This window comes from Glutamicibacter sp. Je.9.36 (assembly GCF_051129975.1).
Lineage (GTDB): Bacteria > Actinomycetota > Actinomycetes > Actinomycetales > Micrococcaceae > Glutamicibacter.
The window spans coordinates 519,045-630,782 of record NZ_JBCPSN010000002.1; the positions used below are offsets into that span (position 1 = coordinate 519,045).

At 60.5% G+C, this 111,738-nt stretch carries 123 protein-coding genes and 1 pseudogene (2 of these 124 running past the window's edge); 82 read left to right on the forward strand and 42 right to left on the reverse strand.

The window, feature by feature from the left end; translation table 11 throughout:
- The 14 genes from AAZQ98_RS06795 to AAZQ98_RS06860 all read left to right on the forward strand — a co-directional run.
- A protein-coding gene (locus AAZQ98_RS06795; RefSeq protein ID WP_434690780.1) for a helix-turn-helix domain-containing protein crosses the window boundary here: on the forward strand, positions 1-91 show its 3' end. 197 nt of this gene lie to the left of the window's left edge; the window shows 91 of its 288 coding nt (coding positions 198-288); the start codon falls outside the window, past its left edge; it ends in the stop codon at positions 89-91.
- Positions 92-260: 169 nt separating this feature from the next.
- On the forward strand, positions 261-575 hold the full coding sequence (locus AAZQ98_RS06800; RefSeq protein ID WP_434690783.1) for a hypothetical protein: 315 nt from the start codon (positions 261-263) through the stop codon (positions 573-575).
- Entirely contained in the window at positions 568-1,047 is a 480-nt protein-coding gene (locus tag AAZQ98_RS06805) for a hypothetical protein (RefSeq protein WP_434690785.1), read from the forward strand. Before AAZQ98_RS06800 ends, AAZQ98_RS06805 begins: the two co-directional genes overlap by 8 nt.
- Before the next feature lie 20 nt (positions 1,048-1,067).
- Complete coding sequence (locus tag AAZQ98_RS06810) at positions 1,068-1,343, forward strand: hypothetical protein (RefSeq protein WP_434690788.1); 276 nt, start codon at positions 1,068-1,070, stop codon at positions 1,341-1,343.
- A 5-nt stretch (positions 1,344-1,348) separates the two neighbouring features.
- Positions 1,349-1,558 (forward strand): hypothetical protein, encoded by a 210-nt coding sequence (locus tag AAZQ98_RS06815; protein ID WP_434690790.1) that lies wholly within the window; start codon positions 1,349-1,351, stop codon positions 1,556-1,558.
- A 44-nt stretch (positions 1,559-1,602) separates the two neighbouring features.
- Complete coding sequence (locus AAZQ98_RS06820) at positions 1,603-3,111, forward strand: ParB/RepB/Spo0J family partition protein (protein ID WP_434690793.1); 1,509 nt, start codon at positions 1,603-1,605, stop codon at positions 3,109-3,111.
- Between the two features lie 2 nt (positions 3,112-3,113).
- The gene (locus AAZQ98_RS06825) at positions 3,114-3,398 is read left to right on the forward strand and encodes a WhiB family transcriptional regulator (protein WP_434690795.1); all 285 of its coding nucleotides are present in this window, start codon (positions 3,114-3,116) and stop codon (positions 3,396-3,398) included.
- 9 nt (positions 3,399-3,407) lie between these two features.
- On the forward strand, positions 3,408-4,148 hold the full coding sequence (locus AAZQ98_RS06830; RefSeq protein ID WP_434690797.1) for a hypothetical protein: 741 nt from the start codon (positions 3,408-3,410) through the stop codon (positions 4,146-4,148).
- 52 nt (positions 4,149-4,200) lie between these two features.
- Positions 4,201-5,013 (forward strand): Rha family transcriptional regulator, encoded by an 813-nt coding sequence (locus AAZQ98_RS06835; RefSeq protein WP_434690800.1) that lies wholly within the window; start codon positions 4,201-4,203, stop codon positions 5,011-5,013.
- Positions 5,010-5,291 (forward strand): glutaredoxin family protein, encoded by a 282-nt coding sequence (locus AAZQ98_RS06840; RefSeq protein WP_434690802.1) that lies wholly within the window; start codon positions 5,010-5,012, stop codon positions 5,289-5,291. Before AAZQ98_RS06835 ends, AAZQ98_RS06840 begins: the two co-directional genes overlap by 4 nt.
- On the forward strand, positions 5,288-5,812 hold the full coding sequence (locus AAZQ98_RS06845; protein WP_434690805.1) for a hypothetical protein: 525 nt from the start codon (positions 5,288-5,290) through the stop codon (positions 5,810-5,812). Before AAZQ98_RS06840 ends, AAZQ98_RS06845 begins: the two co-directional genes overlap by 4 nt.
- A complete protein-coding gene (locus tag AAZQ98_RS06850; protein ID WP_434690808.1) occupies positions 5,809-6,042 on the forward strand; it encodes a hypothetical protein in 234 nt (77 codons plus the stop codon). The genes AAZQ98_RS06845 and AAZQ98_RS06850 overlap by 4 nt, the downstream gene beginning before the upstream one ends.
- Positions 6,039-6,302 carry a hypothetical protein gene (locus AAZQ98_RS06855; protein ID WP_434690810.1) on the forward strand — a complete coding sequence of 88 codons (264 nt, stop codon included), beginning with the start codon at positions 6,039-6,041 and terminating at the stop codon, positions 6,300-6,302. Before AAZQ98_RS06850 ends, AAZQ98_RS06855 begins: the two co-directional genes overlap by 4 nt.
- Positions 6,281-6,730: a hypothetical protein gene (locus AAZQ98_RS06860; protein WP_434690813.1), complete on the forward strand. Its 450-nt coding sequence runs from the start codon at positions 6,281-6,283 to the stop codon at positions 6,728-6,730. Before AAZQ98_RS06855 ends, AAZQ98_RS06860 begins: the two co-directional genes overlap by 22 nt.
- Before the next feature lie 21 nt (positions 6,731-6,751).
- On the opposite strand, the gene AAZQ98_RS06865 is transcribed toward AAZQ98_RS06860, so the two are convergent.
- Positions 6,752-7,012 carry a GlsB/YeaQ/YmgE family stress response membrane protein gene (locus AAZQ98_RS06865; protein ID WP_105661338.1) on the reverse strand — a complete coding sequence of 87 codons (261 nt, stop codon included), beginning with the start codon at positions 7,010-7,012 and terminating at the stop codon, positions 6,752-6,754.
- Positions 7,013-7,121: 109 nt separating this feature from the next.
- Here AAZQ98_RS06865 and AAZQ98_RS06870 point away from each other — a divergent pair, with 109 nt between their 5' ends.
- The 27 genes from AAZQ98_RS06870 to AAZQ98_RS07000 all read left to right on the forward strand — a co-directional run bounded on the left by AAZQ98_RS06870 (position 7,122) and on the right by AAZQ98_RS07000 (position 27,621).
- Entirely contained in the window at positions 7,122-7,445 is a 324-nt protein-coding gene (locus tag AAZQ98_RS06870; protein ID WP_434690816.1) for a hypothetical protein, read from the forward strand.
- Positions 7,442-7,726: a hypothetical protein gene (locus tag AAZQ98_RS06875; protein WP_434690819.1), complete on the forward strand. Its 285-nt coding sequence runs from the start codon at positions 7,442-7,444 to the stop codon at positions 7,724-7,726. The genes AAZQ98_RS06870 and AAZQ98_RS06875 overlap by 4 nt, the downstream gene beginning before the upstream one ends.
- Before the next feature lie 189 nt (positions 7,727-7,915).
- Entirely contained in the window at positions 7,916-9,214 is a 1,299-nt protein-coding gene (locus AAZQ98_RS06880) for an HNH endonuclease (RefSeq protein ID WP_434690821.1), read from the forward strand.
- A complete protein-coding gene (locus AAZQ98_RS06885; protein WP_434690823.1) occupies positions 9,165-9,521 on the forward strand; it encodes a VRR-NUC domain-containing protein in 357 nt (118 codons plus the stop codon). The genes AAZQ98_RS06880 and AAZQ98_RS06885 overlap by 50 nt, the downstream gene beginning before the upstream one ends.
- A gap of 64 nt (positions 9,522-9,585) precedes the next feature.
- The gene (locus AAZQ98_RS06890) at positions 9,586-10,245 is read left to right on the forward strand and encodes a hypothetical protein (RefSeq protein WP_434690826.1); all 660 of its coding nucleotides are present in this window, start codon (positions 9,586-9,588) and stop codon (positions 10,243-10,245) included.
- Positions 10,246-10,354: 109 nt separating this feature from the next.
- Entirely contained in the window at positions 10,355-10,978 is a 624-nt protein-coding gene (locus AAZQ98_RS06895; protein ID WP_434690828.1) for a DUF4145 domain-containing protein, read from the forward strand.
- 67 nt (positions 10,979-11,045) lie between these two features.
- Complete coding sequence (locus AAZQ98_RS06900; protein ID WP_434690830.1) at positions 11,046-11,378, forward strand: hypothetical protein; 333 nt, start codon at positions 11,046-11,048, stop codon at positions 11,376-11,378.
- Positions 11,379-11,648: 270 nt separating this feature from the next.
- Positions 11,649-12,164 (forward strand): hypothetical protein, encoded by a 516-nt coding sequence (locus tag AAZQ98_RS06905; protein WP_434690832.1) that lies wholly within the window; start codon positions 11,649-11,651, stop codon positions 12,162-12,164.
- Positions 12,148-13,191: a terminase gene (locus AAZQ98_RS06910; protein WP_434690834.1), complete on the forward strand. Its 1,044-nt coding sequence runs from the start codon at positions 12,148-12,150 to the stop codon at positions 13,189-13,191. The genes AAZQ98_RS06905 and AAZQ98_RS06910 overlap by 17 nt, the downstream gene beginning before the upstream one ends.
- Positions 13,188-13,778, forward strand: coding sequence for a terminase (locus AAZQ98_RS06915; RefSeq protein WP_434690837.1), 591 nt, complete (start codon positions 13,188-13,190; stop codon positions 13,776-13,778). The genes AAZQ98_RS06910 and AAZQ98_RS06915 overlap by 4 nt, the downstream gene beginning before the upstream one ends.
- A 16-nt stretch (positions 13,779-13,794) precedes the next feature.
- On the forward strand, positions 13,795-15,249 hold the full coding sequence (locus AAZQ98_RS06920; protein ID WP_434690839.1) for a phage portal protein: 1,455 nt from the start codon (positions 13,795-13,797) through the stop codon (positions 15,247-15,249).
- Positions 15,246-16,481, forward strand: a complete 1,236-nt coding sequence (locus tag AAZQ98_RS06925; protein WP_434690842.1) for a hypothetical protein — start codon at positions 15,246-15,248, stop codon at positions 16,479-16,481. Before AAZQ98_RS06920 ends, AAZQ98_RS06925 begins: the two co-directional genes overlap by 4 nt.
- Before the next feature lie 54 nt (positions 16,482-16,535).
- On the forward strand, positions 16,536-17,222 hold the full coding sequence (locus tag AAZQ98_RS06930; protein WP_434690845.1) for a hypothetical protein: 687 nt from the start codon (positions 16,536-16,538) through the stop codon (positions 17,220-17,222).
- A 54-nt stretch (positions 17,223-17,276) separates the two neighbouring features.
- Positions 17,277-18,233 carry a major capsid protein gene (locus tag AAZQ98_RS06935; protein ID WP_434690848.1) on the forward strand — a complete coding sequence of 319 codons (957 nt, stop codon included), beginning with the start codon at positions 17,277-17,279 and terminating at the stop codon, positions 18,231-18,233.
- Between the two features lie 12 nt (positions 18,234-18,245).
- The gene (locus tag AAZQ98_RS06940) at positions 18,246-18,563 is read left to right on the forward strand and encodes a hypothetical protein (RefSeq protein ID WP_434690850.1); all 318 of its coding nucleotides are present in this window, start codon (positions 18,246-18,248) and stop codon (positions 18,561-18,563) included.
- A 27-nt stretch (positions 18,564-18,590) separates the two neighbouring features.
- Positions 18,591-18,977, forward strand: coding sequence for a hypothetical protein (locus AAZQ98_RS06945; RefSeq protein ID WP_434690851.1), 387 nt, complete (start codon positions 18,591-18,593; stop codon positions 18,975-18,977).
- A gap of 3 nt (positions 18,978-18,980) precedes the next feature.
- Complete coding sequence (locus AAZQ98_RS06950) at positions 18,981-19,373, forward strand: DUF6093 family protein (RefSeq protein ID WP_434690854.1); 393 nt, start codon at positions 18,981-18,983, stop codon at positions 19,371-19,373.
- Entirely contained in the window at positions 19,370-19,765 is a 396-nt protein-coding gene (locus AAZQ98_RS06955) for a hypothetical protein (protein WP_434690857.1), read from the forward strand. The genes AAZQ98_RS06950 and AAZQ98_RS06955 overlap by 4 nt, the downstream gene beginning before the upstream one ends.
- The gene (locus AAZQ98_RS06960) at positions 19,762-20,187 is read left to right on the forward strand and encodes a hypothetical protein (protein WP_434690860.1); all 426 of its coding nucleotides are present in this window, start codon (positions 19,762-19,764) and stop codon (positions 20,185-20,187) included. Before AAZQ98_RS06955 ends, AAZQ98_RS06960 begins: the two co-directional genes overlap by 4 nt.
- An 18-nt stretch (positions 20,188-20,205) precedes the next feature.
- Positions 20,206-20,382, forward strand: coding sequence for a hypothetical protein (locus AAZQ98_RS06965; protein ID WP_434690863.1), 177 nt, complete (start codon positions 20,206-20,208; stop codon positions 20,380-20,382).
- A complete protein-coding gene (locus AAZQ98_RS06970; protein ID WP_434690866.1) occupies positions 20,379-20,891 on the forward strand; it encodes a hypothetical protein in 513 nt (170 codons plus the stop codon). Before AAZQ98_RS06965 ends, AAZQ98_RS06970 begins: the two co-directional genes overlap by 4 nt.
- Positions 20,892-20,991: 100 nt before the next feature.
- Positions 20,992-21,573 (forward strand): hypothetical protein, encoded by a 582-nt coding sequence (locus AAZQ98_RS06975; RefSeq protein ID WP_434690869.1) that lies wholly within the window; start codon positions 20,992-20,994, stop codon positions 21,571-21,573.
- Between the two features lie 41 nt (positions 21,574-21,614).
- On the forward strand, positions 21,615-21,911 hold the full coding sequence (locus tag AAZQ98_RS06980; protein ID WP_434690872.1) for a hypothetical protein: 297 nt from the start codon (positions 21,615-21,617) through the stop codon (positions 21,909-21,911).
- A 15-nt stretch (positions 21,912-21,926) separates the two neighbouring features.
- A complete protein-coding gene (locus AAZQ98_RS06985; RefSeq protein ID WP_434690874.1) occupies positions 21,927-25,040 on the forward strand; it encodes a phage tail tape measure protein in 3,114 nt (1,037 codons plus the stop codon).
- The gene (locus AAZQ98_RS06990) at positions 25,003-25,791 is read left to right on the forward strand and encodes a hypothetical protein (protein WP_434690877.1); all 789 of its coding nucleotides are present in this window, start codon (positions 25,003-25,005) and stop codon (positions 25,789-25,791) included. Before AAZQ98_RS06985 ends, AAZQ98_RS06990 begins: the two co-directional genes overlap by 38 nt.
- 10 nt (positions 25,792-25,801) lie before the next feature.
- Positions 25,802-26,881, forward strand: a complete 1,080-nt coding sequence (locus AAZQ98_RS06995; RefSeq protein ID WP_434690880.1) for a hypothetical protein — start codon at positions 25,802-25,804, stop codon at positions 26,879-26,881.
- A complete protein-coding gene (locus AAZQ98_RS07000; protein WP_434690883.1) occupies positions 26,881-27,621 on the forward strand; it encodes a hypothetical protein in 741 nt (246 codons plus the stop codon). Before AAZQ98_RS06995 ends, AAZQ98_RS07000 begins: the two co-directional genes overlap by 1 nt.
- Here the strand turns inward: AAZQ98_RS07000 and AAZQ98_RS07005 are convergent.
- Entirely contained in the window at positions 27,618-28,019 is a 402-nt protein-coding gene (locus AAZQ98_RS07005) for a hypothetical protein (protein ID WP_434690885.1), read from the reverse strand. The genes AAZQ98_RS07000 and AAZQ98_RS07005 overlap by 4 nt on opposite strands.
- A 30-nt stretch (positions 28,020-28,049) precedes the next feature.
- On the opposite strand from AAZQ98_RS07005, the gene AAZQ98_RS07010 reads away from it, so the two are divergent.
- The 4 genes from AAZQ98_RS07010 to AAZQ98_RS07025 all read left to right on the forward strand — a co-directional run bounded on the left by AAZQ98_RS07010 (position 28,050) and on the right by AAZQ98_RS07025 (position 30,746).
- A complete protein-coding gene (locus AAZQ98_RS07010; RefSeq protein WP_434690888.1) occupies positions 28,050-28,250 on the forward strand; it encodes a hypothetical protein in 201 nt (66 codons plus the stop codon).
- Between the two features lie 34 nt (positions 28,251-28,284).
- Positions 28,285-28,791: a hypothetical protein gene (locus tag AAZQ98_RS07015; RefSeq protein ID WP_434690889.1), complete on the forward strand. Its 507-nt coding sequence runs from the start codon at positions 28,285-28,287 to the stop codon at positions 28,789-28,791.
- Between the two features lie 5 nt (positions 28,792-28,796).
- On the forward strand, positions 28,797-30,113 hold the full coding sequence (locus AAZQ98_RS07020; protein WP_434690892.1) for a hypothetical protein: 1,317 nt from the start codon (positions 28,797-28,799) through the stop codon (positions 30,111-30,113).
- Positions 30,114-30,248: 135 nt separating this feature from the next.
- Entirely contained in the window at positions 30,249-30,746 is a 498-nt protein-coding gene (locus tag AAZQ98_RS07025) for a hypothetical protein (protein WP_434690895.1), read from the forward strand.
- A 534-nt stretch (positions 30,747-31,280) separates the two neighbouring features.
- On the opposite strand, the gene AAZQ98_RS07030 is transcribed toward AAZQ98_RS07025, so the two are convergent.
- On the reverse strand, positions 31,281-32,060 hold the full coding sequence (locus tag AAZQ98_RS07030) for a trypsin-like peptidase domain-containing protein (RefSeq protein WP_434690898.1): 780 nt from the start codon (positions 32,058-32,060) through the stop codon (positions 31,281-31,283).
- 363 nt (positions 32,061-32,423) lie between these two features.
- Between AAZQ98_RS07030 and AAZQ98_RS07035 the strand changes: the two genes are divergently transcribed.
- The 5 genes from AAZQ98_RS07035 (at position 32,424) to AAZQ98_RS07055 (ending at position 35,752) form a co-directional block, all read left to right on the forward strand.
- Positions 32,424-32,885 (forward strand): hypothetical protein, encoded by a 462-nt coding sequence (locus tag AAZQ98_RS07035; protein ID WP_434690900.1) that lies wholly within the window; start codon positions 32,424-32,426, stop codon positions 32,883-32,885.
- Between the two features lie 82 nt (positions 32,886-32,967).
- A complete protein-coding gene (locus AAZQ98_RS07040) occupies positions 32,968-33,141 on the forward strand; it encodes a hypothetical protein (RefSeq protein WP_434690903.1) in 174 nt (57 codons plus the stop codon).
- Positions 33,142-34,197, forward strand: coding sequence for a peptidoglycan recognition protein family protein (locus AAZQ98_RS07045; RefSeq protein ID WP_434690906.1), 1,056 nt, complete (start codon positions 33,142-33,144; stop codon positions 34,195-34,197).
- A gap of 3 nt (positions 34,198-34,200) precedes the next feature.
- Positions 34,201-34,476, forward strand: coding sequence for a hypothetical protein (locus AAZQ98_RS07050; protein ID WP_434690909.1), 276 nt, complete (start codon positions 34,201-34,203; stop codon positions 34,474-34,476).
- A 1,117-nt stretch (positions 34,477-35,593) separates the two neighbouring features.
- Positions 35,594-35,752: a hypothetical protein gene (locus AAZQ98_RS07055; protein WP_434690911.1), complete on the forward strand. Its 159-nt coding sequence runs from the start codon at positions 35,594-35,596 to the stop codon at positions 35,750-35,752.
- Positions 35,753-36,164: 412 nt separating this feature from the next.
- On the opposite strand, the gene AAZQ98_RS07060 is transcribed toward AAZQ98_RS07055, so the two are convergent.
- Positions 36,165-37,877: an FAD-binding dehydrogenase gene (locus tag AAZQ98_RS07060; protein WP_434691332.1), complete on the reverse strand. Its 1,713-nt coding sequence runs from the start codon at positions 37,875-37,877 to the stop codon at positions 36,165-36,167.
- Between the two features lie 293 nt (positions 37,878-38,170).
- Between AAZQ98_RS07060 and AAZQ98_RS07065 the strand changes: the two genes are divergently transcribed.
- Positions 38,171-39,388: an MFS transporter gene (locus AAZQ98_RS07065; RefSeq protein WP_434690913.1), complete on the forward strand. Its 1,218-nt coding sequence runs from the start codon at positions 38,171-38,173 to the stop codon at positions 39,386-39,388.
- Here AAZQ98_RS07065 and AAZQ98_RS07070 read toward each other — a convergent pair.
- Positions 39,385-39,831 (reverse strand): Lrp/AsnC family transcriptional regulator, encoded by a 447-nt coding sequence (locus AAZQ98_RS07070; protein ID WP_105659214.1) that lies wholly within the window; start codon positions 39,829-39,831, stop codon positions 39,385-39,387. The genes AAZQ98_RS07065 and AAZQ98_RS07070 overlap by 4 nt on opposite strands.
- 155 nt (positions 39,832-39,986) lie before the next feature.
- Between AAZQ98_RS07070 and AAZQ98_RS07075 the strand changes: the two genes are divergently transcribed.
- The 6 genes from AAZQ98_RS07075 (at position 39,987) to AAZQ98_RS07100 (ending at position 45,375) form a co-directional block, all read left to right on the forward strand.
- The gene (locus tag AAZQ98_RS07075) at positions 39,987-40,703 is read left to right on the forward strand and encodes a LysE family translocator (protein ID WP_434690917.1); all 717 of its coding nucleotides are present in this window, start codon (positions 39,987-39,989) and stop codon (positions 40,701-40,703) included.
- Positions 40,704-40,852: 149 nt separating this feature from the next.
- Complete coding sequence (locus AAZQ98_RS07080) at positions 40,853-41,542, forward strand: energy-coupling factor ABC transporter ATP-binding protein (protein ID WP_434690920.1); 690 nt, start codon at positions 40,853-40,855, stop codon at positions 41,540-41,542.
- On the forward strand, positions 41,539-42,144 hold the full coding sequence (locus tag AAZQ98_RS07085) for an energy-coupling factor transporter transmembrane component T family protein (protein WP_434690923.1): 606 nt from the start codon (positions 41,539-41,541) through the stop codon (positions 42,142-42,144). The genes AAZQ98_RS07080 and AAZQ98_RS07085 overlap by 4 nt, the downstream gene beginning before the upstream one ends.
- Positions 42,145-42,189: 45 nt before the next feature.
- Entirely contained in the window at positions 42,190-42,771 is a 582-nt protein-coding gene (locus tag AAZQ98_RS07090) for a biotin transporter BioY (protein ID WP_434690925.1), read from the forward strand.
- Between the two features lie 4 nt (positions 42,772-42,775).
- A complete protein-coding gene (locus AAZQ98_RS07095; protein WP_434690928.1) occupies positions 42,776-44,215 on the forward strand; it encodes a class I adenylate-forming enzyme family protein in 1,440 nt (479 codons plus the stop codon).
- Complete coding sequence (locus AAZQ98_RS07100; protein ID WP_434690931.1) at positions 44,212-45,375, forward strand: thiolase family protein; 1,164 nt, start codon at positions 44,212-44,214, stop codon at positions 45,373-45,375. The genes AAZQ98_RS07095 and AAZQ98_RS07100 overlap by 4 nt, the downstream gene beginning before the upstream one ends.
- Before the next feature lie 17 nt (positions 45,376-45,392).
- Here AAZQ98_RS07100 and AAZQ98_RS07105 read toward each other — a convergent pair.
- The 6 genes and pseudogenes from AAZQ98_RS07105 to AAZQ98_RS07130 all read right to left on the reverse strand — a co-directional run bounded on the left by AAZQ98_RS07105 (position 45,393) and on the right by AAZQ98_RS07130 (position 50,529).
- Positions 45,393-45,635, reverse strand: a pseudogene (locus tag AAZQ98_RS07105) (metal-sulfur cluster assembly factor).
- Positions 45,636-45,828: 193 nt separating this feature from the next.
- Complete coding sequence (locus tag AAZQ98_RS07110) at positions 45,829-46,173, reverse strand: metal-sulfur cluster assembly factor (protein WP_133834193.1); 345 nt, start codon at positions 46,171-46,173, stop codon at positions 45,829-45,831.
- A 10-nt stretch (positions 46,174-46,183) separates the two neighbouring features.
- Positions 46,184-46,942: a Fe-S cluster assembly ATPase SufC gene (sufC, locus tag AAZQ98_RS07115; RefSeq protein ID WP_105656644.1), complete on the reverse strand. Its 759-nt coding sequence runs from the start codon at positions 46,940-46,942 to the stop codon at positions 46,184-46,186.
- A gap of 61 nt (positions 46,943-47,003) precedes the next feature.
- On the reverse strand, positions 47,004-48,284 hold the full coding sequence (gene sufD, locus AAZQ98_RS07120; protein WP_434690935.1) for a Fe-S cluster assembly protein SufD: 1,281 nt from the start codon (positions 48,282-48,284) through the stop codon (positions 47,004-47,006).
- 2 nt (positions 48,285-48,286) lie between these two features.
- Positions 48,287-49,747 (reverse strand): Fe-S cluster assembly protein SufB, encoded by a 1,461-nt coding sequence (sufB, locus tag AAZQ98_RS07125; RefSeq protein ID WP_133834195.1) that lies wholly within the window; start codon positions 49,745-49,747, stop codon positions 48,287-48,289.
- The gene (locus AAZQ98_RS07130; protein ID WP_105656647.1) at positions 49,744-50,529 is read right to left on the reverse strand and encodes a helix-turn-helix transcriptional regulator; all 786 of its coding nucleotides are present in this window, start codon (positions 50,527-50,529) and stop codon (positions 49,744-49,746) included. The genes sufB and AAZQ98_RS07130 overlap by 4 nt, the downstream gene beginning before the upstream one ends.
- Before the next feature lie 190 nt (positions 50,530-50,719).
- Here AAZQ98_RS07130 and AAZQ98_RS07135 point away from each other — a divergent pair, with 190 nt between their 5' ends.
- Genes AAZQ98_RS07135 through AAZQ98_RS07145 form a run of 3 tightly spaced genes read left to right on the forward strand, consistent with a single transcriptional unit; the run spans position 50,720 to position 53,405 of the window.
- Complete coding sequence (locus AAZQ98_RS07135; protein ID WP_133834196.1) at positions 50,720-51,673, forward strand: ABC transporter ATP-binding protein; 954 nt, start codon at positions 50,720-50,722, stop codon at positions 51,671-51,673.
- Positions 51,670-52,434, forward strand: coding sequence for an ABC transporter permease (locus tag AAZQ98_RS07140; RefSeq protein WP_434690939.1), 765 nt, complete (start codon positions 51,670-51,672; stop codon positions 52,432-52,434). Before AAZQ98_RS07135 ends, AAZQ98_RS07140 begins: the two co-directional genes overlap by 4 nt.
- Before the next feature lie 32 nt (positions 52,435-52,466).
- Complete coding sequence (locus AAZQ98_RS07145; RefSeq protein WP_434690941.1) at positions 52,467-53,405, forward strand: COX15/CtaA family protein; 939 nt, start codon at positions 52,467-52,469, stop codon at positions 53,403-53,405.
- A 60-nt stretch (positions 53,406-53,465) separates the two neighbouring features.
- Here AAZQ98_RS07145 and AAZQ98_RS07150 read toward each other — a convergent pair whose 3' ends face one another.
- The 3 genes from AAZQ98_RS07150 to AAZQ98_RS07160 all read right to left on the reverse strand — a co-directional run bounded on the left by AAZQ98_RS07150 (position 53,466) and on the right by AAZQ98_RS07160 (position 55,917).
- Positions 53,466-54,422 carry a DUF1700 domain-containing protein gene (locus tag AAZQ98_RS07150; protein WP_434690944.1) on the reverse strand — a complete coding sequence of 319 codons (957 nt, stop codon included), beginning with the start codon at positions 54,420-54,422 and terminating at the stop codon, positions 53,466-53,468.
- On the reverse strand, positions 54,406-54,756 hold the full coding sequence (locus AAZQ98_RS07155) for a PadR family transcriptional regulator (protein ID WP_434690946.1): 351 nt from the start codon (positions 54,754-54,756) through the stop codon (positions 54,406-54,408). Before AAZQ98_RS07155 ends, AAZQ98_RS07150 begins: the two co-directional genes overlap by 17 nt.
- Positions 54,757-54,969: 213 nt before the next feature.
- Positions 54,970-55,917 carry a heme o synthase gene (locus tag AAZQ98_RS07160; RefSeq protein WP_105656652.1) on the reverse strand — a complete coding sequence of 316 codons (948 nt, stop codon included), beginning with the start codon at positions 55,915-55,917 and terminating at the stop codon, positions 54,970-54,972.
- Positions 55,918-56,726: 809 nt separating this feature from the next.
- Between AAZQ98_RS07160 and tkt the strand changes: the two genes are divergently transcribed.
- From tkt to AAZQ98_RS07205, 9 genes are all read left to right on the forward strand, one after another.
- Positions 56,727-58,841: a transketolase gene (gene tkt, locus AAZQ98_RS07165; protein WP_402471023.1), complete on the forward strand. Its 2,115-nt coding sequence runs from the start codon at positions 56,727-56,729 to the stop codon at positions 58,839-58,841.
- A gap of 18 nt (positions 58,842-58,859) precedes the next feature.
- Entirely contained in the window at positions 58,860-59,963 is a 1,104-nt protein-coding gene (gene tal / locus AAZQ98_RS07170; protein ID WP_105656655.1) for a transaldolase, read from the forward strand.
- Positions 59,964-61,538, forward strand: coding sequence for a glucose-6-phosphate isomerase (locus tag AAZQ98_RS07175; RefSeq protein WP_133834202.1), 1,575 nt, complete (start codon positions 59,964-59,966; stop codon positions 61,536-61,538). It begins immediately after the preceding gene.
- Between the two features lie 6 nt (positions 61,539-61,544).
- Positions 61,545-63,065, forward strand: coding sequence for a glucose-6-phosphate dehydrogenase (zwf, locus tag AAZQ98_RS07180; RefSeq protein WP_332594699.1), 1,521 nt, complete (start codon positions 61,545-61,547; stop codon positions 63,063-63,065).
- Positions 63,062-64,003 (forward strand): glucose-6-phosphate dehydrogenase assembly protein OpcA, encoded by a 942-nt coding sequence (locus tag AAZQ98_RS07185; RefSeq protein ID WP_105656658.1) that lies wholly within the window; start codon positions 63,062-63,064, stop codon positions 64,001-64,003. The genes zwf and AAZQ98_RS07185 overlap by 4 nt, the downstream gene beginning before the upstream one ends.
- The gene (pgl, locus tag AAZQ98_RS07190; protein ID WP_434690952.1) at positions 63,993-64,733 is read left to right on the forward strand and encodes a 6-phosphogluconolactonase; all 741 of its coding nucleotides are present in this window, start codon (positions 63,993-63,995) and stop codon (positions 64,731-64,733) included. The genes AAZQ98_RS07185 and pgl overlap by 11 nt, the downstream gene beginning before the upstream one ends.
- A gap of 91 nt (positions 64,734-64,824) precedes the next feature.
- Positions 64,825-65,808, forward strand: a complete 984-nt coding sequence (locus tag AAZQ98_RS07195) for an FAD-dependent oxidoreductase (protein WP_434690955.1) — start codon at positions 64,825-64,827, stop codon at positions 65,806-65,808.
- Positions 65,809-66,037: 229 nt separating this feature from the next.
- The gene (locus AAZQ98_RS07200; RefSeq protein ID WP_434690959.1) at positions 66,038-67,399 is read left to right on the forward strand and encodes a TrkH family potassium uptake protein; all 1,362 of its coding nucleotides are present in this window, start codon (positions 66,038-66,040) and stop codon (positions 67,397-67,399) included.
- On the forward strand, positions 67,392-68,087 hold the full coding sequence (locus AAZQ98_RS07205) for a potassium channel family protein (RefSeq protein WP_388022272.1): 696 nt from the start codon (positions 67,392-67,394) through the stop codon (positions 68,085-68,087). The genes AAZQ98_RS07200 and AAZQ98_RS07205 overlap by 8 nt, the downstream gene beginning before the upstream one ends.
- A gap of 66 nt (positions 68,088-68,153) precedes the next feature.
- Here the strand turns inward: AAZQ98_RS07205 and secG are convergent, their stop codons facing one another.
- The 12 genes from secG to uvrA all read right to left on the reverse strand — a co-directional run bounded on the left by secG (position 68,154) and on the right by uvrA (position 81,596).
- On the reverse strand, positions 68,154-68,405 hold the full coding sequence (gene secG / locus AAZQ98_RS07210; protein ID WP_105656662.1) for a preprotein translocase subunit SecG: 252 nt from the start codon (positions 68,403-68,405) through the stop codon (positions 68,154-68,156).
- 22 nt (positions 68,406-68,427) lie between these two features.
- Positions 68,428-69,243 carry a triose-phosphate isomerase gene (gene tpiA, locus AAZQ98_RS07215; RefSeq protein WP_105656663.1) on the reverse strand — a complete coding sequence of 272 codons (816 nt, stop codon included), beginning with the start codon at positions 69,241-69,243 and terminating at the stop codon, positions 68,428-68,430.
- Positions 69,244-69,245: 2 nt separating this feature from the next.
- Complete coding sequence (locus tag AAZQ98_RS07220) at positions 69,246-70,475, reverse strand: phosphoglycerate kinase (RefSeq protein WP_434690963.1); 1,230 nt, start codon at positions 70,473-70,475, stop codon at positions 69,246-69,248.
- A 16-nt stretch (positions 70,476-70,491) separates the two neighbouring features.
- Entirely contained in the window at positions 70,492-71,499 is a 1,008-nt protein-coding gene (gap, locus tag AAZQ98_RS07225) for a type I glyceraldehyde-3-phosphate dehydrogenase (protein ID WP_105656665.1), read from the reverse strand.
- A gap of 184 nt (positions 71,500-71,683) precedes the next feature.
- Positions 71,684-72,313: a superoxide dismutase gene (locus AAZQ98_RS07230; protein WP_105656666.1), complete on the reverse strand. Its 630-nt coding sequence runs from the start codon at positions 72,311-72,313 to the stop codon at positions 71,684-71,686.
- Between the two features lie 60 nt (positions 72,314-72,373).
- On the reverse strand, positions 72,374-73,354 hold the full coding sequence (gene whiA, locus AAZQ98_RS07235; protein WP_105656667.1) for a DNA-binding protein WhiA: 981 nt from the start codon (positions 73,352-73,354) through the stop codon (positions 72,374-72,376).
- 27 nt (positions 73,355-73,381) lie between these two features.
- Positions 73,382-74,407: a gluconeogenesis factor YvcK family protein gene (locus AAZQ98_RS07240; protein ID WP_105656668.1), complete on the reverse strand. Its 1,026-nt coding sequence runs from the start codon at positions 74,405-74,407 to the stop codon at positions 73,382-73,384.
- A 5-nt stretch (positions 74,408-74,412) separates the two neighbouring features.
- The gene (gene rapZ, locus AAZQ98_RS07245) at positions 74,413-75,306 is read right to left on the reverse strand and encodes an RNase adapter RapZ (RefSeq protein WP_105656669.1); all 894 of its coding nucleotides are present in this window, start codon (positions 75,304-75,306) and stop codon (positions 74,413-74,415) included.
- 9 nt (positions 75,307-75,315) lie between these two features.
- Positions 75,316-77,259, reverse strand: a complete 1,944-nt coding sequence (gene uvrC, locus AAZQ98_RS07250; protein WP_434690969.1) for an excinuclease ABC subunit UvrC — start codon at positions 77,257-77,259, stop codon at positions 75,316-75,318.
- 3 nt (positions 77,260-77,262) lie between these two features.
- Complete coding sequence (locus AAZQ98_RS07255) at positions 77,263-77,934, reverse strand: lysophospholipid acyltransferase family protein (protein ID WP_434690972.1); 672 nt, start codon at positions 77,932-77,934, stop codon at positions 77,263-77,265.
- Positions 77,935-78,639, reverse strand: coding sequence for an HAD hydrolase-like protein (locus tag AAZQ98_RS07260; RefSeq protein ID WP_434690975.1), 705 nt, complete (start codon positions 78,637-78,639; stop codon positions 77,935-77,937). It lies immediately after the preceding gene.
- Between the two features lie 86 nt (positions 78,640-78,725).
- Positions 78,726-81,596, reverse strand: coding sequence for an excinuclease ABC subunit UvrA (gene uvrA / locus AAZQ98_RS07265; protein ID WP_434690977.1), 2,871 nt, complete (start codon positions 81,594-81,596; stop codon positions 78,726-78,728).
- Positions 81,597-82,331: 735 nt separating this feature from the next.
- On the opposite strand from uvrA, the gene AAZQ98_RS07270 reads away from it, so the two are divergent.
- Positions 82,332-82,877: a GNAT family N-acetyltransferase gene (locus tag AAZQ98_RS07270; RefSeq protein ID WP_434690980.1), complete on the forward strand. Its 546-nt coding sequence runs from the start codon at positions 82,332-82,334 to the stop codon at positions 82,875-82,877.
- Positions 82,878-83,014: 137 nt separating this feature from the next.
- Here the strand turns inward: AAZQ98_RS07270 and AAZQ98_RS07275 are convergent, their stop codons facing one another.
- From AAZQ98_RS07275 to AAZQ98_RS07285, 3 genes are all read right to left on the reverse strand, one after another.
- Positions 83,015-83,542, reverse strand: coding sequence for a hypothetical protein (locus AAZQ98_RS07275; RefSeq protein ID WP_434690982.1), 528 nt, complete (start codon positions 83,540-83,542; stop codon positions 83,015-83,017).
- 167 nt (positions 83,543-83,709) lie between these two features.
- On the reverse strand, positions 83,710-84,042 hold the full coding sequence (locus AAZQ98_RS07280) for a hypothetical protein (protein ID WP_434690985.1): 333 nt from the start codon (positions 84,040-84,042) through the stop codon (positions 83,710-83,712).
- Between the two features lie 1,095 nt (positions 84,043-85,137).
- The gene (locus AAZQ98_RS07285; protein WP_105656678.1) at positions 85,138-85,515 is read right to left on the reverse strand and encodes a GntR family transcriptional regulator; all 378 of its coding nucleotides are present in this window, start codon (positions 85,513-85,515) and stop codon (positions 85,138-85,140) included.
- Between the two features lie 82 nt (positions 85,516-85,597).
- Between AAZQ98_RS07285 and AAZQ98_RS07290 the strand changes: the two genes are divergently transcribed.
- Both AAZQ98_RS07290 and AAZQ98_RS07295 read left to right on the forward strand, forming a co-directional pair.
- Complete coding sequence (locus AAZQ98_RS07290; RefSeq protein ID WP_434690988.1) at positions 85,598-86,251, forward strand: MBL fold metallo-hydrolase; 654 nt, start codon at positions 85,598-85,600, stop codon at positions 86,249-86,251.
- 111 nt (positions 86,252-86,362) lie between these two features.
- Positions 86,363-87,004, forward strand: a complete 642-nt coding sequence (locus AAZQ98_RS07295) for a phosphatase PAP2 family protein (protein WP_434690991.1) — start codon at positions 86,363-86,365, stop codon at positions 87,002-87,004.
- Positions 87,005-87,051: 47 nt separating this feature from the next.
- Here AAZQ98_RS07295 and AAZQ98_RS07300 read toward each other — a convergent pair whose 3' ends face one another.
- Positions 87,052-87,843: a methyltransferase domain-containing protein gene (locus tag AAZQ98_RS07300; protein ID WP_434690993.1), complete on the reverse strand. Its 792-nt coding sequence runs from the start codon at positions 87,841-87,843 to the stop codon at positions 87,052-87,054.
- Positions 87,844-87,920: 77 nt separating this feature from the next.
- Here AAZQ98_RS07300 and AAZQ98_RS07305 point away from each other — a divergent pair, with 77 nt between their 5' ends.
- The 3 genes from AAZQ98_RS07305 to AAZQ98_RS07315 all read left to right on the forward strand — a co-directional run bounded on the left by AAZQ98_RS07305 (position 87,921) and on the right by AAZQ98_RS07315 (position 91,188).
- Positions 87,921-90,455 (forward strand): DEAD/DEAH box helicase, encoded by a 2,535-nt coding sequence (locus tag AAZQ98_RS07305; RefSeq protein WP_434690994.1) that lies wholly within the window; start codon positions 87,921-87,923, stop codon positions 90,453-90,455.
- Positions 90,455-90,922, forward strand: coding sequence for an NUDIX domain-containing protein (locus tag AAZQ98_RS07310; RefSeq protein ID WP_434690997.1), 468 nt, complete (start codon positions 90,455-90,457; stop codon positions 90,920-90,922). Before AAZQ98_RS07305 ends, AAZQ98_RS07310 begins: the two co-directional genes overlap by 1 nt.
- Before the next feature lie 74 nt (positions 90,923-90,996).
- Complete coding sequence (locus AAZQ98_RS07315) at positions 90,997-91,188, forward strand: hypothetical protein (RefSeq protein WP_434690999.1); 192 nt, start codon at positions 90,997-90,999, stop codon at positions 91,186-91,188.
- A 16-nt stretch (positions 91,189-91,204) separates the two neighbouring features.
- Here AAZQ98_RS07315 and AAZQ98_RS07320 read toward each other — a convergent pair whose 3' ends face one another.
- Together AAZQ98_RS07320 and AAZQ98_RS07325 are read right to left on the reverse strand one after the other, a co-directional pair.
- Entirely contained in the window at positions 91,205-92,143 is a 939-nt protein-coding gene (locus AAZQ98_RS07320) for a phosphotransferase (RefSeq protein WP_434691002.1), read from the reverse strand.
- Positions 92,144-92,221: 78 nt separating this feature from the next.
- Positions 92,222-92,974, reverse strand: coding sequence for a metal-dependent hydrolase (locus AAZQ98_RS07325; protein WP_434691004.1), 753 nt, complete (start codon positions 92,972-92,974; stop codon positions 92,222-92,224).
- Between the two features lie 62 nt (positions 92,975-93,036).
- Here AAZQ98_RS07325 and AAZQ98_RS07330 point away from each other — a divergent pair, with 62 nt between their 5' ends.
- Positions 93,037-93,525, forward strand: a complete 489-nt coding sequence (locus AAZQ98_RS07330) for a GNAT family N-acetyltransferase (RefSeq protein ID WP_434691006.1) — start codon at positions 93,037-93,039, stop codon at positions 93,523-93,525.
- Positions 93,525-94,811: an alpha/beta fold hydrolase gene (locus AAZQ98_RS07335; RefSeq protein ID WP_434691008.1), complete on the forward strand. Its 1,287-nt coding sequence runs from the start codon at positions 93,525-93,527 to the stop codon at positions 94,809-94,811. The genes AAZQ98_RS07330 and AAZQ98_RS07335 overlap by 1 nt, the downstream gene beginning before the upstream one ends.
- Positions 94,812-94,891: 80 nt before the next feature.
- Here the strand turns inward: AAZQ98_RS07335 and AAZQ98_RS07340 are convergent, their stop codons facing one another.
- The 5 genes from AAZQ98_RS07340 to coaE all read right to left on the reverse strand — a co-directional run bounded on the left by AAZQ98_RS07340 (position 94,892) and on the right by coaE (position 99,738).
- Positions 94,892-95,344: a MarR family winged helix-turn-helix transcriptional regulator gene (locus AAZQ98_RS07340; protein ID WP_105656688.1), complete on the reverse strand. Its 453-nt coding sequence runs from the start codon at positions 95,342-95,344 to the stop codon at positions 94,892-94,894.
- A 100-nt stretch (positions 95,345-95,444) separates the two neighbouring features.
- Positions 95,445-96,485, reverse strand: coding sequence for a TerC family protein (locus AAZQ98_RS07345; RefSeq protein WP_105656689.1), 1,041 nt, complete (start codon positions 96,483-96,485; stop codon positions 95,445-95,447).
- Between the two features lie 245 nt (positions 96,486-96,730).
- Positions 96,731-98,818, reverse strand: coding sequence for an excinuclease ABC subunit UvrB (uvrB, locus tag AAZQ98_RS07350; RefSeq protein WP_133834225.1), 2,088 nt, complete (start codon positions 98,816-98,818; stop codon positions 96,731-96,733).
- 72 nt (positions 98,819-98,890) lie between these two features.
- The gene (locus tag AAZQ98_RS07355) at positions 98,891-99,139 is read right to left on the reverse strand and encodes a hypothetical protein (protein ID WP_332502775.1); all 249 of its coding nucleotides are present in this window, start codon (positions 99,137-99,139) and stop codon (positions 98,891-98,893) included.
- 2 nt (positions 99,140-99,141) lie between these two features.
- On the reverse strand, positions 99,142-99,738 hold the full coding sequence (gene coaE, locus AAZQ98_RS07360) for a dephospho-CoA kinase (RefSeq protein ID WP_434691012.1): 597 nt from the start codon (positions 99,736-99,738) through the stop codon (positions 99,142-99,144).
- A 25-nt stretch (positions 99,739-99,763) separates the two neighbouring features.
- Between coaE and AAZQ98_RS07365 the strand changes: the two genes are divergently transcribed.
- The 3 genes from AAZQ98_RS07365 to AAZQ98_RS07375 all read left to right on the forward strand — a co-directional run bounded on the left by AAZQ98_RS07365 (position 99,764) and on the right by AAZQ98_RS07375 (position 103,358).
- On the forward strand, positions 99,764-100,438 hold the full coding sequence (locus AAZQ98_RS07365) for an IMPACT family protein (protein WP_400342248.1): 675 nt from the start codon (positions 99,764-99,766) through the stop codon (positions 100,436-100,438).
- Complete coding sequence (locus AAZQ98_RS07370) at positions 100,435-101,619, forward strand: class I SAM-dependent methyltransferase (RefSeq protein ID WP_434691015.1); 1,185 nt, start codon at positions 100,435-100,437, stop codon at positions 101,617-101,619. The genes AAZQ98_RS07365 and AAZQ98_RS07370 overlap by 4 nt, the downstream gene beginning before the upstream one ends.
- Positions 101,620-101,681: 62 nt before the next feature.
- Positions 101,682-103,358, forward strand: coding sequence for an HNH endonuclease signature motif containing protein (locus AAZQ98_RS07375; RefSeq protein WP_434691018.1), 1,677 nt, complete (start codon positions 101,682-101,684; stop codon positions 103,356-103,358).
- A gap of 29 nt (positions 103,359-103,387) precedes the next feature.
- Here the strand turns inward: AAZQ98_RS07375 and AAZQ98_RS07380 are convergent, their stop codons facing one another.
- From AAZQ98_RS07380 to AAZQ98_RS07395, 4 genes are all read right to left on the reverse strand, one after another.
- A complete protein-coding gene (locus AAZQ98_RS07380) occupies positions 103,388-104,698 on the reverse strand; it encodes a hypothetical protein (protein ID WP_434691020.1) in 1,311 nt (436 codons plus the stop codon).
- A 247-nt stretch (positions 104,699-104,945) separates the two neighbouring features.
- The gene (gene rpsA, locus AAZQ98_RS07385; RefSeq protein ID WP_013349277.1) at positions 104,946-106,421 is read right to left on the reverse strand and encodes a 30S ribosomal protein S1; all 1,476 of its coding nucleotides are present in this window, start codon (positions 106,419-106,421) and stop codon (positions 104,946-104,948) included.
- Between the two features lie 218 nt (positions 106,422-106,639).
- Positions 106,640-107,953, reverse strand: coding sequence for a GNAT family N-acetyltransferase (locus tag AAZQ98_RS07390; protein WP_434691023.1), 1,314 nt, complete (start codon positions 107,951-107,953; stop codon positions 106,640-106,642).
- A gap of 69 nt (positions 107,954-108,022) precedes the next feature.
- Positions 108,023-108,706, reverse strand: coding sequence for a polysaccharide deacetylase family protein (locus AAZQ98_RS07395; RefSeq protein ID WP_434691026.1), 684 nt, complete (start codon positions 108,704-108,706; stop codon positions 108,023-108,025).
- On the opposite strand from AAZQ98_RS07395, the gene AAZQ98_RS07400 reads away from it, so the two are divergent.
- Positions 108,693-108,914: a hypothetical protein gene (locus tag AAZQ98_RS07400; protein ID WP_434691028.1), complete on the forward strand. Its 222-nt coding sequence runs from the start codon at positions 108,693-108,695 to the stop codon at positions 108,912-108,914. The genes AAZQ98_RS07395 and AAZQ98_RS07400 overlap by 14 nt on opposite strands.
- 93 nt (positions 108,915-109,007) lie before the next feature.
- Here AAZQ98_RS07400 and polA read toward each other — a convergent pair whose 3' ends face one another.
- Positions 109,008-111,620: a DNA polymerase I gene (gene polA / locus AAZQ98_RS07405; protein WP_434691333.1), complete on the reverse strand. Its 2,613-nt coding sequence runs from the start codon at positions 111,618-111,620 to the stop codon at positions 109,008-109,010.
- Between the two features lie 85 nt (positions 111,621-111,705).
- Here polA and AAZQ98_RS07410 point away from each other — a divergent pair, with 85 nt between their 5' ends.
- A protein-coding gene (locus tag AAZQ98_RS07410) for a hotdog fold thioesterase (RefSeq protein ID WP_105656699.1) crosses the window boundary here: on the forward strand, positions 111,706-111,738 show its beginning. It continues 453 nt past the right edge of the window; the window shows 33 of its 486 coding nt (coding positions 1-33); the start codon lies at positions 111,706-111,708; its stop codon lies off the right edge, out of view.

Below are 111,738 nucleotides of genomic sequence, written 5' to 3' on the forward strand. Positions count from 1 at the left end.
GACAGGCAAGACGATCCGTGTCGCTGCCAAGGATCTGCAGGCGTACATCGATAACCAGCGGGTGGAGGTGCAGCACTCGTGGGCATTGTAGCTACTCGCATTCGGCCGGAAGCCGCTGCCCGACTGTGCGGGTTCTGCGGTATCGAGCTGAAGGAAAACAAGAGGGCTCGCGGTTCGGAGCGCGACAAGTACTGTGCCGAGCATCGCGGTGAAGCTGCACGCTTTGGTTGGTGCGAAGGACGCAAGCCAAGGAGCAAGAAGTGAACGCCATCATGTGGATCTTGTTCAGCGCTGCCTACCTGGTATTCCTCGGAGTCCTTGGCTCGGGAATGTACTTCTTCATCACCGGGGCGAAGGCCAACGAGAAGTCCGCTGAGCTGAAGCATACGCAGGTCGAGGCAGGCCGGGCAATGCTCCGGACGCAGGAAGTCGCGAACCGGGTCGCCGACGAGGTTGGCAGGAAGCTCGCCTCGGCAAGCGGACTCGAAGGTATCGATATCGGGTTCACCCCAGCTGGAAGTGAACCTTGCCAGTGCATCATCTGCAAAGCGAGAAGAGGACAGAACAATGACTAAGTCTTGGTTCCGAAAGAATCACCAGTCAGTTTCCCCAGCACGTCTGGCCGAAGCACAGAATCTGGTAGCTCGCCAGGATGCTTACGACCGTGCGAAGGAAGCCACCGTTCACTTGCTGACTGCTTTGAAGCAGTGGCCAGGGTTCGACTCCACCGGCAACATCAACGGAGCCATCGATCACACGCTAGTGAACATCGACCGGCTCGATGACGCGTTGGACGAGCTGCGGGACCAGATCGATAAGTTACGGGGCATGCAGATTGCAGAGATGGTGCAGCGCTCGGGCCACCCATCCACGCTGACCGTGCCGGTTGGATCAGACATCAACGTTCTTGACGCACCGACCGGAGTCATGCGAGCTTCGAGATTCCCGCTCCCTTCTGCCCTGCCGGACGCAGCGACGCAGCGGATCGTTGTTCCGCCCAAACGTAAATCCATCATTGATGACCCACAGACGAGTGATCAGCAATGAGCCGGGTCGAGGGCCGCGTGGTGATCAATCCGAAGGGCTCCGGCCGGCCGTCTGCGTCGTTGCATACGTCCTGGCTGGAATCGCCGAAGGCTGATCGCGCCAAGGCCGCTAAGGCAACGGTGAGTGCATGGGCGAAGAACAAGTACCGCGGGTGCAACGTCTACGTCGAGGTCGGCACCGTCGCGGACGGCGACAACGGCGTGGGCCACTTGCACGTGAACGGTTTGGAGATCGCTGATTTCTCCGCGGTGCTCCTTCCTCCCCCGGTGCCGGCCCAGTCCTTGTTTGAAGGGTGATTCCCATGAGTCCTGCAGGCGTTCTTCGTTTCGCGGTGCGCCGCATGTTCTGGGTCCATATGCCGGCCATCGGTTTGCTCTTGCTGCTCTGCATGCTGACCGCGCAGTTGCCTTCCGGTTTCAGTGGCTTGTGCGCTATTGCAGCGTTCGGCTGGGTTGTCCTGGCTGTTGGCGACTGGGTGGCGTCTGACCTTCGCGCTTTCCGCGCCGCATAACTGTTTTCTTTCCAAATCTTTTGAAGCACTAGAGGTGTATTTTTTTGGCTAAATTCAACGGCAGACTTGAAGTTCTTGCCCTTTCCGCTGTTCATCAGCACCCCGATAATATCCGTGAGGACTTGGGCGATCTGACCCAGTTGTCCGGCGAGATCAAGTCGCTGGGCTTGCTGAACCCGCTGCTCGTTTACCCGCACCCGGACCGTGAAGGTGACTTCGTGGTGCAGGACGGCAACCGTCGTCGTGCTGCTGCCGCGCAGGCCGGCCTGACCGAGGTTCCTTGCGTGGTTCTTCCAGAGCCCACCGAGGAGCGTGGTGCTCGCGCTGACATCGAGACGATGCTGACCACTGGCCGCAACCACCGGCCACTGTCCGAAGCCGAAGTATCCAAGGGCATCCAGGGCTTGCTGGATCTTGGCATGGATATCACGACCGTGGGCAAGAAGTTCAAGATGTCCCGCAAGGAGGTGCAGGCTCGCGCCAAGGTCGCCCAGAAGAACGACGGAGTATCCAAGGCGTACTCGGCCGGCCGCCTGAGCCTGGACGCGGTACAGCGCTTGCAGGAGCTGGAAGAGAAGTCCGATATCCCGAACCTGTACGAACGCGCCGTGGAACGCATCGAGGACATGCCTAACGGCGCCAGCGTTGAGACCGTCGAGCGCGTCATTACAGAGACTGAGATGTCGATCAAGAAGTCACAGCGCGTGGCGGAGCTGAAAGAGTTGGACGCCAAAGAAGGCGACTACGAGATTTCCTACAGCAGTGGTTGGTCAGCCGTTGAGGACGAGATGACCGATGAGGAGCATGTTGCCGCCGGCCACAAGTACCGCTTCAACTACCGGGACCCGGAACCGGTTTGGTACGCGAAGCAGAAAAAGGCGAAGCCCGAGCTGACCGAAGCTGAGAAGCAGGACAAGCAGACCCAGGACAAGCTCAAGAGCATGCTCAAGATTGTGCAGCGCTCCCGAATCGCGTTCATCAAGAACGCTTTCGAGACGGTGAAGCCTTCGGAGTCGCTGGCCAAGGACGCTATCGCAAAGCAGATCAACTCCTTAGTCCGTTATTCCGAAGAGGGTCGCACCATTCTTGGCGACGTGGTGGGCATCAAGCCCCCAGAGTTTGACGGCACACCCGCTTCCAGCGAGCTCTTGGATCGCTGGAATGACGAAGTGCACAAGCATCTGGTGCGCCAGTCAATGGCTTACCTGGGCATGGTGCTCGCGTTTGCCGATCAGGTCAGCGTCGAGGAATCGCTGGGTAAGTTGCCGGGCTTCGAACGCTCGGGATTTGAAAACCACCGGCACGGCTCTCGCTGGAAGAGCGCTCACGATTACTACAACTTCCTCACTGAGCATCTCGGCTACGAACTCGACATCGACGAGAAGCTGGCCATGGAGTACTCGGCCATGAACGAGCCCCATCGCAATCGTGAACTGGACTTGGTCCCTCTCCCTGACGAGGTCACCGCGACCTGTGGAGGATGCAATCAGGAAGTCGTTGCCGACTCCCAGTGGCAGGGCCTGTGCGTCGACCGCGACGGAGAGAACGAGTAGCCATGGCCACCAGAAGCATGGCGAGCATTACCCGCCAAGCCCCGAATATGGCCGCCGATGATCAGGACTGGCGAGCCGGAGCGCTCTGCAAGAGCTGGGACTTCAAGAAGAAGGGCGATCCCTGGCACCCGGCCAGCGAATCCCGCGTAGCGGCCATCGAAGGCAAGAACCTCTGCGGAGGATGCAAAGTCCAGTTCGACTGCCTCATCGACGCAGTCCAATCAGACACCAAGCACGGCATCCGCGGCGGACAGACACCCGACGAACGAAGAAGACTCAGGAAGTAGGAACCACGAATGCTGCAATTCACCGTAGACCTGCACCGATTCCGCCAAGCCCTGGCCTCGACCAAGACCCACGTCTCCAACGACAAGGACGACGCGATCGGCCGGAGCATCGACTGCACGATTCGCCCGAACCGCGAACTGCTAGTCACTGCCACCAACGGCCTGACCGTCGGAGTCGCACGCGTACACATCGATGAAGAGAGCTTCTACGGAGAACTCGGCCAGTTCTCCATGACCCCGGAAATCGCCGGCACCATCATCGACATGTTCGCACCAGGCAAAGAGGACTGGGACGTCCAGCTGGAAGTGATCGTCACCTTCACCACCGAGCAGCAGCCCGGCGAAGAAGACATCACCGTATCCACTATCAAGGTGCGACGTCTCGGCCAGCTCTTCGGCGGCGACCAGCTCACCGTCACCACACCAGTCCAGACCAACAAGGACCTGACTCGCATCTGGGCCAGCCTCGGACGCGCAGCGCAGCGCAACCGCGCAATGCTCCCGCCCACCAGGTTCGACCTGAAACGCATCACAGCGTTCCGGGCAGCGCAGACCACCTACGGCGAACCGCTCACCGTCTGCGCATTGGCCAACGGATTCGGTTCCCTGCTTGTCCTCTGCGGCCACTACTTCATCGGCATGCTCCGCGCCGACCGCGTGGAACTCGACGATCAGGACAAAGACAACTACGACGGCATCAAAGAGCACTGGGCCAAAGAACTGCCGTCACTCTTCGCCGCAGTCAGCTGAAACCTTGTCAACAAATTAACAAACCAATCACCTTGTACAGGAGGAACCGAAATTGAGCATCACACCAGAAACCAGAAGATCGCTCGTCGAAGTAGACGGACTCGGCGCATTCGTCACCTCGCTCACCATCGCTGAGCACACCGGCAACCAGCACGCATCCGTCATGCGCATAATCCGCGACAACAGCAACGACCTCAACGAATTCGGAAGGGTCGGATTTGAAATCCGACCCTTCGAGACAGCCGGCGGAACCCAACGCCGAGAAGTGGCCCAGCTCAACGAGCAGCAAGCAACCTTGCTGATCACCTACCTGCGGAACAACGAGCAGGTGCGCACCTTCAAGAAGGAGCTCGTGAGGGCCTTCTACGAGATGGCCCAGCAACTCACCACCCAGCGCTCGCCGATGTCCGAGGACGACATTGTTGCCCAGGCGCTTCAGATCACCAGTGCGCGGGTCAAGGCGCTGGAATCAAAGGTGGAGCAGGACGCTCCGAAGGTTGATTACGTCGATACCTTCGTGGCCGACGAGGATCTGATCACGATCCGCACCCTGGCTTCTGATCTGAAGATCGGTGAGAACGAGCTGCGCGCAGTTCTTCTGGACCGCAAGTGGATCTACAAGCAGGAGTCCTCGCGCTGGTCGGAGAAGGAGCAGCGAAAGAAGCCGATCTATCGGTACAGCGCGATGGCGGACAAGAAGAACTACTTCCACGCCGTCCTCGCGCACGATGCTCCGCGGTTCCGTGGCGAGGTAATGCACACGCTGAAGCTCACCCCAGAAGGCGCGGTAGCTGTGACCCGTTTGGTCAGCCAAATGAGAAGAGCCGCGGACTCGCTCATGAGCGTGAAAGGACCGGCGGCATGAGCAAGCTAGTCACCCTGTACACGAAGCCAGGAACATGCAACCAGTGCACCAATACCAAGCGTGCACTGAACACCGCCGGCATCCCTTACCAGGAGATCGTCGTCAACGAGTCAGATAAGCAGTCCATCGACGAGTTGAAGCTGATCGCGCAGAAGAAGGGCGTCCCGGCAACGATGCCCTACGTCCTGGTCATGGATATGGAAACCAAGGATTCTCACGACTGGTTCGGGTTCCGCCCGGACAAAATCAATGAACTGAAGAAAGAGGCACAACCATGAGTACCACTATCACCTTGCGCGACATGGACAACAGAGACGATGCCGGTGCGCCGTTCGAGTTTACCGACACCACAGACCAGGCCATTAAGTACATTGACGGCCCACTGCGCAAAGACATCAGGGAAGGAGGTCCACTCGTTGATCGTCTGATCGCACTGCTTCGCGCCAATGTACACGGCAGTGCAATCGCAATGGCGAGGCACTGGGGCGTGTACCTGTCCGTGGATTCAGGAACTAGCGACTCAATTGATGTCCTCACGCTTGGCGAAGACGGCGACTATTGGCTGGTCACGGGAACCACTGATGCATGGGCCGCCGAGGAAGCTATTCGGGCGCATCACTCATATGACACCGGTGAAGAGCTCGATGAGCTGATCGGTGACGAGCCGTTATCGATCGAACGCCGGCACGACTTGAAGTGGGCTGTGGGTGGGCTACAAGTATCCCGTGACGAGGAAGATTATCTGCTCACCGGCATCGTCCAAGGTGAGTCCTTCTCGGGGTTCCTGGTGCGCTCATGAGCACGGTCATTGAAGCCCGGCGCCTCAACGGCACCGACACCGGCAAGACCGTCGAGTTTGCGCCGACGAAGGGCACGTTGGAGTCCATCACCCACGGATCCTACGACGTCGAAGGCGGCAAGAAGATGAAGTACGTCAGAGTCATGCTGGACGGCCAGCATCACGTCCTCATGCCATCGGACAAGATCACCATCACCGGCCAGATGAAGAAGCCAGAGGTTCAGTCATGATCGCCCCGAAGTCCTACATCACTGAGGACCTGGTCGAGCAGGTGGCCATCGTCTCCTACGAGCAGACCAGGATCCAGAATGGCGAGCTGCCGATGCCTAGCTGGGCCGGCGCCGGAGCGTTCAACCGGTATCAGCACAAGGTGGACATCGCAGAAGCACTGAAGTTGATCCTCCCGGTCATGATCGAGCAGGGCTGGAAAGCACCCGAGCCAAGAGACGAAATCCAAGGAGATCCCCAATGCCTGACCAGCCCCCGCTAAACCCGGACGCGCTCGAAGCTGGCGCGAAAGCGTTGTTCATGCGTGAAAGGAAGTACCACACGCCGAGCATTGAATGCCCAGAACCGCCGAACTGGGAAGACCTCACCGAAACCAGCATGGAACACTACCGGGGCAACGCACGCGCTGTCCTCGCCGTCGCCCAGCCGGAAGTTCGCGGGTACATCATCGTCGACAAGAAAACCAACGCGATTGACTGGGACGGTGAACTCCACACGAGTATCGAATCAGCCATTGAATCCATGACAGGGCCACACCAGAGCATGTGCCGGACAGCTGAAGAAGAGGACGACGCGGCAAACGACGGCAGGACAGCCTGGTGGCGCTTCTACTCGATCCATGCCGTTACTGACGGACCGGAGGTGAACGATGCCCAGGCATGGCGAACGGGGCCTCACCCCGAAAGGTAAGACCCCGTTCTGTCGCGCAAACTACGCCTTCTTGCGTGTGATCAGTCCCCAGATAACGAGGACGATCAGCGAGCCGCCGATGGCCAGCAACCATGTAGACAGATCCCAGAATTCGTTTACTCCGACTCCGAAGATCGCGGATCCAATCCACCCGCCAACAATAGCGCCAACAACACCAAGCACCAGGGTAGCGAGCCAGCCGCCACCCTGCTCACCAGGCTTGATCGCCTTAGCGATCGCGCCAGCAATAAGGCCTAAAACAATCCAACCAATGAAACCCATAACTTCCTCCTGTTGGGATCGAGTGACTTCGTTCAGCATCAGGACTGAGATGCACAAGGGAAAACAATACAGGTCGGGGCACAGGAATTACTAATCAAAAACATAGGAGATGATTTCCATGGGCGCTAATGACAAGCATGAAGCCACCTACCACGGCGGGGAATTCACGCCGGACACTGCGACCATACGAACGTTCTATACAAGCGACACTGACGGAAACCCTATTCCGGGTCGCGCTGCCCAGTTCAACCGCTGGCTTGAAACCGTCCGCGCCGAAGCAAAAACAGAAGCGCTCAACGAGGTAGCCAACGCTTTTCAGTACAAGGCATGGAACGAACTGATCCAGGGCAGCCTGCAAGACCGGTTGCGCGTAGCCCAGCCAATCACCGCATGGCTCCGTGCCCGCGCTAACCAGTCTCAGGAGGAAAAGTGACTGAACCAGCAACCCCTAAACGCCCCAGGAACGATGGCCCAGTCCCACGTCTCGACCCGCTCCGGGACATGGATGAAATCCATACCGGCCGGCTCAACAACCTCGACCACTTAGGGCTCCACGCCTGCATCAACATCCCGGGAGAACCACGACTCTACGGGCGCATCACCTACATCACCCACCAACTCCACGCCACCGTCGTGGAACTCACCTGGAACGGCGTCCAAATCAAGCACCGAAGCGACCCCGAACAAGTAATAAGAATCGAGGCCCACCAATGATGCTAATCAGAGCGCTCACCGACGACTCGGAAAAAATCTACGTCTGCCGAAACCCGCACACCCGCCGCTGGATCACCCTCCAACGCGGCAACGCCCTCGCAGACACCAAACACCCCAAAGAAGCGCTCGCCGTAGCCAGGGCGCAAGCCCGGAAGCTGCCGAAGCCTAAGAACATGAACAGGAACGCCAATGTCGTGGTTGAAGCAGTCGGACGTATCGGCGAATCATCCACTGATTTTGCGTGTTCTGGAAGTGAACTGGGTCGATGATCGCCTACTGAACGAGGTCTACGGGTGGGTGAATCGGTGCGCCACGCAATCGGCTGCATTCGATAAGGACTACATCGTAGAGGTCGGCACAGCCAGGATGCTGGCCGGCCTGAGCCGGTACGCCGAGCTGCTGAAGACCACGCTGTATTGCGGGATCTTCGAGGAGAAGGAAATTGAGGAGAACGGCAAGAAGCGTCGGGTCCTCAAGCTCGTGGAAGAGGAAGACCTCTTCCACATGATCCTCAAGTCGGATAAGGACCGCGAGAAGAACCGTCGCGCGGATACCTACGACATGGCCAAGAAGGGCGCCATCATCAAGCGCGATGGCGCCGAGTGCCGCTGGTGTGGCCGCATTGTCACCTTTGGCAATGACCGCAAATCGATCAAGGCCCACACCATAGACCACCTTGACCCGACCGATCTGGACACCAGCGACCCCACGCCCATTGACCGGCTCGTGGTTGCCTGCCTGGATTGCAATTCAACGAGAAAGGAAGGTGACTTCTGGGATAAAGAACTCAGACCGGCACCAAGAACCCCGTACTTCACCGCCGCCGCGGCCGCATGGCTGCGTGACAAGGCGGGAATCCTGGTCAAGGTCTCGACTGAACGTGTAGAGCTCCACGCTCCTAAGCCAGCTCCGGCATCGAGCCCAGTGAATGGTCCGGCCTCCACCGAGGTAACGGCAAGCGACGAAGCAACGGATACCACCGGCTCGTCCACCACCACCGGCAAGAATGCGACGGCAGCCAGCAAGGTTGAGCACTCCGAGGCAACGGATAACCCGGCCCGGAAAGAACGCCTGTCCACTTCGGACATGGCCACCGAGCTCCACGACATCGAATACTCGGAAATGATCGCAGCACTTGAACGCGAAGCCGTAGAGACTCCCCGCCAGGGTGAGGCTCCGGCCGGCGACGAAGCAACGGATACCCCCGGCTCGTCCCCCGCCCAGTCACCGATCAACTCCGAATCAAAAAATAATCAGTTGATCATCAAGAAACCTGAGGGTGTCGGATCTGGATCTGTCGGGACGGGTCGGGCCGGGAAGGGTCTGGCAGGGCTGGGTGGCGCGATCACTCACCTGCTGATTCCCCTCCTCCTGCTAAGCCTTCGAACAATACTCAGCCCCGTTCAAGACGTAGAAGACCTCGTAGGAGGAAGAGCTAATGAAGTACAACCAGAAGCTGTTCAAGAACCCTGTCCTCTTGTGGAGTGAATCAGAGTTCCAGTCTCATGTGCAGAGCCTTGCGAAGTCGTTGGGTTACACGCAGCAGTATCACACCCATGATTCTCGGCGTTCGAATCCGGGATTTCCTGATCTGGTGTTGATCCATGGGCGGACGAAGATGTTGATGTTTGCCGAGTTGAAGGCCCAGGCCGGCCGAGTGAGTCCAGCGCAGGAGTCGTGGCTGAATGATCTTCGTTTGGGTGGCCAGGTGGCTGAGGTGTGGCGCCCATCTGATTGGGTGTCTGGCCGGATTCTTCAGGTGTTGCGAGGAGGTGCGACCGTTGCCAGAGCATAAGGATGCTGCGGATTGTGGTTGCTGGGGTTGCCAGTCGATCGCTCGCGAAGGTGCTGGGGTGTGCGTGGTTCATCTAGTAGCCGAGCAGGACAAGGTTCCACCGGCTGCGTCGGCTGATCTGAATCTCTGCCCGACTTGCGATGACCGGATGCGTGCTGATCTTCACCTGGTGGCTGATCGTTGGGATGAAGCTCAGGACGCATTGCATCCGTCGCGAGGTGGTGACAGCGAGCGTCACGCCCAGCGCACTGAAGCACCGTTGCCATTGAACGTCTCGGTATCGGATGCGTTGATGATCGTGCGCGACAACATCTGGTCTGTGGCTCTCAGGCTGATCGATGATCATCCTGGTCTCATGTTGCCGGCTGATCAGACCACGCCGAGCTTGGCCGAGTGGCTGGCCCGGTGGCAGATGGTGAAGATCGCAGAAGCCACCGACAAGAGCTTCACCCGCCAGGCGTATTGGTGGGTTGCCGAGGCAGCTGATCAGATCGCGGCCAAGACGTACGGTGTCGAGACCACGGCCAAGCTCCCGGACCAGTACTGCAAGCGCCCCGGGTGCAAAGGCCAGTTGTTCATTGCCGAGAGGTCCGATGGTGTGAAGACTGTCAGGTGTGCAGCTGATGCCCATCACGCGGTGCAATGGGACACCTGGTCGAAGATGCTGAAGGCGTCTCGGCCACAGCGTCGACGTGCTCGGCCTCCCCGTCTGGGCCGGGTTTGACGGACTTGACTTAGTGGCGTAAATTTACTGATTGAATGGCCTTACTGGCTCAAGCGATAGCCCCGGATCACAACAGTGGTTCGGGGCTTCGTCGTGAGACGATTACGTCATGAGCAATCTCGACCTAATTGATTCCATCTGTGGTACTTGCGGTAAAGAAGTCAGCCTTACAAAGCTGAGGGTCTCCACCAACTTTCAATATGGACAAGACTTCCCAGTCGATGACTTCGAAGTTTTCATCTGTCCGCGCTGCAACAGCGGATCTGTACTAAATCTGAAACTTCAGTACAAGCAAGGGCGACGGCGGGAGGAAATCGAATTGCTTCAACGTTCAGCCGTGAACAATGCAGACATGTACACACTGTCTCCTGGGCCGCTACCAATGCCCCGACTGAAGAACCTTCCCGATGACATCGAGTCAGCATGGGACGAAGTGCTGAACGCGGGCAGAGCTTCAGCATGGACTGCCGCCGAACTGATGTGCCGAAAGATCCTGATGCATATCGCTGTCGACCAATTCGATATGGATGAAGGACTGAACTTCACAGCGTACGTGAAGAAGCTAGATGAAGAGCGGTTTTTCCCACGCATGATGATGCCGGTCATTGACGGTATCCGTGAACGTGGCAACCGAGCAACTCACGACTTAGCTAGCACGCCGAAAGAGCAAGCTATAAAGACTCTCGACGTGACACATTACGTGTTGCGAACAGTTTACGAGATGTCAGCCTAGCCAACCACAGCCCCGGACCAGCCATACGGTTCGGGGCTTCGTCGTACCCGGACGCAGTGAGGTGATCATGGCGCGCATGCGAGTCTGCACCGAGCATGGTTGCCCCGCACTCAGCACGGAGAAGCGATGCCCCGAGCATGCCCGGGCCTATGAGAAGAAGCGCGGCAACAGCTACCAGCGCGGGTACGACGCAGCGCATCAGAAGGAACGGCAGCGAATCATCAAGGCTGGCATCCACAACTTCGCATGCGCTAAGTGCCGCAATCAATTCGAACACGGCGAACCATTCCAGCTCGGCCACACCGATGACCGCAAAGCTTGGACCGGCCCTGAGCACATCAGATGCAACCTTAGAGCAGCTGGTATCGCCTCGCATGCGGTGTTCGAACGACCCTCGTGACCCCTGGGGGTAGCCCCCTTCCCGCCCGGGGTGCCCAGTACCGCCGGGGAGGTCTCTAAATAGTTTGTCAGGTTCAAGGAATTCTGAAAACCCTAGTCAGGTTCAAGTTTCACTGGTCTGTCAGGTTCAAATCTGGTTCTGGATTCAGCACCAAAACCAGTAAGTCTGAATCCACGAAATGCATTGAAAAGAGTGGGCGCGATGCCCCTCTCAACACACCGCGCGACGCGGTATGGAAGCAGGTATCTCATGGGAAGTGGAGGAGCACGCGTGAACTCTGGCCCGGCGCCAGACCCGAACGCACTTCGCCGGATGCGCAAGACCGACTCCTCAGGATGGACCACCCTTCCTGCCGAAGGTCGCAAGGGGAACGCACCAGCATTCCCTTTGGAGAAATGGCGTGACCAGGAAAAGTTCAAACCCGCAGAAGAGCGTGACGAGGCCCTAGCCAAGGCGCTGGACGCACGCGAACTAGCTGTGTGGAGGGAAATCTGGAAGACGCCCCAAGCGGTCGCCTGGGACGGGCTGGGGTGGGGCCACGACGTAGGAATGTACGTCCGAGTCCTGGTTGCAGGCGAACGAGGCAACCTCAAGGCAGCAGGCGAAGCGCGACAATGGTCTGATCGCCTCGGCCTATCCCAAACAGCGTTGCTCCGTAACCGCTGGCGCATCTCCACCGACGAACTCGGCGAGAAGCGCGAAGAAAAGAAGCAGACGAATAACCGCGCTCGCCGTGAGTCTGCCCGTGATCGCATGCATGTAGTGCGCAATGGATCAGGAAAGTAGCGAGTTTGTTGTCGATTTCCCAACGATAGGGTTCCTTGCCGCAGATTGGATCGAGGCGCATTGCCCGATTCCTACCGGTTTCGACCGTGGATTGCCGTTTGTGCACCGTGACTGGCAGTTGTGGTGCACGGTCAACCACTATCGGGTGAAGCAAAAAGCGATGTGGCGTCCGGAACGTCCGATCTTGGCCCCGGCTTTCGAAAACCGCCGTTCCCAGGTCATTGCACCGCAGAAAACAGGCAAAGGCCCTTGGGCTGCCTCGATAACGTTGAACGAGGCTCGCGGTCCGGCACTATTCGGTGGCTGGGCACATGACGGTGAAGCATTCGAGTGCTCAACATACGACTGCAGCTGCGGTTTCGTGTACGAGTACGAGGAGGGAGAGGCCAAGGGAATCCCCTGGCCTACTCCCCTGATCCAGCTGTTCGCCACATCGCAGGAACAAGTCGACAACACCTACGGTCCGTTGCAGGGCATGGTCAAGGACGGGCCACTGTCCGAGTTCATACGAACAACCGAGAGCTTCGCCAGAATCGGCGAGGACGGGCTGATCCAAGCGGTCACTTCATCGGCTCTCTCCCGCCTGGGTAACCCGATCACGTTCGGCCTGTTCGACGAGACCGGAACATTCACCGATACGAACAAGCTGAAGAACGTAGCTAAGACAGCTCGCCGTGGCTTGGCCGGCATCGGTGGCCGAGGCATTGAGACCACGAACGCCTACGACCCGTCGCAGGCTTCGACTGCACAGGAAACCTATGAGTCATCCGCGAAGGACTTGTTCCGTTTCTTCCGCCGGCCGCCGGAGCATCTGAAATTCAAGAATGCTCGTGACCGCCGGAAGATCCTCGAGTTCGTTTATCGCGGTTCACCTTGGGTGGATCTGGACGGCATTGAAGCTGAAGCCATGGAAATGATGGAGAAAGACCCGGAGGAAGCAGAACGCTTCTACGGGAACATCCTGTCCCAGGGCAAGGGCGCGTGGATGCCTGAAGGGCTGTGGAGCCGAACGGAGTCTGTTGCGTGAATATCTGCCTTGCATTCGACGGTTCTGAGAAGCACGACTTCACCGCGATTCGTGCCGAAACTCTGGGTGGCTGGCAGTTCACTCCCACCTACGGGCCGGACCGCCGGCCGACCATCTGGGATCCGGCAGAGTTCGGTGGCCGTATTCCACGCGAGGAAGTGCACGCAGCGGTGGAAGAACTATTCGCGGCCCACAAAGTGGAACGCATGTACTGCGATCCGCCCTTGTGGAAGACCGAGATAGAAGCCTGGTCCTCGAAATACGGTGATGACCGGGTCATCCAGTGGGAAACCTACCGGCAAGCACCAATGCACTCCGCATTGGAGCGATTCATCGTTGATCTAGAATCCGGCGCACTGCTGCACGACGGGTGCCCCATCACCGCGCTGCACATTTCCAACGCGCGAATGTTCGCCCGAACCAACCAGCGCTACATCATCCTCAAGCCCTCAGCCCATCAGAAGATTGATGCGGCCGTGACCTCCGTGCTCGCGCACGAGGCTGCCTGTGACGCTCGCGCCGCGGGCTGGTCCACCGGGTGGAAGCCGCAAGACGGCATCTCCCGGCAAGCCTACGGATTCAACTAGATCAAGGAGGTGCTCTGTGGCTGATGCAGAGGTAATTGCACGTGAGCGCCTGGACGTTGGCGAATGGGAGCTCAAGCAGCAGGAGCAGGACTGGGATTACCGGGAACGCTACATTGCCGGCGACCAGGACCTGCCCTACGCCCCGGAAGGAGTGAATGCCGAGTACCGGCAGCTGCAGGACATGTCCATCGCCAACTGGATGGAAATTGCGGTCAAAGCACCGACGCAGCGACTGCAAGTCGATGGCATCAAGACCGGACGCAAAGACACCGCTGACGAAACTGTCTGGAATGAAATTTGGCAGCCGAACCGGCTGGATTCCCGCCAGGCAATCCCGTTCCAGGAGATGTACACCCATGGCCGCGGCGTCATGTCGGTTTCTGCGAACCCGAAGAACAAGAAGACCCCGAAGATCCGTCCTGAAAGCGGCCGGCGAGTCTGGCTTGGTGCTGATGCGGAAGATCCGTTCACGCATACTTGGGCAGTCAAGATTTTCAGCGTGCAGGAGCGCCGCGGTTCCTCGCTGTTACTTCCATCCTCCGTAAAATACTCGGCGTCGAATCGGATCGCGTTCGTCTACGACGAAAACGAATGGTTCAAGTACGAAGCCGCGGGCGGATCCTCTGCCTGGACGCTATCCGACTATGGCCGGCACGGACTGGACGCACTTCCTTTCGTCGGATTCGACTACAACCTGAATGCAGACGGCAAACCGCGATCAGCCATACAAACGCTGATCCCGCAGCAGGACGCATTGAACACCATACGGTTCAATACCCTGCTGGCCATGCAGTTCTCGGCCTACCGCCAACGAGTCTTCACGGGCTACGACCCGGTCGTTCGAGACAGCTCAGGCAACCCGATCATCCGCATGGGCCCAGACGGAAAACCAGTGCTAGACGGCAACGGCCTCCCGCTGCCGATGCTCAACAGTCCCGGTCGCCTCGGTGTAGACCGAGCATTGGTATTCCCTGGCGCAGACACCAAGGTATTCGACCTGCCGGAGTCCAACCTGGACAACTACATCAAGGTACTCTCCGAATTCCTCACCGACTTCTTCGCAATCGGCCAGATCCCTCCCCAGTACATGCTCTCCCGCATGGCCAACCTCTCCGGCGATGCACTCGCAGGAGCGGAATCCACGCTGCAGGCACTGGTGAAGGACCTCAAGCGATCCGCAGGCGAGTCACTGGAACAAGTCATGCGCCTGGCAAACCGGGCCCGCGGCGAATCCCACGAGGACACAGGCAGCGAAATCATCTGGGCAGACACCGAGCCTCGTTCCTTCGCGCAAATTGTTGATGCCATCGGCAAGCTCATTGCCGGCGGCATGGCACGCAAGGACGCATGGCTGATGCTTCCAGGCGCAACGCCACCAGCTGTCAAACAGTGGGTGTCGAACTCCGACGCAGAGCGCCAAATGCAGGACCTGATGATCAATGACCTGGAACAGAAACTGATCCAACCATGATCACCTACTCCGCGGCCGCGACCGAGCACGACCGCCAAATGCGACTACTCGCACTCAAAGCACTGCGCGTAACCCGCAACGCCTGGCGGAACATCTCCCTCGTGGACCTCGACCGCTCATGGACAGAAACAGCGCCGGAACTCACCAGAAGCGTCCAAGCACTCATGACCGCCGCAGCCACCGAAGGAGCCGCCTTCGGGGCCATGGCGCTCGCCGAGCAGGGCGCGTACGTGTTTCCTCAAGGCTTCGTGAATCCACGGGCTTTCGCTTTGTCTGCGCCTGATGGACGGCCTTTGGAGTCGTTGTTGTATTCGCCGGTGACGAAGACGAAGAGCTTGATTGGTGCTGGCATGGTGCCTCAGCAGGCTTTGGCTATGGGCGGTAGGGATCTGGACAGGATCACTCGGACGGTCTTGTCCGATACAGGCCGTGGGGCTGCTTCTGTGGACCGCGCGTCTCGTGCAGGCGTCGGTTATATCAGGATGCTCAACCCGCCGTCGTGCAGCCGTTGCGCGGTGCTTGCTGGGCGGTTCTATCGGTGGAATGCCGGGTTCCTCCGGCATCCTCGCTGTGACTGCCGCGGGATTCCCGCGCAGGAGTCCCATGCCGACGATTTGCGAGTTGATCCGTACGAATACTTCAACTCGCTGTCGCCGGAGGAACAGGATAAGCACTTCACGACGGCGGGCGCGCAGGCGATTCGTGACGGTTCGGATTTGTTCCAGGTGGTCAACTCCCGCCGAGGCATGTCCTATGCGGGAATTTCTCAGGACGGTACGAGACGCGGCCAGTCTCTTCTTTCGTTGAATACGGATGAAGGCACGACCAAGCGCGGTGATTTTGGTTCCTCCGAGCGGCTCAGGGCCGATTCTGAGGGCTTCGAGCCGGTGGCTCGGAGCAAGTACCAACGAACAGTGCAGAAGCGCCTGACACCGGAAGGGATCTACGCGCAGAACCTTCCGCGAGAACAGACGCTTGAACAGCTTCGCCGGTTCGGGTATATCCAGCCCGGCGGTCAGAACCCCAACGGTGTCATCGCGAACCCTTCTAGGCCTGTCTCCACGATGAGCGAGGCCCAGAAGCGTGTGCAGCGAGCCACCTTGGCATGGGATGCGGTGCAGGAAGGCCGTAACCCGTTTGGTAAAGGACCTCTCACCCCGCAGATACGTGCGCAGGCTGAGACGAACTATCGCCGGTGGATCGGTTCCGCTGGCGAGATTTTCACACGGTAAACCTTCTTCTCGGTGCGATGCCGGGAGGACTAACCCTGCGATAGGGGAAAAGAAATGCCTGAATCTACGACTGCACCTGCATTGATGCACGGGTTCATTGACCCATTTGCACCTGGTGGGCTTGAGCAGCTGCTTGCGTTCAACCGTGCCAAGTTCGGTGACGCGGTCATGTCCGCGAACGCTGGTGATCCTGCTGGCGGGGCACCTGCTGGAGGAGGTGATCCGGCCGGCGGCGGTGCTGGCACTGATCCAAGCGGCACTCCCGCGGGAGGTGGCGAGCCGCCGGCAGGAAACGAACCACTGGGCGCCCCAGGTATCAAGGCTTTGGAAGCGGAACGGGAAACCGTGAAGCAGCTCAAGGCCCAGCTGGCCGAACGCGAATCGAAGATCAAGGGTTTCGAGGACGCTGGGAAGACCGACGAGCAAAAGCGCGAGCAGGAGCTTGAAGATCTTCGCAACGGCAAGAGCACCACCGAATCGGAGCTGGCTAAGACCCAACTGGCGGTCCTGCAGTACCAAGTTGCCGCTGCTAAGGGCTTGGATCTGGAAGCGGCCGAGCGCTTGCGCGGCAGTTCCAAGGAAGAACTTGAAGCGGACGCTGACGCATGGATCGCGAAGTGGGGAAAGGCCTCGGGCAACGGTGTTGTCCCGGGCGCTGGCCACATCGGTTCCGGAACGGAAGAAGTAGCTCCCGGCATGGCACGCATGCGCCTGGGCTACTCGCAGTCACCCAAAAAGTAAGACACTTCGGCCGATGGGCCGCGGTGACACGCAACTCTGAAAGGAGAAGCCACCATGGCTCTCACTCTGCCCGAGGCAGCTAAGCTGTCGACCACCCACCTGCAGCGAGGCGTCATCGAGACCTTCGTTCAGGAATCCTCCATCCTGGACCGCATTCCCTTCATGAACATTGAAGGCAACGCCTACGCGTACAACGCTGAAGGCACCCTGCCAGGCGTTGAGTTCCGTGCCGTGAACGGCGCGTACTCGGAGTCCACCGGTACCGTGAACCAGTCGACCGAGTCGCTGGTCATCCTCGGCGGCGACGCTGACGTAGACCGCTTCATCCAGAAGACCCGCAGCGACCTGAACGACCAGCGTGCGGTGCAGACCGCGATGAAGGTCAAGGCCGCTTCGTACAAGTTCCAGAACTCGTTCTTCAACGGCGACGTGGCGACCGAGCCTCTGGGCTTCGACGGCCTGAAGAAGCGTCTCATCGGAGCGCAGGTGCTGGACGCTGACGTTGATGGCGCTCCGGTGCTTGGTACCAACGGCGACGCAGCGCACGACTTCTTCGACATGCTCGACGCGCTGATTGCCCAGGTGCCGGGTTTGAACGGTTCCAACGGCGCCATCTACGCCAACGCGCAGATCTCCGGAAAGATCCGTTCGGCCGGCCGCCGCATCGGTGGCACCGAGATTGTCCGTGAGGACCTGACCGGCAAGCGCGTACTGCAGTACAACGGCATCGCGATCCTGGATCCATCGGACGACGCAGCAGGAAACCTGATCCTGCCGCAGTCCGAGACCATGGGCGCTTCCCTCGACACCTCCTCCATCTACGCCGTGAAGTTCGGCCAGGACGAAGGCGACCGAGGCGTAACCGGCCTAACCAACGGCGGCGTGCAGGTCGATGACCTGGGCGAGCTGCAGGAAAAGCCTTCCTACCGTACCCGCATTGAGTTCTACACCGGGCTGGCACTGTTCGGCGGCAAGGCCGCTGCACGCCTGCGCGGCATCAAGAACGCTTAAGGAGCGACAAACATGGCAACTCAGCCTAAGAAGGAACCGACCGAAGCCGAACTGTACGCAGCCGAGGAAAAGGCCCGCGTAGAGGCTATCGAAGCCCAGAAGGCCAAGGACGAGGATGAAGCGGCCAAAGCCAAGTCCGAGCCGAAGCCGGGAGCCAAGGCTCCCGATGCCAAGACGGCGTCGAAGCCCGCAGCTAATCGTCGCGCCCCGGCAAAGGCCAAGCCAAAGGAACGCGTCGAAGTGTACGAGCAGCGTGGGCCGAAGGGCTTGTTCAAGGTCACCCGCAACATCGACACCGGCGCGACCACCGCCGAACTGATCGAGGACTAGCAAACTCCGCAGAAGAAAGGGGCCGTCATGCCCGTTAGCGTAACTCCTGAGGACATCGCCGGTGTATGGCGGCCTCTTTCCGAAGCGGAATCTGTCATTGTTCCAGGCCTGTCCAACCAGGCATGGATCAGGTTGCTCGTGCCACGCCCGGATCTCGAACAGCACTTGGCTGACGGCACAGTCTCCTTGGAGTCGGTGGCATCGGCCATGATCTCGATGATCATTCGAGTGCTGAAAAACCCGGACTCGGTACGCCAGCTCGCAAAGTCCTATGACGATTGGTCCCGTTCGCAGACGTTCGATAATTCGGTATCGACCGGCGAGCTGTATGTCAACGAACACGAACTGGCTCTGGTGACACCAAAGCCAGCGATACTCCCGGCCGGCGCCTACAGCGTCTCGCTCTGGGGGTAGGCAATGGATCTGTTCGACTCCCAAATGATCGCCGAGGGACGGCGAGACGCGCTCTTCGCTATGACCTCCGAGTGCATCGTGAAGCGTCCAACCGGAACAACCTACGACCCCGCGCTGGGACACGAGGTGGCCACCTACGACACCATCTACACCGGCCGATGCGCTCTGAAAGTGGAAACCGCACAGCCAACCGATCTCCTGCTGGCAGGAGCCAACTACCAAATCACCAACATGCTGGCCAAGTTGCCCATTCTCTCCGGAGCCGAAAAGGGCGACCTGGTAGAAATCACCTCTTCCCGATTTGATCTGCCACGGCCGGGCACGAAGGCCGAACTGGTCGAACTTGCTGACGGTACCCACCGCACAGCGGAACGATGGAGGGCGGTGTCCTCGTGAGCCTCGATGACTCGGAACTGCGCATGCTTTCCCAAAACCTTGGACTTGTTCCAGACGGACTAATCCCTAAGGTTCGAGGGGTCGTCAAGAAAGGCGCTCTCAACGTCAAGACCGCGATGCAGCAGGACCTTCGAAAGTCTAACTACTTCAAAGTCGCAGCACGTTCTGTCGACTTCGAGGAAGTCAGCTCCGGCGCATTTGGGCAAACTAATATCGCGGCGGAGATCGGGCCCAACAAATCCCGGCACGCAGCTGCCGGACTCGCCGGCATCGCCTACTTCGGCGGCGCCAACGGCGGTGGCGGAACAGTCCGCGACCCATCCGAAGCGCTCGCCGATGAAGCACCGAACTTCGAGAAGTACCTCCTGGATGTCTTGGAGGGACTGATATGAGCCTCGAAGTGTTCCGTGGCATCGAGACGATGTTCCCACCTGGCACGCGGGTGCATATCCACGAGGCCAAGCTGTCCAGTCCTCCGAAGCTCTCCGACTTCCCGTACGTGGTGCTGCACGGAGGGTGGGGCGAGGAGACCTCGGGTGAACGCGGCGACCGTTCCAGCGACGACATTCCGGACCAGACGGCGTTCACGTTGCGTTGCACGGTCGTGGCCTTGTCGCTGGAGGGTCTGAACGCGTTGGCCCGCACTTCACGCACATCCTTGAACCGTCAGCGTCCGGTGGTTGCCGGCTGGCGGTTCTCTCGTCTTCGCCAAGTCGAAGTACTCACGGCTGAACCGGATAACCGGGTCTCCGTGGAAACCACTAACCCCGTGTACCTCGTGGACGAATACCCGTTCATGGGCTCTCGGGTCTGACCGAAAGGACACATCACCATGGCTAAGCCTGGCTTTGTGGAAGCCCGACCCAAAGGGGGCGGGGGCATCCGGCTAGTTCCGGAGCACTACCTGACCAATCCGGCACTCGGCTTCGTCGAAGTGTCATCCATTCGTGACACCGGCGTGAAAGCGAAAGCTAAGCCGGCCAGCAACGCTGAGGAGGATGCCAAGTGAAGACTTCCGCTGACGGCAAGAAGAAGTGGGCCATGCTGCTCACCAAGCCAGCTGGACCGATCCCTACCGCAACTGAGCTTAATGCAGGCATCGACTTCTCGTGCGTGGTGCTTGAGTCGGACATTACCTGGTCGCCGACCGCATCCGACCGCTTCAACGAGAAGGTGTCCTGCCAGAAGGGCAACGCCCAGGCGTTGGGCGCTTCGAACTACGAGACCGCGTTGACCTTCGTTCGCGAATGGCTCACCACCGGTTCCGGCGCGGACATCGCCGAGCTTGATGCCGCGTACCAGGCAGTGATCGTCAAGGACACCACCGTGTGGATCTACCTTCGCGAGACCGACAAGGACTCGCCGGAGGCTTGGGCCGCGGGAGATGAAATCTTCCTCGGTGGCGAGCTGAAGACCGACTCGCCTACCCGACCCGGCAACGATGGCAACATCAAGCGCCGTGTGGAGTTCCTCGGCCAGAACATGGTCAGCGAAGTCCTGGTGCCTGCAGGCGTTTAGCCGGCACCCCCTTTTACTAGCCCGGTGACGTGGATGGGCTCCTGCGTCACCGGGCTTCCCCATACCTATTCGGAGCCCGACACCTGAAATGGAGCCCACCATGACTGAACTAAACCCTGCTGAATTCGACTTTGAAGCGTGGATCGATGACGCACGCCTCCCCGAGGATTCGGGGACCGTGTTCAAGCGCGGCGACCTGGTCGCGAAGATCAACCATCTGGCCCGGCAGATCCGCGTGGAGAGTGATGCCCAAGCTGGCGAGAAGACCAGTGCTTCCCCGCTGATAACCAAGTTGATGAAGGAACGCGAAGAGCTCATGAAGGCTTTCGCCCGGTCCGAAGTCACCTTCTACCTGCGCGCACTCCCCCAGTCCAAGATCAAGGAACTGGTCGACCAGCACCCGCTCGCTGACGACGCGTCCCGCGACGATCAGCTGGCCCAGCGGGTCGCGTTGAACCGGGCGCTGCTGGCCGAATCCATCGTCGCGTTGGAATCCCCGACCTTGGAGAAGCGCGACATTAAGATGACGATCCCGCTGGTCGCCACCCTGGAAGCGAAGCTCGGAGCGGCCCAGCTCTCCAAGCTCCTGACCAAGCGTCAGCAGGTGCAGTCCGAAGCGCCAGCCCCGGACGCAGATTTTTTGCCCGATGCCTCTGGCACCAGCCAAGACTCCGGCCAGTAGTCAACGTCCTGCGCACAGCCCGAGCCGTCCAGAAGCCGCCCATGCACTGGTTCACCAGGCAGCGCGGCGACTGGACGGACAAGGACTACCTCCTGTCCTTGGTCCTCACCATCTACGAGGACGGACTGTGCTCCTGTGGTCAGCCCACCGAGCTGGCCCACCACCCGGACAACGACGGCTGGTACACGGCGCACAAGAAGGTCTGCCAGTCCTGCGCAGCCCGTGAGCGCTCCACCCAGGGGCTCGGCAAAGAGCCGTACAAGCCCGACCCCGGCGAACGGGTCTACACCAGCTACGACAGGCCAGCGGATAAGCCAATCCGCGACCTGCCGGGATAACCCGAAGGAGGGCACATGGCCGAACGCAGAGTAGTAGCCAGGCTTGAAGCTGTGGTGTCGAACTTCATCAAGGGGTTCAAGGACGCCAAGAAGTCCACCGACGATCTGACCCAGTCCACCCAGAACGCCAACAAGGCGACCCAGGACAACGCACGCTTCTCCGAAGAAGCGGCGAAGAAGATCAAGCTCGTTGCCGACGCGGACCAGAAGGCAGCCAAGGCCGCAGGACTGCTCTACAACGCCAACGGCCAGCTGGTCACCTCCAACGGCAAGATCGTGGCCTCCTCCCAGGCCGCGGCGCACGGTGTCGACGCGTTCTCCGACGCCGTGTACCTGGCCAACGTCGAGGCGCAGGAAGCAGCGGCCGCCACCGAAGCGGCCGTGGCCAAGCAAGCCGAGGCCTACCAGACCCTCGCGCCTGCCGTCACGATCGCCGGTGGCGCACTCTCCCTTGCCTTCGGCAAGATGCTCCACACCTACGCCGACTTCGATAAGTCCATGTCCGAAGTCCAGGCAGCCACGCACGAGACCGCCGGCAACATGGATCTCATGCGCGACGCAGCCGTCACCGCTGGCGCAGACACCGCCTTCAGCGCCTCCGAAGCCGCCGGCGGCATCAAGGAACTGGCCAAGGCAGGCGTAGACACCCAAGCCATCATCAACGGTGGTCTAACCGGTGCTCTGTCCCTGGCGGCAACAGACAACATCGAAGTGGCCAAGGCCGCCGAAATCGCCGCATCAGCGATGACACAGTTCAAGCTCTCCGGCGAAGAAGTCCCCCACATCGCCGACCTGCTCGCAGCAGGTGCCGGCAAAGCTCAGGGCGGCGTCGAAGACCTCGGCATGGCCCTGAACCAATCCGGACTCGTCGCCAACTCCGTAGGCCTCACCATCGAGGAAACCACCGGAGCGCTCACCGCCTTCGCCGCAGCCGGCCTCACCGGCTCCGACTCAGGAACCAGCTTCAAAACCATGCTCCAAGCACTGACACCGAACTCCAAGCAAGCCGCAGAGCTCATGGAAGAACTCGGCATCAGCGCCTACGACGCCAACGGTCAATTCGTAGGCATGTCCGAATACGCAGGCATTCTCCAAAACGCCCTCAAGGACATGTCCGACGAACAACGCAACGCCACCCTGAAAACAATCTTCGGATCCGACGCAGTCCGCGCCGCCAACGTCCTCTACGAAGAAGGCGCCGAAGGCATCCAGAAATGGGAAGAAGCCGTCAACGACGCAGGCTACGCCGCAGAAACCGCAGCCAAAATGCAAGACAACCTCGCAGGCGACCTCGAAAAACTCGGCGGAGCCTTCGACACAGTCTTCCTCCAAGCAGGCTCCGGAGCCAACGACGTACTCCGCGGACTAGTCCAAACCGCCGAAAGCTTCATCGACGCCGTCGGCACCATCCCGGAACCAGTACTCTCCATCGGAGGCATCCTCACCGGCATCGTCGGAGGCGGAGCGCTCGCCGGTGGCGCGTTGATCACGATCATCCCGAAGGTCAAGGAAACGGTGGACGCGTTCAAGGATCTGCGTGCCTCGGGTAGCAAGGTTCCAGGCGTTCTCGGCAAGGTTGGCAAGGCCGCTGGCATTGCTGCCATTGCGTTGGGCACCTTCGAACTCGCAGCGCAGATCGCCGGCACTGGCTTGGACGATCTGGGCGACTCCGCTGACTACATCGAGAAGCTCACCAATGGTGCACCTTCAGTGGAGGCACTAACCAAGCGCCTCAACGAACTGTCTTCGGCCAGCGGTAACGGCGGTGCCGGCATTGTTGGTATCGGTCAGGCCATTGAGACTCTGAACCAGCCCGGCGGCCTCAAGGCGCTGGACTGGGTGGCTTCGCTCGGTGGCATCCTCGATTCGGACGCGAAGCTTGCTTCCAAGGCAGTCGGAGAATACGACACCGCGCTGAAACAGCTGCTCGATTCTGGCGCAGAAGCCGAGGCATTCAAGGGATTCCAGGTTGCAGCCCAACAGGGCGCCGACTACGGCCAGACCCTTGAGGAAGTCGCAGGCCAGTTCCCGGAGTTCATTGATGGACTGCAGGGCCAGGCTGATGCAGCAGGCGTAACCGTCGAGAAGCAAGATCTGCTGAACTGGGCTCTCACAGGCACCAAGCCAGCGGCCCTAGAAGCCGCCCAAGGTGCCGACGTAGCCACAACAGCACTCGAAGAAGTCGGCCTCACCGCAGAAGGAACCGTAGACGACGTCAAGAAGTTCCTCGACGTCCTCTTCCAAGCCGGAATAATCACGCGAGACCAGAATGCCGCATACCGCGACTACCAAGCCGCCATCGACGAGGTCGGAGAATCGATCACGAAGAACGGCAAGACCCTAGACGTGACCACCGAAAAGGGACGTGCCAACCAGGCAGCATTCGAAGGCCTCGCACAATCCGGCGAAGACTACTTCCGGGCGCTCGCCGAGGGCGATGCTTCTGAGAAGGAGCTTCAAGGATCCTTGCAGTCGACTTACGACTCGCTCATTACTGCTGCAGGGCAGTTTGGGATTACGGGTGAGAAAGCCGAAGCGATGGCCCGAAAAGTCATGGGCATTCCGGAAGACGTTTCAGTGGAAACGTGGATGTCGGAAGCTGCGCGTTTGGAAGCTGAGAGAACCAAGGCTGAGATAGATGCGCTCGATGGGAAGACCGCTCACGTGTGGATCACCACGCATGAGAACTCCATCTACTCCGAGTCGCACGTTTCCAACGGCCGAGGTGGATCCGGTGGCCAGCTGAAGGCCACCGGTGGTGCGATCTTCGGACCCGGGTCCGGAACTTCGGATGATGTGCCGATCATGGCTTCCAACGGCGAGCATATGCTCACCGCCAAGGAAGTCCAGCTCATGGGTGGGCACGACAGCGTCTACCAATTCCGAGCGGCACTGAATGCTGGTTCCATCCGTGGCCACGCTACGGGCGGCGAGATCGGAGGCGTATCGGTGGGCATCCCTTCGGCTTCGGTCATGCAGTCCACCGCGGCCCCGGTCATCTCGTCCGGATCCAGCCTGCCGCCGATCACCGTCCAGATCAACGGTGCTACTGACGAACTCCGTGTAGCTCGCGCTGTAACGGATGCGATCAGTGACAAACTCCGACGAGGGGATGTGCGAATTGGCTGATGAGCTTGTAACGCTGGGTGGCGTGCCCCTAACTGGGGTTCAACGCGAAGGTTCGTGGAAGCGACTAGGGGAAATTGAAGGGTGGTGGGATTCTCCGCAGCCTAAGAGAAATCGTATTGCGCGAGACAACTCCGATGGCGAACTTAGCACCCCCATATTCTATGAACCGCGCCTGATCACCTTCGAAGGACGCGTTTCATCGTTGAATCATGGGTATTTGCATGAGGCTCAGCAGTTGATTGCATCGTTGGCGTTCCGAGGTGCGGCGAAATTCGTGGTCTCTGGGCATGGGCCGGTTCAGTGGGCTTCGGTTGATCCGCGGGGGAAGATCTCTTGCACCCTGGAAACTGATACTTACCTTAGATTCCAGATCCCCCTCGAAGCCGTTGACCCGTTTAAGTATGGGGCTACTGAATCGTTCGCTGTTGCTTCTGGTGGTGCTTCGTTTGTTCATCACAAAGGCAAAGTTGAGGCGTGGCCGGTGGTGACGGTGACGGGGAGCATGCCTGATGGGTATACGTTGTCGTATCGTTCGCAGTCGGTGTCGGTGCCGATGGGTATCCCGTCTGGGGTGACGCATCGGATTGATTTCAAGAATCGGCGTTTGTATGTGAATGGCGAAGTGTTCTTCGGCGCATTCGGTTCGACCGGGTTCCGGCCGGTTCCTTCTGGTCCGCGTACCGCGTTCGGGCTGTCTTGCCCGTCTGGTTCTGGAACTGCTGTTGTCAGCGTGACTGACACTTACTTCTAGAGGGGGTCTTGTGGCTTATCGTTTGACGCTGGTTGACGGTGCGTCGTTCATGCCTGTTTATGATCTGTCGGTGGATGATTTCCCGTGGAAGCGTGTTTGGAATACGGGGCATCAGGGTTCGTTTAGTTTCAAAGTTTCTGAGTTGGAACTCATGCCGGAACTACACCGCACCAACCTCTGGCCCCTGGAATACTGGCTGGTGGTCCAATGGAACAACACGCCAGTGTATGCGGCGATCATCACGGATCAAAAGTACAACTGGAAGTCCCGCACGGTAACTATCGACTACGCGGACATTTGGTGGTTTTGGAATCGTCGCCACGTGCTTTCCGATAGGACCGCTGCGGCTGGTCAGTTCTCGTTCGAATGGCGGAACATCAGTTATGAGACTTTGTCGATCCGCGCCGTAAAGATAGGGACACAAAGTTACGACGGAGATCTGAATTGGAACCTGCCAATCTCGTTTCCCACCGAGACCTCGGGATCGGTTGATCGTGATGTTTACGGGTACCAATTCGAAGAAGTCAAAGAGCTCCTTGATGAATCGATTGATGCTGGTGACTTGAATGTTGACTTCAGGCCGTATTGGAAGTCGGATAAGTCGTTGGGCTGGTCGATGGAGTTCGACCAGTCTGGCATCCTCCTGGAATACGATTTGGACGCAGCAGTTTCGCCGGTGCTCGATCTTGATTACAAGGTGGTTGGCTCTGAGTTGGCGAACCACGTGTACATCACGGGTGAGGGGTCTGAGGAAGACATGCTCGTGACCACGTCGCAGAAGCCAGGTGGTTCACCGTACCCGGCGTTGGAGCGTGTGATTGCTGGTAAGAGTGTGGATAAGATGCCGCGCTTGCAGGCGTTGGTGACGGCTGAGCGGACTAATCATGATGCGACGATCCGCCAGTGTGGGTTGAAGGTTCATGCTGATGGGCCACCGCATGTTGGGCAGTTCCGGCTTGGTTGCACTGTGCGGTGGCGAACGATCAGTGACCCGTATTTGCCGAATGTGTGGCATGAGCAGACATTGATCGAGTTCTCGGGTTCGTTGAAGCCTGAGGTGACGTTGACGATGACGGACTGGGGTGGCTAATGGGTATCCCCAACATGAACACCGGCAACCTGAAAGACCTGGAACGCCGCATCAAACGGCTGGAGCGCGGCAGTCCGCTAGCATCCGCTTCCGTTGGCCGCGGCCGAGTCCGCTTCTACGACGGTTCCGTTCTCCTGATCGAGAATGGTGCTCTGCAGGTTACTGGTACAGCGACTATCACCGGGACCCTGGAATCTAATGGCGTGCTCAACGCTAACGGCGTCAACAACCTCAGGGGCGAGAACCATTTGACTGGACCGACTGATGTCGCCGGTAATTTCGAAATTATTGCCGGTGGCCAGTTCAAGGCAGGTGACTCGCTCATCTATCCTGACGGCTCCGCCAAGTTCGGCGCTTTGGGCATCGCATCGGACGGACGCATGACTGCTGGACTTTTTGAACTGCGCCCGGATGGTTCAGCGGATTTTGGAACGCTGGGGATTGCAGCTGACGGAACTCTGACCGTACGCAACGACGTGAATGTAATAACTGGCGGAAAGATCAAGGCCGGCAACGTCGAAATAGATCCGACTGACGGCGGAACTATACGGACGTTGAATGCGACCATATCTGATAACGGGGCAACGTTGCAGATCCTGTCACCCGCAGGGCTTCAGCTGAACGGAATTTCGACGAATATAGCCTCGCCCGATATTTTCATGCCGAGCCTCTCCACCAAGTTAGGAGCGGAGCCGAACTTGCACATCGACGAAAACAAAAAAATTTGGATCTGCGGCTAAAGGTTGTCGGGACACAATTGGCTACCTGCCATATTTCGGACAGCCATGTTCGCAGATAGTCGTTTGGTTTCGCTTCCCGCAGTAATCACTTCGGGAATCTTTTCACCTTCAGCGAGCCTCTCGCAAGATTGCTCGGCAAGCTTGAGCAGCTCTTTATCTGTCATCTTGCTCAACGAGTGATCGCTCATTCGCGCCCCATTCAGGTAATTCTCTTCCGGCGACAGGCTCTCCTCGGGAACCGCGAGCGTCGGCTCAGCATCATTACTATTCTCGGCGCTCGCCGATGGCGTGGCGGTCACGGTGACAGTCGCCGTAGGTTCCGGTGTGCTTTTCGCTGCCGAACAGCCAAAGAGAGCGAACACGGGTACAGCAAGCAGAGCAATAAGTTTTGGGCGCATGCCCACCAGATTAATCTAAGGAGCCGACAAATGGGAGATCCAAGCCCGGAACCAGAGGTAACAATCGAGCAACGACTCGAAACCCTGGAAGCAGAAATCGGACCACTGCAGAACCAGGTTCAGATCCAAGAGCTGGTGATCAGCCAGTACCAGCAGGCACTAGCGGCAGCGAATCACCAGACTGCAATCCTCACTGCACAACTCAAACTCGCACAACAACCCACCGCATAGCCGGTGGGTTTTCTGATGCCCAAAGGGGGCCTGAATGCCTAACATCACTTTCACGGTGCAAGATATTGGCGGTCACAAAATGGACCCCAAGGAAGTCGAAGTGATCTTCGAACCTAACGAGGCGCTGATCGGTGCCGTGGCGCCACGTGCCGGCTTCTTGTATCCGACGGAACCCGTAGTTGAGAAACCTGACCCAGTGTCAGGGGAAGTCTCCGTCTTGCTGGCTGATACTTCGTTGATGCTTGGTGACGCTTTCTACCGGATGCGCATCCGTTGGCTCGGTGGTGACGCTGGAACCGCGCTCATGGACTTCCCCGGGTGGAAGATCCGTCCCGGGGCGGACGATGCGCTGCTCTCTGAAGTCATCGATGTTGCAGGCGGCGGCGGTGGCGGAATTATTACCCCGTACATCTGGTGGGTAGGCCTCACCGAGCCACCATCACGTGGCTACACGTGGCTTTATCTCGACCCTGATAACCCGGACCTTGAAACAGGACCAATACCAGAGCTCACTTTGGGCGATGTAGTAGTGAGGTGGTGACGCCAGTGGCAACAGTTATTGGGCGTTATGTAATTATTGGCAATGTCCGTGGCCCTCGTGGTTCGAAGGGCGATCCAGGCGACCCGCTGAATCAGGTCGGCTGGGACTACATGAAAGCGAACTTCGATGCGCTGGACGGCTCGGACGCCCGTGCCCCGATCTTCGCCGGCCGAGACTCCGGGGTGAACCACGTCCATTCAGACTCGCAGGACTACCAGACCTGGCTAGGATCACGAGACACTGATGGAGGCCCTACCGACTACGCAGAATTCCACCTGCGTAACCGATTGGGGATCCACGACAGCGACGGCCAGTTCATCGGCCTGACTGACTCGGCGTTCTTCTACTCCGAGCTACGAGTGGACAAGAACACGTTGCAAGTCCCGCCAGAGGTCCTGAACTCGTGGGGTCAGCGTGGCGGATGGGGCTCTGGCGGAGGTTCCGGGCTTGCAAACGGCGACCGGATCATTGACTCTAACGGGGACCTGCAAATCGCTTTCCCGAACGTGAACAGCATCCCTATATGGAGTTCTTCGACTGGCTACCTTCTTGGCCCGTTCTTGGAGACCGCTTTTGCGGACACCGGCGCGACGGTGCATGGCGAGGGACGCTCAGCCGAACGAGTTGAGCATACTGCCGCTCGCATTGGCTCCTACCCAGCACTGCTGACCGTCATCGGCGGCAGCATCCCCGCCTCGGGCAGCGTCGTGGTGACGGCGTCGAACATGGAAACCATGGCCGCGCTGAAACCGTACACCGGCTGGCTCAATGGAGTACACGGCACCCTGGCATCTACTTCCACGGAGATCACGTTCGCCCGAAGCGCGTCAGGCAGCGTCGTGGCGGTAGCAGCCGATACCCCGTTCGTCTCCGAACTCGGGCAGGCCTACCGCAGCAGCGTGCCTATGCTGAACATCGGCAAGAACAGCCTGCGCACAATCGGATCGAACGTCAAGGTTATCGAATACACGGACAATACGGTCAAGTGGTTCTCGCCCATGATCAAGCGTGTCCTGGTGATCGGGCAATTCGTGGACTCCACCGAAACGCCTGGAAGTTTGCAGGACGTTGAAGTGACTGCCGTCAACGATTACCAGCGCTCCAAGTACGGCGACTGGTTCTTCGACCTGCGCGCCTACCTGACCGGCTCCCAAGTCTGGGCAGACACCGGGATCACACCAACCTCAACGGATCTGCAGCAGCAAGCAGACGGACTCAAACCTGATTCCCTCTCCGTTGATGCCGCTCATTTGAACTCGACGGCGAACACAGCGGTCGCTAATGCGATCCGTGCACATGTCAACAATCTCGGCTGGTACTAGGAGGCCATCATGTCAATCGTTATCAGGGATACTCGCCAAGTCGTAGCTTCGCGTCCTCTCACAGCTCCACGCGCACCGGGTCGTGCACTGTATCAGGCACGCTTCAGCTTGGGAGATTCACCGAATCTTGTCGGTATGCAGACCGGCGCCGGCGACGGGCTGCGCCTCGATGTGTGGCAGGGCGACGCGAACATGCTCGCCGTGTCCAGCGGGCAAGTCATCAAGGGTTCCGGGCCGACCATCGGCTTCGTGGGCCTGCCCATCAGTGGTGTGGGCGGTGCCGTATTCGTAGATATTCCAGCCCTGCCAACTTCGGGCAGCATCTACCTGGATCTGTTCCGGGGAACATTGGGTGGTTCGCCGGATGGCTACCGGTTGGAAATCAACACCTCGGGCATGCGACTTCGCGAACGCGTCAGCGGCACCATCAACACCCTATCCGGATACCAAACGCTGAGCGCAGGAGACCGAATCGGCATTCGCTACGCCGGCGGAGTGCTCACTGCATACCTGAACGGCGCCGCAGTACTCACGTCAGCTGCAACAGCTCTCACCTTAAACGGGTTCGTGGGATTCGCTCAGGCAAATGGTGTCGGCTTCGCGTTCGATAACTTCGACACGGAAATCTACTAGCCTCCGTAGAAATCCATTTCTACGAGAGGTGTTCCAGGGGTGGGGTTCCAAACCATCTGCGTGAATGTTTGGCCGTTCACGGTAATTTCGCCCCATTCCTGGTATTCGCCGCCCGCGACAGGTGGTTGCAGTTCGTCATGACGCTTCAGGTCCAGTGGACCAAGCACGTATAGGTACACGCTCAGACTCTTTCTTGCACTCTCCCTGAGTGCCCCAAATCCTAAGCGTAAGGCAGAGGATATTGAGCAAATTGCCAAAACCTGGAATTCCAGAGAAATGATGCACAAACGTTATTTATTTATTTTTCAAGTATTCGTTTATCGGAACAGTGCCAAGTTGAATTCATAAAGTTTAGGAGGCCTAGTTGTCTACTCGAACCCAGACCAGCCGGAACCCACCGAGGGGTGCACATGCCAGCGTGGATTCATGAACCGCTAGAACCGGGAGTACGCCATGATTGAGTCGATTCCGTGGGCGGCGATTGGTGCATCCGGGATGTGGTGGCGCAACCCTGCCACAAACAGCCTGACCGATCTAGTCGTCCAGGATCCGCTGCGATCGAATCGGGTTGGAGAGCATCTCCAGAATTGCATCGGCCTTCCAGACGATTCCGATATCCGACTCCGCGCTGATCCTTCCCGAGTAAATCCCGAGCAACTCAGTGAACGGGTGGCCGGTTCCGATGAAAACATTGCCACTTTGGTCCGCGCTCATCCCGTCACTCTTGAAAACGACTGGTGAGCCGGATTGTCCAGGGCGGCTTCGCGAATCCACCAAGAATGTGGGGCGATTTCCGTAGTTGACGTCGAGGTCGGAAGCAATGGTTGCACGGCTCCAGATAGCGAAGCGGCCATCTGAGGCGGTGCCGAAAGGAAATCCGATGATGCTCAGATCGGAACCAGGCGAAAGCTGTTGGCGACGCGGAGGGGGTGTGAATTGGTAGGGATAGTACTTGAGTCCATTTTGCGGTCCAATGAGTATCGCGACCATGTCCCACGATGCGTTTCGTGGGTGTTCGTACCATATGGCGCGCCCATCCTGGTCGTACAGTTCGTAGCTCACGCTTGCCCATTGACCTACATTTGGGGTGTTATGCCACGTGTGCAAAGTAGTTGGCAACGCGGCGCTTCCCGACGGATTTCCAGTCACAGGGTCACGCCCAGTGACGACATGCATGTTGGTGATTAGGAACAAGTTTCCGGCGTGTTCCATGACAAATGCAGTACCCTCTCCGAGCTTGACATCTTCACCACCACCCAACGGTTTTCTCTTAGTTTCAACATGTAAGGACTTCACGGACTCGGGGGCGATCAACTTGGTACTTCCTTTCGAACTACGGCGAGAATACATGTAGATGACAAAAGCATCTGAGATAGACAATGGCAGATGCAATAGGACACGTTCCTTTTATGACGAGGAAAGAATCATGTGACAAAGAGCCGGGGCATCCTGATTCTTATTGCCGACGTGTCAGTGCGATGGTAGGTCCACCTTCCTCACGGGCTTGGCCTGCATGACCCGTTGAATTGCTCTTTCCTCCCGGCCATGAATGAAACGGTTTCTGATGCCGGGGATTCCGAATTTCTTGGGCGTCGATTTGTGCGCCCGTTGATTGGAGGTGGGCTTGATGCCTGCTCAAGTTTTTCAGTCGTCCCGTAATCCCCCCGAGGGGTGTGTATGCCGGTAATTCCTGAGTTCCTGGGCGGGCCGAATGGCTGGCTCGGGTATACGGCTGCATTCATTCTGCTGATTGCTTTCTTTTGGAAGCCGGTGAAGGTGATCTGGTCGAGGCTCAAAGAGTTTGCGGCGTTCCTCGATCAATGGAACGGAAAGCCCGAGAAGAAAGACCGGTCAGGCCAAATAGTGCAGCATGCCGAGCCTGGTGTGTCAGCTCGCATCCTCACTTTGGAAGAGAAGACGGAGCGCATTCACCATGAGGTCACACCTAATCATGGCGGGTCGATCAAGGACGCGGTCAAGCGTATTGAGGACCGCGGCAACGAAACCGCCTACAAGCTAGCAGAAACGACAGAGAAGCTAGACGAGCACATCGTCATTGCCAAAGAATCCGATAAAGCCCAAGAGCGGCTCGTCCAGGATGTCGGCAAACTGAAATCGAAATACGCACCAGAAACCTAAGCCACCCACCCCGGTGGCTTTTCTTATGCCCAGGCACGAACGGTGTCTGGGTACTTCTATGCCCGAAAGGCAGGAACTAGCCATGACCGAGATCAAAGATGCGGCGGCTGGGAAAGACGTCGCCGCTGCCGACATTCCCGAGGATGACCAGACCTTGGACTGGGACGTGACTCGGTTCGGCCGCATGATCGACCACGCCTCGGATGAAGCACCCACCACTGTAGCCGCTGGATCCGGCGAGGAAGAAGGCAACTAAATGCCCCGTATCGACACTCTGGTCCGGCACCTCGAAGCACGTGGGCTCAAGGTCGAATACGTGCCCGGGTGGTCCACTCGTGGTTCGGCATCGTTCAACCCGAAGGGCGTGATGGATCACTGGACGGCTGGTCCGAAGGGCTCCAAAACCCGGCCCTCCTTGAACGTGGTCACCTATGGCCGCCCAGGGCTGCCCGGCCCTCTATGCAACGTGTACCTGGATCGTCGCGGTGTTGCAGTCATTGTCGCTGCTGGCCGAGCCAACCACGCCGGGTATGGATATTGGAAGGGCCGCACGGGCAACACGTACTTCTTTGGTGTGGAGGCCGAGGCGGCCAACGCTGACGACTGGACCGACGAAATGCGCGACTCCTACCCACTGCTGAACGCCGGTCTGCTCGATGCGATCAACGAGGACGACGCATCCTACGTGTGCGGGCACTCCGAATATGCGCTGCCACGTGGCCGGAAGATCGACATCAACGGCTACACAATGGATGACATGCGCGAGCAGACGCAGCGAGTTCTCCGAGGCCAGAAGCCGAGCGTCAAGCCGGCCGGATCCAGCAAGCCGAAACCAAAGCCTAAGCCCCAGCCGAAGCCGGAGGCAAAGAAACAGCTGAACTCGACCCCGCCAGATGGCAGCACGGTCTTCCCGACGGATTATGAAGACTTGATTCTTGACAAGGACTTCGGCGAGATCACCGTGGGAGCATTCCAGATCCTGATGGAAGCGATCAAGATCGGCGTCCGCTACAACCAGCGCTGGGACGGGGACTGGGGAAAGCTCAGCGTCAAGGACGCCATGGAGTGGCTTCAGTCCAACGGCTACTACAAGAAGACCCAGCACGCCCGTTCCGGCGTGCCGGAGGGCACCAAGCTCAAGGTCGATGGCGGCGATGGCTACTGGTTCTGGTACGAGCTGCAGCGCTTCCTCAAGGCCCGAGGCTTCTACAACAAGACCACTAAGGGAGTACCGCTGAAGCTGGACGGCGCCCCGGAAGGCTGGACCATTTACGGGCTCCAGCGCTACCTGAACACACAGAACGGAAGTTAGAACATGGCTAAACATGCAGCCGTCACCACGCAGTCCCAGCACCCATGGCGAGCTACCGTCCGCACGATCCTCGCAGTCATCGTGGCCCTGTCCGCCATGGCCCCGTCGATCTATAGTGCGGCCACCCAGGGCAGCCCAGAAGCAGCCACCGGCGCCGCCGCGCTGGCGTTGGGTATCGCCGCAGCGGTTACTCGCGTCATGGCCTTGCCAGTGGTGGAGGAATTCTTCCAACGCTTCGTTCCTTGGCTGGCTGCCGGACGCCAAGGCGATATCGAATAGACCACTGCGCGGCGGCAGGGCAAGGTCACCGCACCGCTGGGCTCGCAAAGGCGGCCGCACCACGGGAGCCTGTCCAGATAGGTCCATCAAAAAAGGAAGCCCTCAAATCTCAACGTGAGATTTGAGGGCTTCCCTTTTGGTTAAATGACTTTAACCATCAAAGCAAGAATTTGCGATCTATCAATAAGGAGCATGGCGGAAATAGATATTTCGAGGAACAGTTTTAACTACGTCTCGGAAATACCTAAATTATAGTAGCGTTGTGTGTCGATTCCGATCTCTCAGGTATTGTAAGTATGGTGCGAAATCCTATGAACCCTTTTATGGCTACCTGGAACTGGTTAGCTTTCTGGTGCAACTCTAACCCCGGGTGGTCAGGTTCAATCGCAACACTTAGTGGCGTCCTATGTGGTTCTGCTTTGCCCCATGCTTTTGATGGATTTTGGTCCTTTTCGCTCGTTGTAGTCACCGCCGCGCTAACGGTGCTGCCACCTGTCGCAACGACATATTGGAGTCGAAAAAGCGATGTCGATGAAGATGCGACTGCGGCGCGCGAGAGAGTCATGGATGAAGCGATACCCCCACTTCTCGAAGAAGCCTGCCAGCTATCGACTACAAGGGCGGGCGAGAGGATAAAAGCACTGAAGAATGCCAGTCGCACTGTGGCTAAGGATCTCATTGTGGCTTACGCCCTAGTGCCTAATGTCAGAGCTGTGGTTTACCAAGTTAGCGACGACGGAAACAAAATGACGGTGCTAGCACGGGCAGGAAGAAATCAAAAGCCTCAACCCTTTGTTCGTGGCACCTCACGCGGTGACAAAGCCTTCAAAGTTCTGTCTATGCCCAGCAACTTTGAGTTCGTAGCTGATCTGTCGCAAGCTCCAGCTTCTTGGGAAGGAAGCGGAAAAGGATATAAGACATTCATATCAGCGCCTATCCGGGTTGGGGAATTTGGATTTGGAATGCTGACTCTGGACGCGCCCAACGTTGGAGATCTAGACTCTAGAGATGGATCTACGGTCTCACTTCTGGCTGCTGCGCTGAGCATTTATTTCAGCGAGGCAACACGATCGACCCGAAATCTAAGCTAAGATATCCTTATTGGAAGGAGCCACCAATGGGAAAGATTGAACTCGTTGGACGCAAGCCACGACCGACGAAACCCTCACTTAAAAAATCTGAGCAGTTCCAAAATGCACTCACTACCGTGCGATCTGAGCGGGAACAGCGCGAGCGCGTTAGAGTAAAAAAATTCTTATCGCCAAAAACTGCATAATCGTCAACAGTGCCCCGTAGATTTCTGCGGGGCACTGTTGTCCTGTTTCTAGATTGTTCAGCCCCTTGACGACAACTACTGAACCAACCGAAACAAAGCTTTCGACAGAGTGCCCGAAAGAGCTGTACGCCTCAGCATCACGGTGGACCGCGACGAGTGAATCTACACCACAATTTGCACCACATATTTGATGGGACCGTGCGGAAAATGCCGTGCCCGCTCCCCATCGGTTCCCCGGAATCATGCGGATTTTGACGGTGGCGGAAACGGTCGGAAACCGCTTGGAGGTTCTTCTAATCTCTAGGTCGCCGGTTCGAATCCGGCCGGGGGTACAAAATAAACCGCCGTTCACTTGGTAATACAAGTGAACGGCGGTTTTCGCATCTATCCAGATCTAGGAGTTTGACCAGTGTTAGGCCTCATTTCTAGCCTGAGGCCCTTTCTGGCCGAGCCTGTCAGCCAGCCCTCGTCCTATTTGCCGGCCACTAAATAAGCACCCGCCCAAGAAAGTTCCTTCCAGCGCGTTGTACCCATGCATCCCGCCTCCCCCGAATCCAGATGCTTCACCGGCCGCATAAAGCCCGTCAAGAACTGTTCCGTCGTATTTGAGGACTCGCCCAGATAGGTCTGTCTGCAGTCCGCCTAATGACTTTCGCGTCAGAATGTGCAGCTTCACAGCTATCAATGGCCCCGCCGCAGGATCGAGTATCCTGTGCGGAGCGACTGCTCGGGTCAAACGGTCTCCGATGTACTTTCGGGCATTGCGGATCGATTGAATTTGGCGATCTTTGTTAAATGGATTTTCAGTTTGCGAATCACGAACCATTAATTGCTGGTGAAGCCGCATCGGATCAATATGTGCTTCCGGGGCGATTGCATTCATCTTCGTGACGAGCTCCTCGACGGTAGTCGCTGAAACGAAATCCGCACCTTTGTTCAAGAAATCCGTGACCGGCCCCGGAGCACCCTTGCCAAAGATCCGGTCCTTGATAACTCCGGCTTTATCCCGATTAGTCAGATCTGGATTTTGCTCCGACCCTGACAGCGCAAACTCCTTCTCGATAATTCGCTGATTCAGCACGAACCATGAATAGTCGTACTTTCGCGCAGTGGGATCGGTGCGCAGGTATTTCAACGTGCCCAAAGTGTCGTGCCCCGGAAGGCAAGGAGGACGAAGGCGGTTCCCTTCAGCATCGAACCACATCGGGCTCGGACCGGGCAAAATTCTAATTCCATGAGCGGGCCAAATTGGGTTCCAATTCTGGATTCCCTCTGTGTAATGCCACATTCGATCGCGGTTAACAAGACGCGCCCCCACCTCCTGCGAGAGTTCAATGCCGCTGCCGTCAACATAATTCGGAACGCCGGTAATCATGCGCCCCGGCGCGATGCCGAGCCTGTCGGGCCAGAATTTCCGAACCAGGTCCTGATTTCCGCCTATTCCCCCGGTTGCAATCACCACTGCTTCAGCCGAAAACTCGAACTCCGAAACCACGTTTCTTGACGACTGTTGCCCGCGTGGAGCGTCATCAGGCGACAAGACCTCACCGCGAACGCCGGTAACTGAACCGTCAGTGGTCACCAATCCAGTAACCCTGTGGCGGTTGAGCAACTCGGCATGTCCCGTTTGCAGTCCGTCGAGCACCCTATTCACAAATGGCATCGACACCCCGGTGCCAGTTCCCCAGGCGATGTGAAATCTGGGTACAGAATTCCCATGCCCTTCGGCGCGACCATCGCCGCGCTCTGCCCAGCCCACAACTGGAGTCAGATCTATGCCTTTTTGCTTGATCCAGGACCGTTTTTCAGTAGCTGCGAACTCCACGTAGGCTTTGGCCCAACGTTGCGCCCACAGGTCCTCATCGTCCAACCGGTCAAATTGTGCACTATGCTGCCAATCCGACCAGGCAAGGTCAAAAGAATCACGAACTCCCAAGCGGCGCTGTTCAGGAGTATCAACGAGAAACAGTCCCCCAAAAGACCAGTAAGCCTGGCCGCCGAGATTACCCCTGTTTTCCTGATCCAGGATTCGGACTCTCAGTCCTGCATCAAGTGCCTCGGACGCTGCAACCAACCCGGCCAATCCAGCACCCACGATGATCACTCCGCATTGTTCGGAACTCAACTTCACGATCCCACCTCTGCACGCAAGAAATTTACGAGTTTTCATCTCGAGCGTACTTCCCGGTGGGCAATGCCACCACACCCGTATTTTCCGCAAAGAAATCTGCTGACTAGCGAGAACTTTCGTTCTTCACCACCGTTTCTTTTCCTGGTCCGGCCGTCGAATCTGTGAATGTCATGATCGTGAGCCGTGCAGCGGCGCATAATCACTCAGAATCCCGACTGAACAGTAACTTATCCCCCTAATTTGAGATAAACTCTAGGAATTGTAGAAATCGAAAGGGACAGTGCCCGATGACCCAACTGGTCGCCCACCTCGCGCGACAGAGAATCACGGAACGCACCAGCATCAATCTAATATTCCTTCTTGCAGGATTATCTTTTGCGACTTGGGCAGGCCGCCTCTCCATTATCGACGCTGTTTTCGATTTCTCTGGCTTGAACCTCGGGTCGTTCTTGATTTGCAGCACCATCGGAACTTTGCTCGGAATCTCCCTTATTCCGTCGGTGAGCAAATTCGTTCCAACACGCCGCCTGTTGTGCTGTTTGCCCATCGGATTAGCAGCATGCTTGGTCGTACTGGGCATAGCTATTTCGATAACCGAGGAAGCCACTCTTGCCTACGTAGCCCTGTTCTTTTACGGGCTTACTTTTGGCTGTTTGGACATCATGATGAACGTCAGCGGCGCACAGGTTGAACGTCGTGTCGGGCGTAGCATCATGCCTTCCCTTCATGGGTTCTTCAGCCTGGGAACCCTAATTGGCGCCGGGGTGGCAACAGCAACCATTTCCTTGAATATCTCGAGCCTTTGGCACTTCTCGTTTGTCGCGGTCATCATTCTTCTTCTCGCTTACGTTGCCCATCGAGGTATTACCTGCTGGGAAAACGAAAATTTGGTTCCAATCAACAAGGATGTCCCCCAGAACCGAACTCAATCAACGCACAAAATGGGACTCTTGCTGCTGCTTGGCATAATGGTCGCCGGTTTAAGTTTCAGCGAGGGTGCGGCCAATGATTGGATTGCCGTTACTTCGGTTGACGGGCACGGTTTCAAGCATCAAATTGGCGCGCTCATGTTCACCTTGTTCGTCGGAGCAATGACGCTGGGACGCTTTGTCGGCGGTCGCCTTGTGGACCGCTTCGGCACGAAAAATACACTCCTGATCATGGGAATTATCGGCCTTCTCGGCGTCGGCTTGTTCATCACCGGCACAAGTCCCTACCTAGTAGGCCTCGGTGCAGCATTGTGGGGCCTCGGTAGCTCGCTCGGCTTCCCCTTGGGCATGAGCATCGCGGCTTCCCGCGGAGAACGCCTGGGTCCAAAAGCGGTGAGCATCGTCAGTGCGTTTGGATATGGAGCAATGCTTGGCGGTCCGCCATTTATTGGTTTCGTCGTCGATACCTTGAAGTTGCCTCAGGCCTTATGGATTTGCGCGGTAGTTCTGATTATTTCGTTGTCCTTGACGCCGGCGGTAACCCGCAACCGGAAGCCGTCCGACAAGACGTCCTAGACGGGCAGAACCGCCCGCTCCTTGATGTTTCGCATGACTATGGTGCTCGTCAATTTTTCCACGCCCGGTAGGTCAACTAGGACCTCGTCGTATACACGCTGGTAATGCGGCAGATCCTTGGCAAAGACTCGCAATAGGAAGTCTGGCTCGCCGAAAAGGCGCTGCGCATCAACTATTAGCTCTTCCCTCTCTACCGCTAATTCAAAATGCTTAAGCTGTGCTCTGTCTTTCAACGTGACGAAAACCAGGGCCTCGAATCCCAGTCCAACCTTCTCCGGGTCAATCACCGCTTGGTAGCCGCTGATGACTCCCCTGCGCTCAAGATCTTTGATCCGGCGATGGCAGGGAGCCACCGATAGCCCAACTTTTGCAGCTACCGCGGTAGCGCTCATCCGTCCGTCATTCTGCAACTCGGCCAAGATCGCACGGTCTAGTTCATCCATGAAATTAGACTACAGCACAAATAATTTGCGCCATTTAACGCCAGAGCAATTTTTTCTTGCCGTATGGACGGATGTCCCCAAAGAATCGGCAAGCACATTTCACGATTTTTTCCTTACTGTTATCAGAGCACAGGTTTCTAGATTTTGGAGAAGCAATGGATCTCTCGCAGTTCACCGGATTCCTCTTGGTATCGGTGACGTTGGCGTGCACGCCCGGCGCCGACTGGGCGTACATCATTTCCTCTGCACTGGGCAAAACCAGCTATCGCCCAGCCGTATGGGGATTGCTCTCGGGATACCTGGTTCATACTGCATTGCTGGTGTGCGGAATTGCGGCCCTGGTCGCGAGTTCCCCGTCACTTCTCCTCTGGCTCACGGCAGCCGGATCGGTCTATCTGCTGTGGCTAGGCATCGCGACCCTGCGTTCTTGCAGGAACGCCAGGTTCTTTGATGCCGATGCTCCATCTACCTCGGAGATTGAAGCACTCGATGGCGATTACCCTCGGAGCAATCCCGAACCTACCGATAGCACCGTCGCGCTATTGGACAAGGTCCGGCATCGATCGCTACGCGGCCAATTCCTCAAGGGCCTGCTCACCAGCGGTACTAACCCCAAGGCACTACTGCTGTATGTGGCCCTCATCCCGCAGTACCTGGATCCGTCCCTGGATCTTCCGCTCTCCCTGCAAACCGGCGCTCTTGGGCTTACTCATTTCGCGGTATCGATCTTCGTGTACTTCTCCGTTGCATTAGCTGCCAAGGTACTGCTTCGTTCCCGGCCCATGGCGGCACGCATCGTAACCATGTGCTCCGGAACCATAATGATCCTCTTGGCCCTGGGCTTGGTCTACGAACAATTCTTCGTCGCATAAAAAATTTATTGAACACTGATCAAGACAATTGAACGGTGATCAAGTATGCTCTTAATCGATGGCTCTTCGGCCATCTGTAACGCAAGCATGAATGGCTGCCCGATCATGGAGCCCGCCGTTCAAGCTACGAACCTTGCGCTGGAGCACCCGTGGAACTACCCCCAATTCGATTTGAGAACGTCACTGTCCGCTTTGAAGAACGCGATGTCCTCAAAGATGTGCGCTTGACTCTCAACGAACAGCGCATCGGCATTATCGGGGCAAACGGTGCCGGGAAGAGTACGCTCTCCCGGCTCATCAATGGCCTCGTTTTGCCTACTGAAGGATCCGTGCACGTTGGCGACCTGAACACTCGGAATCATGCAAAGCAGATCCGCCGCGATGTTGGTTTTGTCTTCCAGAATCCAGCAAATCAAATCATCATGCCGCTGGTCTCTGAAGACATTGCGTTCGGACTGAAGAATTTGCAAATTCCCAAAGCAGAGCGCCAATTGCGCGTCCATGAGACACTGGCAGAGCTCAACATCTCGCATCTGGCAGATCGCGAAAGCCACACTCTTTCCGGCGGCGAGCAGCAAATGGTCGCACTCGCTTCCGTCCTTGCCATGCGGCCACGAACCATTGTTTTCGATGAACCCACTACGATGCTGGATCTGCGCAATCGACTTGCTTTCCAACGCGAAATTGCCAAGCTGGCGCAACGTGCAATTGTGGTGACGCACGATTTGGAAATACTTGAAGATTTCGACCGCGTTCTCGTGGTCACCGACGCAGCTATCGCATTCGATGGCCGACCGGACGAAGCAATCGCCCATTACCGCCAATGGAGCCACGCATGATCGCGTCCAAGAATACTTCGTATCTAGCGCGTGTTAAGCCGGGATGGAAATTCGGGACATTGCTGGTTCTGAGCATCGGGCTTTACTTGATTAGCTCGTGGCAGGTCTTGCTGCCCCTGTTCATTCTCAGTGCGATACTGCTGCTTTCGGCTAGGGTCGACCTCAAGCAGCTGCGCATGCCGCTGTTCTCATTGGCCATGATTCTCGGCATCGTCTTCATTCTTCTCGGCCTGCAAACCGATTGGGCCAACGCCGTGGTCTCGGTCCTGCGGCTGCTGACCATGTGCCTGATGGCCTACGCCGTCAGCCTCACCACAAGCTTTGACGCGATGCTCGAGCTCTTCCAACAGGTTGCCTCTCCATTACGATTCCTTGGATCTAATCCAGCGCAAATCGCATTGGGATTGTCCATGACAATACGGTTCATTCCGGAGTTGAAAAAGGTATACCTCGAAGTCCGCGAAGCCCAGCATGCTCGGGGTCTGGGCAACAATCCGTTGGCCGTGAGTGTCCCATTAGTTATCAGATCACTAAAAATCGCTGACGAGACAGCCGAAGCGTTAGACGCCCGCGGCTACGATTCAGCACCGTACCGACGCTAAGCGCGTCATCTACTTCCATCTCGCTCGCACTTCCAAGGAAACACAATGCCAACTCGCACCGACTCAACTTCGCAAACTCGCAATACGGTATACGTCGCAGTCTTTGCCGCCATGATCGCGGCCATGGGGCTCCTCCCCCCTATTACATTGGGGATCATCCCGGTACCCATTACCCTGCAAACCCTGGGTGTCATGCTGGCCGGCGCCTTATTGGGACCTTGGCGAGGTTCGTTGGCCTCATTGGTTGTCGTAGTCCTGTCTTTGGCAGGGCTGCCCTTGTTGGCTGGTGGGCGTGGTGGGCTTGGAGTCCTGTTCGGGCCGACCGGCGGATATCTCATTGGATGGATTTTCGGGTCACTCGTTATTGGAGCCCTCTTCAAATACTGGGTTCTGCGCTACGAAAACAAGGTCGCCCGATTCACGTCCGGACTGGCCTCGGCTCTCCTTGGCGGAATCGTCGTCATCTATCTGTTTGGCGTTCCGTGGACCGCTGCTGTTACCGGGCTTGCTCTGGGCACATCCTTGCTGGGGTCTCTCGGATTCCTGCCGGGGGACGTCCTCAAAGCCGTAGTCGCCACCCTGGTGGCCCTGACCGTGCACCGTAGCTACCGCGGGTTGATGAAGTAGCTCGATGGAACTGTGGCAGGCACTGGCAAGGTGGGCCAATCAACGACCGGATCATCTTGCCCTGCTCACGGTTGAAAGCCGGCTGACTTATGCGCAGTTGGCCAGCAGAAGCGGTGCTCTGGCCAAGCGGCTAGAATCCGTTCCAGGCAATCGGATCGCTGTGCACACCAGCGATCCGATTGAGATGGCCATCGCTTTTTATGCGATCGCGCGCAGTGGCAAGACATTGGTGGTGATTGACCCTGCTTGGCCCGGAAATCTGGCCACTTCCATGGCAGCCGCTCTTCAATGCGATTTTGTGCTTGAATCGACGGTTCCGCGGCCTTTGCCCGGCGTCCCAAGATTCGCCTTGCCGCCCGAGCCATCCGTGTCCGGTGAATACATTGCGCCCGCGACCAAGACTCATTGCGCTGAAGACCTGCTGATCATTTGCACTTCTGGAAGCTCATCGCGTCCCAAGCCTGTGCTCCGGAGTGCTGCATCGTGGGAAGCGTCCCTGAGTGCCGGCGCCACGATCTTGGGCGCTTCGCCAGATGATTCCACTCTTTGCCCGAGTCCCATATCCCACGGTCTGGGCCTCTACGCGATGGTCGAGTCCCTGCATGCTGGCGGCACCTTCGTGGCTTCCGGAAAATGGGATCAAAAGGGCGTTGCATCATTGCTGGCGCGCGTCAGCTGCTCCCGTATCGTCAGCGTACCGACAATTCTTGGCAAGGTGCTGGCCCTGGATGACCCGGCACTGTTCTCCAGCCTGCGATTGGTCATCAGCGGAGGGGAATCCCTGGACCAGGAGACCATTCAAACTCTTCACCAGATGGCTCCCTCGGCGCGCTGCGTTGAATATTTCGGGAGCAGCGAGCACAGCCTCATCGCGTATCGCGAGCGGCTGGCCAACCAGCCGCCAACTCCCTATTTCGACGGCCAGCTGTTTCCCGGGGTGCAGGCTCACACCCATGAGGCAACGCCGGGTTCAGGCTTTGGCTCGCTCTATATCGATAGCCCGTTCAACGCCAAGAGGTACGACCTGAGCTCGGACGCTGTCATCGCTCGGTGCGGCACAGCGATTGGCATTGGTGATCAGGCGAAGCTCCTGGGTTCAAATCGCATCGTCCTGTCCCGTCGCAACGACGGGATGATGAATCTCAACGGAAACAATATCCACCCGGGCGAAGTGGGCGCAGCGCTTAATGCCGAGGGGCTGGCCAATGCCGTAGTGCGGATCGATGCATCGAGCGCACCAGCCAGGTTGCTGGCCTTCACGGTTTCGCCACACCGCAATCCCTCCGCGCTTCTCACCGGCCTGCAGAAGCATTTGCCCCAGTACAAGATCCCGCACCAAATCATTTACTTGCGATCGTGGCCCGAGACCTTCAGCGGAAAATTGAATGCCTCGGCTTTGGACTTCCAGGATCTGGACATTGAACGGAGCGACTGGCTCAGATGAATGACGCCTTCATTATCAACGCGGCACGCACGCCCATCGTCAGAGCAGGCAAGGAGTATTCCCGCATTACCGCAGACCAATTGCTGGCTCGGGTGATCAACGCGCTAATAGATCGAAGCGGTATCTCCCCTGCGGATGTGGACCACGTATTTGCCGGCAATGCGGCGGGACCGGGCGGAAATATAGCGCGAGTGTCTGCTTTGGCGTCGGTGCTGCCCAATACCGTCAGCGCGACCAGCATCGATGCCCAATGCGCCAGTGGACTGGACGCAATTGCCGCCGCTGCGCGGATGATACGTTGCGGTGAAGCGCATGTCGTGGTGGCCGGTGGCGTGGAGTCGGTGAGTACCGCGCCATGGCGGGTTGAAAAGCAAACCTCCGTAATCCAGCCTCCGCGTCTCTACTCGCGTGCCCGATTCACTCCAGAGCGAGACCCGGACCCCGAAATGGGCGAAGCTGCGGAGAATATTGCCCAGTCCTACGGCATTGCACAAGAGCGGCAAGATTCTTTCGCTTTGCAGAGCCACCAGCGTGCGCTGCGCGCTCAAGCGGCTGGACTCTTTGATCGCGAGCTTGTCACCGTGGATACAAGCAACGGGCAAGTAGCGGCCGACACCTGCCCCAGGCCCGGACTGACACTTCGCAAGCTCGCTGCGCTCAAGCCGGCATTCGTACCCGGTGGCACCGTGACTGCGGGAAACTCCTGCCCGATTAACGATGGCGCAGCCGCGGTAATCTTGGTGAGCGAACAAATGCGTCAGAGACTGAACCCAACCTTCGCAATGCGCTACCTTGCTTCTGCTTCAGGTGCTTGCGATCCCGGCATTCTCGGCATGGCGGCGGTACCGGCGTACCGCAAGCTCATCGGCCTGCTGCCATCCGCTGCTGCTTCCAGCACTCCATTGATCGAGTTCAACGAAGCCTTTGCGGTCCAGGCCCTGGCATGCCTCGATGAACTAGGGATCACCGAGGTGAAGGTGAACCAGGATGGCGGCGCCCTGGCATTGGGACACCCCTACGGTGCCAGCGGCGCGATTCTTGCGACTCGGCTGTTCTGGCAGGCCAATCAGGCTCGGATACCTGGGCAAAGGGCGATCGCGCTCATGGCCGCCGCGGGTGGCACCGGAAGCGCGGTTGCTTTCGAGTCAGTACCGCATTGAGCCCTTGGGGCATTGGCCTAGATGTTGAACCCCAAGGCCTGCATCTGATTCCGGCCGTCGACACGGTTCTTCAGCACTTCATCAATCTGCGCTTCGCGTAGATCGGTCAGCGGGCAGGCGGGCGTCGTCAACGTCAGGTAGATTTACAGGACTGAATTGTCGTCGATACGCAGTGCGTAAAGCAGGCCCAGGCCAACAATGTTGACTCCCAGCTCGAGGTCATTCACGTCCCTATGTGCTTCGTCGATTTCTGCGATCAACCGCGTTGCGCTCTCATGTGCACCACATTTGCAGCTTCGGACATGCGCTGCTCCCCGATTCAGCCCCCGGGACCCCTTTCGCCGTCGGCTCGTCCACGAAATACCAGAAGGAATGCAGGCCCCTCGGGCGTTAATGAACAGAACCGCTCACCCCCCCGTAGGGAGCAAGCGGTTCTGGTTGAAACAGCCTAAATTAGATGTTGAAGCCCAGGGCTCGCATCTGATCGCGACCGTCATCGGTGATTCGTTCTGGACCCCAAGGCGGCATCCAGACCCAGTTCAAACGGTGGTCGTCCACAACGCTCTCCAGCGCCTGGCCGACCTGCTCTTCGATAATATCGGTGAGCGGGCAAGCGGCGGTTGTCAGCGTGAGGTCCAGCAAGAGTACGCCGTCATCCGCGTACTTCAGGCCGTACAGCAAACCCAGGTCGACAATATTGACACCCAGTTCAGGGTCAATGACGTCCTTGAGCGCTTCCTCAACGTCTTCCAGAGGAGTCGTAGCGGCTCCCGTGCTCTGTTCGGTCGATTCGCTCATGACTGTAACCTTAGGCCTTGACGTTCAGGTAACGGTCGTAGCCTTCTTCTTCCAGACGGTCAGCCAGTTCCGGGCCGCCCTGTTCTGCAACTCGGCCATCCACGAACACGTGCACGAATTCTGGCTTGATGTAGCGCAGGATGCGGGTGTAGTGGGTGATGAGCAGGGTGCCCATTTCGTTCTCGTCCTGTGCGCGGTTAACGCCCTCGGAGACAACCTTCAGAGCGTCGACGTCCAGGCCGGAGTCGGTCTCGTCCAGTACTGCGAACTTGGGCTTGAACAGTTCCAGCTGCAGGATCTCGACGCGCTTCTTCTCGCCGCCGGAGAAGCCTTCGTTGACGTTACGGCCAGCGAAGTCGGCATCGATCTTCAGCTTGCTCATAGCTTCCTTGACGTCCTTGGTCCAAGTACGCAGCTTTGGAGCTTCGCCGTCGATGGCGGTCTTGGCGGTACGCAGGAAGTTGGTCATGGTTACGCCTGGTACCTCTACCGGGTACTGCATAGCCAGGAACAGGCCAGCCTTGGCGCGCTCGTCGACGCTCATCTCCAGGACATCTTCACCATCGAGGGTGATGGAGCCGGAGGTGACGTTGTAGCGCGGGTGGCCAGCGATGGTCGAAGCCAAGGTCGACTTGCCCGAGCCGTTAGGGCCCATGATTGCGTGGGTTTCGCCGGTCTTGATGGTCAGGGTTACACCCTTGAGAATTTCCTTCTCGCCCTGCTCGGTGTCAATCGAGACGTGCAGGTCCTTGATTTCCAGAGTAGACATACGTCGTTCCGTTTCTTTCTAAAAAGCGCTAAGGCTAAAAAGCTGGTGAAGCGAGCACTACCTAGTTCTCGGTAGCAGCCAATTCTTCTTCGATGGTGTCGGTCAGTCGCTCCTGCAGAGCCTCATCGCCGATCTGCTGAACGATTTCGTTCAGGAATCCGCGAACTACCAAGCGGCGTGCGGTCTTTTCATCGATGCCGCGAGCCATCAGGTAGAAGAGGTGCTCATCGTCGAAGCGGCCGGTGGTCGATGCGTGGCCAGCACCATCGATCAGACCGGTTTCGATTTCAAGGTTCGGAACCGAATCAGCGCGGGCGCCATCGGTCAGAACCAGGTTGCGGTTGGCTTCGTAGGAGTCGGTACCCACAGCAGCCTTCTGGATCAGCACATCGCCAACCCACACGGTGTGTGCATCCTTGCCCTGCAGCGCACCCTTGTACAGCACGTTCGACTTGCAGTTGGCCACAGCGTGGTCAACGAACAAGCGGTGCTCCAGGTGCTGGCCGGCATCTGCGAAGTACAAGCCGTAGAGCTCGATCTCAGCGCGTTCGCCGGTGAAGCGAGCCGATGGGTTCACGCGAACCAGGTCGCCGCCGAAGGAAACAACAATGTGCTTGAACGAAGCGCCAGCAGCTACCAGCGCCTGCTGCGAGGAAGCGTGAACGGCGTCATCGTCCCAAACCTGCAGGGAGATCACGGTCAGGCGGGCGTTGGCCTGGACGTCGAACTCGACGTTCTGTGCCAGCACTGCCGAACCAACGTGGTCCAGCACAACAGTAGCCTCGGAATTTTCCTCGGCAACAACGATGAGGTGCTGAGCCGCCGCTGCCAGCGACTCGCCGGTGATGCGCAGGGTTGCGTTGGCACCTTCGGCGTTCTTCGGGATCGTCACAACGTGGGTCTCGGAAGCGAACTTCCAAGCGTTGGCCGACACGCGGTCATCCGGGGTATGCGCAACACCGTTCAGCGCGTCGCCAGCCGGAACAACCGACAGCTTGGCGATTCCGTTGCCGGCGAGCTCTATCTTCGGAGCCGCGCCGGTGAGGTCATCGCTGTGCAGGCCCTTCAGGCGCTTGAGCGGGGTGAAGCGCCAGTCCTCTTCACGACCGGTCAGCTTGGCGAAGTCATCTACGTTGGTGCTGGTCAGTCGACCGGCACGCGATGAATCGGGAACTCCAACTCCGCCGCCGTGGCTGTGCGCCTTGGTGGAGGCACCGGCCAGCGGCGAGCTGTCGTTGTCGTTGATCGGCGAAAGGTCTTCGCCCTCTTCGGTGAAACCAGGAATCGATGGTGCGCCGATGCGCGCCTTCTCTGCTGGGATATGGGTGGTGGTCTCCGACATTCTTAGCCGACCGATCCTTCCATCTGAAGTTCAATAAGGCGGTTCAGTTCCAGCGCGTACTCCATAGGCAGCTCGCGTGCGATTGGCTCAACGAAGCCGCGCACGATCATTGCCATGGCCTCGTCCTCGGCCATGCCGCGGGACATCAGGTAGAACAGCTGCTCTTCGGAAACGCGCGAGACGGTCGCCTCGTGGCCCATGGTTACGTCGTCCTCGCGGACATCGATGTACGGGTAGGTATCCGAACGCGAGATCTGGTCGACCAGCAACGCGTCGCAGACCACCGAGTTCTTGGTGCCCTTGGCGCCTTCCTGGACCTGGACCAGGCCGCGGTAAGCCGAGCGGCCACCGTTACGAGCAACCGACTTGGCCACAATGGCCGAGGAGGTGTTCGGAGCGATGTGGACCATCTTGGATCCGGTGTCCTGGTGCTGGCCCTCGCCGGCGAAGGCGATGGACAGGGTCTCACCCTTGGCGCGTTCGCCAACGAGGTAAACGGCTGGGTACTTCATGGTGACCTTCGAGCCGATGTTGCCATCGACCCATTCCATGGTGGCGCCTTCTTCACAGACGGCACGCTTGGTCACCAGGTTGTAGACGTTGTTCGACCAGTTCTGGATCGTGGTGTAGCGAACGCGGGCGTCCTTCTTCACGATGATTTCCACAACGGCAGAGTGCAGCGAATCCGACTGGTAGATCGGTGCGGTGCAACCCTCGATGTAGTGAACGTAGGAGCCCTCATCAGCGATGATCAGGGTGCGTTCGAACTGGCCCATGTTTTCCGTGTTGATGCGGAAGTAAGCCTGCAGCGGGATCTCCACGTGGACGCCCTTCGGGACGTACACGAACGAGCCGCCGGACCACACGGCAGTGTTCAGCGAAGCGAACTTGTTGTCGCCCGCTGGAATGACCGAGCCGAAGTACTCCTGGAAGATCTCCGGGTGTTCCTTCAGTCCAGTGTCGGTGTCAAGGAAGATGACGCCCTGGGCTTCAAGGTCTTCACGCAGCTGGTGGTAGACAACCTCGGACTCGTACTGTGCGGCAACGCCAGACACCAGACGCTGCTTTTCAGCCTCTGGAATACCCAACTTGTCGTAGGTGTTCTTGATGTCTTCGGGAAGTTCTTCCCAGGAGGTCGCCTGCTTCTCGGTGGAACGCACGAAGTACTTGATGTTGTCGAAATCAATACCCGAGAGGTCTGGACCCCAGGTAGGCATTGGCTTGCGATCGAAGTACTTCAGCGCCTTCTGGCGACGCTCCAGCATCCATTCTGGCTCGGACTTCAGGGCGGAAATATTCGCCACTACGTCCTTGTCGACGCCACGGCGCGCATTTGCACCCGCGTCGTTCTTGTCTGACCAGCCGTATTCGTAATTGCCGATTCCGTGGAGTTCGGGGTTCTTCTCCAGAATTTCGGAAATTACACCCGGGTCGGCAGACTCCTGTGCAATCTGATCCGTCATCGCGGCCTCTCCTGCTTCGTGAACTGAATTCGAGTTCTTTTCTCAGCGCGCATTGGCGCCTTTTCACGCCCCACAGGGATGTGGGTCGTGCACACGTGTCCTCCACCGGCCAAGGTCGACAGTCGTCGGACGTCGACGCCTAGCAAGCGGGCGAACATTTCCGTTTCCATGTCGCAAAACACTGGAAACTCTCGTGCCAAGTCTTGTATCGGGCAGTGTCCCTGGCATAGCTGCACGCTATGCATCAGGGCAGTTGCCACTTTGGTATCCACTTTTCGGGTGTATCCCACGAATCCATCTGCACTGAGCAAATTGCCCAGCACCTCGGCTCGTGCTTCCAACCCTTCAACGCCGACCAGCGCCTTGGCGTATCGGTCTTCCATTGATGCGAAGCGGTTACGCGCAAACTTGCGAATCGCGTCCTCTCCGGCCGCATCGCCGAGCATCTTCAATGCGTCGGAAGCAATCTCCAGGTAATCGTTGCCCAACTTCGTCTGCCCGCGGTGCGAAAGCACGTAGCGACGCGACGGACGTCCAGCACCGGTTTTCTGGTTGGCTACCAGTTTCACCTCTACGAGTCCCGATTTTGAGAGCGCGTCGAGGTGACGGCGGACCGCAGCAGGCGTGAAGCCCAGCTTGCTTCCAAGCTCGGCAGCACTGACCGGCCCGTCCTCGAGTACTGCGTACAGGACGCGGTCGCGCGTACGCTCCTCGGTATCCCCAACTGCGCCAACTGTCGCGGCAGTGGAGCCACTAGCTGATTCTGAATTTGATGAATACACAACACAATCATGCGTAAATTTTTGCTCTAGGTCTAGTAAGGAAGGACTTACTAAGGACATGCTTGCCCGACTAGTGCGTTACTTGAATCGAACCTCTGACACTTCCATTGTCCCGCCCACCTCAACGGAACTCGAGGGTTGGTGACAAAACACTCAGCTCAGCCAGTTCGACATGTCGTAGAATGTTTCAGTGTCTTCTGTAACTCCCAGCCTTGTCATCAACGAGCTGGCTAAAGATTTAGGTCCAGTCCCCGCCTTGGACAATCGCATGTTGCGAGTCCTGGAGTCGGTGTCCCTAAAAGCTTATCCGGGTCAGGTCACCACGCTTTTAGGAGCTAACGGAGCCGGCAAATCCACGACCCTCGCTTGTGCCCAGGGGCTGCTTCAGCCCGAAGGCGGAACTGTCGAACTCCTGGGCCAAAACCCCTTCGGCGACAATCCCGAATTGCGTTCCCGCGTCGGAGTCATGCTCCAAGACGGAGGGCTGCCACCCTCAATGCGCCCGGTTCCACTCTTGAGGCACGTCGCTTCCCTCTATCAGAAGCCCATTGATATTGATGCGTTGATCACACGGTTGGATCTCGAATCGTTTGGCACCCGCACGATCCGCCGTCTCTCTGGTGGCCAGAAGCAGCGCGTCGCCTTGGCCCTGGCGCTGGCCGGAGATCCGGAAGTGCTCTTCCTCGATGAACCAAGTGCTGGGCTGGATCCGCAGTCCCGCCAGGTAGTCTTCGACCTCATTGCCGAACTTCGCGATGCAGGAAAGGCCATCATCCTCACCACCCACCTCATGGATGACGCGCAACGCCTCAGCGACTACGTCTACATCATCGACAAGGGCTGTACCGTGGCGCAAGGCACCGTGGCCGAGCTGACGGCCCGCGCTGCCGAAGACCAGGACACCCGCCCGGTGTCCTTCTCCGCCCCGGCAGGGCTGCGCCTACCTGAACCACCGGCAGGATTGCATCTGGAGGAGACCGGAGCCGGCCAATACCGGCTCGACGGGGTCAACTCCCCCGAACATTTGAACTGGCTAACCCATTGGTGGCTCCAGGAGGGCATCTTGCCAACCGAGCTCAACTTGCAGTCACGAAGCCTCGAAGACGTTTTCCTTGAAATCGCACAGAAGGAGGGAAGGGCATGAGCCAAATACAGGCACGCTCCAATGCTGTCTCGCCACTGCGCCGAATCCTGAACCAGGGCAAATACGAATCCATCCAGATGCTCAGCAATGGCGAACAGCTCATTCTCGCTGTTGTCATGCCGCTCATTGCGCTCTTCGTACTTACCCTGACCGATCTGGTCAAGGATGTCGCAGACCGCAGCATTGATGCCGCCGTTCCTGGCGTCTTGGCCTTGTGCGTCATTTCAACAGCTTTCACCGGGCAGGGAATTGGCACCGGATTTGACCGCCGCTATGGCGTGCTGACCATGTTCTCCACTACGCCGCTGGGGAAAACCGGACTGATTTTCGGCAAGGTCATTGCCGTGCTGTCGGTCCTGCTGATCCAGGTCGTCTTAATCTGCTCTGTCTCCTTGTTGTTCCTGGACTGGCATCCGAACCCCTGGGGCATTGCTCCGGCTATACTCTTCCTGCTCTTGGGCGCAGCCGCGTTTACCGCACTGGGCCTGCTGATTGCCGGCACAGTCCGCCCTGAAGCGACGTTGGCGATCACCAACCTTGCCTGGATCCTGCTGGCCGGTGCCGGCGGTGTCCTCTACCCCTTGAGCATGGCCCCTGATTGGGCCCAGCCAACCCTGAATGCGCTGCCATCGGCAGCGCTGGGCGATGCCATGCGCGATGCCCTGATCCACGGCCAGTTCAGCATTGCTGGCCTCATCTTCTTGATCCTTTGGTCAGCAGTTGGCTCCTTTGCAGCCATCAAACTGTTCAAATGGAGCTGACCACCACCCAAATTCCGAAAAGGGAGATTTCAATGTCTTCAGCCCAAGCCACCCAGAGCTGGGCCGATAAACTGCCCACGAAGGTCACTCGCCTCGTGCATGGTCTCGCGATCGCGTCCCTGATCTCGCAGATTGGCATTATCGTCACCGGTGGAGCCGTACGCTTGACGAATTCGGGCCTCGGCTGCTCCCACTGGCCCAATTGCGTTCCCGGTTCGATGACCCCTGTCCCGGAAATGGGCATCCATGGAATCATCGAGTTCGGCAACCGCCTGCTGACCTTTGTCCTGCTGGTCATCGCAGTCGCGTTCCTGATCTCCATCTGGAAGATGCGCCCTACCCACCGCACCCTGTTCAAGCTGTCCATCGGCTTGCTCGCCGGCATCGCGTTGCAGGCACTCATCGGAGCCATCACCGTGTGGACCGGACTGAACGCTTGGGTCGTTTCGGTGCACTTCCTGATTTCCGGCGCACTAGTCATCATGGCAACATTCCAGGTGAACCGCACCGCCAAGGAACTGAAGAACCGCAAGTTCGATCAGAGCAGCAAGTCGATCCGCCAGCTCTCCTTCGCCGCATGGATCTTCTCCCTGCTCGCAGTGGCATTCGGAACTATCGTGACCGGCACCGGACCGCATGCAGGCGATGCCGACGCCCCGCGCCACCTGTTCGATCCGCTGCTGGTAACCCGCATGCATACTGCTCCGGTGTACTTGCTCGTTGCCGCAACCATCGTGGTGCTGATCCTGGCCTACAAGCAGGGCGGAAACACCCAGCTTCGCATCGCCATCTGGTGGCTTGTCGCGGCAATTGCGATCCAGGCAGCAATTGGCTACATCCAGCATTTCAATGGGCTGCCAGTCGCCCTGGTACTCTCCCACATGCTCGGCGCGAGCTTGCTGCTTGCCGCCTCCGCAAACGTCTGGGATCGGGCTGCCATCCTTCCGGAATACCAGCGCAACGATTCCTAGAATCCTGAGTAAATGACTGGGGTTGCCCTGCACTCGATGTGCAGGTCAACCCCCAGTTGCTTAACGCTGTCCCCCGGCCGTTCCACGGCGCGTGAACCACATCAAACCATAAAGTCCAAAGAAGAAATAGACTGTTCCGGCTAGCCAGAATGCGGCAAGCAGCAGCCCTTGATCCACGACGGAAACCGCAAGGAGGGCAGCACCGCAAGCGCAGGTAGCCCATAGAGCAATCCGGGAATTGGACAAGAACCCGATGCCGCAGGCCAAGCCCAGGGCAAGGTATGCGTATACGGCGACGTTCGGCTCGATACTCGTGAACGATGCGGCTCCCAGGAGCACGACTGGCAATAGCAGAGCAGTGCCACCAATGATGCGGATCAATTTCGAACGCGGTTCTCGATTCACCGATTTGGAAGAACGCCCGATGATTCCGACAAGCATCCATGCTGCGACCATTGACGGGATATAGAAGATTCCACTGCTGGTAATGAATCCGGCAACGAGCGCTGTCATGCACAAGGCCGCCGCGTAGCCGTAGATTCGTGCCGCTTTTCCCTTCATGACCGCGGTGGCCGCTACGCCAAGTCCGAATATTGCGAAGATCAGCAGTTGCAATGCGCCTTGCTCATATATCGAGTCATAGCTACTGCCCTCAGCTTCCGGCACAGAAGCGCCAAAAATCAGGTCACCCAGGGTATCTGCCAGAGTCGTGTCGATGATGGAGACAAGGACACCGAGGACCAGTGCCACCGCACCGAGCACCAAGCTATTCCTGCGTAGGGTGGCCCGCTCCTGCGGAGCCGCGTACTCGGCCAACAGAGGGGCTGCAACAGCTTCAGGACTGCCTAGCGCGGCGAGGATCTTGTCATCATCCCTGCCCAGGGCTCGGCCATCCTCGATATGCTGCGCCACATCCTCCAGAAGCTCTAAGCCCATATCCCTTGGAGCACCGCGCAGGAGCTTCCCCAATTCCCGCAAATACGCTTCCGCACTGTACTGCTCAGCTGTCGATGCCATGTTGCTCTCCAAGTAGATCGGTGACTTGCATTGAAATTGCTTCCCATACCCCGCGGAACTCGCCAACCATCAGATGCCCGTGCACGGTAATGGTGTAGTACTTCCGCTTGCGTCCCGACGCGCTTTCTTCCCAGTAGGTTTCTACCAGCCCAGTGGCTTTCATGCGCGCCAGCAACGGATACAGGCTCCCCTCGCCGGCGGTAAGCTTCCGCGCGGTGAGCTCTTCTGCCAGCTCCAACCCGTATTTATCTCCGCTGGCTAACGAAGCCAGCACACAGTACTCAAGGACGCCCTTGCGTATATTCGTGGCGATTTTCTCGCGTTGATCCGACATGCGATAACCATACCTTGCGTAGCAAGACTTGCATAGCAAGATCTAGTCTTATCTCCCCCGATGAGAGTAATTTCTGCCTAAACGCTTGGTGCGCATGCATTGGCCGATGTGAAGGGCGACTACGCCCGAACGCAGAAAAGCGCCCTTCCTGGAATCCAACTTCATTTGGATTCCAGGAAGGGCGCTAACCGGCGCTCAGCTGCGGCGTTGAACCTAGCCGAACAGCGGGCTACCCACGAACGGGTCAATGGCCAAGGCCAGGAATACGATCGACAAGTAGGTGATGGAGATATGGAAGACCTTCATGGCCTTGCGGTTGATCTCAGCCGGCTTATGGTCGCTCTGCGCTTCGCGGTAGAGCACGTGCGATTCGTAGACGAACCAAATGCCCGCGCCGCCAGCGATTGCGGTGTAAACGATTCCTGCGCTACCCAGTGGGACCAGCAGCATCGAGCAAACGACAGTGGCCCAAGCGTAGAGCACAACCTGTACCGAAACGCGGCGAGCGTTAGCGATCGCGCCCAGCATAGGCACTGAAGCCGCGTTGTAGTCATCCGCATACTTCATGGACAGCGGCCAGTAATGCGGCGGGGTCCAGAGGAAGATCACCAGGAACAGGATGATCGCTGGCCATTCAATAGTGTTGGTCACTGCGGCCCAAGCGATCAGCACAGGCATGCAGCCGGCGATGCCTCCCCAGACAATGTTCTGGGCGGTACGGCGCTTGAGGATCAAAGTGTAGAACACGACGTAGAGGAGGATTGCAGCCAGGCCCAAGGCGGTCGTCAGCGGATTGGTGCCAACCCAGAGAACCACCAGCGAGGCTATCGCCAATACCCAAGAGAAGACCAGCGCTTCCCTCGGTGTGAGGTCCCCAGTGACCAAAGGGCGCCCCTTGGTACGCTTCATCAACTTATCCATATCGCGATCGATATAGCAGTTGAATGCACCAGAAGCACCTGCGGCCATAGCTCCACCAACAAGGGTGGAGATCATGAGCCAGACGGAGGGGAAACCCCGTTCAGCAAAGATCATGGTCGGAAGGGTGCTCACTAGCAGCAACTCGATTACGCGAGGCTTCGTCAACGCCACGTAGGCATTGGCCTTGCGTTTCAGAAAATCGCCGGCATTCTCATCAGGCTGACGCGATGCGCGGGGCACTGATGCTGCGGCGACACTTTGAGTCTTCAATTAAACGCACTCAGTTCTTCACGGGTACAAGACAGACACTGCCATTCTACGCTGGATAGAAATTGATTGAAACTCCCCACGGAGAGGATCACAGTTGAAAAATGGTGATTTGGCTCAATTCAAGACGCTACAATCACCTGCCCGGTGGCTAGCCATGCACCTTTGCGGCCTCGCGCTCCCATCGGATTCTGCTCCTCAAGCCGATCTTCCGCAGGTGGCCCCCGCCCCAACCAGCGTTTCCCACGAAGCGTTGCAGCACGTCAAAGTCGACAAGCCGGGAGCCTTCGATGGAACAACCCCGCGCGGCGGGAGAACTCATCCGGTTCCAAATGCCCAACAGCCTTTCGGCAGATCGCGCGTGGTCTCCCGCACCCTGCTCCCAAATGAACAAAGATGGCAACTGATGGCCGCTAGTTGAACAAATCTTATTCCTTGTAACGTTAGCTGGTTGCCGTGCACCGGCTGGCAGAAGTGCCCGGCCACCCATATCCCCCGGCTGCCACCTGCGCACGAATGCGCAGAATGCCTGAGCAATTCGCTCACGCCATGGCATGAATAGCCGTATCAAGTCCACCTTCTGCGCAAACCGAATAATTCTGTGTCATCTTGCTAAATCCAACGCCCCAATACGCCTTTTCGCGATAGAGTTGACTCAGATTGCGCCGTCGCGACCTGCATTCCTCTGAATAAAGCACAGCCGGAGGAATCAGGAGGCGACGGCGTATTGCGTGTCAGCGGGAGATATCTCCCGTCCAAGCCTGAATGGAAGGAACGCCGCTGTGGCGACTGAATCCTTAGTTGAAGAATTCTCACTGACCGAGTTGGACCGTAAGGCCATCGACACCACCCGTGTCCTGGCAGCCGACGCCGTCGAAAAGGTTGGCAATGGCCACCCCGGTACCGCAATGAGCTTGGCTCCGGCCGCCTACTTGATTTTCCAGAAGCACCTGCGCCACGATCCGAAGGATCCGAACTGGATCGGCCGCGACCGTTTCGTGCTTTCCCCGGGCCACACCTCGCTGACCCTGTACCTGCAGCTGTTCCTCTCGGGCTACGGCCTGGAGATGGAAGACATCGAAGCGCTGCGCACCTGGGGCGCCAAGACCCCGGGCCACCCCGAGTTCGGCCACACCGCCGGCGTTGAGATCACCACCGGTCCGCTGGGCCAGGGCCTGGCTTCCGCCGTTGGTTTCGCCTACTCCCAGCGCCGCATGCGCGGCCTGCTGGATCCAGCTGCCGAGGCAGGGACCAGCCCGTTCGACCACACTGTCTATGTCATCGCTTCCGATGGCGACCTGCAGGAAGGCGTCACCTCCGAGGCCTCCTCGCTGGCCGGCCACCAGGAACTGGGCAACCTTGTTGTGATCTACGATGACAACAAGATCTCCATCGAGAACGACACCGACATCGCCTTCACCGAAGACGTGCTGGGCCGCTACGAGTCCTACGGCTGGCACACCCAGCGCGTGGACTGGACCGTCACCGGAGAATACGTCGAGGACATGGCCGCACTGGATGCTGCTGTGCGCGCCGCGAAAGCCGAGACCTCCCGCCCATCGATCATCAGCCTGCGCACCATCATCGGCTGGCCATCGCCGACCAAGCAGAACACCGGCGGCATCCACGGCTCGAAGCTGGGTACCGACGAAGTTGCCGGCCTGAAGACGATCCTGGGCTTCGACCCCGAGAAGAACTTCCAGATCGAGGACGATGTACTGGCTCACGCCCGCGAGGTCGTAACCCGCGGTGCGCAGCTGCACGCCTCGTGGAACGAGACCTTCGAGGCCTGGAAGTCCGCCAATCCGGAAGAAGCCGCCCTGCTTGAGCGCCTGCAGGCTGGCGAATTGCCAGAGGGCTGGACCGAGAAGATCCCGACCTTCGAGCCAGGCTCCACCATGGCTACCCGCGCCGCGTCGGGCAAGGTCATCAACGCGATCGCCGATGAATTGCCAGAACTCTGGGGCGGCTCTGCCGACCTCGCCGGTTCGAACAACACCACCATCGAGACCGCGAAGTCCTTCGCTCCCGAGCGCCGCTCCACCGATTCCTGGTCCGCCAGCCCGTACGGCCGCGTGCTGCACTTCGGCATCCGCGAGCACGCCGCCGCCTCGATCGTGAACGGCATCGTGCTCTCCAGCCCGACCCGTGCATTCTCCGGAACCTTCCTGATCTTCTCGGACTACCAGCGTCCGGCGATCCGCTTGGCCGCGCTGATGGGTGTCCCCTCGATCTTCGTGTGGACCCACGACTCCATCGGCCTGGGCGAAGACGGCCCGACCCACCAGCCAGTGGAGCAGCTCGCTTCGCTGCGCATCATCCCCAACTTCGACGTCGTCCGCCCAGCGGATGCCAACGAAGTCGCCTACGCATGGCGCGGCATCCTCGAGCTGACCGACACCCCTTCGGGCATCGTCCTCTCCCGCCAGAACCTGCCAATCTACGACCGCGCGGCCACCGGCTTCCGCGGCGCCGAAGGCACGCTGAAGGGCGGCTACATCCTCGCCGAGGCTGTGCGCGATGGCGCGGAGACCACTCCGGATGTCATCTTGCTGGCCACCGGCTCCGAGGTCGAGCTGGCTATCGAGGCCCGCGAAGCCCTGGCTGCCAAGAACGTCGCGGCCCGCGTCGTTTCGCTGCCGTCGCTGGAATGGTTCGCCAAGCAGGACGCGGCCTACCGCGAAGAGGTCCTGCCGGCAGCCATCACCGCCCGCGTTTCGGTTGAAGCCGGCGTGGCCCAGGGCTGGCGCGAGCTGGTCGGCGCGCACGGCGAAATCATTTCGCTGGATCACTTCGGCGCTTCCGCCGATTACAAGAAGCTGTACTCCGAGTTCGGCATCACCACCGAGGCTGTTGTAGCCGCTGCCGAAACCTCCATGCAGAACGCTGCCAAGTAAGGAACCGAAGTAAAGATTATGAGCAACCCTAATACCCAGGCCCTGTCCGACGCCGGCGTCTCCATCTGGCTGGACGACCTTTCGCGTGAACGGCTGACCAGCGGCTCGCTGGCCAAGCTGATCGAAGAGAAGAACGTGGTCGGCGTGACCACCAACCCGGCAATCTTCGCGGCATCGCTGTCCAAGGCAGAGGTGTACGGCGAGGCCATCGCCGAGCAGAAGCACCGCTCGGTGGAAGACGCGATCACCGAGATCACCAGCGACGACGTGGCAGCTGCCTGCGATCTGTTCAAGGGCGTCTACGAGTCCTCCCAGGGCTTCGACGGCCGCGTGTCCATCGAGGTCGATCCCCGCCTGGCTCACGAGACCGCACCGACCATCGCCCAGGCCAAGGCCCTGTACGAGCGCGTGAACCGCGAGAACGTGCTGATCAAGATCCCGGCAACCGTCGAGGGCCTGGAAGCCATCACCGAGACCATTGCCGCCGGCATTTCGGTGAACGTCACCCTGATCTTCTCACTGGAACGCTACCGCGAGGTCATCAACGCCTACCTGCTGGGCCTGGAGAAGGCCCACGCTGCCGGCGTGGACCTGTCCAAGATCCACTCGGTCGCTTCCTTCTTCGTTTCCCGCGTGGATTCGGAAATCGACAAGCGCCTGGACGCCATCGGCACCGATGCCGCGGCCGCCGTGCGCGGCCAGGCCGGCGTGGCCAATGCCCGCCTGGCTTACCAGGTCTTCGAAGAGTCCTTCGCTTCGGCACGCTATGAGGTGCTGGCAGCTGCCGGTGCCAACGTCCAGCGTCCGCTGTGGGCTTCGACCGGCGTGAAGGATCCTGCCTACCCGTCGACCCTGTACGTGACCGAACTGGTCGCGCCGCAGACCGTGAACACCATGCCGGAGAAGACCCTGGACGCCACCGCGGCTGAAGCCGAGGTGCGCGGCAACGCGATCGCCGGCGGCTACGATGCGGCCAACCGCGTGCTGGACAAGCTCGCCGCACTGGGCATCGACTACAACGAGGTCGTGGACCTGCTCGAGGTCGAAGGCGTTCAGAAGTTCGACGTCGCATGGAACGAGCTGCTTGAGGACATGGCTGTGGCATTGAAGGGAGCCAAGTAGATGGAGCTTGGTCTGGTAACCTCCGGCGAGGCCCTGGCCTCCGTCGATGCGTTGCTCCCGAAGCTGATCGAAGCGAAGATCGGCAGCCGCATCGCCGCCCAGGACCCGACCATTTGGGGTCCTGAGGCAGAAGCTGAGTCGGCCATCCGCCTCGGTTGGGTCAACCCCTTCGAGGCAGCTGGCAAGCTGATCCCGCAGATCCTGGATCTGCGCGATGAGCTGCAAGAAGAGGGCCTGACCCGCATCGTGCTGTGCGGCATGGGCGGCTCGTCGCTGGCTCCTGAGGTCATCACCGCCCATGACGAGGTGGAACTGGTCATCTGCGACACCACCGATCCGTCGATGGTCAAGCAGATCGTGGAAACCGACCTGCAGCGCACCGTCGTGGTGGTTGCTTCCAAGTCGGGTTCCACCGTGGAAACCGATTCGCAGCGCCGTGCGTTCACCGCTGCGTTCCAGGCTGCCGGCATCGATCCGGCGACCCGCTTGGTGCTGGTCACCGATCCGGGCTCGCCCATGGATAACCCCGATGGCGTGCGCGCGGTATTCACTGCGGATCCGAATGTCGGCGGGCGCTACTCGGCGCTGACCGCTTTCGGCCTGGTCCCTTCGGGCCTGGCCGGCGCGGACATCGAAGCCCTGGTTGAAGAATCCGGGCTGATCAACGATGTGCTGGCTCTGGACGACGAGGACAACCTCGCGCTGCACCTGGGTGCCGCCATGGCTACCGCGGGCCGCGACAAGCTGCTGATTGCCTGTGTTGGCGATGCCCTGCCGGGCTTCGGCGACTGGGCCGAGCAGCTGATCGCCGAGTCCACCGGCAAGGAAGGCAAGGGCGTGCTGCCTGTTGCCGCGCATGTGGATGCACCGGAGCTGGCGAACCCGGCTCAGGACGTGCTGCCGCTGTTCGTCTACGACGCGCTGCCTGAGGATTTCGACGAGGACGCCACCGCCGTGCACTTCAGTGCACCGCTGGGAACCGCCTTCATGATCTTCGAGTACGCCACCGCCGTGGCCGGCTACCTGCTGGGCATCAGCCCCTTCGACCAGCCTGATGTCGAGGCCGCGAAGATCGCCGCCCGATCCATGCTCGATGCTCCGGCGCAGAGCGCACCGGATGCAGTGGACGGACCAGTTGAGCTCTACGGCACCGGGGCCAAGACCTTGGAAGCGGCTGTGGAGCAGCTCGCCGCGCAGCTTCCGGCAGACGGCTACCTTGCCATCCAGGCATACCTGAACCGCAATGCGGACCAGGAGCTTGCCGCGCTGCGCGATCTGCTCGCCAAGAAGACCGGCCGTCCAGTCACCTTCGGCTGGGGTCCGCGCTTCTTGCACTCCACCGGCCAGTACCACAAGGGCGGCCCGGCACAGGGCGTGTTCTTGCAGGTCACCGCGGATCACAAGGAAGACCTTGGGATCCCGGAGCGTCCGTACACCTTCGGCGGCCTGATCACCGCCCAGGCGATCGGCGATGGCGCAGTACTGGCTGACGCCGAACATAACCGCCCAGTGCTGCGCGTGAACCTCACGGACCGCGCCGCCGGAATCGCTGCCCTGCTAGAGGCAGCGAAGTAAGGCACTATGAGCAACCCACTACGCGACGCCCGCGACCGGCGGCTTAACCGCATTGCCGGTCCGGGCGCGCTGGTGTTCTTCGGAATCACCGGCGACCTTGCCCGCAAGAAACTCATGCCAGCGGTCTACGACCTGGCTAACCGCGGACTGCTTCCCCCGAATTTTGCGATTGTCGGCTTCGGCCGCCGCGACTGGACGGCACAGGACTTCGCCGACCAGGCCCGCGAATGGATCCTCGCCAGCGCCCGCACCCCCTTCAACGAAACCGTGTTCGCCCAGCTGGCCGCCGGCATGCGCTTCATCTCCGGCGCCTTCGACGATGATGGCGCCTACGAGAAGCTGGCCGCGACCCTGGACGAACTGGCCGAATCCCGGTCCACCGGGCGCAACCACGCCTTCTACCTCTCGATCCCGCCGAGCTGGTTCGAGGTTGTCTGCCAGAAGCTCTCCGAGCACAAGCTGGCCAAGGACAAGAACCCGGGCTGGGAACGCGTGGTCATCGAGAAGCCCTTCGGCCACGACCTGCAAAGCGCCCGCGAACTGAACGAGATCGTGGAGTCCGTGTTCCCGCCGGACGCGGTGTTCCGCATCGACCACTATCTGGGCAAGGAAACCGTGCAGAACCTGCTGGCTCTGCGTTTCGGCAACCAGATGTTCGAGCCGCTGTGGAACAACAAGTACGTGGACCACGTGCAGATCACCATGGCCGAGGACATCGGCATTGGCGGCCGCGCCAGCTACTACGACGGTGTGGGCGCGGCCCGCGACGTCATCCAGAACCACCTGCTCCAGCTGCTGGCGCTGACCGCCATGGAGGAACCCATTTCCTTCGACGCGGACCACCTGCGCAGCGAAAAGGAGAAGGTGCTCACCGCCGTCCAGCTGCCCGAGGACCTGGGCGCGGCCAGTGCCCGAGGCCAGTACACCTCTGGCTGGCAGGGCGCCGAGGAGGTCGTCGGCTTCCTCGACGAGGAGGGCTTCAACCCCAAGTCCAAGACCGAGACCTACGCGGCGGTGCGCCTGAACATCAATACCCGCCGCTGGTCCGGAGTGCCGTTCTACCTGCGTGCCGGCAAGCGCCTGGGCCGCCGCGTCACCGAAATCGCGGTGGTCTTCAAGAAGGCGCCGAACCTGCTGTTCACCGACCACAAGGACGACGAATTCGGCCAGAACGCGTTCGTGATCCGCGTGCAGCCCGACGAAGGCGCGACCATCCGCTTCTCCTCCAAGGTGCCCGGCACCCAGATGGAGATCCGCGATGTGACCATGGACTTCGGCTACGGCAACGCCTTCACCGAATCCTCGCCCGAGGCCTACGAGCGGCTGATCCTCGATGTGCTGCTCGGTGAGCCGCCGCTGTTCCCGCGCCATGAGGAAGTCGAGCAGTCCTGGCGCATCCTGGATCCTTTCGAGGAGTACTGGGCCTCGCAGCCCACCCAGCCCGATCCCTACGCTCCGGGCTCCTGGGGACCCGAAAGCAGCGATGAGCTGATGGCCAAGGATGGAAGGACCTGGAGACGACCATGATGATCGATCTTCCCAACACCACCACCTCCAAGGTGGCCAAGAAGCTGATCTCCTCGCGCCGCACCCACGGCGTGGTGGCGCTCTCCCGCGTGATGACCCTGGTGGTCATCACCCGCGAGGGGTTCGCCGAGAACGCGATCGAGGCGGCCAACCTGGCCAGCCGCGAGCATCCCTGCCGGATCATCGTGGTGGTCCGCGGCAACAAGTCCGAGGCCAACCGCCTGGACGTGCAAATCCGCGTGGGCGGGGACGCCGGCGCCTCCGAGGTGATCGTGATGCGCACCTACGGCCCGGATGTCGTGGCCGACGAGGCGCTGATCTCCGCACTGCTGCTGCCCGATGCGCCGATCGTGGCCTGGTGGCCGCATGGCGTGCCGCAGGATCCGGCCGGCACCGCGCTGGGCAAGCTGGCGCACCGCCGCATCACCGATTCGGCGGAAACCGAAGACCCCACCGCCGCGCTGTTCAGCCGCATCGAGACCTACCAGGCCGGAGACACCGACCTCGCCTGGACGCGACTGACCCTGTGGCGTGCCCAGCTGGCGAGCATCATCGACCTGATCGGCACCGAGGGGCTTTCCGGCATCACCGTGAAGGGCTCGGATAATTCCCCGTCCACCACCTTGCTGGCCGCCTGGCTGACCCTGTGCCTGGACGTCCCGGTGACCATCGCCGCGGACAAGTCCAATGGCGGGCTCTCCAGCGTCCGGCTGGCACGCGAAGCCGGCGACGTGGAGCTTTCGCGCCCTTCCGGCGCGGTAGCCCACCTTTACCTGCCCGGATCGGCCCCGCAGCGCATCTCCCTGCCACGGCGTTCGGTCGCCGAATGCCTGGCCGAAGAGATGCGCCGCCTGGACGCCGATGACGTCTTCGGCGAGGTCATCACCAAGGGCCTGAACCTGACCAACCTGAGGAGCATCAGATCCAGTGATCGCTAGGCAAATTCTGATCCACGAGAACCCGGAAGCTACCGCCCACGCCATTGCGGCCCGGCTGATCACCTCGATCGCCGATGCACTGGCCGCCCGCGGAGTTGCCCACGTGGTGGTGACCGGCGGTTCGCTGGGCATCGCCGCCCTGGAAGCCGTCGCGGCCAACCCCGCCAAGGCCTCGGTCAACTGGTCGCAGGTGCACTTCTGGTGGGGCGACGAGCGCTTTGTCGCCACCGATTCAGCAGATCGCAACGTGCTGCAGGCCGCAGCCCTGTTCGACGCGCTGGATGAATTGGGCCTGGACCGAGCCACCGTGCACGCCATGGGCGCCAGCGACAAGTACGAGTCCGCCGAGCAGGCCGCCGCGGCCTATGCCGAGGAGCTGGCTGGGGAAGCCGAAGACGGCGCCTTGAACCCCGCGTTCGATGTGCTGATGCTGGGCATGGGCCCGGACTCGCATGTCGCCTCGCTCTTCCCGAACCACACCCGGTCCGATGAGCCAGGAGTCATCGCGGTCCACGACTCCCCCAAGCCGCCTGCGCACCGCGTCACGCTCACCATGGGCACCATCAACACCGCCAAGGAGGTCTGGCTGATCGTGGCCGGTGCCGACAAGGCGCCGGCGCTGGCCAAGGCCCAGCACGAGGTCAACGAGACCGCTGTCCCGGCCTCCGCCGTGCACGGCACCCAAGCGACCCGCTGGATCATCGACCGCGCCGCGGCCACCTTGCTCTAGCCTGCACCGCATCGCCGGTGCCGCGATCCTGCACTCCAGGATCGCGGCACCGGCCTTTGCTTTCCCCTCGCCACCTGCCCGAAAGGTTCCCATGCATTCCGCCCCGCTGCCCGATGCCGCGCAGCCATCCCGCAAGGTCACGGTGATCGGCGCCGGCGTCATCGGGCTCTCCACCGCCCATGAGCTGGCTGCCGCCGGCCACCAGGTCACCGTCATCGCCGACCAGCTGCCGCTGCAGACGGTCTCCGCGGTGGCCGCAGCCATCTGGTTCCCGTACCACTCGGAGAACTCCGCTGCCGCCGATCTGCTGCTCGCCCGTTCGCTGGCACGCTTCGAGGAGCTCTCCGGCATCAAGGAAACCGGCATCGACCTGCGCCGCGGCCTGAATCTGGAAGCGTCCCCGGAGGAAGACCGCTCTTGGGCGCAGATCGTCGCCGACGCCGCCGAAGCCCCGGCAGAAGACATCCCGCGCATTGCCGCCGCCGGCATGCGTGCCACCGTCCCGGTGATCACTATGCCTCTCTACCTGTCCTGGCTGCATGAACAAGCCTTGGCCAAGGGCGTCAAGTTCATCCAGCGCACCATCGGGTCCATCGACGAGCTGAAGGAAGAGGCCGACGCCGTCGTATTGGCCACGGGCCTGCGTGGCGGCGAACTCACCGGGGATGACGGCACCGTCTACCCCATCCGAGGCCAGGTGATCCGCCTGGCAAACTCCGCAGGGTTGGTCCACTGGCTCTGCTATGACGAGCATCCCCAGGGCGTCACCTACATCATTCCGCGCCGCGATGACATCATTGTTGGCGGTACCGACGTGGCCAACGACTTCAACTCCGAGGTCGACCCGCAGACCGCCACCGACATGCTGCGCCGTGCCATCGGCCTGGTCCCCCAGCTGGCCGGCTGCGAGATCCTGGAGCACAAGGTGGGGCTGCGCCCGGCACGCGAGACGATCCGCCTGGAGCGCGTCGACGGGCACGCGGTGCCTGTCATTGCGGCCTACGGCCACGGCGGGGCTGGGGTCACCCTTTCCTGGGGTACCGCACAGCGGGTCGTGGAATTGCTCGAAACCTAGCAGTACCAGCGGCCAATCGGCAGCCACGCGTTTTCCGCGTGGCTGCCGGTCTGCTTTAACCGGCGGCGCGGCTGCGGCAGATCGGCCCGCGCGCTCCCGCAGGCGCGCTATTAACCCCGGGCCAGGTGACGGGAATCACCATTGACACCGGCTTTTCCGAGCGTATTATTTCATTCGTACTACTCGTCCCACGGTTTCGCGAGACGTTATTTCGACCATTGCGATCTCCATGAATCTTCCCAATGCGCGGTCCGCCGCGCAGCACAGCGTGCTGGCCAAACCCGCACGCGCAGTGGCCTTCGCCTTTGCCGGCGCAATCCTCATTGGCGGGTTGCTGCTGTCTTCACCGGCGGCCAACACGCAAGGCACCTTCACATCGTTGGTGGACGGGATCTTCACCGCGACGTCAGCGGTGTGCGTCACCGGCCTGACTGTCTTGGATACGGCAACCCACTACACCCTCTTCGGCAAGATCGTCATCCTGGTCCTGATCCAGGTTGGCGGCCTGGGCCTGATGCTCGTCGCATCGTTGCTGAGCATGCTGGTCATGGGCCGCATCGGCTACCTCACCCGGCTCTCCACGCAGCGCGAAAGCTCCGCCGTTTCGGGTGCCGACGTGCGCACCTCGGCATTGATGATCATCAAGCTGTCACTGGCCATCGAATCCGCAGTGGCCCTCGTCTTGGCCCTCCGCTTCTGGCTGGCCTACGACTACGAACCCGCCAGGGCAATCTGGCATGGCCTGTTCCATGCTGTCTCTTCCTTCAATAACGCGGGATTCGCCCTCTACTCGAATAACCTGATGGATTTCGTGGCGGACCCGTGGCTATGCATCCCCATCAGCATCGCCATCATCCTCGGCGGCTTGGGCTTCCCGGTTCTGGTCCAGCTCAGGCATCATTGGCGGAATTCGCTGAAGTGGACGATGAACACTCGCCTGGTCCTGCTCATGACCGCATTGCTGCTGCTTGGCGGCACCATCTTCATCACCGCCATGGAATGGTCCAATCCGAAGACGCTGGGCGAGCTTGAACCTGCACAGCGGATCCTGGCTGGATTCTTCCACTCAGTGCAGACGCGTACCGCTGGTTTCAATTCCATCGATATCGGCGCGATGCATCCAGCATCCTGGCTGGGCATGGATGTGCTGATGTTCATCGGCGGAGGGCCGGCCGGCACCGCCGGCGGCATCAAGATCACCACGGCTGCGATCCTGCTGTTCATCATCATGACCGAGCTTCGCGGCGAGACCGCCGTCAACGTCCTGGGCAAGCGCCTGTCCCGCTCGGTGCACCGGCAGGCCATCACGGTGGCGCTGATGGGCGTAGCGGCCGTATTCGTCGGCACCATGGGCCTGCTCCTGCTGACCGGCTATTCCCTGGACCGCTGCCTCTTTGAAGCCACCTCCGCATTCGGCACCGTCGGGTTGTCCACCGGCATTACCCCGGATTTGCCGGACCCTGCCAAGGGCATCCTCATTGCATTGATGTACCTGGGCCGCGTCGGGGTCCTCTCGCTGGGCTCCGCGCTGGCCCTGCGCGATCGAAAAGCGCTCTACGAACTCCCCAAGGAAAGGCCTTCAATTGGCTAAGCTACTGAATTTTCGAAATGACGCAAAGGGGCTGTCGAAAGCGAACTCCGTTGCCGTGATCGGGCTCGGGCGATTTGGCGAATCCCTGGCCCTGGAACTGATGAAGTCCGGTACCCATGTCCTGGGCATTGACGTGCATGAGAACATCGTCCAGTCCCTGAACGGGGAATTGACACAGGTGGTTCGCGCCGACGCCTCAAGCCGGGAAATCCTTGAACAACTCGCGATCCACGAATTCGACCGCGTGGTGGTTGCCGTCGGCAGCCACCTGCAGTCATCCATCTTGTGCTGCTCGCTCTTGGTCAGCATGGGGATCCCGCAGATCTGGGCCAAGGCGCAGGACGATCGGCACGGGCTGATCCTGGAGCAGCTCGGAATCCACCACATCGTCTACCCGGAGAAGGACATGGGCAAGCGAGTCGCCCACCTGGTGCGCGGATCCATGATGGACTACCTGGAAGTCGATCCAGGCTATGCCATGGTGAAAATGAGCGCACCAGCCACATTGCACGGTGTGAAACTCAGTGATGCCGGGGTACGCAATAAATACCGGGTGACCATCGCTGCCACGACCAATGCGGCCGGCGAATGGAAGAACACGGACGGAAACACCGTCCTGCAGACCGGAGACAAGATCCTCGTGCTGGGATCGATTGCCGATACCGAGAAGTTCGGGCAACTGGCCTGAGACGCGCAATAGGCGCCTTCCACATGATGTGGAAGGCGCCTATTGACTGCTACGGAAGGGTACTGCCTAGGCTTCGATGCTGAATCGCAGGACCAGAGCGAGGCCGATAATCACGGCACCCCAGATCAGACCAAGAATAATGGTGATGCGGTTCAGGTTGCGCTCGGCTACACCCGAAGATCCCATTGAGCTGGTCATGCCGCCGCCGAACATGTCGGACATACCGCCACCACGGCCCTTGTGCAAAAGGATCAGCAGGGTCAGCAGGACGCTTGTAATGCCCAGCAATACCTGCAAAATGATCTTGATAATATCCAAGTCGACGGTTCCTTAGTTAGATTCAGTCGGTGACGAGATGATGCTCGAACCTGACAATATTAGCAAATTCCTCGGCATCCAGGCTGGCACCGCCAACCAACACGCCATCAACATCGCGTTCGCGCATGATCGATGCGGCATTTGCTGCCTTAACACTACCGCCATAGAGCAGTTGAGTCTTCTCGGCAATCTCTGCACCGAAGCGTTCAGCCAGCGCACCGCGAATTGCGGCGCACATTTCCTGCGCGTCAGCTGGTCCGGCAACTTCACCCGTACCGATGGCCCAGACTGGTTCGTAGGCGATGACCAGGCTTGCGGCCTGCTCAGCGGTTACGCCTTCCAGCGACTGAGCCAACTGGTCCAGGGTGAATGCCACATGCTCGCCGGCCTTGCGTACTTCCAGGCCTTCGCCGACGCAGAGCATCGGGGTCAGGTCGTGGCGGTAGGCAGCAGCCAGCTTGGCGGCAATCACCTGGTTGGTTTCATTGTGGTACTCGCGACGCTCGGAGTGGCCTACCAAAACGTAGGTGCAGCCGAGCTTCTTGAGGAACTGGCCCGAAATTTCACCAGTGTACGCACCTGAGTCCTGTGCGGATAGATCCTGGGCACCGTAAACGATATCCAGTTTGTCGCCCAGGGTCAGCGTCTGCACGCCGCGGATGTCGGTGAAGGGAGGGAACACTGCGACCTCGGCACGATCGTAATCGTGCTCGTGGTCCTTCAAGGTCCACGCCAGCTTCTGCACCAGGGTGATGCCCTGGACGTGGTCCATGTTCATCTTCCAGTTGCCGGCAATCAGCGGCTGGCGCACAAAGGCGCCGTTCTGCGAAATGGTCATTATTAGCCTTCCAATGCGGCAACACCCGGCAGGGTCTTGCCTTCGAGGTACTCCAGCGAAGCGCCGCCACCGGTGGAGATATGGCCGAAGTCATCCTCCGAGAAGCCCAGTGCGCGCACGGCTGCAGCGGAATCGCCGCCACCTACGACGCTGAACGCTTCCGAGTCCGCCAGAGCCTGCGCGACGGTACGGGTACCTTCGGCGAAAGCAGGGATCTCGAAGACGCCCATCGGGCCGTTCCAGAACACGGTATTTGCGCTGGTGATGTAGCTTGCGAACAGTTCAGCGGACTTTGGTCCGATGTCCAGGCCAAGGCCGTTGGAGCCGAAGCTGGCTTCTTCGATCTTGTCTGCGGCCAGCACCTCGTGCTCTGCGTCGGCACCGAACTTGCTTGCCACGACGACGTCGCTAGGCACGATGATGTCGCAGCCGAGCTTCTCGGCCCGCTGCAGGTATTCCTGGCAGGTTGCGATCTGGTCTTCTTCAAGCAGCGAGCTGCCAATGGCGAAGCCCTGCGCCTTGAGGAAAGTGAAGGCCATGCCGCCACCGATCAGCAGCTGATCGGCCTTGCCCAGAAGGTTGTCGATGACAGCGAGCTTGTCCGATACCTTGGACCCTCCGAGCACCACAACGTATGGGCGCTTCGGGGCCTCGGTCAGGGTCTTGAGGACCTTGACCTCGGTAGCAACCAGGTCGCCCTGGTAGCTAGGCAGCAGACTGGCGATGTCGTAAACCGAAGCGTGCTTCCGGTGCACAGCGCCGAAAGCGTCGTTCACGTAAGCGCCGTTCTGACCGGTCAGCGCAGCCAATTCCTTGGCGAACTCTTCGCGCTGCGCATCATCCTTGGAGGTTTCGCGAGCATCGAAGCGGACGTTCTCCAGAACCAGCACGGAGCCCTCTTCGAGGTTTGCCGCCAACTGGCGAGCGGAGTCGCCCACCACGTCTTCGGCAACAGCTACGTCGAAGCCAGCCAGTTCGTCCAGGCGGTTAGCCGCAGGAGCGATGGAGTACTTGGCATCGACCTGGCCCTTGGGGCGTCCCAAGTGGGCCATTACGATGACCTTTGCGCCAGCTTCAGCCAGCTTGCCGATGACTGGCAGCGACGCGCGGACGCGGCCATCATCGGTCACAGTTGCACCGTCGAGCGGTACGTTCAGGTCACTGCGGACCAGAACGTACCGTCCGCGGACGCCGTTGTCAGCGATCAATTCGTCAATGGTGTGAGAAGACATGTCTCTAGGTTATCGACTAGAGGCTGGATCCCACGAATTCAACGAGGTCAACAAGTCGCGAGGAGTAGCCCCACTCGTTGTCGTACCACGCGACGACCTTCACGCTGTTGCCCATCACGGTGGTCAGACCGGAGTCGAAAACTGCCGAGTGGGGGTTGGTCACGATGTCCGAAGAAACCAGTGGATCGGTGGAGTACTCAAGGTATCCGCTCAATGCACCCTCGGCAGCTGCCTTCTCGAATGCTGCGTTGATTTCTTCCACAGTTGCGGTGCGGGCCAGGTTCACGGTCAGGTCGGTGGCCGAACCGGTTGGAACTGGTACGCGCATAGCGTAACCGTGCAGCTTGCCCTTCAGCTCTGGGAGCACCACGCCGATGGCCTTTGCGGCACCGGTCGAGGTCGGGATGACGTTCAGCGCCGCGGCGCGGGCACGGCGCGGGTCGCTGTGCGGTGCATCCTGCAGGCGCTGGTCTGCGGTGTAAGCGTGGATGGTGGTCATCAGGCCATCAACAATGCCGAACTCTTCGTTCAGCACCTTGGCTACTGGAGCCAGGCAGTTGGTGGTGCATGACGCGTTCGAAATGATGGCGTGGTTTGCAGGATCGTACTTGTCCTGGTTGACGCCCATCACGATGGTGATGTCTTCATTCTTGGCAGGAGCCGAGATGATGACCTTCTTTGCGCCAGCAGCTACGTGCTTCTTGGCGTCTTCTGCGTTGGTGAAGAATCCGGTCGATTCAATGACGACATCGACGTTCAATTCGCCCCATGGAAGGTTGGCTGGCTCGCGCTCAGACAGAACCTTGATACGGCGTTCTCCGACGACGATGGTATCGCCGTCCACGGATACCGGCTCGCCCACTGGGCCGAGCACGGAATCGAACTTCACCAGGTGAGCAAGCGAATCGATTGAACCAAGGTCATTGACGGCGACGATTTCAATGTCTGCCTTATGGGCCAGAACTGCACGCAGGAAGTTGCGTCCGATACGACCGAAACCATTGATTCCAACACGGGTTGTCACGTGACTATCTCCTCTAAATGGGATGATGATGCCACGACCGCACGCGAGCGGAGGTGGCCTTCTTTAAGAGGACACTCCGTTGTGCCGTGCTTGCGGATCCCAACGAATTGCCGGGATCCGCAACACACTTGAAACATACTACGCTACATTAGCGCAGAATGTGAGCTAACTTACCAGATAAGTCTTACTTGCCTGGAAGGATCAGCGCTGCTGCGCCGTTGCGGGCAGCTTCGAATCGAGCCTGGACATCTGCCCAGTTCACGATGTTCCAGAACGCCTTGACGTAGTCAGCCTTGACGTTGACGTAGTCCAGGTAGAAGGCGTGCTCCCACATGTCCAGCATCAGCAGCGGGGTGGTTGCCACTGGGATGTTGCCCTGCTGGTCGTACAGCTGCTCGATGACCAGCTGGCCGCCCAGTGCGTCGTATGCCAGCACTGCCCAGCCCGAGCCCTGCAGGCTCATGGCCGAAGCGGTGAAGTGGCCACGGAAAGCGTCGAACGAACCGAAGAAGTCGTCGATGGCCGCTGCCAGCTCGCCCTCAGGCTTGTCGCCACCCTCTGGGGACAGGTTGTTCCAGAAGATCGAGTGGTTGGTGTGGCCACCCAGGTGGAACGCCAGGTCCTTGGACAGCTTAGGGATGTTGCCGAATTCGCCCTTTTCGCGAGCTTCAGCCAACTGCTCCAGTGCCGAGTTTGCGCCAGCAACGTAGGTTGCATGGTGCTTGGAGTGGTGCAGTTCCATGATGCGAGCCGAGATGTTCGGCTCCAGTGCGGCGTAGTCGTACTGCAGTTCTGGCAGTGAATAAACAGCCATGATTCTCCTCAATCTTCTCAATTGGTTGAATCTCCGCGGGAGGGCTCCCGCGGGGACATTTTAATGTTCCAGTTCATCTCCTGGAACGCTGGACTCCGTACCTGGTATTCCCAGATCGCTCGCCTTTTTATCCGCCATAGCCAAAAGGCGGCGGATTCGGCCAGCAATGGCGTCCTTGGTCATTGGCGGTTCGGCCATGCGGCCGAGCTCATCCAAGGAGGCTTGCTTGTGCTCAAGGCGCAGCAGTCCCGCATAGCGCAAGTGCTCGGGAACCTCGTCGCCCAAGATGCCCAGTGCACGCTCAACGCGGGCACCGGCAGCTACCGCTGCCTGGGCGCTGCGCCGCAGGTTGGCGTCGTCGAAGTTCGCCAAGCGGTTCGCCGTCGCGCGCACTTCCTTGCGCATGCGCCGTTCTTCCCAGACCATGAGCGCATCGTGAGCGCCCATGCGGGTCAGCAGTTGGGCGATGGCATCGCCATCACGGATCACCACGCGGTCCACACCGCGCACTTCACGCGCCTTCACCGTCAGTCCCAGGCGGCGAGCTGCACCGACCAGCGCCAAAGCGGCTTCTGGCCCAGGGCAGGTGATTTCCAAAGCGGAGCTGCGCCCGGGTTCGGTCAACGATCCGTGGGACAGGAATGCGCCGCGCCATACAGCTTCAGCGTCGGCGGTAGAACCGTTGACGATCACCGAGGGCAGGCCGCGTACCGGCCGGCCGCGCTGGTCAAGCAGGCCAGTTTGGCGTGCAAGCACTTCGCCGTCCTTGGAAACACGCACAATGTAGCGGCTCCCCTTGCGGATGCCCGATCCGGAAACCATGACGATTTCGGCATCGTGGCCGTACAGCTCGCCGATAGCAATCTTCAACCGCCGGGCCGTCGCCGCGAGGTCCACTTCTGCTTCGATGACAATTCGCCCGGAGACGATGTGCAGCCCGCCGCTGAAGCGGAGCATGGTCGAAACCTCGGCCTTGCGGACCGATGGCTTGCGAATCTCTACCCGCGACAGCTCGTCTTTGACGGAAGCCGTCAATGCCATGAATCAAACTCCCTTACTTGGATCTTCCTAAGACCCGATCGCGGTAAACACCTCGTGATAGGCCGCCGCTAGTCGCAACGGGTCGTGCACAGCACGACCGTCAGATACTCCTACTGTACTAAAAAAGACACGCGCACCGAGTTTTTGCGCTGCCAGCTCAAATCGATCCCTGTTAAGAATCTTTGATTCGTCGGCAATAATTGCATCGAATTTGACCTCGGGTGCGTAACGTCCCAGCACCTCCAAGTGCGCCGCGGCGTCCATCCCGGAAGTCTCTGCCGTATCAAAGGCCAGGTTCATGGTCAGCAGCTTCTTGGCCGTGGTCGATGCCAGGGCCTGGCGCATATCCGGCAGCAGCAGATGCGGGAGCACCGAGGTGTACCAGGAACCGGGACCGAGAATCACCCAGTCCGCCAGATCGATGGATTCCAGCGCTTCGGAGCAGGCCGGCGCATCGGACGGTTCCAGGTACACGTGGGTAACCAGGCCGCCGGAACCGGCACGAGCCAGCTTGGCCTGCCCATCGATTCGGCGACGCACCAAGGTGTCGTTCACCGGGTCGGATTCAAGAACCTCGCCATGGATGGACAGCGGAACCGTGCTCATTGGCAGGACCTGCCCGCGCGCGCCAAGCAGGGCACCTGCCCAACGCAGGCCAGCTACCGGGTTATCGAGCAACTCCCACAGCGCCAGGATCAGCAAATTGCCAACGGCATGGCCGTTCAATGGCTCGTCGGCGTTTTCGGTCGATTCAAAGCGGTACTGCATGACATCGCGCCAGGTACGGCCCCAGTCATTGTCGTCGCACAGCGCAGCCAGCGCCATGCGCAAGTCTCCCGGGGGCAGCACATCGAAGGATCCCCGAAGCCGCCCTGAACTGCCGCCGTCATCGGCCACCGTGACGACGGCGGTGAGGTCGGTAGTCAGACGGCGCAGGGCAGAGAGCGACGAGGACAGCCCGTGTCCCCCGCCCAAGGCAACCACCGATGGGTTGCGGTAATCATCACTTCGAGTCAGTCCCTGGATCGGGATCGGACCTGTAGCAAAGGCCATGGCGGCTACTCACGCCCCAGATCACGGTGGCTGATATTCACCCTGACGTTCGGGAACTGCGCCAGGCGCCGGCCCAGCTCGATGGTGGTTGCTACCGAGCGGTGCTTGCCGCCGGTGCAGCCCACGGCAATAGTCGCGTAGTGCTTATTCTCGCGGCGGTAGCCTTCAAAGACCGGTTCCAATGCCTTGAGGTAGTTCTCGATGAACTCGCTCGTGCCTTCCTGGCTCAGCACATAGTCCGACACTTCCTTGTCCTTGCCTGTCTGCGGGCGCAGTTCAGGTACCCAATGGGGGTTGGGGATGAAACGGACATCTGCCACGTAGTTGGCATCGGCGGGCAGGCCGTACTTGAACCCGAAGCTCATCACGTTGATGCGCAGGATGATCGGCCCGGATTCGCTGAACAGTTCGTTGACTGCACGTGCCAGGTCGTGCACCGACATGGTCGTGGAATCCAAGATGATTTCGGCAGCTTCACGCAATTGATCGGTGATTCCGCGTTCGCGCTTGATGCCGTCGACAATGCGGCCGTCATCCTGCAGCGGATGCGGCCGGCGACCCTGCTCGAAGCGGCGGATCAGCACCTCGTCGCTGGCGTCGAGGTAGACCAGGCGGAACTTCACCCCGCTGGCTGTCAGGTTCGCCAAGGCATCGCGGATTTCCGGGAACATTTCCTTGGAGCGCACGTCCATCACGACAGCCATCTTCGGGATGGAGCCCTGCGAACGGCTCATCATCTCCGTCAAGGGTCCAAGCATGGCCGGTGGAAGGTTCTCCACTACGTACCAGCCCTGGTCTTCCAGAGCATGCGCGACTGTGGTGCGACCGGCACCTGACATGCCGGTTACGATCACGAGTTCGGACTCAGGGGGTTTTACTGCTTCATACTCAGCGGTCATATCACAAGGCTAGTCGACAATTTCGCCTGTAGTCATATTCACACCGGTTAATGAAGCGTCTTCTAGGGACTCTTTGATGGAAGTCGCAAGTTTTTCACCGACTCCTGGCACGTCCATCAGCTCCTCGATGCTCGCCGCACGGATCTTCTTCATCGACCCGAAGTGCTTGCGCAGAGCAGCCTGCTTGGACTTGCCCAGCCCCGGGATCGCGTCCAAATCCGAGGCGATCATGGATTTGGCACGCTTGGCGCGGTGGAAGTTGATCGCAAAACGGTGCGCCTCGTCGCGAAGCCGCTGCACCAAATACAGGGCAGCTGAGGCACGCGGCAGGATCACCGGGAACGGATCGTCGGGCAGCCACAGTTCTTCCAAGCGCTTAGCCAGGCCGACCACAGGAATGTCATCGATTCCCAGATCGTCCATGGCCTTCTGCGCCGCGGCCACCTGGGGCGGTCCGCCGTCAACGATCACCAGGGATGGCGGGTAGGAGAATCGCTTCTTTTCCTGCTCGCCGGTTTCTTCATCCATTTCCCCGGTTGCAAAGCTCTTGGGGTCGATCTTCTCTTTCAGATAGCGGCTGAAGCGACGGTAGATCACGTCGTACATGCTGGCGGTATCATCGCGTGCTGCATCACCGGTGATGGAGAACTTTCGATATTCGCTCTTCTTGGGCAATCCATCTTCAAAGACCACCATGGAAGCAACCACGTTGGTGCCTTGGGTATGCGACGCGTCATAGCATTCGATGCGCAGCAGTGCTTGTTCGGCGCCCAGTGCATCCTGCAGTTCCTGCATCGCCAGCGAACGCGTGGTGATATCACCTGCTCGCTTCGATTTGTGCAGGCGCAGCGCTTGTTCCGCGTTCTCCACGACGGTGGATGCCAGTGCCGCTTTGTCGCCGCGTTGGGCGACGCGCAAGGAGACTTTGGAACCGCGCAGCTCAGTGAGCCAGGTCGTGACATCCTCAATGTCTTCGGGCAGAGTCGGAACCAGGATTTCCTTGGGAATCCGGTCCGCGTGATCTGCGTAGACCTGGGTGAGAAGCTGCTCGACGAATTCAGCGCCGGTGGTATCCGCAACCTTTTCGACGACCCAGCCTCGTTGCGAACGGATACGGCCGTCGCGGACATGGAATACCTGCACGGCGGCTTCCAATTCATCGCCATGAATGCCGAAGATATCAGCTTCGGTACGGTCATCAAGGACCACGGCGTTGCGTTCAAAAACTCTGTTCAGTGCGGCAATGTCATCGCGATAGCGGGCGGCCTTCTCGTATTCGAGTTCGGCCACCGCCTCTTGCATCTTGGCTGTCAGGGCCTTGGTGAACTTAGTAGCCTCACCGCTCATGAAGGTGCATAGGTCATCAGCCAGTTGGCGGTGGTCTTCTTCGCTGATGCGCCCCACGCAGGGCGCCGAGCATTTGTCGATGTACCCCAAGAGGCAAGGGCGACCCGATGCTTCGGCACGCTTGAACACGCCAGGCGCACAGCTGCGCACAGGAAAGACCCGCAACAGCGTATCGAGGGTTTCCCGGATGGCCTTGGCCGGATAGAACGGCCCGAAATACTTCACGCCCTTGCGCTTGTCCCCGCGCATGACCAGGGCGCGCGGGTACTTTTCGTTCAAAGTGACGGCAAGGTACGGGTAGGTCTTGTCATCACGGAAAACAATATTGAACCGGGGATTGTATTCCTTGATCCAGGAGTACTCCAGCTGCAGCGCTTCCAATTCGGAACCTACTACGGTCCACTCCACGCTGCCGGCGGTGAATACCATGGCCCTAGTTTTGGGCGTGAGCCGGTCAGGATTGGCGAAGTAGGAGGTCAAGCGGTTGCGCAGGACCTTGGCCTTGCCAACGTAGATGACACGGCCGTGTTCATCGCGGAAACGGTACACGCCCGGTTTCGTGGGAATGTCCGAAGTTCTCGGACGGTAACTTGCCGGATCAGCCATGGTCTATTTCGCGTCCGGTGGCAGCTGGTTGTAGGAATCGACGCGTTCCTGGCCGGAAAGCTCGGCAATCGCATCGACGATCCGGTCCGTGGCCTGGCGGCGCTGCGGCAACGGGTGCTTGCGTCCGAGCTGGTCGAAGTACAGCGGCTCGCCATAGTGGATATGGAATTTGGCAGGACGGAAACCCTTGGAACCAGCAGGCTGCAGCTTCTGGGTGCCGATCAAGCCCACCGGCACCACTGGTACACCGGTGGTCAGCGCCAGCCAGCCCACGCCGGTGCGTCCGCGGTACAACTTGCCATCGCGCGAGCGAGTGCCCTCAGGGTAGATGCCAATGCCCTTGCCGCCTTCGACGATTTCCACCAGGGAATCGAGGGCGGCAACCGAAGCTGCCTGTTCGCCACGCTGCACCGGAATGGATCCCACGGATTCGAAGAAGGTCTTCATCACCTTGCCCTTCAGTCCCGGGGTGGTGAAGTATTCCGCCTTGGCGAAGAACGCCACGTCGCGCGGGGTCAACGCCTGAATGATCAAGGAGTCGAAGAATGACAGGTGGTTGGAGGCGACAATGAAGCCGCCTTCCTTGGGAACGTTCTCAAGCCCGGTTACTTCCGCACGGCAGACACCGTGGATGACGCCCCGAATCGACGAACGGGTCATGGTGTAGATGCTCATCTACTTTGCACCTTCCTGCATGAGGTCATCGTCGAGGTTCAGCGTGTTTGCCAGCTGTGCTCCGAGCAGGAGCTCAGCAAGGTCCCGGGTTGTCGCCACAGTTGTGCCTGCCTGCTGCAGTTCATCGTCCTGGGCAAAGCCCCACGCGACACCGACCGAAGCCACCGAATTCTCGCGGGCGGCATCCCAATCGTAGTAGCGGTCCCCCACAACGACGCTGCTCGCCGGGTCCAGCTGCCCGTGCTCCAAAGCCTCAGCGACAATGTGCGTCTTGCTCGAACCCATGCTCCCGTGCTCATCCGCGTTGCCGTGAATCGCATCGAGATGCTCATCCAGCCCCTTGCGTGCAATGAGCTGGCGCGCAATGTTGATGGGCTTGGCCGTGGTCACTGCGACGTAGATCCCGGCCGCGCGCAACGCGTCCAGGAGCGCCACAATGCCCGGGTAGATCACGGATTCGGCCATGCCCACCTCGGCATAGCGGGCGCGGTAGGCCGCGATGATGGAGTCGATGTTCCCGTCGGTGACGCCGTCAAGCGTACGCAGCCCGATTTGGAGGGGCGGGCCTACCAGCGCTTCAACTCGTGCTTCGCCCGGATCGGCCAAACCATGGGAGGTGAGCGCGTGGCGGATACCCGAAGTTATGGCACCGGCAGGGTCCACGAGGGTCCCATCCAGATCGAAGAGCACACTTGTTACCGACATATTCACCTAGCCATCTTCCCATGAAGCGGACGCGGGTTAGCAATCCATAACTGAAATCGCATATGTCGAACATTCTCCGCCAGGCATTACAGGATCTCGGAGAGGAACTTCCCGGTGTGCGATTCGCTCACCTTGGCCACCTTTTCCGGGGTGCCAGCAGCCAGGATCGTGCCGCCGCCTGAGCCGCCTTCCGGGCCAAGGTCGATGACCCAGTCAGCCGACTTGATGACATCCAGGTTGTGCTCGATGGTCAACACGGTGTTGCCCTTGTCGACCAATCCCTGCAGCACCTTGAGCAGCTTGCGGATATCTTCGAAGTGCAGACCGGTGGTCGGCTCGTCCAGGACGTAGATGGAGCGGCCATTGGAACGCTTCTGCAGTTCCGCAGCCAGCTTCACGCGCTGGGCCTCGCCACCGGAGAGGGTGGTTGCCGGCTGCCCCAGGCGCACGTAGCCCAGGCCCACGTCCACCAGCGTGCGCAGGTGGCGGGCGATCGGGGTGAAGGCACTGAAGAACTCGGCGCCTTCGGCAATCGGCATGTCCAGCACATCGGCAATGTTCTTGCCCTTGTACAGCACCTGCAGGGTTTCGCGGTTGTAGCGGGCGCCCTGGCAGACCTCGCAGGGCACGTAAACGTCCGGCAGGAAGTTCATCTCGATCTTCAGCGTGCCGTCACCCGAGCAGGATTCGCAGCGGCCGCCCTTGACGTTGAAGGAGAACCGGCCCGGCTGGTAGCCGCGCAGCTTCGCCTCATTGGTCTCCGCAAACAGCTTGCGGATGTGGTCGAACACGCCAGTGTAGGTCGCAGGGTTCGAACGCGGGGTCCGGCCGATGGGCGACTGGTCCACGTGGACCACCTTGTCCAGGTGCTCCAGGCCCTGCACGCGGGTGTGGCGGCCGGGCACTTGCTTGGCGCCGTTGAGCTTGTTGGCCAGCACCTTGTACAGGATGTCGTTGACCAGGGTGGACTTGCCCGAGCCGGACACGCCGGTCACCGCGGTCAGCACGCCCAGCGGGAACTCCACCGACACATTCTGCAGGTTGTTCTCGTTGGCACCGACCACCTTGAGCTTGCGCTCCTTGTCGATCTTGCGGCGCTTGGACGGGATGTCGATCTGCTTGCGGCCCGAAAGGTAGTCTCCGGTCAGCGACTTGGTGTTCTGCTTCAGGCCCTCCAGGGATCCGGAGTGCACCACTTCGCCGCCGTGCTCGCCGGCGCCCGGGCCGATGTCCACGATCCAGTCGGCTTCGGCAATGGTGTCTTCGTCGTGCTCCACCACGATCAGGGTGTTGCCCAGCGATCGCAGGTGCAGCAGGGTGTCGATCAGGCGGCGGTTATCGCGCTGGTGCAGGCCGATGGACGGCTCGTCCAGAACGTAGAGCACGCCCACCAGGCCCGAACCAATCTGCGTAGCCAGGCGAATGCGCTGCGCCTCGCCGCCGGACAAGGTGCCAGCAGCGCGTTCCAGGGTCAGGTACTCCAGTCCGACGTCCAGCAGGAACTTCATGCGCGCGTCGATTTCCTTGAGCACCTGCGCGGCGATCTGCGCCTCGCGTGCGGTGAGCACGATCGTGGAGAGGAATTCCGCGGCGCTGCGCAGATCCATGGCGGCAACTTCAGCGATGGAACGCCCGCCCACCAAGACCGAGAGCGACGCCGGATTCAGGCGTGCGCCGCCGCAGGTAGGGCACGGGATCTGGCGCATGTACTGCTCGTAGCGGTCGCGGGCGTGATCCGATTCGGTTTCCTGGTGCTTGCGGTGCACGTAGGAAATGACGCCCTCGAAGCCGGTGGAGTACTTGCGCTCGCGGCCGAAGCGGTTCTTGTACTGCACGACCACCTTGTGGTCCTTGCCATTCAGGATCGCTTCGCGGGCGGCAGCCGGCAGGTCCTGCCACTGGGTGTCCATGGTGAAGCCCAGCTCATGGCCCAGGCCTTCGATCAAGCGGTTCCAGTATTCGGTGGTGGCCTTGCCCAGCGACCATGGGGCGATCGCGCCCTCGGCCAAGGTGACCTCGCCGTCCGGAACAATCAGGTGCTCATCGACTTCCAGCTTGGTGCCGATGCCGGAACAGGCCGAGCAGGCACCGAACGGGTTATTGAAGGAGAAAGTGCGCGGCTCGATCTCATCGATGGCCAGCGGATGCTCATTGGGGCAGGCCAGGTTCTCGGAGAACGCGCGCACGCGCTGGGGATCATCCTCGTCCAAGTCCACGAAGTCGGCCAGCACGCGGCCCTCGGCAATGCCCAGGGCCGTTTCGATGGAGTCGGTCAAGCGCTGGCGGGCATCTTCCTTGATAGCCAGGCGGTCGACGACCACTTCAATGGTGTGCTTGACCTGCTTGGCCAGCTTCGGCGGATCGTTCAGCTGGATGGTGGCGCCGTCAACGCGGGCACGGGCGAAGCCCTTGGACGAGAGCTCTGCGAACAGGTCGACGAATTCGCCCTTGCGCGAGCGCACTACCGGGGCGAGGATCTGGAAGCGGGTTTTCTCCGGTAGCTCCATCAGCTGGTCGACGATCTGCTGCGGCGTCTGCTTGGAGATCGGTTCGTGGCAGATCGGGCAATGCGGACGGCCCACGCGGGCCCACAGCAGGCGCATGTAGTCGTACACTTCGGTAATCGTTCCCACGGTGGAACGCGGGTTGCGGCTGGTTGACTTCTGGTCGATGGACACCGCTGGCGACAGGCCCTCGATGAAATCCACATCGGGCTTGTCCACCTGGCCGAGGAACATGCGGGCGTAGGCAGAGAGCGATTCGACGTAGCGGCGCTGGCCTTCGGCAAAGATGGTGTCGAAGGCCAAGGAGGACTTGCCCGAACCGGAAAGGCCGGTAAAGACAATCATTGCGTCACGCGGGAGATCAATGTCCACGTTTTTCAGGTTGTGCTCGCGTGCACCCTTGACGACCAGGCGAGTCAGATCAGTTCTTTTACTCTGCGATGAAATAGCCACGAGGCCATACTAATCGAAAACTACTTCGAATACGTGTACGAATGGACGCAACTCACAGTTAATTCTCGCAGCCCCTGCTCCGGCGCACGGCGAGCGCAATGCGTGCCCGTCCATCCACCCGAAATGTCGACCGGTGAGCCAGCGTCCCCATGAATCCAGATCGGACCACGACGTCCCATTCGAGGTACCGGTTGCCCTTGGATTCCCGCTTGCGCCTGTCTCGTGTGCTGTAGCTCCCCGAGTTCGCAGCTATCTCGTAGATGCCAATGAGCGGCGAGCGCATGCTCTGTGTTGCACGAGCGGGAAAACGGATAAAATTCGACGTTCGGTTCACGCCGCCAACCAGGGGTACCGCAACCGCTGATTCGTAACGAAACCACATCGCGAATCTGGCCAAATGTTCCGCGTAGTGGCATCGTCCGCGGCGTCTATGCCATTCGACAGCGATTGTTTTCTGCGCAAGCATTCGACATCATGAGGCAGCGCCACATCGTTCCGTTTCACGCCCCCTCACCGGTCTCTACACCGGACGGGGCATACGGAACGGCCAGTGTTCCTGTAAATCCATGAAACTTCTGCGATGCGAGTCAGCACGTGGCGCGATCCTATTTGTGACCGGCTTTCGGGACACTCTCGTCGAAAGCCAGCTGAGCCTACTCAACACGTCAAAAGTATTGGAAAATTTTCTGTAGACCACTGATTTTTTGGATGCTAGATTCAAGTCATGTTCCATTCATGAAGTTTTCTCTCAATCAGTTCAGAAGACCTACGAATGGATTTGCCATGCCCTCTGATGTTTTACAAGCTGTTCTTCAGCACGCAGATTTCGCTCCCGCTGTTTCTTCGTACGCAGAAATTTGCCATGCAGAATCTTCATCCGCGACGGAGCTAGCTGATCCGTATTTCGCAGCGTACCCACCCGGAATTGCGGCCGGGACTCTTGAAGAAGCGCAATCCGAGATGGAAGAAACTTTTGCCAACGAGTTTGGTCAGCTCCTCGAAAATGCTTCTTTTGTCGCGTCGCGACAGGGAAGGCCGATTGGGGCGATCTTTGTTGTCGAGAAATCGATCTGGGATGAGGATCTATTCGGCCCATTCATCATCGATCTTTTCGTTGATCCCCTCCATCAAGGGCATGGCCTGGGCCACACCTTGATTGCCGCTGCCATGTCTGCGTGCAAGAAGCATGGGGCGAACACCCTGAGTTTGCGGATCGGAGATGGAACTTCCGGTGCTGCACTAAATCTATATAAGCGACTTGGGTTCCGCGAATTGGCCTAACCGAACAACGCTGGTGTCATGCTTCGGATAAGTGAAGCATGACATCACCGCACGCGTCCCATATAGTACTTTCCTCTACGTGCCGGTACGGGTTCCGCTTAGGACGTCGCGTTGGACGTTTCACTGTGTAACTGGCGCTATCGGGAAGCAGAATCTGTCGATGCAGACGGTGATGCAGGGTGCTCCGGAACCTCGGGATACAGCTCTGGCGGCAGGCCCACCGTGAATCCGTCGTCGCGGACGACCGTGCCGCTGATGTCGATCGCGCGGGAAGCGTTATTGCTGCCGTCTGTCAATTGGACGGCCACACCACTTCCCATCTGTTCTCCAGTTACCACAGTGACGTTCTGTGGGGTGATGCCCCGTTCGGCCAGGATTTCCCGAGTCATGGCGACCATTGAATCGTCCAGAACTCCGCCTGGGAAAGGTGCGGTCACTCGGCATACACCGTCCCGATCGGCGGCGTAGGCGGCAGCCACTAGGTCCCTGCCGGCTTGCTCCAGAGAGCCAACCGGTTTACGTCCATCGCAGGTATCACCCGAATAATCCGGGACTACGGAGCATCCCGCGAAGAGGCCTGCGCACATCACCGCACTGACGATGCCCCAACCAGCTGACTGGTACTTATTCGGGAATCGCATGCTCCACCGTTCACGTTCGATCATGCAGACCATTATTGCCGAGGTGTCTCCAGTCACTGGGCAACCGCTCCGTGTCGCTAGGCGCGGATGGCAACTAGTCCAGTGTGCTCCCGCTTCCTTCTGCAAACATCTGGTCCTTGGCGTCTCGATGAAGGTTCCTGAACAGGACAGCAATCTGGGCATCTCACGGTTTATCGAATTACACCGTGATCCAGTTGATTCCACAATTGGTCGCGCTCGGTACCGATGACTCTGGTGGCACTAAAGCTGGTCTCTTGACCATTCCTGGGGTCATCGGTGACGAAATGCCCGTCCCGCAGTTCTTCGACTGTGTACCACCCTGGCGCGTAGTCCTCCTCCGGTAATTCATGCTCGCCCTCTAACCAGTGCACTTGGAACCACATGTTCTCTTGCTTGTCCCAGAAAAACGGGAACGACCGCATAATAGTGATCGAGGTGGTCAGCCACCCTCTGGTCTCTCCGGCTAGCGTGAGCTCCCAAACTGAATCGCGGAATTCATCCAAGAGAGGGTCCCTCGGCCAGTCAGTTTCGTCGAACCATTTCGCAAGCCATCGCATGCATCCGTTCTACCATAGTGAATACTAGGTCTAGCGGTCGCTAGCAATCCTAAGTCCCGTTGGTCGTTCCACTTGCGGGTGCTCCTCGAGTTGTTCTTCTCACGAGAATCTGAGAAATATCGATGCGGAGTCGATGCCAAGGCGAACCTGGAAATCGTGTCGCTACGGATGCAAGTGGAAAATGAATTGGTCATCAGGAAACCAACGCTGCGGGCCTTCGCAACAGTAGCCTCGAACCCGGAGCTGCCCCTTCACTGCACGGAGGTAGAAACCTCTTGGATACTCATCGTCGTCGCCAAGCGTCGGAGCAGCCACTGTGAAAGAACGTTCGGGTGCATGCCGTCGACGCATCACGAAGTGTGTGGACGATTCCTGTTTGTCCATAGCTAGACGGGGACATGGGCCAGCGGTCGGAGGGCAAAGCTTCGATCGGCGCATTAGAGCCGCGTCGAATACTTGCTTAAGTGTTCCGCCATCTGGCAAGCCTAAGTTACTCACACTGCGTTCAACCAGGCTAATAACGTGTTGCTTGTTGGCATCTCCAAGCACCGCAGCGCCGAAAAGCTGTGCGTGGGCGTTGAGCTGTATCTATTGCGAGTTGAGCACGGCGATAAGGTCATACCGGGAAAGCCCGCCAACCTTGACTTAAAGTGAATCGCCATCGGGAAAGTGGGCAACTCGCACTTACCCTTCCCTTTGCGGAAGGTGCAGTGTCGAGGGCTACGGGCAGCAGTGCTGGCGACTTCGGAAACTGAAAAACTAGGCAACGCGACACACCGTATAGGGATGCTTAAGAACCATTACGGTTCACCAACCCGACAGCATTCGGTGGAGTCCCGCTGAAGGCACGGCGAGCGGCGACACACTGGCGGTCGAAAATTGGCGATGCGACAATTCGATCGCCCGTTACCTTGCTGGCAGCTAATCAACCCCGGGAAATATTGGAGCTGTCAACAGCAAAACGTACCCCTATGCCATTTCGCATTCACCTGGCTCCATCCACCGCCGGGATTCGGGATCGACTCCAGAGCCGCGTCGGGGCTACCTTGGCAGGGAGCTGAACGCGGCGCGCAGGTACTTTACCGCGGTTGCTTCGTCGACCGACCACAGTTGGGCGATGCGGGCCAGATCGGCGGCCGCATCGCTGACTTCCTGCTCTGCACGATTCTCGGCGGCTTGGACCACGGTTCCATGGCGGCCGCGGGTGACAACTGCGCCCTGCAGCTCAAGTTCCTTGTAGACCTTGGCGACAGTATTCACCGCGAGGTTCAAGGTGCCCGAGAGCGCACGAACCGACGGCAATTTGGTGCCCGGAGCTAGTTTGCCCTTGGCAATTGCTGAGAGGATCTGCTCGCGGACCTGCTGATACGGCGCCACGCCCGAGTTCGGCTCGATCTTGATGAATTCCAGTTCGGTCATCCTGCACTCCATCCTTTGGACTGTGTTTGGCATTTATCCGAGCCTATCGCGTCAGCCGGGATCTGCACCGTAGTCTGGTTGCATGAACGAACTATTGCTGAACGATGTGACCGTCCGTTGGGTCTCAGTATCCGACATGGCAAACAACGTGTACCTGGTAACTAATCGGAAGACCGGCGAACAGCTGCTGGTGGACGCGGCCGATGACATGCCGGCCATCGAGCGGCTCATCCAGGCGGCCAGTGAAGACGCGAGCGACCCGCGCCTTATCGGCATCGCCACGACGCATCAGCACTGGGACCACGTGCGCGCGTTGGCCGAAGCCGTGGAGAAGTACCCGGTGCCAACCTTCGCCGGTGCAGACGACGTCGCCGGGATCGCTGGAGAATGCGGGGTCAAGATCGACCATGGGCTGAACCACGGCGACCAGCTGAAGCTGGGCGATGTGATCATCGAGGCGATCCACCTGCGAGGGCATACGCCAGGTTCGATCGGCTATGCGCTGGTTGATTCCTCCGGCCAGCCGGTGGTGCTCAGCGGCGACAGCTTGTTCCCCGGAGGCGTGGGCAACACATGGAAGGACCCGCAGCGGTTCCTCTCTTTGCTCACCGACGTCACCGAACGCATCTTCGACCGCTTCCCGGACGAAACCCAGGTTCTGCCGGGGCACGGCGATTCGACGACACTGGGTGCAGAACGCCCGAATTTGGAGCAGTGGCGCGAACGCGGGTGGTAGCCCTTGACTGCATTGCCAGCGGCATCCGTGCCGCTGGCAGCAGCGTTTAATGGTGCGGGACCTCTTCCAGCTGATGCCTGCCGCCGCATCAGATCCGTATAATCACCACTTGTGAATTCTCCGTCCTCCGCACCAATTGCCATCGCCCCATCACGACCAGCCATCATCATCGCGGTTCTCGCCGTGCTGGCGATGGCCTCCTATCCGTTGCGTGATGCCTTGTATCTGGGGATTTCAGGAACTGTTGCCCAGTCGACGCTGCTCTCCGCGGCGGCTGTGTTCTTTTCCGAGATCTTGCTCTTGATGCTGATGGCCGGGGCCTGCACGCTCACCGTCCTGTGCTGGTTCCGTGACCGAGTTGCGTTTTGGCGCCTGGTTTCAGGCGCGATTGGCGCGGTAGCGGCCTATGGCCTGAGCGAGCTGGCCAAGATCCTGGTCGCCGAGGAACGCCCCTGCCGCGCCCTGGATGCTCTCACCGCAGTGGCATGCCCGGAAGCAGGCGACTGGTCTTGGCCCTCCAACCATTCGGTTCTCGCCGCCGGCGTCGCCGCAGCCTGCACGCTGGCCCTTCCGAAGCTGGCCAAGTACGCTATACCGGCCGTCTTGCTCATTGCCCTGTCCCGCGTGGGCGTAGGCGCCCACTTCGTCCACGATGTCTTCTCCGGAGTGGCGTTGGGCATCCTGGTCGTCCTGGTCTGCGTCCGCGTGCTGCCCGGCGTCGTGCAAAGGTGCCTGGCGGGAAGCAATCGCTGAGCCAGCTCACCTTCCAAGCGCTCTGACGATGCCGAGCCTGGAGCAAATCAGCCGAGCTTGTGCCCGATCATGAAAATCCTGCGGAACGGGAAGTTCGTCAGGACGGTACCGTCCTGCGAAGCAAATGACGGGTAGTGCTTGGAGACTTCGGCCCGGTAGTCGTTTTCGAAATCCAGATAGTCTTCGTCGCTGAGCGTGTGGCGGATGGGCAGCAGCGCCGTCCCGCGAACCCAGTTCAGGATCGGGTCCTCCCCCGCGAGCAGCTGGTGGTAGGTGGTTTCCCAGACATTGGCCTGGAACCCCGCGTCCAGGAAGATCCGCTGGTATTCGCCGGGCTCGCCCACCACGTCGTCATGGCGCAGCACCCCTGCCAGTTGGCCGGACCACTTCGGGCTGTCGGCAACTGCGCGCATCACCGCGTGCGACGGAGAGCCGAAATTGCCCGGGACCTGGATGGCCACGTTCGCGCCGGGCTTCAGGTGCTCCAGCCAACCGGCCAGCAGCTCGCGATGCCCCGGAAGCCATTGCAGCATCGCGTTGGAGAACAGCAGGTCCGTGTCGGAGTCAGGGGTCCACGCCGTGGCATCGGCCAGCGCGAAGCCCAGGTTCTCCTCGTGCTCGCTCTGCGTGGCCCGGGCGATCATCTCCGGCGAGGAATCAAGTCCGGTGACCTGCGCTTGCGGCCAGCGCTGGGCCAGCAGCCGGGTCATATTTCCCGGCCCGCACCCCAGATCGATGATCTTCGACGCGTCAACCGAGACCAGCTGCCCCAGCAAATCCAGGTACGGGCGGCCCCGGTAATCGGAGAATTCGGTGTATTTCGTCGGATCCCATTTCATATTCCCGAGCCTAAACGAGAGGCGCACGCAACAACTAGCCCCCAGTCATAGTTCTCAACCGATAGGCTAGGAACATCATGTTGCTCACCGATTATCTGCCAGCAGACGCCAAGAACGTATCCGACGACGAAATCTACGAGGCTTTCGGCCAATGGGTCGCAACCCGTGGCATCAGCCTCTACCCCGCACAGGACGAAGCGTCGATGGCGCTGGCCGGCGGCAACAACGTCATCCTGGCCACCCCCACCGGCTCGGGCAAGTCCATGGTTGCCATCGCAGCCCACTTCTACGCCATGGCCCGCGACCAGATCAGCTTCTACACCGCGCCGATCAAGGCGCTGGTCTCCGAGAAGTTCTTCGACCTGTGCAAGATTTTCGGCGCAGAGAACGTCGGCATGGTCACCGGTGATTCCTCGGTGAACGCCGACGCCCCGATCATCTGCTGCACCGCTGAGATCCTGGCGAACATCGCCCTGCGCGAAGGCTCCAAGGCGGACGTGGGCTGCGTGATCATGGACGAGTTCCACTTCTACGCCGATCCGCAGCGCGGCTGGGCCTGGCAGGTGCCGCTGATCGAGCTGCCGCAGGCGCAGTTCCTGCTGATGAGCGCCACCCTGGGCGATGTCACCCGCTTCGAGCAGGAACTCGAAGAGCGCACCGGCACCCCGACGGTGACGGTCGCGCACACCGAGCGCCCGATCCCGCTGCACTTCTACTACTCCATGGAGCCGGTGCAGGAGGCCGTGGAGGAACTGATCAAGACCAAGCAGGTGCCGATCTATATCGTGCACTTCTCCCAGCTCGATGCCATCGACCGCGCCACCGGGCTGATGAGCGTGAATGTGGCCACGCGCGAGGAGAAGGAAAAGATCTCCGAGATGATCGGCGGATTCCGCTTCGCCGCCGGTTTCGGCAAGACGCTGAACCGCCTGGTCCGCCACGGCATCGGCATCCACCACGCCGGCATGCTGCCCAAGTACCGCCGCCTGGTCGAGCAACTGGCGCAGGCCGGCCTGCTCAAGGTCATCTGCGGCACCGACACCCTGGGGGTGGGCATCAACGTGCCGATCCGCACCGTGGTGATCACCGCGCTGTCCAAGTTCGACGGCACACGTACGCGCATCGTGAACGCCCGCGAATTCCACCAGATTGCCGGGCGCGCGGGCCGCGCAGGTTTCGATACCGCAGGCACCGTGCTGGTGCAGGCTCCGGAGCATGCGATCGAGAACCACAAGGCCATGGAAAAGGCGCTGAAGAAGCACGGCGAGGGCTCGTCCAAACTCAAGCAGATCCCGAAGAAGAAGCCGCCGCAGAACTTCGTGACCTGGGGCGAGAAGACCTTCGAGAAGATCGTCGAGGCCGCCCCCGAGACGCTGAAGTCCTCATTCCAGGTCTCGCACTCGATGCTGCTGAACCTGCTGGAGCGCGAGGACAATTCGTTCGAGGCCGCCCAGCGCCTGCTCAGCGAAAACCACGAGACCCCGGCGTCCCAGCGCAAGCTGAAGCTGCGCGCCCTGGGGATCCTGCGCGAACTGATCGCCACCGAGGTGGTCGTGCGCCGCAATGAGCCAGACGAATACGGCAACTACTACGAGCTGACCGTGCACCTGCAGCAGAACTTCGCGCTGAACCAGCCGCTCTCGCCCTTCGCGCTGGCCGCCCTGGACCTGCTGGATCCGGATTCGGCCAGCTACGCGCTGGATGTCGTTTCGGTGATCGAGGCGACCTTGGAAAAGCCGCGCCAGGTGCTCTCCGGCCAGGAGAAGAAGGCCCGCGGCGAGGCCATCGCCGCGATGAAGGCCGAAGGCATGGACTACAACGACCGCATGAACGCACTGGATGAAATCACCTATGCGATGCCCCTGGCCGAGAAGCTGGAGAGCGCCTTCGAGCAGTACCGCTCCGGCGCGCCGTGGCTCTCGGACTTCGAATTGGCGCCGAAGTCGATCGTGCGCGACATGTACGAACGCGCCATGGGCTTCTCCGATTTCGTCCAGTACTACCAGCTGGCCCGCTCCGAGGGCGTGCTGCTGCGCTACCTCACCGATGCCTACAAGGCCCTGCGCCAGACCGTTCCCCAGGACGCGCTGCGCGAGGACCTCGAAGACCTGATCGAATGGCTCGGCGAGATGATCCGCCAGATCGACTCCTCGCTGCTGGACGAATGGGAAGAGCTCTCCCGCGGCGAGCTGAGCGAGGCAACGGAAACCGCACCGCCTCCGGCACCGGAAAAGCTGACCAGCAATGTGCGCGCCTTCCGCGTGATGGTCCGCAACGAGATGTTCCGCCGGGTGAAGCTGTTCGCCGACGAGCAGGACAAGGCCCTGGGCGAGCTCGACGGGCATAGCGGCTTCGACGCGGACACCTGGGCCGATGCCATGGACTACTACTTCGACGAGCACGAGGACATCGACGACGGTCCCGCCGGACGCGGCTCGAAGCTGTTCATCATCAAGGACATGCCCCAGCGCACCTGGGAGGTGCGCCAGATCTTCGCCGACCCATCCGAGCACCACGACTGGGGCATCACCGCCACCATCTCGCTAGATGACTCGGACGAGGCGGGCGAACCTGTGGTCAAGGTGACTTCGGTGGGCCGCCTGGACTCCTGATGCCCGCCATCAGCTACGCCATCTTGCGGCGCGCCGACGAAGTCCTGCTTCAACTGAGGTCGGGAACCGGCTACATGGACGGGTTCTGGAGCACTGCGGCCGCCGGGCACGTTGAGCCCGGCGAGGCTGCCGTTGCCGCCGCCGTTCGCGAAGCCCGCGAGGAATTGGGCATCCGGATCGCGGCAGACCAGCTCAAGCCGCTGTGCACGGTGCACCGCTACCTGCAAGCGGGCAGCGGCGCCCAATCCCCTGTGGATTTCTTCTTCCTGGCGCGCCAGTGGGACGGTACTCCGCGCCTCATGGAACCGGAGAAAGCCTGCGAGCTTCGCTGGTTCCCGCTCGATGCCCTGCCGCAGAACCTCGTTGCGCAGGAACAGCTGGTACTTTCCCGGCTGGATTCCGGCTTGCCGCCAATTATCTGCATGGGATCCGGCACGGCGCTGGACCAGCCCCGGCATCTGGGCTAGTCGCGCACTCGATGCCCGCGGCATCTTCCCGGAATCCGGTGGCAATGCCGCGGACAGTGCCGTAGGGTATGGCCATGAACGGGTACAAGCTTCGCCTGCTCGGGGCAGGCCTCATGCTGATGGTCCTGGTCGGGCTGCTCAGCGGCTGGTCCGAGCTCTTTGCTTCCGGCGCGTGGCTGGCGACCTTGGTCCAGCTCGGTTCGCTGGTCCTGGGCCTGGCCCTGGTCTACCGCGGGGAAAATGCCACGCCGGCCCGGTTCGGCTAGCCCCTGCAATCGCCAACTAGGCCAGTCGCGCCTTGAGCCACCCAACGGTGGCGGCCGCCTGCTTCGCGTGATAGCTGCGCAGCGTGGGCAGCCCGGGAACCTCGGGCCTGCGCGCCGCGTCCACATAGTAGGCGGCCAGTCCAGCTAATACCGCGCTGACCGCTTCCGTGCCCACCGATTCGAAGATCGGGTGGGAGTCGGCAATGGCGTCCGCATCCAGCGCCGGGTCGAAAATCCGCGCTTCAACCAGCACCGTCAACGCGTCATACCATGCGGCGCCCCGCGAAGCCCACGGCCAATCCACCAGCAGCACTTCTCCGCCGTCTCCCAGCAGGATGTTGTCCGAACGCAGATCCGAATGCACCAGCTGGTCTCCGGCCAGCGCCCCGATACCGTCCATGGCCAGCCCATGGAGTTCTTCCAGGTTCTGCGCCACCCAGGGATCAGCTGGAAGCCAGCCGTCCTGCATGATCCGCGCAAAACCGGCTACGTCCTCGCGCAGTTCCTCTTCCAGCGGCGGCAGCAGCTCGGTCAGGGAATCGGGGGCCTGATGAGCCAGCTGCGCCAGCGTGTCCAGTACCCGTTCCAGCTGTCCGGCCGGCCAGGGAAGCTGCGGGCTGGCCCCTGGGCCTTCAGCGAAGACCAAGGCCTCCCAGCCTTGCCAGCTGATGCGCCCCAGGAACTGCGGAACCGGCAAGGCCGCCGGGAGCTTGGCCGCTATTGCCGCTTCGCGGGCGTGCAATGCCGTGGCCGGGGCGCTGAGGCCCGGATGCACCGCCTTGGCGAAGACCCGCTGGCCATCGGCGGTGAGCAGCCGATCGGCGCTGCCCGGGGAAAACCCCGAGGCTTGGCTTTGCGCCCAGATCACCCGGGATCCAAGGTGCGATTCGATCTGCGCGCGCAGTTCGCCAGGAAGCTGATCCCAGGTGATGCGCCGGGTGAATTGAATCTGCATGGTTCGAATCATGCCAGATCACCGGCTGCCAGCCACAGCGCGTTGCACTGCGGCGAGCCGGCAGCGGGCCGGGGGCCGTCAGGCGACGATCAGCGCGATGCCCACATAGGTAGTGAGCAGCGTCGCGAGCAGCCATTCTGCGGTGGAACCCGTCTCGGCCAGAATCGGCAAAGCCACCCGCCCATTGGACTTCCAGCAGCCGCCAATCAGCGGCAGCCGGCGGAACCAGCGCGGCGAGCCGATCTTGATCGGCCACAGCAGATTGCAGCCGCCGATGGTCAGCATGTCGCCCATCACGTGCACGATCGCGCCCAGGGAGACTGCCATCAGGAACCAGAGGTTCTGCTCCGGCGCATTCATCCCGACGAAAGTCCCGGCGGCCAAGGCGATAATCCAGCACAGCAGCGGCGGCATGAATTTCATGGTCTTCACCGCGAAGGAAATCAGCAGGATCGCGAACAGCGCCGCGGCCGGGTAGACCGTGCCCAACGCCGCGGTCTGCACATCCCAGCCGTTGGCCAGCCAGGCCAGGAAGATGAAGAAGGCGATGCCGATCAGCGAATGGGTGCCGTTGCGGTGCCCGCCCGAAACCGAACCGACAATCCGCGTGAAAATGCTGGAGAACGGGGGCAGCGAGCGGGCGATCGTGGCCCCATGGTGATCCGCGTCGGGCAGCAGGGCCGCGCCAGCGCAGACGATCGCGCCGGCCAGGGTTTCCCAGCGGTCCATCTGGAAAGTTCCCAGCCCCAGGTTCACCGAACCCACGGTGACGTCAGTTGTAATTGCCAACCATGCGGCTGCGCCGCTCACCGCGTGGTGTCCACCCATCATGCATTCAACCTTAGGTCTGGTCACCGACGTTTTAGCGGTGCGACGGAGGTAAGCTGGAACACATGAGTATTGTGCGTGAAGCTGTTCCGGGCGACTGCCCGCAGATCTTGGCGATGATCCAGGAATTGGCCGACTATGAAAGGGAACCTGATGCGGTGCTCAACACCGCAGCAGACCTCCAATCCCATCTGTTCGGCCCCAATCCCCAGGTCTTCGCCCATGTTGCCGAGGATGAAACCGGGACGCTCAGGGGCATGGCCCTGTGGTACCTGGCCTACTCCACCTGGGAGGGCCGGCACGGCATCCATCTGGAGGATCTGTATGTGCGCGAATCCCAACGCGGTTCAGGCACCGGCACCGCTTTGCTGCGCACGCTGGCGCAGATCTGCGTCGAACGCGGCTATAAGCGCTTGGAATGGTCAGTGCTGGATTGGAACGAGCCGGCCATCAGGTTCTACGACGCCATCGGGTCCAGCTCCATGGACGGCTGGAGCACCCGGCGCCTGGACGGCGAAGCACTGCAACAACTTGGCATGCAAGGAGCGAGCTAATGCGCCACTACCGCGGTATGGATGTCACCGACCATCGCATCGAGGTTCCACTGGATCACGCCGATCCGCAGGGCGAAAAGATCTCGGTCTTCGCCCGCGAGATCAGCACCGGCACTGCCAAGCCCTGGCTGCTGTTCCTGCAGGGCGGTCCAGGGGGCAAATCCCCGCGCCCCGGTTCCTTGTCGGGGTGGTTGGCCGAAGCCACCAAGCACTTCCGCGTGCTGCTGCTGGACCAGCGCGGCACCGGGCTGTCCACCCCGGCTAACCGCAAGTCCTTGCCGCTGCGCGGGGACTCGGCCGCCCAGGCCCGCTACCTCTCGCATTTCCGCGCCGACTCGATTGTGCGCGACGCCGAAGCCCTGCGCGAGCACCTGGGCATCGAGCAGTGGAGCACCCTGGGGCAGAGCTACGGCGGGTTCTGCACCCTGACCTATCTCTCGCTCTTCCCGCAGTCGCTCACCCGCTGCCTGGTCACCGGCGGGCTGGCCTCGCTGGATGCCGATGCGAAGACCGTCTACCGCGCCACCTACCAGCGGATGGCAGAACGCAACCGCGAGTACTTCTCCTGGTACCCCGAGGACTTCCAGACCCTGCACAGGATCTACGAGCATGTGCGCACCAATGACGATGAGCTGCTGCCCAACGGCCAGCGCGTCACCGTGCCGCTGGTGCAGATGCTGGGCATGTACCTGGGCGGAAACACCCGGGTGCACCTGCTGCATCACATCTTCGAGGAGGCCTTCAGCCACACCCCGGGCGGCGACCGCCTCTCGGATAACTTCCTCGAAGCGCTCTTGGCCCAGAGCTCTTTCGCCTCGAACCCGCTCTATGCGCTGATGCATGAAACCATCTACGCCCAAGGCGAGCCGACCAATTTCGCGGCCGAACAAGTCCTGCCGGAGTTCGCCGACTTCACCCGCCACGCGGCGACCCCGCTGCTGACCGGCGAGATGATCTACAGCTGGCACTTCGCCGAAGATCCTGCCCTGCGACCCCTGGAGGACGTGGCCCGCATCCTGGCCGAGCACGAAGGCTTCGGCCCGCTCTACGATCTGGATGTCCTGGCCAAGAACACCGTGCCGGTGGCCGCGGCGGTCTACCATGACGACGTCTATGTGGACCGCGAGCTCTCCCTGCGCACCGCCTCGCAGGTGGCCGGGTTGCAGACCTGGGTGACCGATCAATTCCACCATGACGGCATCGGCGACGATGGCCCGGCGATCTTCCGCCGGCTGCTGGCCATGGCCAACGGCGAAGACCCGGACGCCGTGGCCCAGGACAGCTAGCCCGCGCACCGGCTACGTTAACGCGCAGGGCGCTTGAATCCCCGGGGATTCAAGCGCCCTGCGCGTTAAGCCTTCTGCTGCTAATGGTCCAGCTTCGCGGCAACCTGGTCATTCAACCGCTGCAGCAGCGGCACAGCCTGCGCCAGAATCCGCCGCTCCTCGGCGCTGAAGGAATCGATGCCGCCGGCCAGCGAGGAAATCGCGCGCTGCCGGTAGGCTTCAATGGCCTCCTTGCCGTCGCCGGTCAGGCTCACCAAGCTGGCGCGGCCGTCCCCAGGGTCCGGTTGTCGCTGGACCAACTGGTCGTTTTCCATGCGGATGACCAGACCGGTCATGGTCGGCTGGGCCACGCGCTGCTCGATGGCCAAGTCGCCCACGCGCTGGGGGCCCAACCGGTCCAGGGTGGAAAGCACCCGCCAAGCGGTCACCGATCGGCCTTGCCCGGCCGCGCGTCCAAGCAGCCGGGACATGGTGCCCGACGCTAGTGCTACGCCGGTGGCAATGCCACTGGCTTCTGTCGATAGGTCGCTCATGGAAAATACCTTAGCAGAACAGCATAGGCACACTATGCGGGTACGGAAAACCCGCCGGGGCCAGTTGGAAGCAACTGATCCCGGCGGGCGATGGTGCGGATTACTTGGCGGCGTCCTGCTCTGCAGCTTCCGCTGCGCCGGCGAGTTCCGCGGCTTCAGCCGAAGCAGCTGCGCGCTTGCCCCATGGGCTCCACAGCGACAGCACGGTTGCGATAACGATCGCGCCCAGGATGACCAGCAGCGAAACACCCACGGAAATGTCCAGCCACGCGTAATGCAGCGGCTCCCCGCCGTTGATGAACGGCAGGCTGTTCTCGTGCAGGGCGTGGAAGACCAGCTTCACGCCGATGAAAGCGAGGATGAAGCTCAGTGCGTGCTTCAGGAAGACCAGGCGGTTCATCAGGCCACCGAGCAGGAAGTACAGCTGGCGCAAGCCCATCAGCGCGAAGATGTTCGCGGTGAACACGATGAACGCGGACTTGGTCAGGCCGAAGATGGCCGGGATCGAGTCGAAGGCGAACAGCAGGTCGGTCATGCCGATGGTCACGAAGACCAGCACCATCGGGGTGAACAGCTTCTTGCCGTCGACCACGGTGCGCAGCTTGGCTCCATCGAAGTCCTTGGAAATCGGCAGCTTGGAGGTCAGCTTCTTGACCAGGCCGCTTTCCTCGTCCTCATCCTCGTCCTTGAGCTGGTTCCATGCGGTCCACAGCAGGAAGGCGCCGAAGATGTAGAAGACCCACGACCACTGCTCGATGATCGCGGCGCCGAGCACAATGAAGATTGCGCGCAGGACCAACGCGATGATGATGCCGAACATCAGCACTTCCTGCTGGTACTTACGCGGTACCGAGAAGCGCGCCATGATGATGATGAAGACGAACAGGTTGTCCACCGACAACGCGTATTCGGTGACCCAGCCGGCGTAGAATTCCTGGCCGAGCTGCGGTCCGGCCTGCGTCCAGATCACCGCACCGAAAATCAATGCCAAGGAGATGTAGATGCCGACAAAAATGCCCGCTTCCTTCATGGAAGGAATGTGCGGACGCTTGGTGACGTACAGCAGGTCTGCGATGAGCACCGCGCACAGAACAATCAGCGCGATGATCTCGAATTGAATAGTTAACCCATTAGTGCCCACGGACGAGCGACCTTTCGTTGGAGGGTATGGAAAATCGCCGCAAGTCTCTCCGCCGCCACACCAGAATTCGAAACGCTTAGATAGCTGGCTCAGTGATCGGCTGCTGTGCCCGGCGAAACATCATTGGTTCGCGTGTTGACGTCCACAGCATTGGGATACTCCCCTACGTCCAGTGATCAAGTGTAGCGCACAGGAACTGCACAGGCTCGGCCCAAGTCCCAATACTGCGCCGGACAGCAGCAGGGTTACGCGTGCCCGGCGGCCTTCATCTGGCGCAATTCCTTCTTCAACTCGGAAACTTCATCGCGGATCCGGGCGGCCAGTTCGAACTGCAACTCAGCGGCCGCGGCGTGCATCTGCTCGGTCATTTCCCCGATCTGGGCCAGCAGGTCCTCGGCCGGGGCGGCGGCCAGTCCGTCCTTGCGCACGGTGGACGAGGCTTTGGTGCGCTTGGCATTTTTCGCCAACCGGTTGTTGTTCAGCAGTTCCTGGGTGTCGGCATCCTCACGCGCCAGCTGGTCGGTGATGTCAGCGATCTTCTTGCGCAGCGGCGTGGGGTCGATCCCGTGCTCCTTGTTGTGCGCTTCCTGGATTGCCCGTCGGCGATTGGTCTCCTCGATCGCCTGGTCCATCGCATCGGTGATCTTGTCGGCATACATGATCACCTGACCCGAGACGTTACGCGCGGCACGGCCGATGGTCTGGATCAGGCTGGTGGCCGAACGCAAGAAGCCCTGCTTGTCGGCATCCAGGATCGCGACCAGCGAAACCTCGGGCAAATCCAGGCCCTCGCGCAGCAGGTTGATGCCCACCAGCACGTCGAAGGAACCCATGCGCAGCTCGCGCAGCAGCTCCACGCGGCGGATCGTGTCCACATCGGAGTGCAGGTACTGCACCCGCACCTGGTGCTCGGTGAGGTAGTCGGTCAGGTCCTCGGCCATGCGCTTGGTCAGCGTGGTAACCAGCACGCGCTCATCGCGATCCACACGGGTGCGGATCTCATCGAGCAGGTCATCGATCTGGCCCTTGGTGGGCTTGACGATGATCTCGGGGTCGATCAGCCCGGTGGGGCGGATAATCTGCTCCACGAACCCATCGGACTTGCCCAGCTCGTACTTGCCCGGGGTGGCCGAAAGGTACACGGTCTGCCCGATGCGCTCAAGGAACTCGTCCCATTTCAGCGGGCGGTTGTCCATGGCACTTGGCAGGCGGAAGCCGTGTTCCACCAGCGTGCGCTTGCGGGACATGTCGCCCTCGTACATGGCGCCGATCTGCGGCACGGTGACATGCGACTCGTCGATCACCAGCAGGAAGTCATCGGGGAAATAGTCGATCAGGCAGTGCGGGGCGCTGCCGGCATCGCGGCCGTCGATATGGCGCGAGTAGTTCTCGATGCCGTTGCAGAAACCCATCTGCTCCATCATTTCCAGGTCGTAGGTGGTGCGCATGCGCAGCCGCTGGGCCTCGACGAGCTTGTTCTGCGATTCCAGCTCCTTCAGGCGCACCGCCAGCTCGTCCTCGATCCGCTTGATCGCCTTGTGCATCCGCTCGGCACCGGCCACATAGTGGCTGGCCGGGAAGATGTACATCTCGGTCTCCTCGCGGATCACCTCGCCGGTGACCGGGTGCAGGGTGTGGATCGCTTCCACCTCGTCGCCGAAGAACTCGATGCGCACGGCCTGCTCTTCGTACATCGGGATGATCTCCACCGTGTCCCCGCGCACGCGGAAGGTGCCGCGGTGGAAGTCCATGTCGTTGCGGGTGTACTGCATGGCCACGAACTGGCGCAGCATCGCGTCGCGGTTCAGTTCCTCGCCGGTGCGCACGGTGACCATCCCGGCCACGTATTCCTCGGGAGTGCCCAGGCCGTAGATGCACGAAACGGTGGCGACCACAATGGTGTCGCGGCGGGTGAGCAGGGAGTTGGTGGCCGAGTGGCGCAGGCGCTCGACTTCCTCGTTGATCGAGGAGTCCTTCTCGATGAAGGTATCGGTCTGCGGGACGTAGGCCTCGGGCTGGTAGTAGTCGTAGTAGGAGACGAAGTACTCCACCGCGTTATTGGGCATCAGCTCGCGGAACTCGTTGGCCAGCTGGGCGGCCAGGGTCTTGTTCTGCACCAGCACCAGGGTGGGGCGCTGCACCTGCTCCACCAGCCAGGCGGTGGTCGCGGACTTGCCGGTACCGGTGGCACCGAGCAGCACGATGTCCTTCTCTCCGGCGTTGATCCGCTCGGTCAGCTGCTTGATGGCCTGCGGCTGGTCGCCGGCAGGCTGGTACTCGCTGATGACTTCGAAGGGGGCGACCACGCGCTTGATCGGCTGTGCAAGACTCATGCTTCCAGCATATCCACTTGCCCCGACCGTTGGGGTCGCGCCCTAGCCAGCTTTCAGCTTAAATCCGGGGTGCTACTTGCGCATCCCGTAGCGGATCGCATTGCGCTTGACGGTGCGCTGGATGCTGCTGCCGAAGAATCCCACGGTCATGATGGTGGCGGCAATCAGCCCCAGCAGGGCCAGGAAGCCGGAAATGTAGACCACCGGCGAATACGGCCCGGATTCGCTGGCAACGAATTCGGCGCGGCCGCCAAATCCGAGCCACAGCACCAAGGCGACGGCGAAAGCGATCAGGGTGCTCCACTTGCAGATCTTGTACATTCCTACTCCTGTGCTGGCGCCAATTGGCGGTAGAGGGCAGAAACCTGCGCCTCCAGTTCTTCCAAGGTACCGCAATTATCCAGCAGGTAGTCGGCTACGGCCGCCCGCTGGTCATCCGTGGCCTGCGCGGCCATCCGGGCCTCGGCATCTTCCCGGGTCCAGCCGCGGTCCTGGACCATGCGGCGGATGCGTTCGGCGTGCGGGGCGGCCACGACGACCACCGCGTCGAAGCTGTCCAGCTGGCCGGTCTCGACCAGCAGCGGGATGTCCTCGACCACCAGCGAGCCGGCTGGCGCGCCTTGGCGCAGCTTCGCCGCTTGCTCCCGCACCAGCGGGTGCACGATCGCGTTGAGCTTGGCCCGCGCCGCCTCGTCGGCGAAAACTATCGCGCCCAGTGCGGGACGGTTCAGCGACCCGTCGGCCAGCAAAACGGCTTCGCCAAACGTGTCCTTGATCGCAGCCAGCCCGGGCGTGCCGGGTTCGACCACCTGGCGCGCCAACGCGTCGGCATCGATGACTACGGCTCCCAGGGCGGCCAATTTGGCCGCGACCGCAGATTTTCCGGAGGCCACTCCCCCGGTCAGTCCCACATGCATCATGTTCCCACCCTATAAACTAAGAGGGATGAACACCAACGACTCGGCCGCGACACGGTACACGACCTTGACCAGCGATTGCGTGCACGAGCTGGAAATCAAGCGTTCGCGATTCATCACCTACCTCTACCGGGTCGAAACCGAGGCCGCCGCCCGCGCGCAGATCGCGGCCCTGCGCAAGACCCACTTCGATGCCCGCCACCACTGCAGCGCGTTCATCCTGGGCCCCGATCGCATGGCCCAGCGCTCCAACGACGACGGCGAGCCCTCGGGCACCGCCGGCATCCCGATGCTCGATGCCCTGGCCAAGCGCGAAATCGCCGACGGCAGCGTGCTCTCGGATGTGCTGGCCGTGGTGGTCCGCTACTTCGGCGGGATCAAGCTTGGCGCCGGCGGACTGGTCCGCGCATATTCCGAGGCGGTATCTTCCGGGCTGGACAATGCGCAGCTGCACCTGCGCCAGCGCATGCGGATCTTCACCTTCCCTGCCGCCCACGCCGACGCGGCCCGCTACGAGAACGAGCTGCGCGCCGCCGGCTACCAGGTCGAACCGACCCTCTGGCAGGCCGATGCCGCAATCGTGCAGATCGGCATCCCGGACACGCCCGAAGCCGCCGCGCAGCTGCGCACCGGCATCGCCGCACTCACCTCCGGCGCCGGGGAACTGGCCGCCGCCAACACGCAATGGGTTGATCTGATTTGAACTCCGCCGCCAATCCCGAAGGCACGCCCGCTGCCGCCAGCAGCCTCCAGGCCCTGCTGCCCGCCCTGCGCCGCTGGCCCGATGTCGAAGCCGCCAACCTCTACGCCGCCGACGCCTGCGACCGGCTCATCCTGGACACCTGCGCCGCCGCGGCCGGACCCTCGGACCGCTGGCCGGCCGCCATCGCGGTCATCGGCGACCACTACGGAGCGCTGGCCCTGGGCGCACTGGCACTAGGCAGCACGAGCGTGCGCGTGCACACCGATTCGCTCACCGCCCGCCGGGCCATCGAGGCCAACCTCGCCCGGCTCATGCCCGAGCGGGCCGGACACCTCGAATTCTGCACCCTGGAACAGGTCGCCCAGGGCGCCAGTTCGATCCTGCTGGCCCTGCCACGCGGACTGGACGTGCTGGGAGAACAGGCCGCCGCGGCAGCTGCCGTCGCCGATCCCGGCGCGAAGCTTTTCGCCGGGGGCCGCATCAAGCACATGAGCCGTTCCATGAACGAGGTGCTCGCGGCGCATTTCACCCGCGTCGACGTCTCGCTGGCCCGGCAGAAATCCCGGGTGCTCACCGCCAGCACCCCGCGTGCCGAACAGCCCGCCAGCGGCTTCCCGGCCACTGCCACCCACCAGGTGCGCGGCACCAGCTTCACGCTGCATGCCGGTGCCGGGACCTTCGGTGCCGCCCGGCTGGATCCGGGCACCCGGCTGCTGCTGGAAAACCTTCCGGACCTCTCCGGGCACGCCACGCTGGTCGATCTGGCCTGCGGCAACGGCGCGATCGGCATCTGCGCAGCACTGGAAAACCCGCAGCTGCGCGTGGACGCCTCGGACCATTCGGCCTCCGCGGTCGCCTCCACCCTGGCCGCCGCGCAACGCAACAACCTGGCCGGACGCATCACCGCCGTGCAGGATGACGCCCTGGGCCGCCTGCCCGACGCCAGCGCCACCCTGGTCACGCTGAACCCGCCCTTCCACATCGGCAACACCGTCACCGCCGACATCGCGTTCAAGCTGATCGACGACGCCGCCCGCGTGCTCGCTCCCGGAGGCACCCTGCTGTGCGTGTTCAACTCGCACCTGCGCTACCGCAGCGAATTGGCCCGCCGTGTTGGCCCCACCGAACAGCTGGCCCGCGACAGGACCTTCACCGTGACCGCATCCACCCGCGCGCACTAGGCTTTTCCACAGGCCGCATTGCCGGCCGGCACACCACGCACCGCCTGGCGCATGCTGGAGCCATGAACAGAACTGTCAGCCAGGCGCTAGCCGGGCTTGCCCAAGCGATCAAGGACGCGCCGGCCCTCGCGGTGGACGACGCCCTGGCCATCGCCGCGTTCATCCCCGTCCTGCACCAGACGCTGCTCTGCGCCAGTCCAGCCACCGGCCCCGAGCCCCACTACCTGCACGATCCGCGCTACGCCTTGGCCCTGGCCACCGCGGCAGAAGCATCGGCCCACCAAGCCCTTCGCACCCAGATCTACGCAGCCCACCTGGTCGATGACACCGCCGCGCACACCCTGGCCCAGGTTGAACTCGCCGCGGCCCGCCAGGGCACCACCGATTTCTCCCTCCCTGCCCAGCGCACCGGAAAGCGGCCCAGCTTCACCGGCCCTGCGGCACTGCTGGCATCCTGGCTGCGCACCGACCATTTCGAGGCCAAACGCCGCATCCAGTCCGCCAGCCACGTCTTCGCGCAATACGACTACCAGCATCAGCGGCACCAGGCACAGTTCCCGCTGCTGGCGCGGCGCTTCGCCGATCTGCGCCAGCCGCCAGCCGAAGTGCTCAGCGCGGCCCGCCGCCTGGGCGCTCTGGAACCCCAACGCGACGAATACGCCGCACCGGCCACCGCCTCGGCGCTCACCGAAGATGGCGAGCTGCTTGAATCCATCGTCAACCAGCAATTGGACGAGCCCGACCCCGGCACCCGCAGGCAATTGGTCAACAACTTCTTGAAATCCCAGAAAGAACGCTTGGGCAAGAAGCGGCCCGAAGCCCAGGAAGGCCTGTACCGGCGAGACGAACGCGGCGGCCTGGTCCATTACGACCTCGCCCTGCGCCCTACGCGCGCAGAACTCTTCGAATCGGGCATTTCGCAAAGCGACAATCCCCGCTCCGGTTCCGGCCAGGCCGCACGGGAGGCTTTTGCCCAGTCTCCGGGACAACGTACAGAGCAGGATGCTGCCCCTGGCACCTCCTACCAGGCCGACGCCGGAGGCCATCCGGATTTCTTGACCGATGAGGAAGCTGCCGCCAGCGAAGATCCTGTTTCCCCACCGCTTTCTCCCGCGGCACGCCGCCTCAACGGCCTGATGAATCTGCTGGAGATCAACACGAAGCGGCTCCAGGAACTACTGGATGCCGCGCGCAATGGCGGGACCCCCAAGAGCGCCGATGGGAATGATGCGGGCACCGTGGATGTCCCCACCATCACCCCGCAGGTCGTGGTCATGCTGACCTTGGACGAGTTGGAAGGCCGGGCGAGAACCCATGGCATCACCCAGCACGGTTTCAAGCTCGATGCAACTGACCTGCGCCAGACCCTGGCCAGGGCACGCATCATCCCGATGGTGCTCGGCGGCAGGGGCGAGCTGCTTGATATCGGGCGCAGCCAGCGCAAGCATCCGAACTACATGCGCCTGGGTGTTGCGGTGCGCGATCGCGGCTGCATAGTTCCCGGGTGCACCATGGATCCCGAACGCTGCAACATCCACCACATCTGGTTCTGGTCCGAGGGCGGTGTCACTGCGGTCTACTGGAGCGCGATGCTCTGCGACACGCATCATCATGACGTTCATGCCGGGTTGATCAAGGTCATTGCCGACGATGGCGTACCCAAGGTCATCCTGCCCAGCTTCGTGGATCCCACCCAGACCCCGGTGCGCAACAGCTACCACATGGCCAAGGCCGCCTAGTTCGCGGCAATGCGCCGGGGGCCATCCGGCTAGATCAAGAAAGGGCGTCCACCGTGCACGCGGACGGCTTGGGCGTTGATCCCCAATGGACGCAGGTCGATCCGGTCGATCTCGCCCCGCTCATTATTCTCGAAAGTATCAGCCGTAACCGAATCACCGGCAGGGGTCTGGACCGCCAGGCGGCGCTTGGTTCTGGCCAGAGGCTCGCGTGCCGATGCCGGGACGTAGTAGGCGCTGGCCTGCTTCCCTCCACCGTAGAGCCATGAAGCGCGCACCGCGACCGGGCGTGAGCCCCAGCCGCTGAGCCCTGCAATGACCAAGCGCTGGCCGGTTGCCTCTAGCAGTTTCCCATTCAGGTTCTCCCCATAGACCCAGGGCTGGGAGGCGATGCCCAGGAACTCTTCGGCAGAGCGCTGGTTGACCGCATGCACCCCGTGCACCGGGCACACCTCTGAGCAGAAAATGAATCGCGGATCCTCAAATTTCTGCTTGGATCCGTTCTTGTCGTCGTTGCGGCACAGGCAGGCCCCGGTTTCTTCCGTTTCAATGAGGATCGCGTTGCCATACGCCCGCAATGACGTGGGACCAATTCGGTGGTCCGCTGGCACTTCGAGTGCGAAAAGTCCCATCGATTTCAAGCGCATCCAGCGCAGCATGCTCAGCAGCAGGCTGATGCCCAGCAGGACGGCCGCGGCGTACACGTCAAGGCGGTAGCCTTCATCCAAGTCATGCAGCGAATGAACTTCCGTGCTGACCAGTTCCCAGCCCAGCCGGAGCAGCGGGTAGATCAGTGCTCCTACCGCAACCTTCCATACCATGGGCGACATTTGCTTGGTGATTCCAAAATCGCTCTCTTGCCCCGGCGCCAAGGCGATGCCTCCTGAGGCTTCACGCTTCCAGGTTCTCAGCAGGCGTCGGAACCGTGCGTCCATGAGACCTACGGACAGTGCGAGCAGCAGGAAATAGCCCAGCGCCAGCACCAGGATCCTTTGCAGGTCCCCGGCAGGAGCCAGCAGGAAATAGATTCCGGCGGCTACGCCCAAGCCCATCCAGGGTGATTGCCGTCCGCCGCCAAAGATCATGGCCAGGACGGTAGCGACCATGGAGAAGGAGAGGATGTCCATGAAGCCCTTGTCCAGGTACGGGGAATGCAGAAGATCCGAACGGACGAAGACCACCAGTGCAACCAGCGGAAGCCAGGTGGCTGCGGCAACCCAGAAATTGGGAATCGTGCGCGGTACAGTTTCCCACTCCGCGTGGCTGACCTGGCGCACCGGGATCTGCTGTCCGGCAGTTGCGCCTGCCGCATAGTCTGCCGGCGAATTTCCTGTCGTTGCCATGTGCTACTACCTGCCGTTCGTGAATCCACCTGATCGGTGCACTTTTAGTCTAACCTCAGCAAGTATTAAGAGCAGTGCTCCTTCGGAGCTATTCCTGCCCGGCGGATGTCAGCAGAAATAATGACGTGCCAGCCATGCCGGCATGCAAAAAACCAGTTAAACAAACGAAGGTCCAACCCTTGCAGGGTTGGACCTTCGTGAATCAGCTAGAGCTAATCACGATCTCTGCACGAGGCAGAAGCCGGAATTAGTTGCCGGTCAGCTTCTCGCGCAGTGCAGCCAGTGCTTCGTCCGAAGCCAGGGTGCCTGCATCGGTGGCTGGTGCCTCCGAGGAGTACGAAGCTGGAGCTGGCTCGGAACCACCGGCAGCAGCAGGCTCTGCTTCTGCGTCGGCAGCGATAGCGGCAACAACCTGCTTCTTGTGTGCTTCCCAACGCTCCTGGGCAGCAGCGTACTGTGCTTCCCATGCAGCGCGCTGGGTGTCGAAGCCCTCGAGCCATTCGTTCGACTCTGGGTCGAAGCCCTCTGGGTACTTGTAGTTGCCGGCCTCGTCGTACTCTGCAGCCATGCCGTAGAGTGCTGGGTCGAACTCGGTGCCCTCTGGGTCAACACCTTCGTTAGCCTGCTTGAGCGACAGCGAGATGCGGCGGCGCTCCAGGTCGATGTCGATGACCTTGACGAACAGTTCGTCGCCAACGGAGACAACCTGCTCAGCCAGTTCAACGTGGCGAACTGCAAGCTCGGAGATGTGAACCAGGCCTTCGATGCCGTCTTCGACGCGTACGAACGCACCGAATGGAACCAGCTTGGTAACCTTGCCCGGTACAACCTGACCCAGTGCGTGGGTGCGGGCGAAGGTCTGCCAAGGATCTTCCTGGGTAGCCTTCAGCGACAGGGAAACGCGCTCGCGGTCCAGATCGACTTCCAGAACCTCTACGGTTACTTCCTGGCCAACCTCGACAACCTCGGATGGGTGGTCGATGTGCTTCCAGGACAGCTCGGAAACGTGTACCAGGCCGTCTACGCCGCCCAGGTCCACGAATGCACCGAAGTTGACGATGGAGGAAACAACGCCCGGACGAACCTGGCCCTTTTCCAGCTTGTTGAGGAAGGTCGAGCGAACCTCGGACTGGGTCTGCTCGAGCCATGCACGGCGGGAAAGCACAACGTTGTTGCGGTTCTTGTCCAGCTCGATGATCTTGGCTTCGATTTCCTGGCCGATGTATGGAGCCAGGTCGCGCACACGGCGCATCTCGACGAGCGATGCTGGCAGGAAGCCACGCAGGCCGATGTCCAGGATGAGGCCACCCTTGACAACCTCGATGACGGTACCGGTAACGACGCCGTCCTCTTCCTTGATCTTTTCGATGTCGCCCCAAGCGCGCTCGTACTGCGCACGCTTCTTGGACAGGATCAGGCGGCCTTCCTTGTCTTCCTTGGTCAGGACCAAGGCTTCGACGCTGTCGCCAACGGTGACAACTTCACCTGGGTCAACGTCGTGCTTGATGGAAAGCTCGCGGGAAGGGATGACACCTTCGGTCTTGTAACCGATGTCGAGCAGAACTTCGTCGTGGTCAACCTTGACGACGGTGCCTTCGACGAGGTCACCATCGTTGAAGTACTTGATGGTGGCGTCGACTGCGGCCAAGAAGTCCTCAGCAGATCCAATGTCGTTGATTGCGACGACTGGTGCGCTGTTGTTCTCGTTCGAGGTGATGGTCATGTAGTAGGGACTCCGATGTGGATAGATTTGATCAGTCGAAACCCCGGAAGTCCCGGAATTTCGAAGGGGGTAGAACTTGAATGCGGACATGACGAAGCCATGGCACGCTGTTCAAGTCTACGCGCCTAGCACACCGCGGGTCAAAGCGTAACCCGCTAACATCCTCGCCAGCATTTTGTGAACTTCGTCATATCAACTGGATAATGCGACCCGTCCCACTAGAAACCGTGCGGCGTGAAACCCTCGCGAGCCACGCTGAACAAGTGCACCCAGTCCCCCGCTGTTCCCCCGCCGACCAGTTCAGCGCGTCCCGAATCCAGCAATTGGTCCAGCTGCACGGTGCCCAGGTACAGTCCAGCCAGCTCCCGCTCCGAAAGCGCCACCCTCGGCAGCCCGGATTCGGCCTGCTCGTCCTCGATCCGGCTCACCGTGGCGCGGGAATCGGACACCTCGAAGAGGTAGGTTCCCGAGATCAGCTCCAGCCGGTCGCTCACGCTCAATAGCAGCCGGGCATCGCGCTGGTAGCCGCGCGCTTGGAAGGCGGCAACAACATCGAGCACGCGCAGCCACAGCACATCGTCAATGGAACGCACGTGGTAGTCCCGCACGTTCTCCAGTACCTGGCGCAGTGGATCGGCCACCGGGCCTTGGCCATGCACTTCTTCCACCAGATCATGGTTGCCCAGGTACTCGAAGAGCTTGATGCGCGCGGCGTCGCTGGTGGCCACCAGCTTGTGCACCACCAGCTTCGCCTTGGGCTCGTCCCAGCCGCCGAACTTGTAGGTGGCGAATCCGCCGAGCTGGCCAGCGTCATCGTAGTAGGCGGCAAAACGCAGGTTCTTCGGCTTTTCCAGGGTCTCCCAGGTGTCCCAGCGGCCCAGGGCAAAGCCATTGTCGAACTCGGTGCTGTCCACGGATCCGAACGTCTGCTCGAGCGCGCGCACGGCCAGCGCGGCATAGCCGGGCCCGAAATGCTGCGGATCGGCGTCCACCACCCGGCCGGGTACCTGCACGCGCAACTTCACCCCGTGGGCGCACTTGAGCGTGAATCGGCTTTGGTAGGTAGCTGGCTCGAAGCCGTACCGCCCGTAGATCGTCGCTTCCGACGCGGTCAAAGCCGCAATAGGGAAACCCGCCTGCTGGGCATAGGCCAGGTCGGCGGTGATTTGCCTGGACAGGATGCCGCGTCGCCGATAGCTCGGCGCGACGGTGACCGCGGAGATCTTATGCGTTGCCACCGGCGCCTCGCCGCCGGCATTGAGCAGCCCGGGGAATGCTCCATAGGTGTGCACCGGGTAGCTTGCATGGCGCGAGTGCGGTTCGGCCTGCTGATCGAACACCAGGGAAAAGCGCATTTTCTGCGCATAAGTCAGGTCCAGGTAGTGCGTCCAATTGGGCTCTTCGGGCAGCTGCTCGTAGAAGCCGATCCCGGTGGCCCGATGGAACAACTTGATCGATTCGTCGAGTTCAGGACTGCGGATCGCAGCCTGGCAGGTCCGGGTTTCCAGCTGCGGCGGGGTCTCTGGTCTCATCGTGCTCCTTGGCGAGGAAATCGGCTGATCACAGTCTATGCGCCTGTCCGGCCGGCGCAAGGGGTGCATTCACCAGGCTTCGGAGAGCGTGGTGAACCGCAGGCCGGAATCCAGCGCCTGCCCCAGCCCGAGCGCCACGCCCTTGGCAGTACCCGAGGCGGGCTGGTTGAAGTGCCCGATGCCGACGTCCCCGGCGGCCAGCTGGCGGACCTGGGCGGCCACGGCCTGCGCGCCAAAGGTCGCCCCGGCATCCAGGTTGACGGTGAAGTTCATCGGCACCACGCCCAGGTCCCGGCACATTGCCGCGCCGGCTTCGTCCATATGGGCGGTGCCGGAGCGGAAGAATTTCGCGGTGATGCCGAACTGGTCGGCAAGATACCGCTGGTTGCCCATCACCTCGTCGTAGGCCTGGCCGATCGACTCCGTGCCCCCGATGCCGTAGGCTGCCTGCCCGGAAGTGGCCAGCGGGGCGTGGCTGGTTCCGTGGTTGGCGACCTCGAACAGCTCGTCGCTGGCCAGCTCGTCCATCAGCCGCGCATTGGCGCGTGCCCAGCGTTCGTTCACGAAGAGGGTCGCGGGCACCTGCTTGGCGCGCAAGGCGTCCAGCAGGGCCCCATCCACTCCCGAGCCCCGGGGTCCCCCGCAGGCATCGAAGGTCAACGCCGCGGCGGCATTGCCCTTGGGCAGGCCCAGCTCGATGCCCGGGACTTCCAGCCCGAACTGCCCTGCAGGAACATTCTTGAACTTTGCCATGACCTGGCTCCGGCTCGGATACACCGTCTGGAGGCTGGCCGAAGGCCGGGGCGAAGCAGTGGCGGTGGGCGAAGGACTCGCCGTTGCCGAAGCCGACGCGGACCCGGCTCGTTCCTCCGGTCCGCCGGTACTGCAACCGGAGACCAGCGCGGCGGCCAGCGCACCCAGCCCCAGGCTGCCGGTTTTCAGCGCCCAACGGCGCGAGTAGTGCTCCAAGTTCGTCTCTTTCCCCAAGCCCATTCGATCCTGCCGAAAGGGGCAGGAACACCCGCGGTGCCCCTGCCCCTTTCGATTGCTGCCCCTAGTGCGCGGCGTCGTGCCAGGTCCGGCCGATGCCCGGCTGGACATCCAGCGGCACCAGCAGATCTGCGGCCTGTCCCATTTCGCGGGTCACCAGCTCCTGCACTGCTTCCAGCTCCCCCTCGGCGATCTCCAGGATGAGTTCGTCATGGACCTGCAGCAGCATCCGGGACTTGTACTGCCCGGCGCGCAGTCCCTCGTCGATGCGCAGCATGGCCACCTTCACCAGGTCGGCGGCCGAACCCTGGATCGGGGCGTTCAACGCGGCACGCTCGGCGATGTCGCGCAGCCGGCGATCCGAGCTGTTCAGCTCCGGCAGGTAGCGGCGGCGACCGAAAATGGTTTCGGTGTAGCCATCCTTGCGGGCCTGGTCGACGACCGAACGCAGGTAGGTGCGCACGGCACCGAAGCGGTCGAAGTAGTCCTTCATCAGCTTGCGGGCCTCGTCCACGCCGATCTTCAGCTGCTTGGACAGCCCGAAGCTGCTCAGCCCATAGGCCAGGCCGTAGCTCATCGCCTTGACCTTCGAGCGCATCTCCGAGGTGACTTCTTCCGGCTCGACGTTGAACACGCGCGAACCGACATAGCGGTGCAGGTCCTCGCCGTTCTGGTAGGCCTCGATCAGGCCCTCGTCTTCGGACAGGTGCGCCATGATGCGCATTTCGATCTGCGAGTAGTCCACTGTCAGCAGGCTCTGGTAGCCGGCCCCGACCATGAAGACGTCGCGGATGCGCCGGCCCTCTTCCGAACGCACCGGGATGTTCTGCAGGTTCGGGTTCAGGCTGGAGAGGCGTCCGGTCGCGGCCACGGTCTGCGCATAGGTGGTGTGGATCCGGCCATCATCGTGGGTGGCCTTGAGCAGGCCGTCCACGGTCTGGCGCAGCTTGATCGCATCACGGTAGGCCATCAGCGCGATCAGGAACGGGTGCCCGGTCTTGACCAGCAGATCCTGCAGCGACTCGGCATCGGTGGTGAAACCGGTCTTGATCTTCTTGGTGCGCGGCAGATCCAGCTCTTCGAACAACACCACCTGCAGCTGCTTCGGGCTGGAGAGGTTGACTTCGTGGCCGATCGCGGCGAACGCGTCGTTGGTGGCCTGGTCCACCTGCTCGGTGAAGTGGGCACGCAGTTCGTTCAGGCGATCCACGTCCACTGCCACGCCGGCGCGTTCCATCTCGAAGAGCACCGGAATCAGCGGCAGCTCCATTTCGGCAGCCAGTTTGTCCGCGTGCTTCTCGGCCAGCTTGGTAGCCAGGTAGGCGGAGAGGTCGTGGATGGCCTGCGCCTGGGCCAACGTTGGCTCGGCAAGATCCGAAGTGAGCCCCAGATCCAGTTCGCCCTTCTTGGCTTGATGCACCGGCACGGCGTACTTCAGGTGGTACTGCACCACGTCCACCAGGTCGTGGCTGCGGCGATCGGGCTGGATCAGGTAGGCGCTGATCAAGGTGTCGTCCTTGATGCCGGCGATCCGCAGCCCGCGCTCGATGAGCAGGTGCATGGCGGCCTTGGCATCGTGGAAGAGCTTCGGCGCGTTCTCATCGGCCAGGAACTGCGCAAGCACGCCTTCGGCGGCTTCATCGAGTTCGGCCAGTTCCAGCCAGAGGGCTTCCGACCCGCGGAAAAGGGCCAGGCCCACGGCTTCGCCGTCAACCGCAGCAGGCTGGATTGCGATCGGCGCGCCCTTCCCGGCCCCGATGAATCCGTCCAGTGCGTCGGCATCGGCGCCGAGCACCCGGGAGAATTCGGCAACTTCGGGTGCCGCTTCCTCTTCCTGGGCTGCAAACAGGTCGAACAGGCGCTTGCGCAGGGTGTTGAATTCCAGCGCGTCGAACAGGTTCTCGATCTCTTCGCGGTTCGGAGCTTCAAGTTCCATCTGATCGAGCGTGACCGGAAGTTCCAGGTCGTGTTTGAGCTGGTTCAACCGGCGGTTGCGGGTCACGTTGTCCACGTGCTCGCGCAGCGACTCGCCGACCTTGCCCTTGATGTTCTCCACATTCTCAAGGATGCCGGCCAGGTCTCCGTAGAGGTTGATCCATTTGGCGGCGGTCTTCGGCCCCACGCCTGGCACACCGGGCAAGTTATCCGCGGTTTCGCCGACCAGAGCCGCCAAATCCGAGTAGCGCTCGGGACGCACGAAGTACTTGGCTTCCACCGCTGCAGCATCCATCGGCGGGATATCGCTGATGCCCTTCTTCGGGTACAGCACCAGGGTCTTGTCGGTAATCAGCTGGAAGGCGTCGCGGTCGCCGGACACCACCAGCACGTTGAAACCGGCCTCTTCGCCCTGGGTGGCCAGCGTGGCCAGGATGTCATCGGCCTCGAAGCTCTCCAGGGTGATCGAAGGGATGTTCATCGCCTTCATGACTTCCTGGATCAGATCGATCTGCCCGTAGAACTCTTCGGGCGTCTTATTGCGTCCGCCCTTGTACTCGGTGTACTCCAGCGAGCGGAAAGTCGGGGTGTCCAAGTCGAAAGCCACCGCAACGTGGGTGGGCTTTTGCTGGCGGATCATCGTCAGCAGCATCGATACGAATCCGTGCACGGCATTGGTGTGCTGGCCGGTGCTTGTTGCGAAGTTCTCTGCAGGCAGCGCATAGAACGCGCGGAAGGCCATGGAGTGTCCGTCAATAATCAGCAGTCTCTTGTCCGACGAGGCAGTCGGTTTGGTAGTTTCGCTCACACCTGAAAGCCTAGTTGCCATGAGCGACAATTTCACTTCTCGAACCACGCAA

Coding starts and splice junctions, on each gene's coding strand:
- AAZQ98_RS07005 (WP_434690885.1), bottom strand. CDS start 28,019: ATGCGCCCAAAACTTATTGCTCTGCTTGCTGTACCCGTGTTCGCTCTC.
- AAZQ98_RS07140 (WP_434690939.1), top strand. CDS start 51,670: ATGAGCCAAATACAGGCACGCTCCAATGCTGTCTCGCCACTGCGCCGA.
- AAZQ98_RS07335 (WP_434691008.1), top strand. CDS start 93,525: ATGCGCCACTACCGCGGTATGGATGTCACCGACCATCGCATCGAGGTT.
- AAZQ98_RS06975 (WP_434690869.1), top strand. CDS start 20,992: ATGACTGAACTAAACCCTGCTGAATTCGACTTTGAAGCGTGGATCGAT.
- AAZQ98_RS07065 (WP_434690913.1), top strand. CDS start 38,171: ATGACCCAACTGGTCGCCCACCTCGCGCGACAGAGAATCACGGAACGC.
- AAZQ98_RS07145 (WP_434690941.1), top strand. CDS start 52,467: ATGTCTTCAGCCCAAGCCACCCAGAGCTGGGCCGATAAACTGCCCACG.
- AAZQ98_RS06865 (WP_105661338.1), bottom strand. CDS start 7,012: ATGGGTTTCATTGGTTGGATTGTTTTAGGCCTTATTGCTGGCGCGATC.
- AAZQ98_RS07025 (WP_434690895.1), top strand. CDS start 30,249: ATGCAGACCGGCGCCGGCGACGGGCTGCGCCTCGATGTGTGGCAGGGC.
- sufC (WP_105656644.1), bottom strand. CDS start 46,942: ATGTCTACTCTGGAAATCAAGGACCTGCACGTCTCGATTGACACCGAG.
- coaE (WP_434691012.1), bottom strand. CDS start 99,738: ATGATGCATGTGGGACTGACCGGGGGAGTGGCCTCCGGAAAATCTGCG.
- AAZQ98_RS06985 (WP_434690874.1), top strand. CDS start 21,927: ATGGCCGAACGCAGAGTAGTAGCCAGGCTTGAAGCTGTGGTGTCGAAC.
- AAZQ98_RS07380 (WP_434691020.1), bottom strand. CDS start 104,698: ATGGCAACGACAGGAAATTCGCCGGCAGACTATGCGGCAGGCGCAACT.
- polA (WP_434691333.1), bottom strand. CDS start 111,620: ATGGCCTTCCGCGCGTTCTATGCGCTGCCTGCAGAGAACTTCGCAACA.
- AAZQ98_RS07090 (WP_434690925.1), top strand. CDS start 42,190: ATGCCAACTCGCACCGACTCAACTTCGCAAACTCGCAATACGGTATAC.
- AAZQ98_RS06935 (WP_434690848.1), top strand. CDS start 17,277: ATGGCTCTCACTCTGCCCGAGGCAGCTAAGCTGTCGACCACCCACCTG.
- AAZQ98_RS07320 (WP_434691002.1), bottom strand. CDS start 92,143: ATGCAGATTCAATTCACCCGGCGCATCACCTGGGATCAGCTTCCTGGC.
- AAZQ98_RS06895 (WP_434690828.1), top strand. CDS start 10,355: ATGAGCAATCTCGACCTAATTGATTCCATCTGTGGTACTTGCGGTAAA.
- AAZQ98_RS07290 (WP_434690988.1), top strand. CDS start 85,598: ATGAACGAACTATTGCTGAACGATGTGACCGTCCGTTGGGTCTCAGTA.
- uvrB (WP_133834225.1), bottom strand. CDS start 98,818: ATGAGTCTTGCACAGCCGATCAAGCGCGTGGTCGCCCCCTTCGAAGTC.
- AAZQ98_RS07195 (WP_434690955.1), top strand. CDS start 64,825: ATGCATTCCGCCCCGCTGCCCGATGCCGCGCAGCCATCCCGCAAGGTC.
- AAZQ98_RS07055 (WP_434690911.1), top strand. CDS start 35,594: ATGGGAAAGATTGAACTCGTTGGACGCAAGCCACGACCGACGAAACCC.
- sufD (WP_434690935.1), bottom strand. CDS start 48,284: ATGTCGGAGACCACCACCCATATCCCAGCAGAGAAGGCGCGCATCGGC.
- AAZQ98_RS06880 (WP_434690821.1), top strand. CDS start 7,916: ATGTCGTGGTTGAAGCAGTCGGACGTATCGGCGAATCATCCACTGATT.
- AAZQ98_RS07155 (WP_434690946.1), bottom strand. CDS start 54,756: ATGTCGGATCAACGCGAGAAAATCGCCACGAATATACGCAAGGGCGTC.
- AAZQ98_RS06945 (WP_434690851.1), top strand. CDS start 18,591: ATGCCCGTTAGCGTAACTCCTGAGGACATCGCCGGTGTATGGCGGCCT.
- AAZQ98_RS07300 (WP_434690993.1), bottom strand. CDS start 87,843: ATGAAATGGGATCCGACGAAATACACCGAATTCTCCGATTACCGGGGC.
- AAZQ98_RS07075 (WP_434690917.1), top strand. CDS start 39,987: ATGGATCTCTCGCAGTTCACCGGATTCCTCTTGGTATCGGTGACGTTG.
- AAZQ98_RS07340 (WP_105656688.1), bottom strand. CDS start 95,344: ATGAGCGACCTATCGACAGAAGCCAGTGGCATTGCCACCGGCGTAGCA.
- AAZQ98_RS07285 (WP_105656678.1), bottom strand. CDS start 85,515: ATGACCGAACTGGAATTCATCAAGATCGAGCCGAACTCGGGCGTGGCG.
- AAZQ98_RS07050 (WP_434690909.1), top strand. CDS start 34,201: ATGGCTAAACATGCAGCCGTCACCACGCAGTCCCAGCACCCATGGCGA.
- AAZQ98_RS06830 (WP_434690797.1), top strand. CDS start 3,408: ATGCTGCAATTCACCGTAGACCTGCACCGATTCCGCCAAGCCCTGGCC.
- AAZQ98_RS06840 (WP_434690802.1), top strand. CDS start 5,010: ATGAGCAAGCTAGTCACCCTGTACACGAAGCCAGGAACATGCAACCAG.
- AAZQ98_RS07390 (WP_434691023.1), bottom strand. CDS start 107,953: ATGAGACCAGAGACCCCGCCGCAGCTGGAAACCCGGACCTGCCAGGCT.
- whiA (WP_105656667.1), bottom strand. CDS start 73,354: ATGGCATTGACGGCTTCCGTCAAAGACGAGCTGTCGCGGGTAGAGATT.
- AAZQ98_RS07355 (WP_332502775.1), bottom strand. CDS start 99,139: ATGTACAAGATCTGCAAGTGGAGCACCCTGATCGCTTTCGCCGTCGCC.
- AAZQ98_RS07045 (WP_434690906.1), top strand. CDS start 33,142: ATGCCCCGTATCGACACTCTGGTCCGGCACCTCGAAGCACGTGGGCTC.
- AAZQ98_RS07015 (WP_434690889.1), top strand. CDS start 28,285: ATGCCTAACATCACTTTCACGGTGCAAGATATTGGCGGTCACAAAATG.
- AAZQ98_RS07230 (WP_105656666.1), bottom strand. CDS start 72,313: ATGGCTGTTTATTCACTGCCAGAACTGCAGTACGACTACGCCGCACTG.
- AAZQ98_RS06805 (WP_434690785.1), top strand. CDS start 568: ATGACTAAGTCTTGGTTCCGAAAGAATCACCAGTCAGTTTCCCCAGCA.
- AAZQ98_RS07310 (WP_434690997.1), top strand. CDS start 90,455: ATGCCCGCCATCAGCTACGCCATCTTGCGGCGCGCCGACGAAGTCCTG.
- AAZQ98_RS07270 (WP_434690980.1), top strand. CDS start 82,332: ATGAAGTTTTCTCTCAATCAGTTCAGAAGACCTACGAATGGATTTGCC.
- AAZQ98_RS07255 (WP_434690972.1), bottom strand. CDS start 77,934: ATGAGCATCTACACCATGACCCGTTCGTCGATTCGGGGCGTCATCCAC.
- AAZQ98_RS07085 (WP_434690923.1), top strand. CDS start 41,539: ATGATCGCGTCCAAGAATACTTCGTATCTAGCGCGTGTTAAGCCGGGA.
- AAZQ98_RS06860 (WP_434690813.1), top strand. CDS start 6,281: ATGCCTGACCAGCCCCCGCTAAACCCGGACGCGCTCGAAGCTGGCGCG.
- AAZQ98_RS07110 (WP_133834193.1), bottom strand. CDS start 46,173: ATGAGCGAATCGACCGAACAGAGCACGGGAGCCGCTACGACTCCTCTG.
- AAZQ98_RS06925 (WP_434690842.1), top strand. CDS start 15,246: ATGATCACCTACTCCGCGGCCGCGACCGAGCACGACCGCCAAATGCGA.
- AAZQ98_RS07260 (WP_434690975.1), bottom strand. CDS start 78,639: ATGTCGGTAACAAGTGTGCTCTTCGATCTGGATGGGACCCTCGTGGAC.
- AAZQ98_RS06815 (WP_434690790.1), top strand. CDS start 1,349: ATGAGTCCTGCAGGCGTTCTTCGTTTCGCGGTGCGCCGCATGTTCTGG.
- AAZQ98_RS06850 (WP_434690808.1), top strand. CDS start 5,809: ATGAGCACGGTCATTGAAGCCCGGCGCCTCAACGGCACCGACACCGGC.
- AAZQ98_RS07275 (WP_434690982.1), bottom strand. CDS start 83,542: ATGATCGAACGTGAACGGTGGAGCATGCGATTCCCGAATAAGTACCAG.
- AAZQ98_RS06950 (WP_434690854.1), top strand. CDS start 18,981: ATGGATCTGTTCGACTCCCAAATGATCGCCGAGGGACGGCGAGACGCG.
- AAZQ98_RS06855 (WP_434690810.1), top strand. CDS start 6,039: ATGATCGCCCCGAAGTCCTACATCACTGAGGACCTGGTCGAGCAGGTG.
- AAZQ98_RS06825 (WP_434690795.1), top strand. CDS start 3,114: ATGGCCACCAGAAGCATGGCGAGCATTACCCGCCAAGCCCCGAATATG.
- AAZQ98_RS07000 (WP_434690883.1), top strand. CDS start 26,881: ATGGGTATCCCCAACATGAACACCGGCAACCTGAAAGACCTGGAACGC.
- AAZQ98_RS07220 (WP_434690963.1), bottom strand. CDS start 70,475: ATGTCTTCTCACACCATTGACGAATTGATCGCTGACAACGGCGTCCGC.
- AAZQ98_RS06870 (WP_434690816.1), top strand. CDS start 7,122: ATGATTTCCATGGGCGCTAATGACAAGCATGAAGCCACCTACCACGGC.
- AAZQ98_RS07040 (WP_434690903.1), top strand. CDS start 32,968: ATGACCGAGATCAAAGATGCGGCGGCTGGGAAAGACGTCGCCGCTGCC.
- AAZQ98_RS07070 (WP_105659214.1), bottom strand. CDS start 39,831: ATGGATGAACTAGACCGTGCGATCTTGGCCGAGTTGCAGAATGACGGA.
- AAZQ98_RS06960 (WP_434690860.1), top strand. CDS start 19,762: ATGAGCCTCGAAGTGTTCCGTGGCATCGAGACGATGTTCCCACCTGGC.
- AAZQ98_RS07100 (WP_434690931.1), top strand. CDS start 44,212: ATGAATGACGCCTTCATTATCAACGCGGCACGCACGCCCATCGTCAGA.
- AAZQ98_RS06980 (WP_434690872.1), top strand. CDS start 21,615: ATGCACTGGTTCACCAGGCAGCGCGGCGACTGGACGGACAAGGACTAC.
- AAZQ98_RS06940 (WP_434690850.1), top strand. CDS start 18,246: ATGGCAACTCAGCCTAAGAAGGAACCGACCGAAGCCGAACTGTACGCA.
- AAZQ98_RS06845 (WP_434690805.1), top strand. CDS start 5,288: ATGAGTACCACTATCACCTTGCGCGACATGGACAACAGAGACGATGCC.
- rpsA (WP_013349277.1), bottom strand. CDS start 106,421: ATGACCATCACCTCGAACGAGAACAACAGCGCACCAGTCGTCGCAATC.
- AAZQ98_RS06885 (WP_434690823.1), top strand. CDS start 9,165: ATGAAGTACAACCAGAAGCTGTTCAAGAACCCTGTCCTCTTGTGGAGT.
- AAZQ98_RS07200 (WP_434690959.1), top strand. CDS start 66,038: ATGAATCTTCCCAATGCGCGGTCCGCCGCGCAGCACAGCGTGCTGGCC.
- AAZQ98_RS07095 (WP_434690928.1), top strand. CDS start 42,776: ATGGAACTGTGGCAGGCACTGGCAAGGTGGGCCAATCAACGACCGGAT.
- AAZQ98_RS07330 (WP_434691006.1), top strand. CDS start 93,037: ATGAGTATTGTGCGTGAAGCTGTTCCGGGCGACTGCCCGCAGATCTTG.
- AAZQ98_RS07150 (WP_434690944.1), bottom strand. CDS start 54,422: ATGGCATCGACAGCTGAGCAGTACAGTGCGGAAGCGTATTTGCGGGAA.
- sufB (WP_133834195.1), bottom strand. CDS start 49,747: ATGACGGATCAGATTGCACAGGAGTCTGCCGACCCGGGTGTAATTTCC.
- AAZQ98_RS07365 (WP_400342248.1), top strand. CDS start 99,764: ATGAACACCAACGACTCGGCCGCGACACGGTACACGACCTTGACCAGC.
- tpiA (WP_105656663.1), bottom strand. CDS start 69,243: ATGACCATTTCGCAGAACGGCGCCTTTGTGCGCCAGCCGCTGATTGCC.
- AAZQ98_RS07035 (WP_434690900.1), top strand. CDS start 32,424: ATGCCGGTAATTCCTGAGTTCCTGGGCGGGCCGAATGGCTGGCTCGGG.
- AAZQ98_RS06965 (WP_434690863.1), top strand. CDS start 20,206: ATGGCTAAGCCTGGCTTTGTGGAAGCCCGACCCAAAGGGGGCGGGGGC.
- AAZQ98_RS07325 (WP_434691004.1), bottom strand. CDS start 92,974: ATGATGGGTGGACACCACGCGGTGAGCGGCGCAGCCGCATGGTTGGCA.
- AAZQ98_RS07175 (WP_133834202.1), top strand. CDS start 59,964: ATGGAGCTTGGTCTGGTAACCTCCGGCGAGGCCCTGGCCTCCGTCGAT.
- AAZQ98_RS07010 (WP_434690888.1), top strand. CDS start 28,050: ATGGGAGATCCAAGCCCGGAACCAGAGGTAACAATCGAGCAACGACTC.
- uvrC (WP_434690969.1), bottom strand. CDS start 77,259: ATGGCTGATCCGGCAAGTTACCGTCCGAGAACTTCGGACATTCCCACG.
- AAZQ98_RS07395 (WP_434691026.1), bottom strand. CDS start 108,706: ATGGCAAAGTTCAAGAATGTTCCTGCAGGGCAGTTCGGGCTGGAAGTC.
- AAZQ98_RS06900 (WP_434690830.1), top strand. CDS start 11,046: ATGGCGCGCATGCGAGTCTGCACCGAGCATGGTTGCCCCGCACTCAGC.
- AAZQ98_RS07315 (WP_434690999.1), top strand. CDS start 90,997: ATGAACGGGTACAAGCTTCGCCTGCTCGGGGCAGGCCTCATGCTGATG.
- AAZQ98_RS07305 (WP_434690994.1), top strand. CDS start 87,921: ATGTTGCTCACCGATTATCTGCCAGCAGACGCCAAGAACGTATCCGAC.
- AAZQ98_RS07185 (WP_105656658.1), top strand. CDS start 63,062: ATGATGATCGATCTTCCCAACACCACCACCTCCAAGGTGGCCAAGAAG.
- rapZ (WP_105656669.1), bottom strand. CDS start 75,306: ATGACCGCTGAGTATGAAGCAGTAAAACCCCCTGAGTCCGAACTCGTG.
- AAZQ98_RS07375 (WP_434691018.1), top strand. CDS start 101,682: ATGAACAGAACTGTCAGCCAGGCGCTAGCCGGGCTTGCCCAAGCGATC.
- AAZQ98_RS06930 (WP_434690845.1), top strand. CDS start 16,536: ATGCCTGAATCTACGACTGCACCTGCATTGATGCACGGGTTCATTGAC.
- AAZQ98_RS06910 (WP_434690834.1), top strand. CDS start 12,148: ATGGATCAGGAAAGTAGCGAGTTTGTTGTCGATTTCCCAACGATAGGG.
- tal (WP_105656655.1), top strand. CDS start 58,860: ATGAGCAACCCTAATACCCAGGCCCTGTCCGACGCCGGCGTCTCCATC.
- AAZQ98_RS07240 (WP_105656668.1), bottom strand. CDS start 74,407: ATGGCCTTTGCTACAGGTCCGATCCCGATCCAGGGACTGACTCGAAGT.
- zwf (WP_332594699.1), top strand. CDS start 61,545: ATGAGCAACCCACTACGCGACGCCCGCGACCGGCGGCTTAACCGCATT.